Annotated in this window: 113 protein-coding genes, 1 pseudogene, 2 riboswitches and 1 other annotated feature (2 of these 117 running past the window's edge); of the genes and pseudogenes, 27 read left to right on the plus strand and 87 right to left on the minus strand. The window is 48.1% G+C overall.

Annotated elements, in window-relative coordinates; all coding sequences use genetic code 11:
* The 6 genes from BBI11_RS15320 to BBI11_RS15345 all read right to left on the minus strand — a co-directional run.
* Positions 1–879, minus strand: partial view of a PepSY-associated TM helix domain-containing protein gene (locus tag BBI11_RS15320; RefSeq protein ID WP_068465438.1) — the 5' portion only. Its footprint begins 480 nt before the window's first position; only the first 879 of its 1,359 coding nucleotides appear in the window; the start codon lies at positions 877–879; the stop codon falls past the left edge of the window.
* A gap of 529 nt (positions 880–1,408) precedes the next feature.
* Complete coding sequence (locus BBI11_RS15325; RefSeq protein ID WP_068465439.1) at positions 1,409–2,473, minus strand: DmpA family aminopeptidase; 1,065 nt, start codon at positions 2,471–2,473, stop codon at positions 1,409–1,411.
* A 227-nt stretch (positions 2,474–2,700) separates the two neighbouring features.
* The gene (locus BBI11_RS15330) at positions 2,701–4,551 is read right to left on the minus strand and encodes an AAA family ATPase (RefSeq protein WP_068465440.1); all 1,851 of its coding nucleotides are present in this window, start codon (positions 4,549–4,551) and stop codon (positions 2,701–2,703) included.
* A 361-nt stretch (positions 4,552–4,912) separates the two neighbouring features.
* Entirely contained in the window at positions 4,913–7,228 is a 2,316-nt protein-coding gene (locus BBI11_RS15335) for an MMPL family transporter (RefSeq protein ID WP_068465441.1), read from the minus strand.
* 26 nt (positions 7,229–7,254) lie between these two features.
* Positions 7,255–7,866, minus strand: coding sequence for a TetR/AcrR family transcriptional regulator (locus tag BBI11_RS15340; protein ID WP_068465442.1), 612 nt, complete (start codon positions 7,864–7,866; stop codon positions 7,255–7,257).
* Between the two features lie 321 nt (positions 7,867–8,187).
* Positions 8,188–9,174, minus strand: coding sequence for a YhdH/YhfP family quinone oxidoreductase (locus BBI11_RS15345; protein WP_068465444.1), 987 nt, complete (start codon positions 9,172–9,174; stop codon positions 8,188–8,190).
* A 106-nt stretch (positions 9,175–9,280) separates the two neighbouring features.
* Here BBI11_RS15345 and BBI11_RS15350 point away from each other — a divergent pair, with 106 nt between their 5' ends.
* Together BBI11_RS15350 and tyrS are read left to right on the plus strand one after the other, a co-directional pair.
* Positions 9,281–9,700, plus strand: coding sequence for a MarR family winged helix-turn-helix transcriptional regulator (locus BBI11_RS15350; RefSeq protein ID WP_068459196.1), 420 nt, complete (start codon positions 9,281–9,283; stop codon positions 9,698–9,700).
* A gap of 85 nt (positions 9,701–9,785) precedes the next feature.
* Positions 9,786–10,027: a binding site (T-box leader), on the plus strand.
* A 79-nt stretch (positions 10,028–10,106) separates the two neighbouring features.
* Positions 10,107–11,321, plus strand: a complete 1,215-nt coding sequence (tyrS, locus tag BBI11_RS15360; RefSeq protein ID WP_068459198.1) for a tyrosine--tRNA ligase — start codon at positions 10,107–10,109, stop codon at positions 11,319–11,321.
* Positions 11,322–11,666: 345 nt separating this feature from the next.
* Here the strand turns inward: tyrS and aldA are convergent, their stop codons facing one another.
* The 7 genes from aldA to BBI11_RS15395 form a co-directional block, all read right to left on the minus strand.
* Positions 11,667–13,109, minus strand: coding sequence for an aldehyde dehydrogenase (gene aldA, locus BBI11_RS15365; protein WP_083389130.1), 1,443 nt, complete (start codon positions 13,107–13,109; stop codon positions 11,667–11,669).
* Positions 13,110–13,202: 93 nt separating this feature from the next.
* A complete protein-coding gene (locus tag BBI11_RS15370) occupies positions 13,203–13,892 on the minus strand; it encodes a Type 1 glutamine amidotransferase-like domain-containing protein (RefSeq protein WP_068459203.1) in 690 nt (229 codons plus the stop codon).
* A gap of 147 nt (positions 13,893–14,039) precedes the next feature.
* Positions 14,040–14,282 carry a hypothetical protein gene (locus tag BBI11_RS15375; protein WP_068459206.1) on the minus strand — a complete coding sequence of 81 codons (243 nt, stop codon included), beginning with the start codon at positions 14,280–14,282 and terminating at the stop codon, positions 14,040–14,042.
* Positions 14,283–14,466: 184 nt separating this feature from the next.
* A complete protein-coding gene (locus tag BBI11_RS15380) occupies positions 14,467–14,820 on the minus strand; it encodes a hypothetical protein (RefSeq protein WP_068459207.1) in 354 nt (117 codons plus the stop codon).
* Between the two features lie 24 nt (positions 14,821–14,844).
* Entirely contained in the window at positions 14,845–15,114 is a 270-nt protein-coding gene (gene rpsN / locus BBI11_RS15385) for a 30S ribosomal protein S14 (RefSeq protein WP_068459210.1), read from the minus strand.
* Positions 15,115–15,153: 39 nt separating this feature from the next.
* Positions 15,154–15,303 (minus strand): 50S ribosomal protein L33, encoded by a 150-nt coding sequence (gene rpmG, locus BBI11_RS15390; protein WP_058382433.1) that lies wholly within the window; start codon positions 15,301–15,303, stop codon positions 15,154–15,156.
* Positions 15,304–15,319: 16 nt separating this feature from the next.
* The gene (locus tag BBI11_RS15395; RefSeq protein WP_068459212.1) at positions 15,320–16,438 is read right to left on the minus strand and encodes a GTP-binding protein; all 1,119 of its coding nucleotides are present in this window, start codon (positions 16,436–16,438) and stop codon (positions 15,320–15,322) included.
* Between the two features lie 279 nt (positions 16,439–16,717).
* On the opposite strand from BBI11_RS15395, the gene BBI11_RS16650 reads away from it, so the two are divergent.
* Both BBI11_RS16650 and BBI11_RS16655 read left to right on the plus strand, forming a co-directional pair.
* A complete protein-coding gene (locus tag BBI11_RS16650) occupies positions 16,718–17,323 on the plus strand; it encodes an FAD/NAD(P)-binding protein (RefSeq protein ID WP_237150291.1) in 606 nt (201 codons plus the stop codon).
* Positions 17,314–17,892 carry an NAD(P)-binding domain-containing protein gene (locus tag BBI11_RS16655; RefSeq protein WP_237150292.1) on the plus strand — a complete coding sequence of 193 codons (579 nt, stop codon included), beginning with the start codon at positions 17,314–17,316 and terminating at the stop codon, positions 17,890–17,892. Before BBI11_RS16650 ends, BBI11_RS16655 begins: the two co-directional genes overlap by 10 nt.
* A 42-nt stretch (positions 17,893–17,934) precedes the next feature.
* Here BBI11_RS16655 and BBI11_RS15405 read toward each other — a convergent pair whose 3' ends face one another.
* The 9 genes from BBI11_RS15405 to BBI11_RS15445 form a co-directional block, all read right to left on the minus strand.
* Entirely contained in the window at positions 17,935–19,191 is a 1,257-nt protein-coding gene (locus BBI11_RS15405; protein WP_068459216.1) for a Y-family DNA polymerase, read from the minus strand.
* A gap of 188 nt (positions 19,192–19,379) precedes the next feature.
* Positions 19,380–19,724, minus strand: coding sequence for a hypothetical protein (locus tag BBI11_RS16540; RefSeq protein ID WP_167358176.1), 345 nt, complete (start codon positions 19,722–19,724; stop codon positions 19,380–19,382).
* A gap of 507 nt (positions 19,725–20,231) precedes the next feature.
* Complete coding sequence (locus tag BBI11_RS15415) at positions 20,232–20,519, minus strand: glycosyltransferase (protein ID WP_156889091.1); 288 nt, start codon at positions 20,517–20,519, stop codon at positions 20,232–20,234.
* A gap of 5 nt (positions 20,520–20,524) precedes the next feature.
* Positions 20,525–21,250: a glycosyltransferase gene (locus BBI11_RS15420; RefSeq protein WP_068465452.1), complete on the minus strand. Its 726-nt coding sequence runs from the start codon at positions 21,248–21,250 to the stop codon at positions 20,525–20,527.
* A 155-nt stretch (positions 21,251–21,405) separates the two neighbouring features.
* A complete protein-coding gene (locus BBI11_RS15425; protein WP_068465456.1) occupies positions 21,406–21,693 on the minus strand; it encodes a hypothetical protein in 288 nt (95 codons plus the stop codon).
* A gap of 12 nt (positions 21,694–21,705) precedes the next feature.
* Positions 21,706–22,386: a FusB/FusC family EF-G-binding protein gene (locus BBI11_RS15430; protein WP_068459221.1), complete on the minus strand. Its 681-nt coding sequence runs from the start codon at positions 22,384–22,386 to the stop codon at positions 21,706–21,708.
* Between the two features lie 94 nt (positions 22,387–22,480).
* Positions 22,481–23,020, minus strand: a complete 540-nt coding sequence (locus BBI11_RS15435) for a chromate transporter (protein ID WP_068459223.1) — start codon at positions 23,018–23,020, stop codon at positions 22,481–22,483.
* Positions 23,017–23,547 (minus strand): chromate transporter, encoded by a 531-nt coding sequence (locus BBI11_RS15440; protein WP_068465460.1) that lies wholly within the window; start codon positions 23,545–23,547, stop codon positions 23,017–23,019. The genes BBI11_RS15435 and BBI11_RS15440 overlap by 4 nt, the downstream gene beginning before the upstream one ends.
* Before the next feature lie 32 nt (positions 23,548–23,579).
* Entirely contained in the window at positions 23,580–25,184 is a 1,605-nt protein-coding gene (locus BBI11_RS15445; protein ID WP_068459224.1) for a gamma-glutamyltransferase family protein, read from the minus strand.
* A gap of 150 nt (positions 25,185–25,334) precedes the next feature.
* Here BBI11_RS15445 and BBI11_RS15450 point away from each other — a divergent pair, with 150 nt between their 5' ends.
* Positions 25,335–26,264, plus strand: coding sequence for a LysR family transcriptional regulator (locus tag BBI11_RS15450; protein ID WP_068459226.1), 930 nt, complete (start codon positions 25,335–25,337; stop codon positions 26,262–26,264).
* 182 nt (positions 26,265–26,446) lie between these two features.
* Here BBI11_RS15450 and BBI11_RS15455 read toward each other — a convergent pair whose 3' ends face one another.
* Complete coding sequence (locus BBI11_RS15455; RefSeq protein ID WP_068459228.1) at positions 26,447–27,940, minus strand: amidase; 1,494 nt, start codon at positions 27,938–27,940, stop codon at positions 26,447–26,449.
* A 277-nt stretch (positions 27,941–28,217) separates the two neighbouring features.
* Between BBI11_RS15455 and BBI11_RS15460 the strand changes: the two genes are divergently transcribed.
* The 3 genes from BBI11_RS15460 (at position 28,218) to BBI11_RS15470 (ending at position 31,734) form a co-directional block, all read left to right on the plus strand.
* Entirely contained in the window at positions 28,218–29,279 is a 1,062-nt protein-coding gene (locus BBI11_RS15460) for a Fe(3+) ABC transporter substrate-binding protein (RefSeq protein ID WP_068459230.1), read from the plus strand.
* A 75-nt stretch (positions 29,280–29,354) separates the two neighbouring features.
* A complete protein-coding gene (locus tag BBI11_RS15465; RefSeq protein ID WP_068459232.1) occupies positions 29,355–30,986 on the plus strand; it encodes an ABC transporter permease in 1,632 nt (543 codons plus the stop codon).
* A 1-nt stretch (position 30,987) separates the two neighbouring features.
* Positions 30,988–31,734, plus strand: a complete 747-nt coding sequence (locus BBI11_RS15470; RefSeq protein WP_068459233.1) for an ABC transporter ATP-binding protein — start codon at positions 30,988–30,990, stop codon at positions 31,732–31,734.
* Between the two features lie 55 nt (positions 31,735–31,789).
* On the opposite strand, the gene pabB is transcribed toward BBI11_RS15470, so the two are convergent.
* The 17 genes from pabB to BBI11_RS15550 all read right to left on the minus strand — a co-directional run bounded on the left by pabB (position 31,790) and on the right by BBI11_RS15550 (position 47,561).
* Positions 31,790–33,532, minus strand: a complete 1,743-nt coding sequence (gene pabB, locus BBI11_RS15475) for an aminodeoxychorismate synthase component I (RefSeq protein WP_068459236.1) — start codon at positions 33,530–33,532, stop codon at positions 31,790–31,792.
* Complete coding sequence (locus BBI11_RS15480) at positions 33,510–34,133, minus strand: anthranilate synthase component II (RefSeq protein WP_068459238.1); 624 nt, start codon at positions 34,131–34,133, stop codon at positions 33,510–33,512. The genes pabB and BBI11_RS15480 overlap by 23 nt, the downstream gene beginning before the upstream one ends.
* A gap of 199 nt (positions 34,134–34,332) precedes the next feature.
* Positions 34,333–34,731, minus strand: coding sequence for a DUF1259 domain-containing protein (locus tag BBI11_RS15485; RefSeq protein WP_068465462.1), 399 nt, complete (start codon positions 34,729–34,731; stop codon positions 34,333–34,335).
* A gap of 237 nt (positions 34,732–34,968) precedes the next feature.
* On the minus strand, positions 34,969–35,142 hold the full coding sequence (locus BBI11_RS16415; protein ID WP_156889092.1) for a hypothetical protein: 174 nt from the start codon (positions 35,140–35,142) through the stop codon (positions 34,969–34,971).
* A 73-nt stretch (positions 35,143–35,215) separates the two neighbouring features.
* Positions 35,216–35,701, minus strand: a complete 486-nt coding sequence (locus BBI11_RS15490) for a flavodoxin domain-containing protein (RefSeq protein WP_068459240.1) — start codon at positions 35,699–35,701, stop codon at positions 35,216–35,218.
* Positions 35,682–36,728: a ribonucleotide-diphosphate reductase subunit beta gene (locus tag BBI11_RS15495; RefSeq protein WP_068459241.1), complete on the minus strand. Its 1,047-nt coding sequence runs from the start codon at positions 36,726–36,728 to the stop codon at positions 35,682–35,684. Before BBI11_RS15495 ends, BBI11_RS15490 begins: the two co-directional genes overlap by 20 nt.
* Positions 36,729–36,735: 7 nt before the next feature.
* Positions 36,736–38,913, minus strand: a complete 2,178-nt coding sequence (locus BBI11_RS15500) for a ribonucleoside-diphosphate reductase subunit alpha (protein WP_068459243.1) — start codon at positions 38,911–38,913, stop codon at positions 36,736–36,738.
* 1 nt (position 38,914) lies between these two features.
* Entirely contained in the window at positions 38,915–39,403 is a 489-nt protein-coding gene (locus tag BBI11_RS15505) for an acyl-CoA thioesterase (RefSeq protein WP_068459245.1), read from the minus strand.
* A 137-nt stretch (positions 39,404–39,540) separates the two neighbouring features.
* Positions 39,541–39,719: riboswitch (cobalamin riboswitch) on the minus strand.
* Positions 39,720–40,913: 1,194 nt separating this feature from the next.
* Positions 40,914–41,102: a DUF3934 family protein gene (locus BBI11_RS15510; protein ID WP_068459249.1), complete on the minus strand. Its 189-nt coding sequence runs from the start codon at positions 41,100–41,102 to the stop codon at positions 40,914–40,916.
* Positions 41,103–41,174: 72 nt separating this feature from the next.
* Positions 41,175–41,651, minus strand: a complete 477-nt coding sequence (locus tag BBI11_RS15515) for a glutathione peroxidase (protein ID WP_068459252.1) — start codon at positions 41,649–41,651, stop codon at positions 41,175–41,177.
* Between the two features lie 28 nt (positions 41,652–41,679).
* Positions 41,680–42,117, minus strand: coding sequence for a transcriptional regulator, SarA/Rot family (locus BBI11_RS15520; RefSeq protein WP_068459254.1), 438 nt, complete (start codon positions 42,115–42,117; stop codon positions 41,680–41,682).
* A 20-nt stretch (positions 42,118–42,137) separates the two neighbouring features.
* A complete protein-coding gene (locus tag BBI11_RS15525) occupies positions 42,138–42,557 on the minus strand; it encodes an organic hydroperoxide resistance protein (protein WP_068459257.1) in 420 nt (139 codons plus the stop codon).
* A 151-nt stretch (positions 42,558–42,708) separates the two neighbouring features.
* Positions 42,709–43,263 (minus strand): methyltransferase family protein, encoded by a 555-nt coding sequence (locus BBI11_RS15530; protein WP_068459258.1) that lies wholly within the window; start codon positions 43,261–43,263, stop codon positions 42,709–42,711.
* A 215-nt stretch (positions 43,264–43,478) separates the two neighbouring features.
* Positions 43,479–45,131: a b(o/a)3-type cytochrome-c oxidase subunit 1 gene (locus BBI11_RS15535; protein ID WP_068459260.1), complete on the minus strand. Its 1,653-nt coding sequence runs from the start codon at positions 45,129–45,131 to the stop codon at positions 43,479–43,481.
* Between the two features lies 1 nt (position 45,132).
* On the minus strand, positions 45,133–45,600 hold the full coding sequence (locus BBI11_RS15540) for a cytochrome c oxidase subunit II (protein WP_058382394.1): 468 nt from the start codon (positions 45,598–45,600) through the stop codon (positions 45,133–45,135).
* 17 nt (positions 45,601–45,617) lie between these two features.
* Positions 45,618–45,779, minus strand: coding sequence for a cytochrome C oxidase subunit II (locus tag BBI11_RS15545; RefSeq protein WP_237150293.1), 162 nt, complete (start codon positions 45,777–45,779; stop codon positions 45,618–45,620).
* Positions 45,780–46,865: 1,086 nt separating this feature from the next.
* The gene (locus tag BBI11_RS15550) at positions 46,866–47,561 is read right to left on the minus strand and encodes a Crp/Fnr family transcriptional regulator (protein ID WP_068459262.1); all 696 of its coding nucleotides are present in this window, start codon (positions 47,559–47,561) and stop codon (positions 46,866–46,868) included.
* A 171-nt stretch (positions 47,562–47,732) separates the two neighbouring features.
* On the opposite strand from BBI11_RS15550, the gene BBI11_RS15555 reads away from it, so the two are divergent.
* A complete protein-coding gene (locus BBI11_RS15555) occupies positions 47,733–48,197 on the plus strand; it encodes a universal stress protein (RefSeq protein WP_068459265.1) in 465 nt (154 codons plus the stop codon).
* 63 nt (positions 48,198–48,260) lie between these two features.
* On the opposite strand, the gene BBI11_RS15560 is transcribed toward BBI11_RS15555, so the two are convergent.
* Positions 48,261–49,310, minus strand: a complete 1,050-nt coding sequence (locus tag BBI11_RS15560) for a M14 family zinc carboxypeptidase (protein ID WP_418312508.1) — start codon at positions 49,308–49,310, stop codon at positions 48,261–48,263.
* A gap of 403 nt (positions 49,311–49,713) precedes the next feature.
* On the opposite strand from BBI11_RS15560, the gene BBI11_RS15565 reads away from it, so the two are divergent.
* The 3 genes from BBI11_RS15565 to BBI11_RS15575 all read left to right on the plus strand — a co-directional run bounded on the left by BBI11_RS15565 (position 49,714) and on the right by BBI11_RS15575 (position 51,887).
* A complete protein-coding gene (locus BBI11_RS15565; RefSeq protein ID WP_068459267.1) occupies positions 49,714–51,033 on the plus strand; it encodes a murein hydrolase activator EnvC family protein in 1,320 nt (439 codons plus the stop codon).
* Between the two features lie 194 nt (positions 51,034–51,227).
* On the plus strand, positions 51,228–51,437 hold the full coding sequence (locus tag BBI11_RS15570) for a hypothetical protein (protein WP_156889093.1): 210 nt from the start codon (positions 51,228–51,230) through the stop codon (positions 51,435–51,437).
* 156 nt (positions 51,438–51,593) lie between these two features.
* Entirely contained in the window at positions 51,594–51,887 is a 294-nt protein-coding gene (locus BBI11_RS15575; RefSeq protein ID WP_068459271.1) for a hypothetical protein, read from the plus strand.
* 265 nt (positions 51,888–52,152) lie between these two features.
* Here BBI11_RS15575 and panB read toward each other — a convergent pair whose 3' ends face one another.
* From panB to BBI11_RS15620, 9 genes are all read right to left on the minus strand, one after another.
* Positions 52,153–52,986, minus strand: coding sequence for a 3-methyl-2-oxobutanoate hydroxymethyltransferase (gene panB / locus BBI11_RS15580; protein WP_068459273.1), 834 nt, complete (start codon positions 52,984–52,986; stop codon positions 52,153–52,155).
* Between the two features lie 206 nt (positions 52,987–53,192).
* Positions 53,193–53,663, minus strand: coding sequence for a GNAT family N-acetyltransferase (locus tag BBI11_RS15585; RefSeq protein WP_237150294.1), 471 nt, complete (start codon positions 53,661–53,663; stop codon positions 53,193–53,195).
* Positions 53,660–54,685 carry a methyltransferase domain-containing protein gene (locus BBI11_RS16780; RefSeq protein WP_418312509.1) on the minus strand — a complete coding sequence of 342 codons (1,026 nt, stop codon included), beginning with the start codon at positions 54,683–54,685 and terminating at the stop codon, positions 53,660–53,662. Before BBI11_RS16780 ends, BBI11_RS15585 begins: the two co-directional genes overlap by 4 nt.
* Before the next feature lie 15 nt (positions 54,686–54,700).
* The gene (locus BBI11_RS15595; protein WP_068459275.1) at positions 54,701–55,264 is read right to left on the minus strand and encodes a GNAT family N-acetyltransferase; all 564 of its coding nucleotides are present in this window, start codon (positions 55,262–55,264) and stop codon (positions 54,701–54,703) included.
* A complete protein-coding gene (locus BBI11_RS15600) occupies positions 55,245–55,778 on the minus strand; it encodes a GNAT family N-acetyltransferase (protein ID WP_068459277.1) in 534 nt (177 codons plus the stop codon). Before BBI11_RS15600 ends, BBI11_RS15595 begins: the two co-directional genes overlap by 20 nt.
* Before the next feature lie 54 nt (positions 55,779–55,832).
* On the minus strand, positions 55,833–56,285 hold the full coding sequence (locus tag BBI11_RS15605) for a hypothetical protein (protein WP_068459280.1): 453 nt from the start codon (positions 56,283–56,285) through the stop codon (positions 55,833–55,835).
* Positions 56,286–56,314: 29 nt separating this feature from the next.
* Positions 56,315–56,770, minus strand: a complete 456-nt coding sequence (locus tag BBI11_RS15610) for a DUF4181 domain-containing protein (protein WP_237150355.1) — start codon at positions 56,768–56,770, stop codon at positions 56,315–56,317.
* Positions 56,771–56,811: 41 nt separating this feature from the next.
* The gene (locus tag BBI11_RS15615) at positions 56,812–57,285 is read right to left on the minus strand and encodes a DUF4181 domain-containing protein (protein WP_068459283.1); all 474 of its coding nucleotides are present in this window, start codon (positions 57,283–57,285) and stop codon (positions 56,812–56,814) included.
* Between the two features lie 34 nt (positions 57,286–57,319).
* Positions 57,320–57,769 (minus strand): DUF4181 domain-containing protein, encoded by a 450-nt coding sequence (locus BBI11_RS15620; protein ID WP_068459285.1) that lies wholly within the window; start codon positions 57,767–57,769, stop codon positions 57,320–57,322.
* A 264-nt stretch (positions 57,770–58,033) separates the two neighbouring features.
* On the opposite strand from BBI11_RS15620, the gene BBI11_RS15625 reads away from it, so the two are divergent.
* The 4 genes from BBI11_RS15625 to BBI11_RS15640 all read left to right on the plus strand — a co-directional run bounded on the left by BBI11_RS15625 (position 58,034) and on the right by BBI11_RS15640 (position 63,200).
* Positions 58,034–59,263 (plus strand): dicarboxylate/amino acid:cation symporter, encoded by a 1,230-nt coding sequence (locus BBI11_RS15625; RefSeq protein ID WP_068459288.1) that lies wholly within the window; start codon positions 58,034–58,036, stop codon positions 59,261–59,263.
* A gap of 83 nt (positions 59,264–59,346) precedes the next feature.
* Complete coding sequence (locus BBI11_RS15630) at positions 59,347–59,679, plus strand: heme oxygenase (protein WP_068459290.1); 333 nt, start codon at positions 59,347–59,349, stop codon at positions 59,677–59,679.
* Positions 59,680–60,195: 516 nt separating this feature from the next.
* On the plus strand, positions 60,196–61,833 hold the full coding sequence (locus tag BBI11_RS15635) for a diguanylate cyclase domain-containing protein (protein ID WP_068459291.1): 1,638 nt from the start codon (positions 60,196–60,198) through the stop codon (positions 61,831–61,833).
* A 176-nt stretch (positions 61,834–62,009) separates the two neighbouring features.
* The gene (locus BBI11_RS15640; protein ID WP_068465479.1) at positions 62,010–63,200 is read left to right on the plus strand and encodes an MFS transporter; all 1,191 of its coding nucleotides are present in this window, start codon (positions 62,010–62,012) and stop codon (positions 63,198–63,200) included.
* 57 nt (positions 63,201–63,257) lie between these two features.
* Here BBI11_RS15640 and BBI11_RS15645 read toward each other — a convergent pair.
* Positions 63,258–63,743 (minus strand): annotated as a pseudogene (locus tag BBI11_RS15645) (cupin domain-containing protein); the annotation flags it as partial.
* Between the two features lies 1 nt (position 63,744).
* Positions 63,745–64,794, minus strand: a complete 1,050-nt coding sequence (locus tag BBI11_RS15650; RefSeq protein WP_068459295.1) for an NAD(P)/FAD-dependent oxidoreductase — start codon at positions 64,792–64,794, stop codon at positions 63,745–63,747.
* Positions 64,795–64,950: 156 nt separating this feature from the next.
* Between BBI11_RS15650 and BBI11_RS15655 the strand changes: the two genes are divergently transcribed.
* From BBI11_RS15655 to BBI11_RS15670, 4 genes are all read left to right on the plus strand, one after another.
* Positions 64,951–65,742 carry an ABC transporter ATP-binding protein gene (locus BBI11_RS15655; protein ID WP_068459297.1) on the plus strand — a complete coding sequence of 264 codons (792 nt, stop codon included), beginning with the start codon at positions 64,951–64,953 and terminating at the stop codon, positions 65,740–65,742.
* Between the two features lie 7 nt (positions 65,743–65,749).
* Positions 65,750–66,679, plus strand: a complete 930-nt coding sequence (locus tag BBI11_RS15660) for an iron-hydroxamate ABC transporter substrate-binding protein (protein ID WP_068459299.1) — start codon at positions 65,750–65,752, stop codon at positions 66,677–66,679.
* 61 nt (positions 66,680–66,740) lie between these two features.
* A complete protein-coding gene (locus BBI11_RS15665; RefSeq protein ID WP_082799202.1) occupies positions 66,741–67,739 on the plus strand; it encodes a FecCD family ABC transporter permease in 999 nt (332 codons plus the stop codon).
* Complete coding sequence (locus BBI11_RS15670) at positions 67,736–68,743, plus strand: FecCD family ABC transporter permease (protein WP_068459302.1); 1,008 nt, start codon at positions 67,736–67,738, stop codon at positions 68,741–68,743. The genes BBI11_RS15665 and BBI11_RS15670 overlap by 4 nt, the downstream gene beginning before the upstream one ends.
* 46 nt (positions 68,744–68,789) lie before the next feature.
* Here BBI11_RS15670 and nhaC read toward each other — a convergent pair whose 3' ends face one another.
* Positions 68,790–70,259, minus strand: coding sequence for a Na+/H+ antiporter NhaC (gene nhaC, locus BBI11_RS15675; protein ID WP_068459303.1), 1,470 nt, complete (start codon positions 70,257–70,259; stop codon positions 68,790–68,792).
* Between the two features lie 204 nt (positions 70,260–70,463).
* Here nhaC and BBI11_RS15680 point away from each other — a divergent pair, with 204 nt between their 5' ends.
* The 3 genes from BBI11_RS15680 to BBI11_RS15690 all read left to right on the plus strand — a co-directional run bounded on the left by BBI11_RS15680 (position 70,464) and on the right by BBI11_RS15690 (position 72,947).
* Complete coding sequence (locus tag BBI11_RS15680) at positions 70,464–71,000, plus strand: dihydrofolate reductase family protein (protein WP_068459305.1); 537 nt, start codon at positions 70,464–70,466, stop codon at positions 70,998–71,000.
* A gap of 107 nt (positions 71,001–71,107) precedes the next feature.
* On the plus strand, positions 71,108–72,454 hold the full coding sequence (gene mgtE, locus BBI11_RS15685; RefSeq protein WP_068459307.1) for a magnesium transporter: 1,347 nt from the start codon (positions 71,108–71,110) through the stop codon (positions 72,452–72,454).
* A 79-nt stretch (positions 72,455–72,533) separates the two neighbouring features.
* Complete coding sequence (locus BBI11_RS15690; RefSeq protein WP_068459308.1) at positions 72,534–72,947, plus strand: DUF4395 domain-containing protein; 414 nt, start codon at positions 72,534–72,536, stop codon at positions 72,945–72,947.
* A 280-nt stretch (positions 72,948–73,227) separates the two neighbouring features.
* Here BBI11_RS15690 and BBI11_RS15695 read toward each other — a convergent pair whose 3' ends face one another.
* The 5 genes from BBI11_RS15695 to BBI11_RS15715 form a co-directional block, all read right to left on the minus strand.
* A complete protein-coding gene (locus tag BBI11_RS15695) occupies positions 73,228–74,505 on the minus strand; it encodes a glutamate-5-semialdehyde dehydrogenase (RefSeq protein ID WP_068459311.1) in 1,278 nt (425 codons plus the stop codon).
* A 29-nt stretch (positions 74,506–74,534) separates the two neighbouring features.
* Positions 74,535–75,284, minus strand: coding sequence for a glutamate 5-kinase (proB, locus tag BBI11_RS15700; protein ID WP_269466081.1), 750 nt, complete (start codon positions 75,282–75,284; stop codon positions 74,535–74,537).
* 817 nt (positions 75,285–76,101) lie between these two features.
* The gene (locus tag BBI11_RS15705) at positions 76,102–76,737 is read right to left on the minus strand and encodes a DUF4352 domain-containing protein (protein WP_068459315.1); all 636 of its coding nucleotides are present in this window, start codon (positions 76,735–76,737) and stop codon (positions 76,102–76,104) included.
* 18 nt (positions 76,738–76,755) lie between these two features.
* Positions 76,756–78,201 (minus strand): alkaline phosphatase, encoded by a 1,446-nt coding sequence (locus tag BBI11_RS15710; protein WP_068459317.1) that lies wholly within the window; start codon positions 78,199–78,201, stop codon positions 76,756–76,758.
* 173 nt (positions 78,202–78,374) lie between these two features.
* On the minus strand, positions 78,375–81,470 hold the full coding sequence (locus tag BBI11_RS15715) for an efflux RND transporter permease subunit (protein ID WP_068459319.1): 3,096 nt from the start codon (positions 81,468–81,470) through the stop codon (positions 78,375–78,377).
* 98 nt (positions 81,471–81,568) lie between these two features.
* Between BBI11_RS15715 and BBI11_RS15720 the strand changes: the two genes are divergently transcribed.
* A complete protein-coding gene (locus BBI11_RS15720; protein WP_068459321.1) occupies positions 81,569–82,420 on the plus strand; it encodes a TetR/AcrR family transcriptional regulator in 852 nt (283 codons plus the stop codon).
* A 26-nt stretch (positions 82,421–82,446) separates the two neighbouring features.
* Here BBI11_RS15720 and BBI11_RS15725 read toward each other — a convergent pair whose 3' ends face one another.
* Together BBI11_RS15725 and BBI11_RS15730 are read right to left on the minus strand one after the other, a co-directional pair.
* Positions 82,447–83,520: a branched-chain amino acid aminotransferase gene (locus tag BBI11_RS15725; RefSeq protein ID WP_068459323.1), complete on the minus strand. Its 1,074-nt coding sequence runs from the start codon at positions 83,518–83,520 to the stop codon at positions 82,447–82,449.
* Between the two features lie 115 nt (positions 83,521–83,635).
* Positions 83,636–84,250, minus strand: a complete 615-nt coding sequence (locus tag BBI11_RS15730; RefSeq protein WP_068459326.1) for an NUDIX hydrolase — start codon at positions 84,248–84,250, stop codon at positions 83,636–83,638.
* Positions 84,251–84,403: 153 nt separating this feature from the next.
* On the opposite strand from BBI11_RS15730, the gene BBI11_RS15735 reads away from it, so the two are divergent.
* Positions 84,404–85,162, plus strand: coding sequence for a purine nucleoside phosphorylase YfiH/LACC1 family protein (locus BBI11_RS15735; protein WP_208597162.1), 759 nt, complete (start codon positions 84,404–84,406; stop codon positions 85,160–85,162).
* A 428-nt stretch (positions 85,163–85,590) separates the two neighbouring features.
* Here BBI11_RS15735 and BBI11_RS15740 read toward each other — a convergent pair whose 3' ends face one another.
* The gene (locus tag BBI11_RS15740) at positions 85,591–88,704 is read right to left on the minus strand and encodes a DEAD/DEAH box helicase (RefSeq protein ID WP_068459330.1); all 3,114 of its coding nucleotides are present in this window, start codon (positions 88,702–88,704) and stop codon (positions 85,591–85,593) included.
* Positions 88,705–88,864: 160 nt separating this feature from the next.
* On the opposite strand from BBI11_RS15740, the gene BBI11_RS15745 reads away from it, so the two are divergent.
* Positions 88,865–89,314 carry an SRPBCC family protein gene (locus BBI11_RS15745; protein WP_068459332.1) on the plus strand — a complete coding sequence of 150 codons (450 nt, stop codon included), beginning with the start codon at positions 88,865–88,867 and terminating at the stop codon, positions 89,312–89,314.
* A 437-nt stretch (positions 89,315–89,751) separates the two neighbouring features.
* A complete protein-coding gene (locus BBI11_RS15750) occupies positions 89,752–90,288 on the plus strand; it encodes an ECF transporter S component (RefSeq protein ID WP_068459335.1) in 537 nt (178 codons plus the stop codon).
* 40 nt (positions 90,289–90,328) lie between these two features.
* Here the strand turns inward: BBI11_RS15750 and BBI11_RS15755 are convergent, their stop codons facing one another.
* From BBI11_RS15755 to BBI11_RS15880, 26 genes are all read right to left on the minus strand, one after another.
* Positions 90,329–90,745 (minus strand): GNAT family N-acetyltransferase, encoded by a 417-nt coding sequence (locus tag BBI11_RS15755; protein WP_068459337.1) that lies wholly within the window; start codon positions 90,743–90,745, stop codon positions 90,329–90,331.
* Between the two features lie 60 nt (positions 90,746–90,805).
* The gene (mqo, locus tag BBI11_RS15760; RefSeq protein ID WP_068459338.1) at positions 90,806–92,335 is read right to left on the minus strand and encodes a malate dehydrogenase (quinone); all 1,530 of its coding nucleotides are present in this window, start codon (positions 92,333–92,335) and stop codon (positions 90,806–90,808) included.
* A 326-nt stretch (positions 92,336–92,661) separates the two neighbouring features.
* On the minus strand, positions 92,662–93,225 hold the full coding sequence (locus BBI11_RS15765; protein ID WP_068465482.1) for a DNA-3-methyladenine glycosylase I: 564 nt from the start codon (positions 93,223–93,225) through the stop codon (positions 92,662–92,664).
* Between the two features lie 63 nt (positions 93,226–93,288).
* Entirely contained in the window at positions 93,289–93,483 is a 195-nt protein-coding gene (locus BBI11_RS15770; RefSeq protein ID WP_068459340.1) for a hypothetical protein, read from the minus strand.
* Positions 93,484–93,521: 38 nt separating this feature from the next.
* On the minus strand, positions 93,522–93,713 hold the full coding sequence (locus BBI11_RS15775; RefSeq protein ID WP_068459342.1) for a hypothetical protein: 192 nt from the start codon (positions 93,711–93,713) through the stop codon (positions 93,522–93,524).
* Between the two features lie 158 nt (positions 93,714–93,871).
* Positions 93,872–94,096, minus strand: a complete 225-nt coding sequence (locus BBI11_RS15780; protein WP_237150295.1) for a hypothetical protein — start codon at positions 94,094–94,096, stop codon at positions 93,872–93,874.
* A 149-nt stretch (positions 94,097–94,245) separates the two neighbouring features.
* On the minus strand, positions 94,246–95,547 hold the full coding sequence (locus BBI11_RS15785) for an MATE family efflux transporter (RefSeq protein WP_068459344.1): 1,302 nt from the start codon (positions 95,545–95,547) through the stop codon (positions 94,246–94,248).
* A 13-nt stretch (positions 95,548–95,560) separates the two neighbouring features.
* Entirely contained in the window at positions 95,561–96,325 is a 765-nt protein-coding gene (locus BBI11_RS15790) for an ABC transporter ATP-binding protein (protein WP_068459346.1), read from the minus strand.
* Positions 96,322–97,122 (minus strand): ABC transporter ATP-binding protein, encoded by an 801-nt coding sequence (locus BBI11_RS15795; RefSeq protein ID WP_068459348.1) that lies wholly within the window; start codon positions 97,120–97,122, stop codon positions 96,322–96,324. The genes BBI11_RS15790 and BBI11_RS15795 overlap by 4 nt, the downstream gene beginning before the upstream one ends.
* A complete protein-coding gene (gene nikC / locus BBI11_RS15800; protein WP_068459350.1) occupies positions 97,119–97,955 on the minus strand; it encodes a nickel transporter permease in 837 nt (278 codons plus the stop codon). The genes BBI11_RS15795 and nikC overlap by 4 nt, the downstream gene beginning before the upstream one ends.
* On the minus strand, positions 97,952–98,899 hold the full coding sequence (gene nikB / locus BBI11_RS15805; RefSeq protein ID WP_068459353.1) for a nickel ABC transporter permease: 948 nt from the start codon (positions 98,897–98,899) through the stop codon (positions 97,952–97,954). Before nikB ends, nikC begins: the two co-directional genes overlap by 4 nt.
* Positions 98,900–100,429 carry a nickel ABC transporter substrate-binding protein gene (gene nikA / locus BBI11_RS15810; protein ID WP_068459354.1) on the minus strand — a complete coding sequence of 510 codons (1,530 nt, stop codon included), beginning with the start codon at positions 100,427–100,429 and terminating at the stop codon, positions 98,900–98,902. It lies immediately after the preceding gene.
* A gap of 521 nt (positions 100,430–100,950) precedes the next feature.
* Positions 100,951–101,121, minus strand: coding sequence for a Fe3+ hydroxamate ABC transporter substrate-binding protein (locus BBI11_RS15815; RefSeq protein ID WP_068459357.1), 171 nt, complete (start codon positions 101,119–101,121; stop codon positions 100,951–100,953).
* A 22-nt stretch (positions 101,122–101,143) separates the two neighbouring features.
* The gene (locus tag BBI11_RS15820) at positions 101,144–101,689 is read right to left on the minus strand and encodes a hypothetical protein (RefSeq protein ID WP_068459358.1); all 546 of its coding nucleotides are present in this window, start codon (positions 101,687–101,689) and stop codon (positions 101,144–101,146) included.
* Positions 101,690–101,850: 161 nt separating this feature from the next.
* A complete protein-coding gene (locus tag BBI11_RS15825) occupies positions 101,851–102,930 on the minus strand; it encodes a M42 family metallopeptidase (protein WP_068459360.1) in 1,080 nt (359 codons plus the stop codon).
* A 20-nt stretch (positions 102,931–102,950) separates the two neighbouring features.
* A complete protein-coding gene (locus BBI11_RS15830; protein WP_068459362.1) occupies positions 102,951–104,579 on the minus strand; it encodes an ABC transporter substrate-binding protein in 1,629 nt (542 codons plus the stop codon).
* A 188-nt stretch (positions 104,580–104,767) separates the two neighbouring features.
* Complete coding sequence (locus BBI11_RS15835) at positions 104,768–105,253, minus strand: LURP-one-related/scramblase family protein (protein ID WP_068459364.1); 486 nt, start codon at positions 105,251–105,253, stop codon at positions 104,768–104,770.
* An 83-nt stretch (positions 105,254–105,336) separates the two neighbouring features.
* Complete coding sequence (locus BBI11_RS15840; RefSeq protein WP_068459365.1) at positions 105,337–105,903, minus strand: DUF4256 domain-containing protein; 567 nt, start codon at positions 105,901–105,903, stop codon at positions 105,337–105,339.
* Between the two features lie 288 nt (positions 105,904–106,191).
* The gene (locus BBI11_RS15845) at positions 106,192–106,839 is read right to left on the minus strand and encodes a hypothetical protein (RefSeq protein WP_208597163.1); all 648 of its coding nucleotides are present in this window, start codon (positions 106,837–106,839) and stop codon (positions 106,192–106,194) included.
* Between the two features lie 227 nt (positions 106,840–107,066).
* Positions 107,067–109,316: a catalase/peroxidase HPI gene (gene katG / locus BBI11_RS15850; RefSeq protein ID WP_068459369.1), complete on the minus strand. Its 2,250-nt coding sequence runs from the start codon at positions 109,314–109,316 to the stop codon at positions 107,067–107,069.
* Between the two features lie 173 nt (positions 109,317–109,489).
* Positions 109,490–110,593: a GGDEF domain-containing protein gene (locus BBI11_RS15855; RefSeq protein ID WP_237150296.1), complete on the minus strand. Its 1,104-nt coding sequence runs from the start codon at positions 110,591–110,593 to the stop codon at positions 109,490–109,492.
* 392 nt (positions 110,594–110,985) lie between these two features.
* A complete protein-coding gene (locus BBI11_RS15860; protein ID WP_068459371.1) occupies positions 110,986–111,768 on the minus strand; it encodes an alpha/beta hydrolase in 783 nt (260 codons plus the stop codon).
* Positions 111,769–111,911: 143 nt separating this feature from the next.
* Positions 111,912–112,865, minus strand: a complete 954-nt coding sequence (gene mmuM, locus BBI11_RS15865; RefSeq protein WP_068459373.1) for a homocysteine S-methyltransferase — start codon at positions 112,863–112,865, stop codon at positions 111,912–111,914.
* Positions 112,866–112,907: 42 nt separating this feature from the next.
* Complete coding sequence (locus BBI11_RS15870) at positions 112,908–113,645, minus strand: amino acid ABC transporter ATP-binding protein (protein WP_068459375.1); 738 nt, start codon at positions 113,643–113,645, stop codon at positions 112,908–112,910.
* A complete protein-coding gene (locus tag BBI11_RS15875) occupies positions 113,645–114,364 on the minus strand; it encodes an amino acid ABC transporter permease (protein WP_068459376.1) in 720 nt (239 codons plus the stop codon). The genes BBI11_RS15870 and BBI11_RS15875 overlap by 1 nt, the downstream gene beginning before the upstream one ends.
* A 21-nt stretch (positions 114,365–114,385) precedes the next feature.
* Positions 114,386–115,198: a transporter substrate-binding domain-containing protein gene (locus tag BBI11_RS15880; protein ID WP_068459379.1), complete on the minus strand. Its 813-nt coding sequence runs from the start codon at positions 115,196–115,198 to the stop codon at positions 114,386–114,388.
* Between the two features lie 125 nt (positions 115,199–115,323).
* Positions 115,324–115,343, minus strand: a riboswitch (SAM riboswitch) (it continues 86 nt past the right edge of the window).

The following is a 115,343-nucleotide window of genomic DNA, read 5'->3' on the forward strand; positions in this document are numbered from 1 at the left end:
GATATTTTCCATAGAAGCAATCATGTCTACCTCATCAATCGAAATGCTTTGATAACCAGTCCCTGAGACCGGCATGATGTCATTTTGCGAAGCCCAGGGCACATCTTCTGCTGCATCCACCGCTCTCACCGTTGACTCAGGTTTTTCTCCGAAGGAATGAGCATACTCGGGATATCCTGAATTGGTTGAATTCGCCAAACGGTCGATCTGCCCGCCCATGACACCAGACCAAGGCAAGCCACTGACAATCAGCAGCAAAATCAAAATCGAAAACCAAAATGCCGGCACTGCATGCAAGTCACGCCAAAACAAGCGGCCGCGTGCACGCATTCGCGGCAGTAGCGTTCCCCAAATACTGCTCCGTGTGCGAGGCCACCAAAGATACAGCCCCGTAGCGAGCAGGATAATCGTCCAGCAAGCCGCCAATTCCACCAAGCGGTTGGCGAATGTTCCGCCTATAATTAATTCGCTGTGCAGCTTCTTAAAAAGTTCCGTGAACTTGTCGCTGACGACTAACTCGCCTTGGAACTTGCCAGTATACGGATCGACATAGACCGATTTGGCAAGCTCCCCGTCCATCACCGACAGCTCAACCGTGCGATCTTTTTCTTCATAGCTTTTCACTGCGGTGATCGCTGCTTCTGGATAACGGCTTTGGACAATCCCAACGATTGCCGAAGGAGCGAGCCGCTCTTCCATTACTTCTTCCACTTGAAATTGGCTTTGGTAAAGCACGCCTTCGATTTGTGGTTTGAATAAATACACCGCTCCGCTAAACGCCAAGACAATCAAAAATGGCGCAGCAAATAAACCCGCATAAAAATGCCAGCGCCAGATGGTTTGGTACCAATCCCTGGAAGGCTTTTTCTTCTCTTTCATTTCGCCTATTCCTCTTTTCTCCAGACACCGAATGCTGCAACCAGGTGCCTTACCCCAGATCGCCTCATTCTTTACTGTCTCGTTCATCCACTAAAACTTACCGGACAAATGTGAAATAAGGATGAAATCAAGAAATGAACTGCCAAGAAAAGAAATACATCGCGGATTGTGTGGATAAGGACCACTTGCTTGCACTACTTCACTTTCAGAGATTTGCAAGCTTGCAGATACGTTCTTTGGCCAACTTAAACAAGCAAATTTCCTGGGGCAACGCTTAACTTTTAAAACAAATGGTGTTGTCCAGATCGAATACAACTTATATGGTTAACCCCTCATTTTCATTTGAGCTTTCTTAGATCAAAAAAAGAAGAGTGCTGTTATCAACTCTTCTTTCTTTGCTTCTATGTGGTTTCCGATCATCCGGCAATATGTAAACCGACGCTCTCTTAATTACTCTGATAAATGAAAGAAAGTTTACTGTTTTGAATTCAAGTTGTTCAAATTAACTTTAAAGAAAAAATGATTTTAGTCACTTAAGTGAAATACCAAACTTCTCAATTAGATCTTTAAAAGCTGGTCTTTCATTCCCATCTCGGCCACTCACTGCTTCTGCCGTCGCTAGTGAATTCAGCACGGCTTCCTCCGTCGCTTCTCCCACGGCTCTAAAAGCCAAATCCATATCTTCTTCATGAATTTGAGGAACTGCCATACATTTTTCGGGTTTATCATGTGGAATCTTCGTAGCTGTTGAAAATCCAATGACGATTTCACCACTTCCATTGGTGATGATTGAGCCGGTTCTAGATAGTCCCGCTACGGACCTTTTGATGATCCGGTTCAATTGTCTCTCAGACACCGGAAGATCCGTTGCCACAATAATCATGACAGAGCCTTTGTCCTCTTCTTTATAGGATTCTTGGATAGCCGTCTTCAATTCTTGACCGACTGCTTTGCCCTTGATTAACAAATCACTCAAAATCCCGAAATTCGATAACACCAAAACCCCTATGGTGTAGGTTCCGTGATTCATTTCAATCAGTCTAGAAGCAGAGCCAATCCCTCCTTTTAGTGAATAACAAAGCATTCCAGTCCCAGCGCCCACTGTGCCCTCTTGAAATTCAGATGCAGTATTTTCAAGCGCTTGGAGAACATGTTCCGGCTTTACAAACTTTGCTCTTATATCATTTAAAAACATGTCATTGCATTCACCAACGACGGTATTCACAGTTCCAGTCGTGCGTCCAATTTCCGGATTTTCTTTTAGCATGTAGTCAATTGCAGTATCTGCAGTTACTCCAACACTCAGTGTGTTCGTTAAAAGAATAGGTGATTCTAAAGTACCTAACTCCTTCATTTGAATAGTACCTGTCGTTTTTCCAAAACCATTAATCACATGACTAGAAGCAATCAGTTTCTCTTTAAAGATATTTCCCTGATGCGGCAATATTGCTGTGACACCAGTTTGCATCTCATTATGGCTTAAGGTCACATGCCCGACGGATACTCCTTCAACATCGGTAATCGCATTGCGTGTACCCGTTTCTAATTGACCGATTTTCACCCCGTAATCGCGAATTCTTTTTTGGTTAAACATTTAATCGCCCTTTCGCATGTACTTATTTCTCTGCCTTTGATTATACAGTTAGCTTTCCTTATGTTTGGAGTATTATCGATAAAGAACGACTATCCTTTTTTTAGAATAAACTTTCATAGACAATAAAAAAAGAAACTCATGTTAGAGTTTCTTCGCTTCCTATAAGGGGTCATATGTAAACATACCACACAATCAAAAACAGTTTATTTCTTTCGATACCATCCTTATTAATTATTAGCTGCAATAAACTCATACAACTCTATACTTAACTTTTGTGCTTCTTCAGATAGATCTTCAAAGCTTTTCATTTCTGAAATAGCTCTTTTACAAAACCCGATTTTGTCAGAAACAGCTCCTGATGTTGAGGAGTAGCTCCCTTGGCGATTCTTGTCTCTGATAACTTTTTCTATAAATCTACCTAGTAGTTCGTCTCTGTAAGTTTTGCTACTAAAATTCTTAGTGAACTTCAATTCGCTCACTTTAACCTTTTCATAGCTAGCAATTACTTTCTTCAATGTCGTAGCTGTAAGAATATTTTCAATTTCTCTACACTCCAAGCAATAATAGCGCTCACCAAGTGCTTGAGCTAATTTTGACTGGCGAGTTTCTTTTTTCTTACTGTCTTTATCAGTAATTAAGAATAGAGTTCCACAAACTCTACTTTCATTAATAGATTTAAAAATTTCTTCATCTTCATTTTCATTTTCATCTAAAAAAGACCAATGGGTAATGTTATTTCCACTATATTCTACAAATGAGTAATGAATATCTTCTTTATAAACTGGGAATTTGTCTAAAGTCTCTTGATATAGATTGAGAAAATGTCTTATATAATACCTGTCTGTAATACCTTCTACCCAAATTGTGCAATTTGATAAAAACACTGCCGAATTTTTGACTCCTAGCATTTTTAGTACGTTATCGTCTTCATTACTAACATTCTCAATAATAAAAGTTGCGTTTTTTTCTCGAGAATCAACATCTTCTAATTCTTTGTTAAATGAGTAAATCGACATTTTATCCATATCTAATGTCATGTCTAGAAAGTGGTTGGAGTGGGTAGTTAAAAAATACTGATAACCATCAAAGTTTTTATGTGTTATTATCTCCAAGAATTTTCTTTGCATCCCTGGATGCAAGTATAACTCTGGTTCTTCTATGAAGAATAAAAGATTCTCTCCTTTATATTTAAATAAAGGAAAGGTTAGAATAATTAATGATTGAATTCCATCCCCTAAGTTATAAATAGGATATTCTTTCTCAGTGCCGATTTTAACAAAAAGAACATCTGACTTTACGTTGGGTATAAGTGCAACCTCCTGTCCTTCAAAAAAACTATCTCCTATAAATTTTTGGAAATCCATTATTTTTTCTCGATCTTTTAAATTCCCCAGTAATAGGTTCTTTACTTCTTCATATAACTCCAGTCCAGTAAAAATTTCTAAACTTTCATCCCCAGGAAAATAATCTTTCTGAGTACGGGTTAAATAATAATTTTGATTATCCTCAAAACCTCTTAAACCTCTGAGGGTTGGTATGTATACACGTTTAAAATCAATTCTCTTTTCACTAAAAATTCCAACCAACTCTACTTCAAATTCAGTAGCAATCTTTTTCAGTTCTACTTGTATTGCATTGTGGTCAACGAAATTAACTAGACCGGATGAAGTAATAGATTGGGTACCACTAAGATTCTTAGCGTAGTCAATCAATTCATAAACGCTAGATAAAAAATCATCGGAATCTTTAATAAATTTATAAGACGTTAAGTGCTCAATGTTGTCTTTTTTTAAAATTCCATATCCCAAAATGTGTTTGGAGTCTAAAACAGATATTAATTTATTTTTGAAATTCTTAACTGCTTCGTTGAGTTTCGGTAGATTGAAACTTGCTGGAAAAAATAAAAGATCTTTCTCTGTAAATAAAGATCTCAGCATTCTACTTTTCCCTGAATTATTAGTTCCAACTAAAATATTAATTTTGGAAAGATCATCTATTTTCATTTCAGCAGTTCCATGTATTTTGTAGTTAACGTATCTGTCTTTACTTAAAACTATTTCCTTAATGTGATATCCCATTTTGTACCTCCGCCTTTCGATTGTCTTATTTACAATTTACATATACTAGATTAGCTACTTAACAATGTATCTTACAACTCGTTCTCATACTAACATTAATTCCCATGTAAATATAATACAATACTCTTAAAGAAGCGTTCGTAAAAGTACACTTTCGCGAACACTCCGAAACGGACTGAACATTAACAAAAATAGCGTTCGTAAATGCACAAAATATCTTTACGAACGTTCACTAATCCTCAAACACTTTTACGAACGTTTTTCGATTTCCCTCTGCTTCTCTTTCACCGACGAGCCATCCTCAAAAATTATTTAACCAAAGAAAAACTGCCAGGAAACTTCCCGGCAGTTTTAGCTATCTTTAGATGGAATTTTCTCCAGTATTCATACGTGTTACTTTATCTTTTTCATTCAATTCATGAAGCAATTTTTCGCCTTCGATGTCTAAATCCGGGAGAAGCTTGTCGAGCCATTTCGGCAGCCACCAGATCTTATCGCCGAACATCGACATGACGGCCGGAACGAAGATCATGCGGATGAGAAAGGCATCGACGAGGATGCCAAACGCCAGGGCAAAGCCAATTTGTTTGATCATGATGTCATCGGTAAAGATGAAACCAGAGAATACGGAAACCATGATTAATGCGGCAGCGACGACTACTTTACTGGCCGTCTTGTAGCCACTTATAATAGCTCCATCTCCTTTTTCACCATGGATATAGGCTTCACGCATCGACGAGACGAGGAAGACTTGATAATCCATGGCGAGGCCGTATAGGATGCCGGTGACCATGATTGGGATAAAGCTCAACAACGGTCCGCCGGTGTCGATTCCGAAAAGCGATCCGAGCCAGCCCCACTGGAACACGGCTGTCGTGGCGCCAAATGTTGCCATGATGCTCAATAGAAAACCGACTGTTGCTTTGATCGGGATGAGGATCGAACGGAACACGACCAATAGAATGAGCAATGACAGTACGACGATAATCGCGATGTAGATCGGGAATACTTCAGCGAGTTTTTCCGAGATGTCGATATTGATCGCTGTTAAGCCAGTCACGCCAATTTCTGTGTTGGTATTTTCAGTGGCAGCAGTATCTGTCCGCAAACTTTCCACCAATTGCTTCGTCGCTTCATCTGTCGGGCCATTTTCCGGGATGATGCTGATGATGGCGATCGTGCCATCTTCATTGAAGCCGCCTGGAGATACTTCCGCTACGCCGTCCAACTGTGAAATATTAGCGAGCAGCTGGAAATATTCCTGCGGATCTACTGCAGCCGCGTCTTGGTCTTTCGCCACGACGAGCAGCGGGCCGTTGAAGCCTTCGCCGAAGCTGTCGGAAATAACGTCATAACTTTGTCTGACAGCGGTGTCTTTATTGGCGCTTTCACCAGAAGGCATGCCGAGGTTCATCTGCGCGACCGGCACTGCGAGGGTGCCAAGAATCACGATGACCAGAAGAATGGCGACCCATTTCATTTTCAATAAGCTTGTGATCCAAGCTCCGGAAAAGCCTTGTTTGGAACCCTTGCTTGTTTGTGCTTTATTTCTTGCTTTAGTCGAGACAATCCGCTCGCCAATCAAGCCGAGCAATGCCGGCAGCAGTGTCAGCGCAACAAGCACATCAATCGAGACGGTCAGTGCCGCAACGAGTGCCATACTGCTGAGGAACGAAATGCCGATGACCAGCAAGCCGCTGAGTGCGATGATGACGGTTAAGCCTGCAAAAAAGACCGCGCTGCCCGCTGTTCCGACAGCACGAGCTGCCGCTTCTTTAGCAGGTAATCCTTGTTCCGTGATCAGTTTGCGCTGTCTGTTGACGATAAACAGGGCATAGTCGATGCCGACTGCGAGACCGATCATCAAAGCTAGAACCGGTGTCAGGCTGTTGATTTCGAACATGCTCGACAACGCGAATGTTCCGCCGACACCTACGCCGACGCCGATCAATGCCACGACCAGCGGCAAGCCTGCAGCGATGAGTGAACCGAGCGTGACGATCAGGATGACCGCTGCAATCGCGAGCCCAATAATTTCATGCGTACCGCCGATCGGGATATCGACGCCTTGCAGCGCACCCGTCGGAATGACTGTGATGGAAGAATTTTCTTGAGCGATATTTGCGGCATCCGCAAGTTCTTCGCGTTCCGCTTCACTCAAGTCTTCCGCTGTTTTGGTCAGTTGGAACTGGAATAATGCGACCGTTCCGTCCTCTGAAATTTGGATGCCCGGAACCGGCATTTCTTGAACGATGAACGGCCGGTGGTTGACTTCAGACGCCGGAAGCTGGCTCATCATCTCTTGCATTGACTGCATCTGTGCCATTGCTTCCTCGTCCTGCAGCATGTCCATTGGATTGACTACATGACCTAGTTCATAAATTTCATTTACAGCCATAGCTAAAGCTTGGGCATTAGCCGGATCGTCAACGGCTTCCCCTTCCGGCACTTCGAACAAATAACTGCCTTGCCCGCCGGATGCTGCCGGGTACTCTTCCGCCAATTCGTCCAGCACGTCTTGTGCGGCGGTTCCGTCAATTCTTGTTTCACTGCTTGTATTCACGCCATTCGTTACGATAGCGGTAATGATGACGCCTAGAATGAGCAGCCAGCTGGCAATGAAAACCCAGGGCTTGCTATAGGCTGTTTTTCCGATGCTGTAAAAAAATCTCGACACATGTGCAACTCCGTTCTCTATTTTTGTTAGTTAAAGCCTTTGCGCAAATGAGCAAAAACGATATCGATGTACTGATTAAATTCACTATCTGTTTCGCTCTTTTCGTCGTCTTCGGGTAATTTAACAGCGATACTTTCGTCGAGAACCGGCAAAATCGCCCCGAACACCGCGCCGATCAGAATATGGTAATACTCTTCCGGATAATCGCTGCCGAACTCTTCACTGATGCCCCGTTTCGCAAAATCCTGGACTTCCATCAATGCGCCCGTCACATATAACTTGAGCGTCGGCTGGTTTCGCGACAGCGAAATGATCCGATTAAGCCTTCGTAGTTTATTGATCGTAAAACTGCCTCGGATATACAATTCGATCGTATCCAAAGGTGTATAATTTTCCGTGCAAAAGGAGAATTGCTCGTCGCGCTCTAAATAATCATTCATCGTTAGGGAATTGGCGATTGCTTCTTCCTTGCATGAAAAATAATTGGCGAAAGTTCTTCGCGAATAGCCTGCATTCGTGACGATATCTTCCACAACAAAACCATCCACGCCGCGTTCCACTGCCAAGGTAAAGGCAGCTTCTGCCAAAGCTTGTCGTGTCGCTATTTTTTTCTTATCTCGTAAACCGCTATCAGTCATTTCATCACCTCATTTGTAATTCTTCCATGTTATATCATAAAACTTGCACAAAGAGCAAGTTTTCCCATTGCGCAAGTTTATTCTTCCTAAACGATTGTGAAATAAGCTACTAATATGCACGAATTAGGCAAGTCGTTTCTCGCCCCGAAATCAAAAATGAATAAAGGTTTCTAGAAGCGCGGCAAAGATTCTTTTTAAATTGCTCGATGTCCGTAGACATAAAAAAAGAACGTTCGAAAGCGAAGCTAACCACTTTCCGAACGTTCTTTTCTATCGCATGAAAACCACTAAATAGTTTCATCCATTACACTTAACTTCTACTTAACACTTAACGATGGTTCTTCCTAAATGCTGCCCGTTCTTGATGGCTTCAATCGTTTCCGGTACTTCTTCAAGCGACACTTCATCGGTCAAGGTCGTTTGGGTGATATTCCAGTCCGTCGCCATCTTGTCCCAAATAGCTCCACGTTTTTCGATCGGCACATTGACCGAATCGATGCCGAGGAGATTAACGCCTCTCAAGATGAATGGCAAGACGGTCGCTGATATTTGGAGGCCGGCCGCGTTGCCGCACATGCTCATGCTGCCGTCGTAAGAAATTTGCGGAATGAGGGTTGATGCCACGTCTCCACCGACAGTGTCCAGGACATAGTCGAATTTCGGCTTATTCAATGGCTTTTTCAGTTCGCCCAGGTCATCCGGGAAAATGGTTTGTGTCGCTCCGAGCGATTTTGCTACTTCCACTTGATGTTCTTTGCGCACCAATGCGGTGATATTCGTGTAGCCAATTTTCGACAGGATCTGCAACGCGACACTGCCGACACCGCCCGTAGCCCCTGTCACCAATAATTGCGGATTGTTGTCAGGATTCATGCCGTTTTGCTCAAGTGCCTGGATGGATAATGCCGCTGTAAATCCAGCCGTTCCAAAAACCATGGCCTCTTTTAAGCTCAATCCGTTCGGCAATGGGACGATCCAGTCAGCTGGCACGCGCGCATACTCCGAAAATCCACCGGTATGGCTCATGCCCATTTCAAATCCTGTGACGATCACTTCCTGGCCTTCGTGAAAGCGTTCATCCCCTGTATGTACGACCGTTCCGCTGAAATCGATGCCTGGGATCATCGGATAGTTGCGGATAACGCCTGCATTTTTCTGCACCGCAAGCATGTCTTTGTAGTTGATCGACGAATAGGCGACTTTAACTAACACGTCCCCTTCGGATAGCTGCTCTTCACCCACTTGTTCTGCTCCGAATACGATTTCTTCTTCCTGTTCTTTTACAACAATCGCTTTAAATGCATCCATTGTGATTCCTCCTCATGTTTTTTCAACAAAATAGTTCGTTCACAAAATTGTTTTCACACAAAACCTAACATGATATGATGGACATTGTCAATTTGGAGGAGATTTTATGGAATTAACTGAATGTGTCAATTACTTATTAAGTGTTAGTCAAAATAAAGTATTCAAGCATTTCAGCGGCTTATTGGAACAATTCGGATTGACTCCGGCCCAATACGGCGTGTTGAACTGCTTATGGAGAGAAGGGCAATTATCGCCTAAGCAAATTGCGGAATCCATGCATCTTGAAGCCACTACTGTGTCCGGCGTCCTGGACAAGATGCAAAAAGCCGGCTTTGTCGAACGTTCAATTGACCCGGGCAACCGGCGCAATGTGTGGGTCGTGGCCACGCCGAAAGCCATCAGCATCCGAGAACAAGTCGAGTCTGCGACAGCACAGATGAATCAAGCTGCCCTTCAAAACGTGTCTCCGAGCGACCGGGCTGCCTTGCTCAGAGGGTTAACTGCCATCGTTGAGACAGAATTATAAGTCAAATTTGACTTCTTTTTCATACGGGTTATAATGGAAAACAATATCTGCATAACGAATGTTCGCCCAATCTTGGCGTATAAGAACAAAAGCGATGATAAGAACGAGTACTTGTGACTGAAGCATACAGAAAGCGGCCGGTTGATGAGAGGCGCATGCGGTGTCCAGGGAAATACCTCTTTGAGCTGTGTACCGAACCTTTAGTAGGCTACACCGGAGTTGCATCCGTAATCCATGCAGGAGTATCGCTTCGGCCGTACTTTCCAAGGGAAGCTGTGCGAGCAGTTTCCAAACTAAGGTGGTAACACGCATATCCGCGTCCTTTAGGGTTTTTCCCTAGAGGGCGCTTTTTTGTATTCTGATCGTTTTTGCGATATGGCCCATTCCAAGACAAGGAGATGTTAGCATGCGACTCACACCCGCTGAACAATTGAAAATCATCGAAAAAGGAGCCGCCGAAATCATCGACGAGGGCGAATTGCTCCAAAAACTTGAACGTTCATACAACGAACAGCGCCCGCTGACGATCAAGCTAGGGCTAGACCCATCGGCACCAGATATCCACCTTGGCCATGCCGTTGTTTTGCGCAAAATCAAGCAATTGCAAGACCTCGGCCACCAGGCGGTCATTCTGATCGGCGACTTTACAGGGCGCATCGGCGACCCTTCCGGCAAAGCCAAAGGACGGACTGCGCTCAGTGATGAAGCGGTACGGGAGAATGCGGAAACTTACTACGAACAAATTTTCAAAGTGCTCGACAAAACGAAAACAACGGTGCGCTTTAATAGCGAATGGCTGTCGAAGCTGAATTTCGAGGAAGTCTTGAAGCTTGCCGCAAGCACCTCGGTCGCGCGCATGCTCGAGCGAGACGATTTCCAGAGCCGCTACCAAAATCAGTCGCCAATCGGCCTGCACGAATTTTTCTATCCGCTCATGCAAGCCTACGATTCCGTTGAAATAGGGGCCGATATTGAAATCGGCGGCACCGATCAAACCTTCAATATTTTGATGGGCCGCACGCTTCAAAAGCATATGGGGCTGGAAAAACAAGTCGCCATCTTCATGCCGATTATCGAAGGGCTCGACGGCGTGGAAAAAATGAGCAAGAGCCTTGGCAATTACATCGGCGTCAGCGAGGCGCCTGAAGTCATGTTCAAAAAAGTCATGGAAATTCCGGATCCTCTAGTCTTCAAGTACTTCGAACTGACGACAGATGAGCATCCCTTAGCGATTGAATCCTTGCTCGACCGGCTCGAAGACGGTGAAAATCCGCGAAATATCAAACTCGAACTCGCTGAAATCATCACGGGGCTTTACCACGGAGAAGAAGCGATGAAAAAAGCGAAACTTTACTTCGAGACAGCTTTCCAAAAACGCGAAATCCCAGAAAACATTCCGTCGCTCCTTGTGGAAACCGGCAACGAACGCATCGAAGACATCATCCCGCAATTAGTGGAACAGGAATTCGTCCGCAGTAAAAGCGAATTTCTGCGTCTGATCGACCAAAACGGGATATCGTTTAACGGTGATAAACTGACACGCGAAGAACTCGGTACCGCCATCCAGAACGGCGATGTTCTACAGATTGGCAAAAAACGCTTTTTGCGTTTTGAAAAATAAGGACAGAAAATGAGAGTGACCGAAAGGAAAGACTGATGTCCATTGCGACGGACGCTTTCCGCGGGCCACAGGATGTGGGTCATGCAGCTGGCGCGACAGGACGTCGCGTTGCCAGCTGCCAGGGCACCATGTAATTTCGTTGCTCCCACATCTGCAATGCAGATGCGTCGCAAATAAATGAACTCAGTTCCACTTCGTTCATTTATTCGCCGTCTCCATTTCCATCAGCTGTTGTGAAACTAAAAAATATAAGAAAGCCAGACTTAATTAAAACAGCCGGAGAAAAAGAATCTTTTTCTCCGGCTGCTTCATTTTATATACATATGTGACAAACCCTTGTTTGCTTTATTTTTTATACTGCATGTAAACGACTTGTGTTGCTAGGAAATCTTCCATGCCGTGTTTGCCATCTGCCCCGCCAAGGCCGGATTGGCGCATGCCGGCGTGATAGCCTTGCACTGCTTCGAAGTTTTCGCGGTTGACGTAAGTCTCGCCAAACTTCATTTCATTGACGACGCGCATTGCTTCGTTCAGGTCGTCTGTATAAACGGAAGAAGACAATCCGAATACCGTATCGTTGGCCATGTCAATCGCTTCTTCAATAGTGCTGAAGGTAGTCATTGGCAGCACCGGACCAAAAATCTCTTCACGCATAATATCAGAGTCGTGCGAGACGTTTGTCAAAATGGTCGGCTTGTAGAAGAAGCCGGCATTCTGATCTGCGCGCTCCCCGCCTGTTGCAACGGTCGCTCCGTTCGCTACAGCATCTTTGACCATGCCTTCGACTGTCTCTAAGCGGTCCTGGCTAATCAACGGTCCCATCGTAACATCTTTGCTTTCTCTCGGATCGCCAAGTTTTGTCGCTTCGAATGCTTGAACCAGTTTTTGAGTGAATTCTTTCGCAACGCTTTCGTGGACATACAAGCGCTCGGCATTCGTGCACGCTTGCCCGCCGTTTGCGAGTCTTGATGTGGTGATGGCTTTTGCGGCCAGCTCCAAGTCGGCGTGTTGCGTGACGATAGCTGGGGCTTTACCACCAAGTTCGAGATTGACCTTGGTGATGTTTTGCGCTGCCGCTTCCATTACTTTCGTGCCAGCCGGCAAGCTGCCCGTCATGGTAATCATTTGGACCTTTTTGTGCGAGGCCAGCACGTTACCAATTTCAGAACCGGTGCCGGTCACGACATTGTAGACGCCTGCTGGAATTTCTTCCATTGCATCGACGAGTTTCGTGAATTCCATAGCAGTGTTCGGAGTTTGTTGGCTCGGCTTGATGACAATCGTGCAGCCTGTGACGAGCGCAGTCGCGACTTTCCTTGCCAAGATAAAGATCGGGAAATTCCAAGGAATGATGCCTGCTACGACGCCAATTGGCTTTTTGTATACTAAGATGTTTTCATTCGGACGGTCGCTTGGGACGATCTCCCCTTCGATGCGTCGTGCCCACTCTGACATATAATGGAAATAATCAATCGCGAGGTCGACTTCGCCACTCGCGAGTTCATAGTCTTTTCCTTGCTCTTCTTGCAATAAATCGATAAATTTGTCGCGATTTTCAGCAATTTTATCGCCCAGCTTACGGACGATTTTCCCGCGTTCGATGTTTGGCGTCAGTTCCCAAGCCTGCTGGGCCTGATGTGCTGCTTCTACTGCTTTGTTGACATCTTCTTCCGTGCCTTTTGGAATCTTGGAAATCACTTGTTCCGTTGCCGGATTGATAATGTCGATCCATTCGTCTCCAGTAGATGTTATATATTCGCCGTTCACGTACATTTGGTGAGTTCGCAAAAGATCTCCTCCTAATTTTTCTAATTAGTAGGTTTTTCCCTTTATGGTTACCGGTAAACTTGGCCTTCTGCACTAAGCTGCTTAGACACGGCGTCAGGTCTTTCCTAAAAATCGCGTTTCCACTGCTTCTTCATATCCTTTCCTTACACGGTAAGCCTTGGCATATGGGCGTGAACTGACAGCGTCGTGTAAGCCATCGCCAATAAAATGAAGCGCTACGCCGTCATCTGCGGCGAGCCCAGGCTTGATCTGCTCTTGCTGGAGCAGCCGCTGGAACACCGGGCGTCGGTCTACTTCCCCGTCGTAATGAGGGCAATTGCTGCCGGACAGAAGCCCTAGACAAGCCAATGGGTGAAGCTCTTCGCCATAAGAATCAGTCACGCCTTGTTCGAACCAGCAAATTGATCCCGCACTAATGCCTGCCAGGATGATTCCTTGATTCCAGGCTTTTTCGATAATCCGGTCCAAGCCCCACTCCCGCCACAGCGCAAGCAGATTTTTCGTATTGCCCCCGCCGACATACAGAATATCTTGTGATAACACAAACTCTTCGAGCGCCTGTGCGGGCGGCTTGAACAACGATAGATGCGTCGGCTCACAGTTTTGCTGCTTGAAGAAATCGTAGAAGCGTGCGATATAGCTGTCCGCGTCCCCACTCGCCGTCGGGATAAAGCAGATTTTCGGTGTTTTTTCCGGTGATTGTTCTAGTATGTATAAGTCGAGCAGGGGATTGTCTGGCTCCATCGAGAAGCCGCCGCCGCCGAGTGCGATAATTTGTTTCATTAGGTTTCCTCCTGGCATTTGTAGGTGTCTAGTTTTCTTCATTCAAGCGCTGTAGTTCTCCTGCCACTTCCTTCGGTTTTACTCGGATAGTTTGCAAATCTTCCAGCCTGACCCATACGCCCTTCTTCAATGAGTACGACCGACCCTCTACTCCCCATACAATTCTTTCTCTTTTTGTTTGCTTAACCGAATGTAGTATGGAAACAACACGATCAGCAACAGCCCAATCGTCCCGCTCATATACCCGAGACCCATTAAAAACCCGCCATTCTCAAACGACACATATTGTCGTTCACCACAAGTCGCACAGGTTTTGCCGTCCTTTGCCATGCCTAGTTTCCAGACGTCTTTCGCTTTCCATTTGGTTCCACAATTTGTGCAATGCGCCATACGTTTCACCCTTCCTTCATTTGCTTTCTTTTATTAAATCATAAAGCCTTCACTTGTCTTGTGCTTCTCAATGCCTTTGATTATGTTACGCTCGTTTCCGGTAATGGTTTCACAATCACCTCAGAAATCCCCACTAAAAAGCCACCAGAAATTTCCTGGCGGCTTTTGTGCATAGTAATGAAATTTATTCACTGATAAACAAAAACACTTGCTTGTCTTCCTGTCCTGCTTCTCTGGCAAAACGGTCGGTATAATCCAACCATTTCGCGCGTTCTTGGCGGGCTTCGATTTTGTCGCCGAGTTCCGCTTCGATGTGTTGCATCATAACGGAGACTTCTTTAAACGAACGATTAAAACGGTAGGCCGCCTGTTCAAACGGCGAGTGGAGGACTAGCAACTGGCGAAACTCTTCGACCGTCGCCGCTTGTTCAGCCAGCTCATCTTCCAGCTCGGTGATAAAGCGGTACAATTGTCGCTGCTCTTCTCCTAGTTTCGCTACTTCGCTTTTTAATAAATAGGCAATCATTCCGTCGTTCATTGCCTCCACCCCTCTTTCACGATATTACCAGCTTGATTTTTTGACGCCGGGAATCTGCCCTTTATGTGCAAGGTCGCGGAATGCGATGCGGGACATGCCGAATTTGCGCATGAAGCCACGCGGGCGTCCAGTTACTTCACAGCGGTTTTTCAAGCGGGTCGGCGACGAGTCTTTTGGCAGTTTCGCCAATGCTTCGCGATCGCCTTGCGCTTTCAGTTCTTTGCGGAGTTCCGCATAGCGCGCCACCATTTCACGTTGTTTTTTATCGCGTGCGACTTTTGATTTCTTGGCCATCGATAGGCTCCTCTCTATTATGCAATAATTTTCGGTAGATTACTTTGTTTCGCGGTGCAAAGTCACTTTTTTCAAGCGCGGGCAATACTTCTTCAATTCGATGCGCTCCGGGTTATTGCGCTTGTTTTTCGTCGTCGAATAATTGCGGTCGCCTGTTTCGGTGCAGGCCAGTGTAATGTTCACTCTCATATTAAGTTCCTCCTCATTAATGAATAGTTGATGTAGCCGGCAGTGGATCGTTAAATCGGCTCCAATCCTCAGTCAGCTCTGATTCTGTCAGCAAGCAGTCATTTAAAGACCGCACCATTTCCTGTTGGTTCATCCTAATGCCGATTAATACAAGCTCAGTCATTTTCACGCCATAAGTTTCGTCCCACGCGCCTGCCGTCTCCAAACTTGCAGCAGGACCTGCCTGCGACAACAAAGTAGCCGTCTCGTCACGTGTGGCGATGCGCAAAAAACCTTTGGCACGGACGATTTCCACCGGCCAGTCCATGATCCAGTCAAACAAGCGCTCCGGATGGAACGGGGTTTTGCTTCGGTAAACGAACGAAGCGATGCCGTATTCTTCCGTTTCTGGTACATGTTCTTCGTTCAGCTCTTTGATCCAGCCCGCACCTTGGCTCGCCTGGTCAAAATCAAAACGTCCCGTGTTGAACACTTCATGAAGCGGCACCTGTGAACGCTCCGTGCGCAAGATGTTCGCTGACGGATTCAAAGCGCGCAGCACGCCATGGAGTTCTTCTGCTTTTTCTGTTGTCAGCTGGTCCGTTTTGTTTAATAAAATGACGTCTGCAAATTCGATCTGGTCAATCAGCAAATCAGCAATTTCCCGTTCATCAGATTCTGTCGCGCCTTCTTTTCGGTCGAGCAAAGTTTCACCGGAAGCGAAATCACGCCAGAAGCCATGCCCGTCCACGACCGTCACCATCGTGTCGAGGCGGCACATAGCAGACAGGTCCACCCCAATCATTTCGTCCATATAGCTGAAGGTCTGTGCGACCGGGAGCGGTTCACTGATGCCGGACGATTCGATGACGATATAATCAATCTCGCCTTGCTTCACCAATTTTTCGACTTCAACGATCAAGTCTTCACGCAAGGTGCAGCAAATGCAGCCATTTTGCATTTCGACCAGTTTTTCGTCTGTGCGAGAAAAGCCGCCGTTTTGGACGAGCGCACTGTCGATATTTACTTCGCTCATGTCGTTGACGATGACTGCGACTTTCATTCCATCTCGATTCGATAGAATATGATTCAATAACGTCGTCTTGCCTGCGCCCAAATATCCGCTCAAGACAGTAATGGGGATGCGCTTATCCATCTTATCTAACTCCCTTATGATCTCAATCAACAAATCGTAACGATTACGTTTTATATATTAAAGCGCTTCTTTCATTTGTGCAAGTATTTTTTCAGCAGAATCTTCATTCTGCTTTTTCTAGCTGAGGCCACTTCTACCGAAATCACTTGTCATTTCCTCTTCCAGCATGTATATTGTCTACAACAAATCGTAATAGTTACTATTTAAAAATCAACTGAAGACAATTTTTATGACAAGACTCAGCTTATTATATGTTGAGCGGTTGGGAGAGACATGCTTATGCACAAATGGATTATTATCGGCGGCGGCATTCAAGGAACGACGCTGGCCACTTTTTTACGGAAGCAAAAAGGCGTGACGCCTGAAGAAATGGCAATCATCGATCCTCACAAGGAACCGCTATCTGAATGGAAACGCTGCACCGAAGCCATCTCCATGCCATTCTTGCGTTCGCCTTTTGTCCATCATCTCGATGTGGATCCCTTTTCGTTGAATCGTCACGCCAAGGCCAGCCCCTTTAGCGAAGACGCCTCATTTCTCGGCAGATTCAAACGTCCCTCTTTGTTGTTGTTTCATGAACATTGCGAGCATTTAGTACGCGAACAGGAAATCCGCCGCAGCTGGATCCAAGGACGCGTAGAGTCAGTCAAGCGCTTGGAGAATGGCTGGCAAATCCATTTGGAGAACGGGTCACTTGTTAGGGGAGCCAATGTCGTCCTGGCAATCGGCGCAGGTGAGCAGTTGCACTGGCCGGCGTGGGCCCAGCAATTACAGACAGAGTCACCCGGTTCGATCTTTCATGTATTCGACAAGGAACTGCCAAAGTTCGACGCTTCACAAGCCCCTTTACAATTATCGGCGGCGGCATCACAGCGGTGCACTTGACTTTGAAGCTTCACAAGCAGTTTCCTGGGCAAGTGACCTTGTTAAAGCGCCACCCATTTCGCGTGCATGATTTTGATAGCGACCCAGGATGGCTTGGCCCCAAATACCAACAAGCTTTCCGCAAGACACGTTCTTATACGCAACGCCGAGAAATGATTGGACACGCGCGCCGAAAAGGGTCGATACCTCGAGACTTGAATGCAAGAATGCGCAAGCAACTCCGGCAATTTCCGGAACTGGTCGCAGACGGCCATGTTTCTAGAGTCCAACGGCAACAGAATGTCACTTCACTAATCGATGAAAATGGGACACTGCTTCGCCAAACAGGCACTGTCATTCTAGCAACAGGTTTTCAAGCACAGTTGCCAGGACACGACTGGTTGTCGCCTGTTATCGAAGAGCAACGCTTAAAATGCGCCGAATGCGGCTATCCTGTCGTCACACAAACTTTGCAATGGGGCCCTGGGCTGTACGTGATGGGGCCGCTTGCAGAACTGGAAGTCGGGCCGATCGCACGCAATATTTCCGGCGCGCGCGAAGCCGCTTCACGCATTCTCCAAGTACATTAAAAACCCTGCCATTACGACAGGGTTTTCTCCGTTCCAAGAGTATTATTTCTTATGCCCACCGATCAGTTTTGTCCGGTCAATCGCTGTCCCTGCCTCTGTTCCAGATACTCCCCGGTAAATCGCGGTCGGACCGTGTTTGCGCTTGATTGCATCCATCGCCGCGCCCAGGCGACGCCTTTGCCATTTATCCGCTTCGAACAAGCTCAGCTGCATCGAGGTTTCGTCTTCCAGATTGGTGAGGGACAACGAAATTTGCCGAACCGGCTGGCCGGTGTAAAATTCTCGGAACAGCTCTTTGCATACGGCGTAGATTTTCAAGGTGTCGTTGGTTGCTTCTTCGATGGAGCGTGAGCGTGAGAACCCGCCGCCGTATGACGTTTTGCTGTAGCTCATACCAAGATGGATCGTGCGGCCGGCCATGCGCGCTTCTCTGGTGCGCATCGCGACGTCTTCGCACATCTCGAGCACAATCGTTAGAATGTCTTCTCGCGTTTCATAATCGCGGTAAAGAATCTGGCCTTTCCCGAAGCTTTTCTGCCCTTCGATGAGCAAAGAGCCGAGTTCTGAATAGTCGATACCGCGGGCGTGCTGGTGCAATTGATGGCCCATGATGCCAAAACGGTCTTCCAGCCGTTTAACATCGGCTCGCGCCAGGTCACCTACAGTGAAGATGCCCATATTGTTCAAATTACGTTCCATTTTGCTGCCGATGCCCCACATTTTGCTGAGCGGGGAAACCGGCCATAGTTTTCTCGGCACGTCTTTCATCGTCCAATGCGCGAGCCCTTTCTTCTTGCCTTCCAAATCAAGCGCAAGTTTTGCCAGCAGCATATTCGGCCCGATACCGACCGCTGAAGGCAGGCCGAACTGGCTCATGATGGAGTCCTGCATGTCGATCGCGGCTTTTTCCGGAGTGCCGTATAAATGAACAATACCCGACAAATCGATAAAGCTCTCATCGACGCTATAGACATGGATGTCTTCTTTTGGGACGTACTGGGCGAACAACTCTGTAATCGCCATTGAGATCTCCAAGTAAAACTGCATTCTCGGCTCAATGAGCAGGATATCGGGATGGTCTGGAATTTCGAACAGCCTCGTACCCGTTCTGACACCAAAGCGTTTTTTCATTTCTGGAGAGGCTGCGAGCACGACACTGCCTTTTCGTTCCTGATTGCTGACGATGGCAATGCAGGCTTCCATGGGATCGAGGCCATGTTCGACCGCTGAACAGCTTGCGTAAAAGCTGCGCATATCGATGCAAGCGATGTAGCGGGGCTTTCCTGATTGTTTTGCCATGTCGCCACTCCATAAAGAACATTTGTTCTTATTTTATGTGAAAAGCGGAAAAGCGGCAAGAGCATCACAGAAAAATTTAAGAAAGACTTGGCCGCAAGTGTACGACACTTATTGCCAGCCACTCAAAAAACCCAACTCCTTGTCAGGAATTGGGCTTTCGTATTTATCGATAGGTGTGTATCGAGAGTTTAGGAGTGTGCGATTCCTTTCTCCAATAACGCAATAAGTTTTTCCGACTTTTCGACAATCGATTCGCTGATGTCCGCCTCAGACTCTTCACCATATCCAGTTGCAAGGCTCGTCGTCAGCTGATAAATACATTCAGCTATATACGATGCATCCAAGTCCGGAGCAAGCTCCCCTGAAGCGATGCCGTCGAGGAGCAGCTCTTCGTACAGGCTTACCATATTGGGCCGATCTTCTCCCAACATAGCTTGCATCAGCTCGGTATTTGCATAAAAACTCTTGGCGATTTTTTCGTATAGAGGGTGATGCGCCGCAAACAAAGCTCCTGCCTTTATAAATTCCCGCAAGCTATCAAAAAAGGAGCTGACTCCCTATTGAACAAAGGAGCCATATACAGCTGCTTTTGTTTCTTAATCGTCGACAGTAGGTAAAGTATACATCTTCTTTGTCCTCAAAATAATCGTAAAAGCTGCTTCTCGGAACGCCGGCGCCTTTATAATGGCGCTATTTTAACTTCTTCAAATGTTGCTTTCGCAAATTCCTGCATAGCGGCGGCTATTAAACGATCTTGTTTTTGCTCTGTCAATTTGAAAACGTTGATTTTGGCATTTCTTCACTCCTGCTTATGGTCGTCTAGTATATCTTGGATATAATCCGCCCGCTTGTTGCAACCCATTTTCCAATTGAATTTCTTTCTGTATCTGCTCTGCCCGTTGATCCGCTCTTTGTTTTCAGTTGTTCCAAGGCGAGAACTAAATCGGACACCTTTAGATTTTTCTCCGCAGCGGCTTTACCGAATAGCCCTTTTTGTACAGACGACTAGCCAGAATGGCTGGTCGGCGTAAATGGCAGGATCAGCTGCGGCACCCGCTGAGCAAGGCTTCCGCCGTTGTCCCCACGCCGCCATGGTGGACAATGCCGGCCGCTCGCTTGAATAGCAATCGATGGGGTGCCTGATCGACAGCGAGTATCTGGTCATCTGGATCGAACACCATCCCGCTTGTCCCGATTAATACAATGGCCCGGTTCTCTGTCTCTTTGATCGCCTGAATCAACTTTTGTTGAAAATCGTGCGGATCTGTTAAAGGCATGGAACTAAACGAAATGACGATAGGCTTTTTCCCTGCGCTTAAATTCTTCAATTTCTTCAGATAGCGTTGCGCGTCCTAAATCCATGAAAAAAACCGGATAAAAAAACACGCTGATTCCAGCTGTCCACTTCCTTAAACAGAAATGGGCTGAGAGGGTAAAGAATCGGAATGGAGGAACCATCCACTTCATACGTATACCGGCCTGCTTTTCTTTTTGGCAATTTCAATGTTTTTTCCCGAAAGTCATTGATTTGCTTTATGAAAGGCCGTTCGCTTAACATCACTACTTTATAAGACCATTTGTTCAATAACGGACCGAAGTTTTTATTCGGGGAGATCGTGAAGTTTGGAAATTCCGTTATCGGATACATGATGGGAACAGGCGGCAAGCAGAGTGAGGAAATGTTTTGCTGAACAGCTATATCGACGGCACCCAGGGCTTTCGGATGATAGATGATTAACGCTGCCCCTTGCGAAGCTGCGTGGAAATCATCCATGCTTTTCCTATATGCCGGGGTAATCACTCGTTTGGAGAATTTGAACATTTCAATGAGTTTAAAATTCCCTCCGTTAAAGACCTTGCTTCCTTCCTCACTCTCCATAATGGCCATTAAATCAGCTGATGCGGGGTGAAAAGCAATTCCGTTGCCTTCTATGAATTGTTTAAAGCTGGCGCCAGTGCAAATCGTTACTTCATGGTTTCTTTTTATCAGTTTTTTGCCCAGCGCAACAAACGGTTGCACATCTCCTCTGCTGCCTAAAGTCAACATTGTGATCTTCATTTCCCCACCACCTTCCCTTTTCGAACTCCACCGACGACAGTGTCGTCGGAATAACTCGATTATCTGTGGCTCTTGCTTTTTTGTCAAGATTTGCTTTGCGGCTCTGTTTTTGCGCAGCAAAACAGGCTTTCCTGCTAAAGGAAAGCCTGTCCATTTCAATGATTCTCTTTTAATCCGTCAATATACTGTTTCGCTTCAAGAAGAGAATAGCCAAATGCGACACGTGCCGCTTTTACGGCACGAATTTCCTCGCCCTCTGCGATTAAACGACGCAGTTCCTCATTGATTGCCGGCTCTTCCAACGTCACTTCCGCTTCCAATTGCTCCATGCGTTTTGACATATGCTTTATGCGCACCTCCAATGCCTGAATCTGTTGATTAAGCACCACATATACGACCCAAACAGCGACAAAGGCTAAGCCGACGAGCCACATTGATTCCATGTTTCCCGTCATTTAGCGTTCCAGCCGATCCAGAAATTTCTCGAGCCGGTCAACGCTTGTCAAGCGTGCATTGCAAGCCGCTTCATCCGCACAGATATACTGGCCGTGCTTGACGTAGCTATCGAGACTCGCCCCTTTGGTCTTGGCCATAAACAAACCGACCGAGCTGTGTTTGTGGCAAATCATGCAGACTCCTTGCTTGCGGCTCGCGCCGAATTGGCCACTCACTGCCTGGAGACGGCCGTTTCGTTCAGCCACCAAAAAGCGGTTGGTGTTCTCCTGCCAGGACAAATACGACAACGAGTGGAAATCGATGGCTTGGAGTTTTGGCCCTTTCAACCTTTTTGCTTTCGGAAACAGGCGTTTCAAGTTATCGAGATTAATGGTTGGAAAAGGAATCAAATAAGGGCGCAGACCAGACAGAAACTCTTCTGCAGCGTGAGTATCTTTTACGGACGTTAATGGACGCAATACGTTTTTCTGCTCTTCTGTCAGCGCCGGGAACATGGCGAATACTTTTTCATGGCTCAAATGGCGCAACACACTCAGCACTTCCGCATCGTTAGCTGTGGCATGCGCCGTCACCAGCGCCAAAGCCTGCTCTTTGATGAAATTATATTGATGGTTTCGGATAAACGCCTCGGGTTGGCCTGAAACATTTGTCCGGTCCGTCGATTCTTTGATGATGGTCATCGTTAGCCTCCTCAGAAGGTATGACTTTTCTGTGATTCTACCATATTTTGCCCGTAATCGCAGAACAGGCACCCTGAAGTTAGGATGCCTGCCTTTAAGCTATGAAAATCCCTGTGATTGCCCCGTAAAGCAGCGCCAAAGTAATGACCAATGCCGGATGAAGCTTCCATTTTTCGAGCATCAAATAGCTTGCCACCATCAGGATTGCCGTTTGGATGCCGCCGAGCGACGCTTCTGAAGTGACAATGAAGTCGAGCGTCATGACGCCGATTAAGACAGCGATGACGGGCTTGACGACTTTTGAAATGTTCTTCACTTCACGTGAATCTTTGTATTTAAAGAGAATCGCCATCAGCGCAATCATCAAGATCAACGAAGGGGCAACTGCACCGAACAAGCCAACTGCTGCGCCGAGCACGCCGCCTTCAGCATAGCCGATATAGCCCGCCATTTTCGTCGCAATGGGACCTGGAAGCGAGTTGCCAAGTGCCAGCACTTCGCTGAACTCCTGGGTATCCATCCAACCGTAGCGGCCGACCACTTCCTTTTCGACTAATGGAATCGAAGCTGGCCCCCCGCCGTAGCCGAGAATCCCAGGAATGAAAAATGCCAGGAAAATTTGCCAGTAGATCATGTTTTCTTCACCGTCCTTTTAATGAAAGGCACGAGGACCATTAGAATCAGACCGGCGATAAGAAAGGCCGGGTGAATGCCAAGCACTTCAAGTAAAACGACGGAGACAAGAATCAATAGGATGGCCCTACTCCAGCCGAGCGCCTTTTCAGATTGGCGGACGAAATTCCAGGTCAAGACACCGAGCATGACGGCAACGACCGGAACGACCGCGCTCGACATATTGGCGACCCATGGCACGTCTTTGTAGTTTTGCAGGATGCCGAGCAGGAGAATCATTAAAACAACAGTCGGGACGATAGAGGCAACAAGCGCGATCAAGCACCCGCGAAGCCCCGCTACTCGGTAGCCGATATAGCCGGCGAGTTTTGTCGCAATCGGCCCGGGCATCGTGTTCGATAAGGCGATCGTGTCACCATATTCCTCGTCCGTCAACCAGCCGTAGCGATCCACGACATCACGCTGCATGATCGGAATGACTGCCGGGCCGCCGCCAAAGCCGAGCATGCCGGCGCGGAAAAAGGCCATGGCGAGATCGGTCGATTTGACGCCTTGTTCTGTTACCAAACAGCAATCGCTCCGTCCGTACGGGATTCCGTGCCGCCTGCAAGCACGCCGGTTTCTGGATTGCGCCAAATAATCTGACCGCGACCAAAGCTGCCCGGGTCCGCCATCACTTCCACTTGATGCCCTCTGCGTTGCAATTCCTGCGCTAAATAGTTCGGGAACTCCGCTTCGACGGTCACTTTTTTGCCGCCCATCCATTGCCAGCGCGGCATATCGAGCGCCGCTTGCGGATTCAGTAGGTAATCGAGCGTATTCACGACCACTTGAAAATGGCCTTGCGGCTGCATATAGCCTCCCATAACGCCAAACGGCCCGACCGCTTCGCCCGCTTTTGTCAAAAACCCTGGAATGATTGTATGGAAAGTTCGCTTGCCTGGCTTCAAGGCATTTGGGTGGCTATCATCAAGCGAGAAATCCGCTCCGCGGTTCTGCAACCCGATGCCCGTTCCTGGAATGACGATGCCGGAGCCAAAGCCCATGTAATTGCTTTGGATATAGGAAATCATATTGCCTTCCTCGTCGGCCGCTGCTAAGTAAACCGTGCCGCCTTTTGGCAGTTCGTACGCGACGGGGTCGACCGCTTCTGTGCCGATTTCTTTTGCGCGGCTCGCTGCATAGTCATCCGATAATAAATGTTCAGCCGTCACTGGCATATCCGTTTGTTCGGTGATGAAGGCCTGGCCATCCGTATAAGCCAGTTTCATCGATTCGATTTGCTGGTGCAGCGTGTTGCCATGTTGCCAGACGGGAGTGTCTAGTTGCTTGAAAATATTGAGCGCCATTTGCGCGACCATGCCTTGGCCGTTTGGCGGGATTTCCCACACCTCATGCCCTTTATAGCTCGTCGAAATGGGCTTAACCCATTCAGCCTTGTACGCGGCTAAATCTTGTTTTTTCAAGAAACCGCCGTGTTCAGTCATGAAGCTGTCGATTTTCTCTGCCAGCTCGCCTTCGTAAAAAGCTTTGGCATCGGTTTCGCCAATTTTTCGCAGCGTGTCGGCGTGGCCTGGAGACTTCCACATTTCACCAATTTCCGGCACACGGCCATCTGGCGCAAAAGTTTCAAACCATGCTTCGAATTCTTTAGCAGTGAAATTCTTGTTGAAGATGTCGTAAGCTTTTTTCCAATACTTGCCGAGAATCGGTGTCAACGGATAGCCTTCTTCCGCATAGCGAATGGCCGGTTCCAAAGTTTCCGCTAAGCTGAGCTTGCCGAAACGTTTCGACAACTCTGCCCAAGCAGCGGGAACACCTGGAACCGTAATTGGGACTAAGCCATGCGTCGGCATCTTGTCATGGCCTTTTGCTTTAACGGCTTCGATCGTCAGTTCCTGAGGCGAAGGACCGGATGCATTCAATCCGTGCAGTTCGCCTTTTACCCAGACGAGCGCGAACGCATCGCCGCCGATGCCATTTGAGGTCGGTTCTACAACGGTTAAGGTCGCTGCTGTCGCGATTGCGGCATCGATGGCGTTGCCGCCTTTTTTCAAAATTTCAAGACCTGTTTGCGCGGCAAGCGGCTGTGAGGTTGCCACCATGCCTTTCTTACCGAAGACCGTATGGCGTTTCCCCGGGAAAGGGTGATTTGAATAATCCAATGTGATTCCTCCTATTATGTATTGCTCAAGCGATTAAACTCTCGAGCAAGGTGAACTTTTTATATTATTCAAATTTTACGGGAGCCACTCAAATAAGTAAAATTAAATATATTTAATAGTATAATGAGGAAAACTCAACGAGGTGAACATATGGACCACAAATTGGAGATTTTTGTTACTACTGCTGAACAAAAAAGCTTTACCCGTGCAGCCGAATTGCTTCACATGACTCCTTCGGCTATTTCTTTGAGCATCAAGGCGCTGGAAAACAAACTGGGCGTCCGACTGTTCGAGCGCAGTAATAAGTACGTTCAATTGACGGAAGCTGGCCAGGTAATGTATGCCCAGTCTAAAGAGATTCTCTTGAAATACGATCAATTAAAGCTGGCACTGACGGAACTCGACCCATCGACAGCGATGCCCTTGTCCATTGGAGCAGCCTATACATTCGGCGAATACTTTTTGCCTGGCATCATTTACGCGTTTAGCAAGCGCCATCCGAACATTACACCGAGTATCACCATCCACAATTCCAAGACCATTATCGAGCAAATCCATAAGCAAGAACTCGACATCGGCTTTATCGTTGAAGGGGAAGCGAGCGGCAACGATGTTAAAACAGATTTGTTTGCAGAAGAAGAGATGGTCATCATTGCACGCGCCAATCACCCGATTATTCACCATTCTCAAGTCGACCGCCGTTTGCTCGAAGCCGAAACTTGGATCATCCGAGAACCCGGTTCCGGCACGCGCGACGTCACCGACAAGCTATTCGCCCAGCTCGGCATTGCCCCGAAGAAAGTCATGAGCTTCGGCAGTTCTCAAACGATCAAGGAATCAGTCGCACTTGGCCTTGGCATCTCGTATCTCTCGGAATCCACCGTCAAAATCGAAACGAAAACCGGATCGATTGGTGCCATCACACTGGCCGACTTCCCGAATAAAAGCCGCTTCCATTACATTACCCATCGCGCAAGCTTCCATACACCGGCGGCTCAGCTTTTCTTGGATTTTCTCAATTCCTATGTCCTTGATGAAAAAGTTTCAGTGCATACGAAAAAACGCCTAGCGGAACTTTGAAGAATCATTTCGACTCTCTTTCATCTGCGCTCGTCTTGTTCCTCTCAATCCGGATGAACCAGACGCCACATCAAATCCAAGCTCCAAGCGAATAAGTAGTTTTTTTACATCCGTAAAAGCCCAAGGAAAGGAGTTCCTTTTCTTGGGCTTTTATCGTTTTCTTCTATAGTAGACCATCCTATTTACTGAAAGAACGGGTTGCCTTGCTGGCCGATCCATAAATCGCTTTGCTCGATTTGCCTCGCCAGCTGAAGCAAGCGATGCTCTTCGCCTTTTTGCGCCATCACTTGCACGCCAAGCGGCAAATTCGCCTGTGTTACATGAAGCGGCAAAGACATTGCCGGCTGTCCGGTCAAGTTCGCCAACTGCGTAAACGGCGTATAGCTGAGGCTCGGTAAAAACATCGCGTAAATCAGTTCTTGCTGATCCGTCGCATCACGTGCCATATCGAGCGCTTGCAATAGCCGAGTGCGGGATTCCGGGGAATGGCTCAATTCGCCGATTTCCGGTGCCGCATGGGCCGTTGCAGGTGTAATGTAAAAATCGAAATGCTCGTGAAGTGCGGCCATTTTCGCGGCGGCCGCATCCCACGCAGCGAGGCTCGCGGAATAATCCGCTGCAGACACTCTGCGACCAGCCGATGCCAGTAGCCAAGATTCGATTTCCATATCGTCTTCTGTCAAACGCCGACCCAGTGATTGCTCCAGGTTTTTCTTAAGCAGCGCCATTTCCCCGCTGTTCATCAAATAATACTCGCGCATCAATTGGACGCCGTCGATGTCGGGAGTTTTTTCTTCGATTCGGTGCCCTTGTCCTTCTAACCAGCGCACTGTTTTCAACACCGCTGTTTTCGCCTCTTCCGACACCAAGGTGCCGACAGGCGATTCCAAAGAGAACGCAATGTTTAAGGGCTTATCAAAATCCCGGTCCAGCTGTTCGGTGTATTTCCCTGGAAATAACGGCGTTTGAAATGCCGCTTCCGGCTGAACGATCTGTAAGGCATCGAGTAGCCCAGCACTGTCCCGTACCGTCCGGCTCAGCGCAAAATCAATTGAGGCCCCTTGCCATTGGCGCCCAGCTCCTGGCCCGACAGGCGTTCTGCCGCGTGTTGGCTTGAGTCCAAACAGGCCGGTGAACGATGCGGGAATCCGGATCGAGCCGCCCCCGTCACTGGCACCGGCGACGGGCACGATGCCGGATGCGACAGCTGCCGCTGCTCCGCCGCTTGAGCCGCCTGGTGAATGGTCGGTATTCCACGGATTGTGCGTAGGTCCGAACAATTCCGGTTCTGAAATGTTCTTCAAGCCAAATTCCGGCGTGTTTGTGTGACCGACTGGAATGAGCCCAGCCGCTTTCAAACGCGTAACGAAATGAGAATCGCGCTCCGGGCGGAAGTCGGCAAGTACTTTCGAGCCGGCACTTAGGCGCTCTCCTGCTAAGGCTTGTGAAATGTTTTTCAGCGCAATTGGTACGCCGCCAAAAACTCCATTTGCTCCATGTTCTGCCTCTCGAAGCGCCGACTCGTGCCGCTCCGCGGTAAAGGCGTGCAGCTTCGGTTCGACTTCATCTAAACGCCGGAAACTCAGCTCCACCAACTCTCTTGGGCTGGCCTCTCCTTTTCTCACTAATTCCGCAAGCGCTGTCGCATCGAGCGATACATATGTTTTCATGTCCATTCCCTTTGCCCCCGTTTCGATTCTGTCAGTTCAATTGTTCATCATGCTCAAGTGTAGCATTTCCCGCTCGCCGCAAATAGCGAATGCTTCGCGCGCCCTTACAGAGCTTTCGGACCAAGTGCTTTCATTCCTTATCTAAAATATAACGAAAATGGACACATTTACAGCAAGATTTCCATCAAAACCGTTGACTTCTCTACATAGCTAGCTATACTATTGAATGAGAATCATTTTCATTTATATAAGATTCATAGACCATTTTAAAGGAGAGACATCCATGAAGAAATTACTTTCATTCCTATTGGTGCTCGGCACACTTCTCGTCCTTGCGGCTTGCGGCAGCTCGAACACTGAAGAATCAGAAACATCCGGTGACGAAGCATCGGGCAACGAAGTAAACCTATATACGGCACGTCACTATGATGTAGACGATGAACTTTATAAGAAATTCGAAGAAGAAACCGGCATTAAGGTCAACTTGATCAAAGGCGAAGCCGACGAACTGCTTGAGCGCATCAAACGCGAAGGCGATGCGACGCAAGCCGATTTGTTTTTGACAGCTGATGCAGGGCGTTTGCACCGCGCGAAAGAAGACGGCATTTTGCAGTCTGTTTCTAGCGACGTGCTAGATGAGCAAGTCCCAGCTAATTTCCAGGATGAAGATCAAATGTGGTATGGCCTGACAAAACGTGCACGTGTCATCATGTACGATAAAGAAAAAGTCGATCCATCTGAATTGTCCACCTATGAAGCTTTGGCAGAAGACGAGTGGGCTGGACGTGTCTTGATCCGCAGCTCTGAAAACATCTACAACCAATCTTTGTTCGCTTCTCTCATTGAATTGAATGGTGAAGAAGAAGCAAAAGAATGGGCAGCCGGCATGGTCGATAACTTTGCACGCGATCCAGAAGGCGGCGACCGTGACCAAGCGAAAGCCATCGCAGCAGGTGTTGGCGATGTAGCCATCATGAACACCTACTACTACGGCCAGATGTTGAATTCTGAAGACCCTGAAGAAGTAAAAGTCGCTGAAAGCCTTGGCGTATTCTTCCCGAACCAAGACACAACAGGCACGCATGTTAACGTTAGCGGCGCTGGTGTGGTAAAATCATCTAAGAATCAAGAAAATGCGATCCAATTGCTGGAGTTTCTCTCCGCACCGGAAGCACAAGAAACATTCGCTTCGGCTAACTACGAATACCCAGTAAACGAATCAGTAGAACCAACTGAGTTGCTGCAATCTTGGGGTGATTTCAAAGAGCAAGACATCTCGATGTCGGCACTTGGCGAAAACAACGCCAAAGCGATTCTATTGTTTAACGAAGTCGGCTGGAAATAAACTTACACTGTCCCCCTTGCCGCTTGATATTTGTGGCAAGGGATTTCTTGCGAGTTGGAAAGAGGTGCCTGGATTTTGCAACGCAGATTGGCCAATTTCAATATTTGGACTGTAGGCGCAGTCATCATCATCCTGATGCTGTTCCTACCGAACTTGACCATTGTCACCGGGCTTTTTACGCCGTCAAATGACAATTGGGAACATATGAAAGAGTTCGTATTGCAGCAGTTTGTCATCAATTCGCTGATCCTGACGCTCGCGACAGCGACGGCTACGATCTTGATCGGGCTGAGCCTTGCTTGGCTGATTGCACAATACGATTTTCCGTTCCGGCGCTTTTTGAAATGGGCGTTGATCCTCCCTCTTTCCATCCCGCCATTTATCGGTGCTTATACGTACCACGGCATTCTGAACTTCACCGGGCCTATCCAGACCACTTTGCGTGAGGGCTTCGGAATGAATCTCGACCCGGCGTATTTCGATATCATGAATTTGCCTGGGGCAATCTTCATCTATACGATGTTTTTGTATCCCTATGTGTACACCATCACGCAAGTGTATCTATCCGAACAATCAGCCTCTTTGATCGAAAGTACGCGGCTACTCGGCAAAGGCCCTTGGCGCACGTTTTTCCAAGTGGTGCTGCCGATTTCACGAATTTCCATTATTGCCGGTGCAAGCTTGGTCGTCTTGGAAGTGTTGAATGATTACGGTGTCGTGAAATATTACGGCATCCAAACTTTCACCACCGCCATCTTCCAAAGCTGGTTCGGCCTTGGGGATTTGGATACGTCAATCAAACTGGCCGCCTCACTCATGGGCTTTGTCATTATCATTCTGCTCATTGAGAAACTGCTTCGCGGCAGGCGCCAGTACAGTTATTTCTCGACAAAAGTGCGTCCGCTCCAACTGATCTCACTTAGCGGTTGGAAAGGCTTCGCAGCAGCAGGCTACGGCATACTGATCTTGAGTCTTGGCTTTTTCATCCCAGTCATTCAGCTGGTTGACTGGACTATTTTAACTTTCGGGACGATCCCGATGGAAGAATTCATGCGTTATGTGCAGAACTCAGTATTAGTTGCGGGACTCAGCGCAACTTTAATCGTCATCTTTGCGCTCATCGTCGGGAATTTCGCCCGCATGGTGCAAGGTAAGTACACGAAACTCTTGCCGAAACTGACCGTGCTCGGCTATTCGATTCCCGGTGCGGTCATTGCGGTTGCAGTCGTCACGGCTTTTGTGGCACTCGATGGTTACCTCGCTCCGCTGTATTTGGCGATCGGCCTTGAGACGACGCTGGTCCTCAGTGTCAGCATTGTTTTGCTGCTGTCAGCTTATATCATCCGGTTCTTTGCTATCGGTTATAATTCGATCGAGACCGGCTACGACAAGATCGGCACGAATTTCCGGGATGCTTCCCGCTTGCTCGGCGCCGGCCCGACAAAGACTTTTTTCAAAGTTGACGTGCCGATGATGAAAGGCGCGATTATTAGCGGATTTATCCTCGTGTTCATCGATGTGCTCAAGGAGATTCCCTTGACATTGATCTTGAGACCGTTTAATTTTGATACATTGTCTACAAAAGCTTTCCAATACGCAAGTGATGAAAAAATTATGGAAGCGTCCCAAGCTTCCCTTCTGATAGTCGGCATTAGCGCCTTGGCCATTGTGATTTTCTATAAGATACTCGAGAAGGAGATGGATTGATATGTTTGTCGCCATTGAAGATGTGAGTTTTTCCTATCCGAATACACAGGCCCCTGCACTGGACCGGTTCACGCTAGAGATCAAAAAAGGTGAGGTTATTTCGATCCTTGGACGCAGCGGCAGCGGAAAAAGCACGATTTTGCGCTTGCTGGCAGGACTCGAACGCCCGAAAAATGGACGTTTGGTCATCCAGGACGAAACTTTATTCGACGATAAGACGTTTTTGCAGCCTGAAAAACGGGGCATCGGCATGGTTTTCCAAGACTATGCTTTGTTCCCTCATATGACAGTTGGAGCAAATATCATGTTCGGCTTGTCCAGCATGAAAAAAGCCGACAAGAAAAAACGCATGCGCGAAATGCTCGAACTCGTCGAATTAGAGGAATACGAAAAACGGTATCCTCACCAATTGAGCGGCGGCCAGCAACAGCGTGTGGCAATTGCCCGCGCGATTGCACCGAACCCTCATTTGATCCTGCTAGACGAACCGTTCAGTAATTTGGACGCCGAGCTGCAAGGAAAAATCCGCAAAGATCTTCGGGAAATTTTAAAAAAGGCGAACATCACATCCATCTTCGTGACACACGATGAAAAAGACGCACATATCCTCGCCGACCGCATAGTAAAATTAAAAGACGGCAAAATGGATTTTGTCGGGCGTCCGTGCGATATGCTCGATACGTTCCGCCAAGAAGCCATTGCCGAATCCGAAGAAGTATTGAAATCCAAACCTGTCGTTCAGGTGTAACACAGAAAAGCCGGCTCTTCCATAATGGAAGGGCCGGCTTTTTCAATTGCTGTTTTTATACAAGGTAATCATCAAGCTCCACTTTGATCCACCCGCGGACACTGTTGATGAACCAGATGGCGTCGAACGTGTCGAGCTCGTCTTTTTTCAGCACTTTCGATTCAATACGCCCCTCTTCAATGAGCTGCTCACGGTAAGTTCCGGCGAGCAGGCCGCTAGAGACAGGCGGCGTGTAAAAACGGCCGTCTTTTTCTGCGACCACGTTGCCGATGGTGAACTCGGTCAATTCTTCACGGTCGTTCCATAACAGTACGGAAAAAGCGTTAGGCGCTTGCTGCTGGTGCTGCTCGTATATGCCGCGGTTGGTCGTTTTATGATAAAGAAACGCATTTCGGTTGTCGATAGGCGAGTTGGCGAGTGCACAGCGAACCGGCTGCTCAATCGGCGCTGCTGGCTGTGCAGACAATTCGAGTTGGCCGCTTCGTTCGAGCGTCAAACGGATTTTGTAAAGTCCGACTGAATGCTGCGCCGCAATCCCTTCCAATTGTTTCGCCACAGTCTCTTCATCTAATGCAAAGCGGAAGTAGGCCGCGCTTTTTTTCAGCCGCTCAAGATGACGCGCGACCAGCGGATAGTTTCCAGCTTCTAGCTTGAGCGATTCGAGCAAGGCGAATTCCGGGCGCTGATCGGTCAGCACGCGGGCTTTCGTCAATAGCTCTCCGTACTCACCTTCAGATGTCGAATCCCAGGTGATGCCGCCGCCCACCCCGTAGCGTGCAGCCGATTGGTCCTGGTCGATGACGACGGTACGGATCGGTACATTAAAGACGGCGTTTTTTTCAGGAGTAATATAACCAATAGCACCACAATAAACTTCGCGCGGCGTCTGTTCAAGCCCCGCGATATAGCGCATCGTGCTGACTTTTGGCGCGCCGGTAATCGACCCGCACGGGAATAATGCCTCGAACCAATCGAATACGGTCAGCCCCTCCGGCAACTCCCCCTCTACGGTCGATGTCAGTTGATGAACAGTCGGGTATTTCTCCGCTTCAAACAGCCTCGGCACTTGTACAGTTCCTGGCTTGGCGAGGCGACTCATGTCATTTCGTAGCAAGTCGACAATCATCAAGTTCTCAGCGCGTTCTTTTTCTGATTCAAGCAACACATCCAAAATCGACTCGTCTTCCCAACTCGTTCTGCCGCGCGGTGCTGTGCCTTTCATCGGCTTCGTACGGATACGCGAACCGTCGATGCGAAAGAACAATTCCGGAGAAGCCGACAAAATCTGGTGACGCCCGATATCCAAGTAAGCGCTATAATCCGCTTGCTGGTTGCGCGCAAGCTGCTCGTAGAATGCTTTCGTATCGCCTTTGAACCCGGCGGTGAGACGTTCTGTATAATTCACTTGGTACGTGTCGCCTTCTTCAATGGCCTGGCGGATTTTCTGGATGCCCTCCTTGTACTCAGGGATCGAGCCTTCGAGCGTCCAGTCTGATACTTCGTAGGCGGCTTCACTTGAAGCTTTAGGTACTTGTGTGTCCTTGTAGATGCCAAACCAGACAAGCGGCATTTCGGCTCCTTCGTGCACAGCCATCTCTGGATGAAAAGCAGGGGCTGCTTCGTAGGAAACGTAACCCGCTGCGTAATAGCCTTGCGACGTGTAATGGTCAACTTGTTCAAAAACGGCCGCCACGTCCCCGAGCGAATGCGCTTCGAGTACCGTGTGAGGCTCGGAGAAAGCGAGCGTTTCCGGCATTCCGTCGTCTTTCGTAAAATCAAACTGCAGATAAGGGGCCATCAGGCGTGCCTCCTTTCTTTTCACGATTCCATAATTGGGCGTTTTGGTAAGCGGTCGCGAGCATTTGAAACCCATCCTTTGTCAAAATCGATTCGGGATGAAATTGGATCCCTTCAACCGGCCATTCTTTGTGGTGTACACCCATGATGCTGCCATCTTCTGCTGTGGCCGTCACTTTTAACGTATCTGGCAGCGTAGCGCTGTCTGCAACGAGCGAATGATAGCGCACGACCGGAGTTGGTGACACGAGCCCTGCAAAAACTCCCTGTCCGTTATGTGCCACTTCCGATACTTTGCCGTGAACAGGCTGCGTGCCTTTTTGGACCTTACCGCCGTAAAACTCGACGATGCTCTGGTGGCCCAGGCACACACCAAGGATCGGCACTTTGCCGCTGAGCTGTTCGAGTACTTGCGTTCCGACACCCGGCTGCAAAGGCTTGCCTGGGCCCGGTGACAGCACAATCAGTTCCGGCGATAAAGCTTCGATGTCTTGGAGCACAGCGCGGTCATTCTGAATGACTTCCACGCGCGCGCCGAGTCGTTCGAAATAATGGACCAGATTATATGTAAATGAATCATAATGATCGATGATGACAATCACGGGAAAAACTCCTCTTCAAATGAAATGTTGCGTATGTTCATTATAAAGGGAGCTGGAGGATTAAGCATCGATTATCTAACAGGACAAAATCAGGCGATTCGGACACGTCCTGAGATTTATTTGTCTTTCCTACACGGACTGCTATTTCATAGTTTCAACAAACACAACCCGGATTGCCAGGCATCCGGGTTTTGTCTAGTTAATCGATCTGGTGTAAGGCAGCGGCAAGCCGTGCGGCAAAATTCTCTGGTGGTTCTTCTGTTGTCAATCGCAGGCAGACAATATTGGGATTCGAGTCGATGCGTTGTCCGAACTCTGTCGGCAAGGCGATCGGATGATTTTGCAAGGCTTCTGTAAATAGCGCCACTTCTTCAGGAAGCAGGTAAATGTCTGCTTCGTTCACGGCAGAGCCATCGGATTTCAGGTTTCGAAACGAAATATCGTGTTCGAGTGTGCAATCAAAACGTTTGTCATGCAATTGGATGGTTACGGTCCGGCTTTTCTTGATTAGGCATTCCATATCCGTCGTGTCCGTTTCCGCCTCCAGCAAGTTCCCGACCTGCTGTGCAAGGTCCATGATGGTATGTTTGATTTTCATGTTGTTCCCCTCTCTTAAAGCAAATTTCACAAAAAAGAAAACGCCGAAAAAAACCCAAGAAAGGGCTTTTTTCGGCGTTGGTTCCAGCGCTATAGTCTGTTCCATTTCACCAAATTCAGATGGTTTATTTAAATACAGCTAATATCGTTGCGTTGCCCGACCGGAAATACTATGGCTTTCCGTTCGTAATCGTATCAGATAGATGAAGTCTTTGGGCCACTCACAGCTTATCCAGACTTAATAACCGTCCTTTTCATCATCTTCGTCTTCAGAATCGCCTTGTTCTTCACCAGGCATGACATCTGTTTCCTGCTCCATTTCCGGTTCGTCTTCCTCACCGCCGCACGCAGCAAGCATTCCCGCAGATAGCATTGCCGCCGCTCCGACTTTCAGCCATTTCTGTTGGGCCATGGACCTTCCTCCTTCGTTTCAATTCCTTACTAGCTCTATACCCATTTGCCGGAAGGAGAAACTAAAAGAGCAATTAGGGTTTAGCCGCCACCAGATTTTCCACATGCTGGCTGTATTTCCGCCACACACTATTCATAAACGCGTCGCAGCGCAGACGATCTTCCGCGGAAGGCATCTGCTCCACTTTAAGTGTGGCAGCCAGTTGGGTTTTTGCATGAAGCATATCACGAAACAAATCTACCGCTCCGCAATACGTCGCAAAGCAGCGGTCTCCTGTTCCGAAAACACCTGTAACGAGATCTCCTGATTGCTGCTCGATTGCTTCGAACAAGCGATGCAGCTGTCTCGGAATTTCCCCGTTCATCCAAGTATACGTGCCGACTACAACTATATCATAACGTAATAGTTCTTTAAGATCGAATTCTTTCACAGGAAAAACCTCGGGCTGTAAGCCTTGGCTCACCGATGCGTCCACGATCATTTCAGTGAGGCGTTCCGTGTGCCCTGTCGCGGATGCATAAACAATTGCAATCTTTGGCTTAGAGTTCGTCAAAGCCATTCGACTCCGAAACTTTCGTATAGGCGCGCGATTTCTGTTCAAAGAAATCGGATTTCGTGCTATTCATCATGTCGTCACCGAAAACGCGGATCCACGGCATCGGATTGTCGCGTGTTTCATAAAGATTGCCGAGGCCGATTTGGCGCAGCCGTTTATTAGCTAAATACTCGACGTATTCGTTGAACTCATCCAAATCCAGGCCATCGATCTCCCCGAGGATATGCTGGGCCCATTCCTTTTCAAGTTCGACGGCATGCGCCACTTCCTCTCGAATCCAATTGTTCATGTCATCTGTCGCAAGTTCCGGGTTTTCCGCGATCAAGATGCGGATAAACTGGGACACGAAATAGGCGTGCTGCATTTCGTCGCGCTGGATATAGCTGATCATCGTGCTGGTCTTCAGCATTTTTTGTTGGCGCGCGAGATGGTAGAAAAACGCAAAACCGGCATAGAAATAAATGCCTTCCAAATTAATCGAATTGACCGCAAGCTTCAATAAGTTTTCCAAATCAGGCTCGGTGCGGAACGCTTCGTACGCAGACAAGATGCGTGCGTTGCGCTTTCTAACGAGCGGGTCGTTCTTTGCTTCATCAAAACGGCGATTTTGTTCATCGAGCGGCACGAGCGAGCTGAGAACGTAGGAATACGACTCGGTGTGGACCGCTTCCTGCTGAGCGATGACCGCAAAAATCGACTTGAAGCTGGAATCGCTGACGTAATCCATGACTTGAGTCATCGTCGGCGTCTGCAGGCTGTCGAGTGACGCCAGCTGCGTATTGATGCGCAAGAAGACGTCTTTCTCAGTATCTGTTAGCGAATCCCAGTTTTTGATGTCATCCTGCATATTGATTTCCTGCGCTTTCCAGAAGTTTGCGAGTAGCGCTTGATACAAGTCATACATATGCGGATGGGCAATATCATTCCAATTGAGCAAACCGGAGCTCGCCCCGCCAACAATGGCGGTCGAACGGTTTGGTGCTTCCGGGTCCATCAATGGCTGTTTCGTTAAAGTTTCCATACTTCTCATCCTTTCCTTAGCTTTCACATGCCTCGCATGCTTCGATTTCTTCTTGCGACGTGCTGCGCACATAATAGCTCGTCTTTAAGCCACATTTCCACGCTTCGAGATGCAATTCCAGCAATTCTTTGGCACGTATCGTGTGCGGCACATACAAATTAAAGCTGATCGACTGGTCGATATGGCGCTGTCTCGCCGCGTTTTGGCGGATGCTCCACTTTTGGTCCAATACGTGGCGCGCGCGGCGGTAATAATCATATGTCCGGTGGTTGAGATCCGGTGCCGTCACGTTAAAACGGAAATTCTTTTTCTCTTCGGCGTATTCGACGGCATACAAGGGATCGATGCCGTCTGTCGAACCGCCGATTTTGGCAGTCGATGAGTTCGGTGCAACGGCCATCATCCAGCCATTGCGGACGCCGGATGTTGCGACTTTACGGCGTAGTGCATCCCAACGCTCTCCGGTATAATTGCGGCGTTCGAAATACTCGCCCGTATGCCATTCAGAACCTGTGAATTCACTGAAGGCACCTTTTTCTTCCGCCAACCCTGCGGATGCGCGGATAGCGTGCCAGGCGATTTCTTCGTATAAAGTATCGGCATAGTCAACCGCTTCTTCCGTTTCCCAATGGATGCCACGAAGCGCCAGCAAGTGGTGCCAACCGAATGTACCTAATCCAACAGCGCGATATTTGCCGTTTGTCACTTCTGCCTGGCCGACAGAAATGGTATTCAAATCGATGACGTTATCGAGCATGCGCAATTGAATCGGGATGAGACGCGACAAGACGTCTGCTTGTACCGCTCTTGGCAAGTTGATCGATGATAAATTGCAGACGACGAAATCGCCCGGTTTTTTCACAGTGACGAGATTCCCTTCCTCGTCTTTGTATTCTTTGATGATTTCAGTCGGCGACATGTTTTGTGCGATTTCACTGCATAGATTGCTGCAATAGATGGATGTTTTGCCGATGCCGCGCAAGTGCTTGTTCGGGTTGCCACGGTTCACTTCGTCGCGGTAGAACATATACGGCGTACCGGTCTCTAGCTGCGACACCATAATGCGCGCCATGATATCCATCGCACGGAACGATTTTCTGGCCAATAAAGGATGGTTGACCGCCTCTTCGTATTTTTCCGTGAAGTATTTGCGGTCGGTTTCGTCATAGAAATCTTCTAGGCCGAGCAAATTGCCCTGCTCGTCTTTCCAACCCATCACTTGCTTGACTTCATGCGGGCAGAACGTATGCCATTCGCCGATGCTGCGGCCGTTTTCATCCGTTTCCTGCAATTTTTGCATAAACAAATCCGGAATCGACACGCCGGTGAAAATATCGTGTGCTTTGCGGCGCTCATCGCCATTGTTCGTTTTCAAATCCAAGAAGCCATTCATAATGTCTTTATGGAAGACGTCCAAATAGACCGCCACTGCACCTTGGCGCTGGCCTAGCTGGTCGACGCTGACGGCTGTGTCGTTAAGTAGACGGATCCACGGGATAACGCCGGATGAATTGCCTTTGAATTTACGAATGTCGGAACCAAGTGCACGCACTTTTCCGTAATAAACACCGAGGCCACCGCCGTCTTTGCTGAGGCGTGCGACGTCCCAGTTATTCTGGTAGATGCCATCAAGCGAATCCGCTACGGTATCAATAAAGCATGAAGACATTTGACCGAAGCTCTTGCCCGCATTCGATAAGGTCGGCGTCGCCACTGTCATATACAAATTGCTCATCGCCCAATACGCTTCCTTGACGAGTTCGAGACGGCGTACTTTCGGTTCTTTTTGCATCAAAGTCATCGCGATGATGAGAAAGCGTTCCTGCGGCAATTCCCAAACGCGTCCGTCATAATCTTTTGCCAAATAACGGTCTGCTAGTAAAAACAATCCGATGTAATTGAACAATTCATCACGCTCTGGCGCAATTTCTCGTCCCAATAGGCGGATTTCGTCATCGGAATAAGTTTCGAGCAAGTCTTTCGAATAAATACCGAGTCGGCTCAGTCCTTCGATCAATCCATAAAAATCGTCGTATTTGTTCGCTGCGCTATAGCCGCGTGTTTGTGCCGCTTGTTCGTATAATTTCTCCAAATACAATCCTGCTGCTTCGAAAGTCCAATGCGGTTCGTCCATCGATACCCGGTCTAATGCATCTTGAATTTTTTTATCTCGTTCTACTGCTCCTAAAGTCATTTCAACACAGCTCCTTTGCGTATTCGTTTGCGATCATTCGGCGTTCTTTTCGTTCTTGTGCGTTCTCAAACAATCGTTTTTCATTGTCCGTTTCCGGCACTACGCTTGCGACCGGCGTCGGCCGGCCTTCTGCATCCACAGCGACCATTGTTAAAATCGATGTGGTTGTTAAACTGCGTGTGCCGCTTTCGATATGCTGGCATTCTGCTTTGACGTACACTTCCATGGAAGTCCGGCCAGTTGAAATGACGACACCTTCCAAAATTAAAATATCGCCGACTTTCGCCGAGGATAGAAAATTGACGTTGTCGATCGATGCGGTCACAACCGCGCGCTGGCTATGTTTCATCGCCGCAATCGCTGCGATTTCATCGATATACGCGAGGACTGTGCCTCCGAAAATCGTGCCCATATGGTTGGTATCCGGCGGCAAGACGAGCCGAGACTGGATAGTCCTGGATACGCCAGCCGGAAGTTGTTCTTTGTTCATGTTGTTTTCCTCCTTTTCCAATACACAAAAGCCCCCATTCTCCAGAGAGAATGGGGGCATAAACGCAAGTTAATTAGGTGGACATACTGGGGCCACACGAAATAAACCTTTGTCATCCTTCCCAATTCCCGGAGAAGTGCAAAACGACAACAAAGGCAGGTCTCCTGGCTCGCGCGTCACTCTCGCCATGCCCTTCCCGTCCATTAGACAGTGGGATTTCATGGTTCGTCTGCGCTTACAGTTGCGGGAACAGCTCCGGGATTTCACCGGATTCCCTATTCAGCCCGTAGTGGGCACCTTTGTTGCGGCATCACTATATATGGTGTTGTTTTTTTACATCATCACCAAATCTTGTAGTTTCACTATAGACCAGTTCGAATTTTGCCGCAAGGATTTTCTCGGAGTTCCTGAAGAAAGCGAAAAAGGGTCTAGTCGCTGTTGTGTTTTTCGTAGAAACCTTTCACTTTGTGGTTATTTTTTGATACGAGGTTTTTCAAATTTTCTGTTTCGGTGAAGACAGCGAGAACTTGCTTGTGAAATCGTTCCTGTGTTCTAGTTATGCATCATCTTTGTAGTCGCCAACCTGCTTTGGGTTGGCCTTTGGCAGTAAGCCAGGGAAAGCGCCTGTCTTACTGCGTCGGCTCACTCTTGTCGCTGGCTGGCTAAAACATTTCATAGATTCGTGTATGTTTAATTAACTCTGCTTCTTTAGTTAGTTGCCGGCTTGTGGGGGAATCGCTTCCTGGATTAGGGATGTAAGTGGATAGTGAGAGATTTATTAGTAAATCGTTTCGGCGTTCTTTTTGTGCTCCATTTTATTAATCGCCTCCGGGCTTTGGGTTGGCCTTTCGCAATAAGCCAATGAATTGGCGAGAAGGAGTTGAGCCGATTCATTTGCGACGCATCTGCGTAGCAGATGTGGGAGCAAAGTGTTTGACCTGATGTTTGAATAAAACATTTATCTAAGGCTTCGGCTCACCCTTTTGCGCCCTGTCGGCTTGGAGATTTCGTTGATTAGTGCGCGCTTAATTAGGTCTGCTTCTTTAGTTAGTTGCCGGCTTGTGGGGGAATCGCTTCCTGAGGCAAGCTTCGGTGAAGATAGTGAGAGATTGCTTGCGGAATTGTTCCGATGTTGTGATTGTGCTTCAACTTAATAGTCGCCGGCCTGCTTTGGGTTGGCCTTTGGCAGCAAGCCAGGGAGAGCGCCTGTCTTGCTGCGTCGGCTCACCCTTGTCGCTAGCCGGCTAAGATAGTTCATAAATTCTTGTATGTTTAATTAAATCTGCTCCTTAAGATAGTTGCCGGCTAACGGGGGAATCGCTTCCTGAGGCACGCATCGGCAAGATAGCTGGATTTTCTTATGGGATCGTTCTGAAGCTTGGTTTGTGCTTTAAATGAATTTTCAATTCCTTGCTTTAGAGTAGCTGCAAAGAAATCCTCACCGCTTAGCTCCATCATTTCTATTTCCCAGGAAATAAAAAAGGCCGCGCATTTGCCTGCGCGGCTTTTGTTATCCGTCGATCCATTCGGATTCAGCTTGTGGCTGTTTTCCTTTTTGGTTCGTGGCTTCTTTATTGTCTTTGCTGGTATACGGCTTGAAGCTCTTGGCTTTGTTCTTGCCTTTTTCCCAACGGTTCCAGCCTTTTTTGCCGGTTCCTTTGCCGATGCCGCTTTTTGATTTTGCTTTTGCTTTGCCCATTTCTTTCACTCCCGTTCACTCATCGTGACGTTCAGCTTACCACATCCCGCCGCTTTCGTGAACAGTTCGTGTTTAGGCTCCGAGCACTTTCTGGATGTCTTTGTGCATGGAATCGGGTGTATCTTTCGGTGCGAACCTCGCCACGACTTTGCCGTTTGGATCGACTAGGAATTTTGTGAAATTCCATTTGATGCCGCTCGACAAGAAGCCTTTTGTGTTCGATGTTAAATGATCAAACAATGGGTGCGCATCTTTTCCGTTCACTTTGATAATGTCGTGCATCGGGAATGTCACGCCGTATGTCATGCGACATGACGATTCGGCATCTGCCGCTTCGCCGACTTCCTGGCCGAACTGGTCGGATGGAAAGCCAAGCACGACCAATCCTTCGTCTTTATAGCGCTGGTAGATTTTTTCGAGGCCGTCGAACTGCCCGCGCAAACCGCATTTGGTTGCCGTGTTGACGATGACCATCGGCTGGCCTTTATAGCGCTCGAGCTTATACTCTTCTCCGCTGGCATCGGTCACCTGAATATCATAGATTCCCATCATTCATCACTCCTATTTTCACGAATTTTCACAGATCCATCTCGCTGAAAAATGCATTCAAGGCTTTTAAGTTGTTCATCAGTTCGATGGCATTCACGTCCAAGTAATTGCAGCTGGTGATCTTGTCGTGAATGGCTGCCTCGATCGGCTGTTCATCCTCTCGTGATTGTTCGGTCAAGGAGATCCGGAAAGCACGGCGGTCTTCAGCCGATTGCTCTTTCACGATGCGGCCATTTTGAATCATCCGGTTGATAATGGGGTTTAGCGTGCCGGTGCCGAGGCCGAGTTGCCCGCCGATTTCTTTCATCGTCAAGCCGTCTTGTTCCCATAATACGAGCAACACCAAATACTGCGTAAAGGTCAGGCTGAACGGTTCTAAGGTTTTGGCATAAAGTTTCGAGAAATTGCTTGAAGCTTTATACACTTCAAAGCATAATTGCTGTTCCAATTTGGTCGGTTTGTCCATCTCATCACCTGTTTTTCTGCTTATCGAACGACAATCTCCACGTCCACGGAATCTTTGATCGCTTTGGAATATGGGCAGTAGGCATGAGCTTTATCGACATACTCCTGTTTCTTGCCTTCTTCTAATCCATCAATGTCGACTTCTAGGCGCACCGCAAGTTTCACGCCGCCATCCGTTTTATCACCCAGCAAGGAAACCGTTGCCGTGACTTCGCTATTCGTTACTTTCACTTTATCACGTTCCAGCACGAAGTCCAACGCACTGTTAAAGCAAGAGCTATAGCCTGCCGCAAATAATTGCTCAGGATTCGTCGCTGTGTTCGGCTGTCCACCAAGTGCCACTGGTTTTGCCACATCAAGGTTGAAAATATTGTCTGGTGAATAAACGGTGCCTTCGCGCCCGCCGCTATTGATCATGGTCGTTTCAAAAATTGGTTTCATGAGTATATCCCTCCAAGAATTATATCTTACACGATCTATATTAATTTAAATCGTACCCGATGTAAATTAATACGCTTGGCTTTTTCCCCAAAATAAAAATCCCAGATACAAAATCCGGGATTTCCACTTCTTTATTCGCGCTAGCTGAGCTTCAATAGATATAAGGAATCAAGCGTGCGCGGTGCTTCATCCATTCCTTGTACTCGGGGCCAAACTTTTCGACGAGCAATGCTTCTTCATGCTGCATGCGTTTATTGAGAGCAAAAGCGAGCAATAAGCCGCCCGCAACCGCCGCAATAGGGCTCGTAAAGAATAGCGCCATGCCGATGCCGATTAAAAACAATCCGGTATACAGCGGATGTCGCAGCTTGCGGTATGGGCCGCTGCTAACGATGCTATCACCTTCTCGTACCGTCACGTGGCGCGTAAACTGCGATTTTAAATGGAGGATCCCCCAGAATCGTAAAAAGACGCCAATGATAAGGAGCACGAGCCCAATTGGCCTGAGCACCGATGCAATTTCAGTTTCTGCCAGCTCCTGAAGCCCAAAACCAACCACAATTGTGGCGATTAGCGACAATAGAATCCCAAAGAACGTCCTTTTTTCGACCGGGTCGCCTTGCCCGGTCTCACGGTTTTTAAAAACGATGAATTCGACCAGCCAAATAACGCTCACGGCGGTGAAAATCCAGTCCATCCACCCCATCACATCCACCTCTTCCTTCTCCTTAAAATACTATAGAAGATGCCGCTCAAATACAATTTCCAACTTGTGGCGCATAGAAAAAAGCTGCCCCGGCGCATGGCCGGAACAGCACTTCTTTAGTCTTCGTCCGTCACCGACAACTCAACGAGCATCGCCGTGAAAACGATAAAAATGGCCATTAATGCGATTACCATCGTGAACATTGTCCTCAACTCCTACCATGTGATAAATCCTTTCGAGCCAGGTGGTGCATGTTGAATCATGTGGGTCAGTGGAATCGCGTATGCAATGATGATCAACGCGGCGGCAATACCAATCCATATCCACCAGTTCTCAAGCCATTTCGGCGTGTTGGACATATCGCTTTCCGCCAGCGGAAATTCCACCATCTGGTCAGGCGTTTCCGCTTTTGGCGAAACGAACATCGTCATGATGACGATATACATCAAAATCATGGCAGACAGGAACAGAATCGTACCGCCGATCGCCATCGTCACATGGTTAGAGATGATGCCGTCAAACCATTCCATCGCCGACGGATGATCGTTATAGCCACTGTAAGCTGTACGGCGCGGAGCCCCCATCAAGCCTAATACGTGCTGAGCGGTAGACATGAGCAGCATGCCAATCGACCACGTGATGATTTGGACAAAGCCAAGGCGTTGCATGCGCTTCGTGAAACGGCGCCCCGTTAAGTACGGGATGAGCCAGAAGGTTAAGCCCATAAACGTCATCGCGACAGGCGTTCCCACGGTAATATGGAAATGCCCGACAATCCATAAGGTATTATGGACGACTTCATTCAATTGGAAACTGGCATTGATAATCCCGCCAGCGCCGCCAGGAATGAAGAACGCCATGGCGATGAAAATCGAGGTGAAACGGACATCCCGCCATGGCAATTTCTTGAACCAGCCGAACAAACCGGTGCCGCCTTTTTGGCGCCCTGAAATTTCAAAAGTCGCAAACATCGAGAATGCGGTCATGAGCGACGGCACGATGACCATGAACGTCAAGACAACCTGCAAGAACTTCCAGAAGTTCGAGATGCCCGGTTCTGTCAATTGGTGATGAAACCCAACCGGAATCGAGAATAAGATGAACAAGACGAACGCAAGACGCGCCAAGGAATCACTAAACACTTTCACGCCAAGCAGTTTCGGCACGATCGTATACCAGGCAATGTACGCCGGAAGCAGCCAGAAATACACAAGCGGGTGGCCGAAATACCAGAACAGCGAACGGCTCAATTCCACATTGATCGTATCCGTCCAACCGAATGCCCATGGGATGTATTGAAACAATACGGTCGCCACCACTCCGAGACAGGCGATGATCCACAAAATGATGGTCGTAACCGTCATAAAGGCAAACAAGGGGCTCAGTTGCCCTTTATGGTTGCGGCGCCACACCATATAGTGGCCGACCAAAGCAAAACTCGAAATCCATGTGCCAACGATGACGAGTGCCAAGCCAACATAATAAAAACCGTTCGCTTTCAGCGGGGCATAAAAGGTATAAAGAACTGAAGCTTCCCCAGCGATGATCAGCACTGTAGCCATAATTGTCCCGAGAAGCGTTACCCACAAGCCAATCCATGAGAACAGGCGGACTTTCGGGCCGAAGCTGCCGAGGCTTTTGCTCATACCGGTAATAAAGAAGGCGAAGATGAAAAAGGTCGTATAAATAAGTGCAAGCAAGACACCGTGCGCGGTAAGAATTTGGTAATAATCAAGCCAAGCAGGAAGCTGGAGAGCATCATTGCGGATAAAGACTTGCAAGACGCCCATGAGCGTGCCGATTAAAAATGCGGTATAAGCAACACCTAAATGCCATAAAGCGATTTTACGTTCTGGTTGGGCAATCATGTCAGTACACCTCAATTTCCGTAGACATCATATGGTGGCCAGTGCCACAGTATTCGTTGCATAGAATCAAATACTTGCCAGGTTCTTCAAATGTGTAAGATTTGGTCGTGATCCGCCCGGGAACGACCATCATATTGACTTTCGTGTTATCGATCGTAAAGCTGTGCACGACATCTGTGCTGGTGACTTTAAAAATGATTTCTTTGCCGGCCGGCACTCGCAAGTCCGGTGCGTTGTAGCCGAAAGCCAGTGCGACGATTGCTACTTGGTAAGTATCTTCGTCCAATTGCGTCACGCCTGGGTTATCGAATGGAGCGGTTTCGTTCACTTTCTCTGGGTCGATGGTGTCCATTCCCCCGGACGGCGTGTGATTTTGCGAAAATGCACTGACGCCGACGACGCTCAAAAAGACGATGAGTGAGACGATGCCGAAACTGAGCCAAATTTTCTCGTATTTATGGAAATGCATGATGAATCTCTCCTTTTCTATCTCGCTACGTACATCAAATAGACGGCAACCCACATGGCAACAATAACGACGCCGACGAAGAATACGCTGATGAGTGTCCCCTTCAAGTTGACCTCATGATCCGATTGCTTCTTATCCACTTTCTCCACCTCTTTGCTTTTTGCTGTTTCCTTTAGCATAGGACCTAAGTTTCGGTTTAGCTGTGACATAAATCACATCTAGCTAGTTTTATTTTAAGCTGTTCATATTTTTGCCAAAAAAAGAAAGCCTGCGAGTCGGCAGGCTTTTGGAAGTTGCTATTTGTTGGAATGAATGGCGGAGATAGCTGGGGTTTGTGTGTGGTGTTGTTTCCCTGTTCTATTGAAGTTTCATGTTGGTAGTCGCCGCCGGGCTTTGGGTTGGCCTCTCACTGTAAGCCAAGAAGAACACTTGTCTTACTGTGTCGGCTCACCCCTTTACGCTCGGCGGCTGAGAGATTTCATTGAGACTGATGTGTTTAATCAGATCTGCTTCAATATGCAATTGCCGGCTAGCGTGGGAATCGCTTCCTGGATTAGACGTGTTTGAGGATAACGAGGGTTTGCGAGTGGCATTGTTTCCTTGTTCTGTTGAAGCTTCATATTAGGAGTCGCCGCCGGGCTTTGGGTTGGCCTCTCACTGTAAGCCAAGAAGAACACTTGTCTTACTGTATCGGCTCACCTCTTTACGCTCGGCGGCTGAGAGATTTCATTGAGACTGATGTGTTTAATCAGATCTGCGTCTTTATTCAGTTGCCGGCTAGCGGGGGAATCGCTTCCCGGGTAAAGTATCTGGTACACATGGGCTTACTTCTAAGAATTAACTACCACGTTTCCTGCGATTAAAACGACTTAAACTATAAAATATGACGCATTTTCACATCTAATAATGAGTGGATTGAAGAAATTATCTTTCAATCTAAATATAAAGACGGAGTGGAAGGGGATGACGCCTGAGGGACCGCGCGGGCTGGCGAGACAAATGAGCTGCGATCTTTGCAGCTCATTGGCTCAACACCCGTCCCATATACGGGCAGCTGAAAGCGCGACGTCCTGTCGCATCAGCTGCATGACTCGCATCCTGTGAGCCCCAAGCAGCCCCCTGCAACGAAGTCGAAAAGCGGAAGCTTTTTCTTTCATTGCTCTTATCGATTCAGCTAAACAACCCCCTTGCACCACACTCTGAAGGAGTAGAAACTGAAATTACCAGAGCACACAAAAAGCCTGCCGTTACGGCAGACTTTGCAATTAGTCGATTTTGCAGAGGTAGATCGGGCATTCTTCACAATCGATGTCGAATTTCAGTTTGGGAATGTTGTACAGGATAATTTTACCGTTCTTCATGCCGACGGTTCCTTGTTTGCGCAGGTCACTAAGCATCCGGTTGACCATTTCGCGGCTCATGCCACAGAAGTTTGCCAACTCCTGGTTCGTCAGCGAGATGTCGATCAACAAGCCTCCGTCTGCTTCTAGACCGTAGCTGTTGCCGAGGCGAATTAAGGTCGAATACAAAGCTCCTTTTTTGCCATGAAGCATCAAATCCCGGAAGCGCGTCTGGGTTTTCTGCTGATCAATGCCCATCCACTTCATAAATGCCATCGCAAGCGCAGGGTCTTTTTCAAGCGACCACTCTAGTTCTTCGACAGGAATTTTCAAACAGTAGGTATGAGTCAGCGCACGGGCGTCCAGCAAATATGTTGCCCCTTCTGCGAACACAGTAATCTCGCCGACCATTTGCCCAGTGCCGCAAATTTTCAACGCCAGTTCCCGGCCGTCCGGAGTGACTTTTCCGATCTGTACTTTTCCGGAACGGAGAATATAGAGACCTTTGACCGCCTCCCCTTCTCGGAAAAGATAATCGCCTTTTTGATATTCTTTAACTACATGGTTGACCGTCAACAACTTCTCGAGCTCTGGCGTTAAATGATCAGTCCCTGATTCCAAAGGGTTCTCCCTCCTATTCTGTACGACTATTTTTTCAAGCGTACCATATCCCCCGCAGCAGTTGGATGTGTTTTCACAATTCAGCCAATGCTTATAGGAATTTTTCTAAAAAAAGAAGGAAGTTCATCGCATCGTAGCGAAAGATAGCAGTAACAGAAGGAGGAATGAACAATGACTTTGAAATATTCTCGAATTATGGTAGCAGTGGATGGTTCTAAAGAAGCCGAATGGGCTTTTAAGAAAGCGACAGCGGCAGCTTCTAGAAACAATGCTGAGCTATACCTCGTGCATGTTATCGATAATCGCTCATTCGGCTCCATTGAAGCTTACGACCGTACAATTGCAGACCGCACACTGAAAAGCGGGGAAGAATTGCTGGCCCACTACAAAGAACAAGCGGCATCACAGGGTGCCACGAATGTCCACACGATGATTGAGTACGGATCACCGAAAACCATCATTCCGAAAAAACTAGCGAATGAACTCGAAGTGGATGTCATCGTTTGTGGCGCCACTGGCCTGAATGCTGCGGAACGCCTGATCATGGGAAGTGTTTCCGAGCGCATCGTCCGCACCGCTAAATGCGACGTGCTTGTGGTCCGCAGAAATCAAGAAGACATCGACGCAGACCAATAACAGGATCTGTTAGTTAATATGAAAAGCCTTTCCCGGTTGAAGCGGGAAAGGCTTTTCTTCGTCTTATTCGGTTTCGCGGGTTTGTTGGAATGCCAACGTATCCCAGAACGAGGTATCTTGTGTATCAATCGAACCATCCGCAATGGCACGTACGGTCGATTCCAATGTCGTAATGGTTTGCTTGATCAAATAACCGTTGCTCTTTTGCCCAAGGACATAAGGCTCGTATTCGTGGTCGGACATGCCACGCATTTCGAACAATAATGTCGAAATGCCGTATTCGACTGCAATGCCGTTGCGGCTAATCGTTTCAGCGTCGCCGCCACGGTATTTGCCGAGATGGCCCCACCCAGTTGAATCGACCGCATCAAACACGACAGCCCCGAGTTTTTTCGATCCTTCGACGACTTCAGGGTCAGCGTTTGGCGTGGTCGGATAAAGAATCGAGCCGGAAACCAATTCGCCGTCGCGTTCACTGCTGGCGCCTTGATGATGCAAGTCGATCATGTAATCGATGTCGTATTTACTCATAACATTTTCATGCAAAGCTTTTGTTTCAGGTTGTATTTTGTCGATATGGTCGCGGTTCAAGTCTACCCCGACTGCGTTGTAACGGGTCAAATTGCGGTCACCTGAAGCTACGTAATCGTCCAATGAGAAATCGACATCTCCCATGGCACCGTCTGCATTAAGCATTGGCACGACTAAGATATTGACGTTATCTGTGACGCCTTTCATTTTGCCGGTGCCGAGATGCTTGATGAATTCAAGCGCCCCTTCTGTTGTCAGCTGTTCGTTGCCGTGCTGCTGCGTCAAGAAAAGGATAGTTGGGTTTTCCGGATTGCTCATGTATTTTGCTACGTACAAATCGCGCCCTTTGACGCTCTGCCCGATGACTTCAAGTTCCATTTGCGGCTGCTTGGCATCCTGCTTTTTCAAAAAGTCTGCCATTTCCGAATAGGTGGTCAAAATGGATGTGTTGATTGTTTCATTGCCGCCATATCCAGGCCCGTTGCCGACTGCTTCGACGACTGTAGAGTTCAGCGGAACTGCGCTTAACGCAAGAGCCCCTGCCAACGATAATGTAATTGCCCCTTTTTTCAATGATTTCATCGATTTACCACTCCTTTTTGTATACTGCCATCCCACCCTTTCCTTTTTTCCAGCGTCTTTTCCTGCAATATTTTTGAAAACGCTTCCTTCGTAATACGAAATAAGAGCCTAAAACTGCCCTCAGTACTATCTAAATATTTGAATACGCGAATTATTCTGCAAAAACATTACTTTCTACTTATGAAAAATTACATTTCCTCCTCTTATGTGTCGCGTATGACAGCTTATACCTAGATTTGATAAGAAACTGTAATAATAAATAGGTTTATGCGGTGGTACAATGGGTCTGCCGGAATTTTTGACGGCTTTTTTTCATGGCTTTAGCCATGATTCATTACTTCAGAAAAGAATTCTTATATAGAGAAAAAGAAAAATTAAGGGAACACGAAAGGAGCACAACACATTGAACACATGGTCCAAATGGTTCGTCGCAGCATTATCCGCTGTTTTGGCGCTATCAATTTTCTTGCCAACAGCCAGTGCTGATAAATTGTCCGACCTCGAAAAAGAAAAACAACAGGTCGAGCAAGAAAAGAACAACTTGAATTCCGAAATCCAGTCAAAAAACAATGCCATTGTCGAAAATCAAACAGAGCTTGAAAAAATTATGAACAAAATACAAGAATTGAACAGCGAAATCGAAGAAACACAAGGTAAAATTGACGCCGTGCAAGCACAAATCGATCAAACGAAAGTCGAAATCGATGAATTGAAAGAATCGATCGAAGAACTCGAACGCAAAATCGCAGAACGCGAAGAACTGTTAAAAGAACGGGCACGTGCTATCCAAATGAGCGGTGGCTCTGTTGATTACATCGATGTATTGCTTGGGGCGAACAGCTTTGTCGATTTTATCGACCGCGCTTCAGCCGTTAACACATTGATCGAGGCAGACCGTGACATCATGCGTGAACAAGCAGCTGACAAAAAGTTGCTGGCTGAACAAAAAGCAGAAGTTGAAGAAAAACTCGCGAAGCAAGAAAGCCAAAAAGCAGAACTTGTGGACTTGAAAGATTCATTGGACGCACAAAAGAAAAAGCAAGACGATTTGCAGGATGATTTGAAAGCAGAACAGAAACGCCTAGCAAAAGAAAAATCAAAACTTGAAGAAGAGCATGCAGAAGCGATGAACATTAGTTCTTCACTTGAAAAGAAAATCGGCAAAGAACAAGCTCGTCTAGCGGAAATCGCGCGTAAAGCCGAAGAAAAACGCAAAGCGGAAGAAGCCGCAGCACGTAAAGCGGCAGCTAAAAAAGCAGCACAATCTAACGCTTCTGCAGCAACGGTTACACAAGCAGCAGCACCTACATCAAGCTCTGGATTTATTCGTCCGGCAGCTGGCCGTCATACTTCAGGATTTGGTGGCCGTGATATCGGCGACGGAGCTGAAACGCATCTTGGCTTCGATATCGCCAACGTCCCTGGAACACCAATCCACGCAGCAGCAAGCGGCTATGTCTCTTATGCTGGTTCGATGGGCGGCTACGGTAACGTCATTATCGTGACCCACGTCATCAACGGGCAAAACTATGCAACAGCTTATGCACATTTGAACTCCATCAATGTCTCTGTCGGCCAAGCGGTCTCTCAAGGACAGAACATCGGCGGCATGGGCAACACGGGGCGTTCTACTGGCCCTCACTTACACTTTGAAATCCACATCGGCAGCTGGAACGGCGCTCGCTCGAACGCAGTCAACCCAGCAGCATATATTGGCGGATAATTAAAATCCGTTATAAATAGAAGGTAGTATCCGAAAACTTCGGGTACTGCCTTTTTTGTTTATATTGGATTTAGCTAAAAAGTTAAATTTTCCCTTTTGTATGTTAGACTGGAGGAAATAAACAGATTTCTTTCGATACAGTAGGATCTATTTATCATTAGAGGAGGCGATTCGTTCTGTGGAGAAAAGTCAATATGGGTATGGGGATTGTTGCCATACTTCTTTTAGTGTTGCTATTAAGCGGCAATGAATTCAAGCCTTTCCCGAATTTCATCTTCGCTTTTTTGGCATTGATGTTTTTAGTGCAAAGCATCGAAAGCTTTCAGGAAAACAAAAGATGGGAAGGCTCGCTCTTGGGTTTTGTTTCCTTGATTTCTCTTTTGATCGTCGCCACTAGTTTTTGAGTCATCAAATACAATTTCCTAGCACATAATTTTTCGAACGAAATCCCGGATCAGCAAATTTTGTATCCTTGTCTTACTAATGGTTTCACTGTTTGTTTTGGGGATTTGATTTATTAAATAAAAGAGTTAACCAATTTCTGAAAAAGAGGTGCAGTAATGGATTCTGATTCAGTGAAAAAAGAGAAAAAGATCAACAGCCCCTACTTCCCTTTAAGTATCGGCGCTATTGGGATGTTGCTGCTAACTTTTGGCATCTTTGAATTGTTTCTCGACGATATTGATATGAATCTGACACCCGCCCAGTTTCTTCTGCCATCTTCGGGCCTAATCATCTTAGTGCACTATATTTATTACTTAGAAAGAAAAGCGGGCATCAGCAATAAGTTGATCTGGATCCGGGCGTTGGCGATTATTCTAGTTCTGGCGGTGGGAGCGTACATAGCTTATTAAGCGGAGGTATTCTCGGAAGTTAGAAGTTCTTCTATGAAACAGAAATTACTATCCATTGTTTCTGTTGCTTCTCACATTCTATTCATTGAGAGTTCCACTTTCAGGCACGCAATCAACTGACTGCAAAATAGAATTAGAAGGCTGTACATGGTTTTTGCCGTCGCGACCTTAAACGGCTTTGGGTTTTTATCTGTCGGACACACATCGAAAGTACTCATAAAAAAAGATTGCCTCCTGCTGTGAAAATATCAGGAGGCAATCTTTTTTATTTCGAGCCATACAGCTGCTCGAGCTCTTCTTCTTTCATCGTGAAGCGGTGCTGCTCTTTCGGGAACGCGCCGCTTTTCACTTCTTCGACGTATTGGCTGAGCCCTTGTTGCATGGTCTCGCCTGCTTCTGCGTAAGACTGGACGAATTTCGGCAAATGGTGCGAGCCGTATTTGACGGTGTCGTGGTAAACGAGCACTTGCCCGTCGGTTTCGCTGCCGGCGCCGATGCCGATGACCGGGATCTTCAGTTCTTGTGTCACTTGTTCGGCCAATTGATGCGGGATGCATTCAAGTACGAGCATGCAGGCGCCTGCCGCTTCGCACGCTTTGGCGTCTTCGATCAATTTCTTGGCGGCGCTTGCAGTTTTGCCTTGCACTTTATAGCCACCGAGGACAGCGGCGGATTGGGGCAATAAGCCGAGATGGGCGACGATTGGAATACCCGCCCCGACGAGCTTACGCGTTACTTCGAGCACTTCCCCTGCACCTTCAAGTTTCAAAGCTTGTGCGTTTGTTTCTTGGAAAATTCGCATGGCATTTTCAAGCGTACGGTCCCAGCTTCCATGGAACGAGCCGAACGGCATATCAACGACGAGAAAGGTATCCGTCGCTCCTCTTCGCGCTGCTTTTCCGTGATGGACCATGTCTTCGACAGTCACTTTGACGGTCGAATCGTAGCCGAGTACGACCATGCCGAGCGAGTCGCCGACTAGCAGCACGTCCACGCCTGCTGCTTGGGCAATCTTAGCGGACGGGTAATCGTAAGCCGTCAGCATCGCGATTTTATCCCCTTGTTTTTTCATTTTGATTAATGAAGCTGTATTTTCCATTGTTTTCTCCTTCCGGGAAGGAAACCTTTGAAAAAAGCCCGCCGCAAAAAATCGCGGACGGACAGAATTGGATTGTGTCGGTTTCTCCGTCCCTGTCATGTTCAGATCAAGGCAGATCTATTGAGTTGTAAAGCTTTCTTACAGGTGCAGTTCCTTGCAGATACCGCCCTATTTTTACTATAGCAGATGCAAAGACTAGCTGAAAGTCAGTCATCTTTTGTCATCACCTGGAATGCGGCTTGGGCGGTTTGGAACTCCCCGACTTTCACGAATCCAAATTTTTCGTACAAACGGATCGCGCGTGCATTGAACTGGGCGACGGTCAGGCGCAGGGGATATCCGGGATGGCGCTCGTTGATTTCATTGAGCAGAAAATCTAGAAACGCAGCTCCCCGGCCCGCTCCGGTTTTGTCCGGCTTCATGCCGAGCCCGATATCGACAGGGCCCACCGAATAAGCGTTCGCTTCATGGCCAGCTGGCACTTGCGCTCCCTTGCCCGTGCAATAAAAGCCGAATAATTCATCACTTTCCGTCACCATAAGGTAGCTGCCATTCATTAGTTCATTCAAACTTTCCGCTGTCGCTTGTCCGTTATAGAAATCGTATGGATGCGGATAGCGCCAGGAGAGAATCTCACGCGCACCCGTTTCTGTCATCGCGTGTTTTTTAAAGTTCACCGTGCGTCGCCGCTTTGGCCAGGACGGCGGTTTTCAGGTTTTTTCAGCCAGTGGCGCAAGCCTTTGCCGGCATAAGGTTCATCGTCAAAGCGCGGGATGACGTGAAGATGGCTATGGCCGATTGATTGATTCGACGCTTCGCCAACATTCCAGCCAAGCGTATAGCCGCCCGGGGCTAATTGATCGAGTAAAGGTTTGGCCATCACTAACAGTTCTTGTGTTTCCTGCCATTCTGTTTGCGTCAGCTCAAACGGTGACATGCGATGCTGTTTTGGGACAATGACACCCGACCCTTCAAGCACATTTTGCGCTTTTTCATGCTGCAAAAACCAGCAAGCTTCAGTTTCGAACACGATGCGTTGATCCGCGTCATAAACCGGGTGACAAAAAGGGCATTCCGGCCGCACTTGGATCACGGCGCCACAATGGGAATGGGCATTGAACTCGCAAATTGCAATATTGGATAAGGCCGCTTTAAGCTCATCAAACACGAGATACGCTTCGTCCCCATCCCAGACGTTTTCGTATTCATTCTGGCAAGCTAGGCGGTCATCTGCCGTGCGAAAAGCGATATCACCAATCCATAGCGAGCCGCCCGGTGCCAGCCTTTTCAGCAATTGCTTGAGAAAGCTCCATTTTTCAGCGTCTTCCAAATGATGAAGCGCGTAGGTACTGACGATGCAGTCAAAATAAAGCCCGTCAAAAGCAGGCGGCAAGCCATTCGCCATATCCCATTCCACCAGCTGCGCTTCTGGCATTTTCTTCTCGGCACGCTCGATCATTTCAGAAGAAAAATCGATGCCATAAATGCGATGTCCTTTTTCATATAAAGCAGACGCCAATGCACCGGTCCCAAAACCGATGTCTAAAACCGTAGCTTGTTGTTTATGGTCAACGCCTTCAAATATCTCTGTTAACACATCACCGTAGCCAGCAAACGGATACGTCCCTTGACGTTCGCTTTCACGAACTGTCTCGTCGTATTCCGCTGCCCATTCGTTGAATCCTTGTTTTCCTAACATCTTGCCGCTTCCCTTCTAGTCCTCATTTCTTTCTTGCTGCGGTCTCCATTCCGGGGCCAATAGCGAAAAAACCAGTGCATCGTGCGACTCGCCTCGTTGATGCAAATAGCCACGCAGCCGCCCTTCTTCCTTAAAGCCTAGTTTAGTCAATAACCGGTTCGAGCCCATATTGGCCGGGTAAGTCGTCGCACCCACCCGGTAAAGTCCCAGCTCGTTGAAAGCATAGTCCAGGACAGCTGAGAGCGCTTCTTCCATCAGCCCTTTGCGCCAATAATCTGGATGCAGCTCGTACCCGACTTCGGTTTTTTTCGAGCGCAGCTGAAGTTGATTAAATCCGATGGTTCCGATCAATTCCTCTTCCCCGCGCAACCGGATGCCCCAGCGCATGCCGCGCCTAAATTCAAACACGACGCGAAAAGCGCGGATCATTTCGAGCGCTTCTTCTTTTTCCAATAATCGGTCCATGCCGTAATAATACGTGACGTCTTCACGCTGCAACAACGCGAAAAAGCGGTCAGTGTCTTGTTCTGTAATTTCCGTCAGCAATAACCGCTCTGTCTCAAGTATAGGAAATTGCATGCCATCGCTCCTTTTGTACCCGGTAAATGAGTACGGTTTGTCCATTTCGTAAAATCGGTTCGCCGCATGCCATGCCGAGTGATTCGGCTACTCTTCTGGAAGCTTGGTTTGCCGGTTGAATAAGGGAAATAAGCGCCTGTTGCCCGTGCTTCGCAAATCCTCGTCCACATAGCAGCCTGGCCGCTTCACTAGCATAGCCAAAGCCCCAAAATTCCGGGGCGAGCCAGTAGCCGACTTCGAGTTCGTTTTGGCCACCTACGACTTGCGGCACCAATCCGGCATGACCAATTCGCTTGCCGTCTTCTTTCCGAATCAACAACAATAAGCCGTATTCAGGATGATCCTGGTACATGCGGTAGACCCAATAGAGAAACTCCAATGCCTGCTGGCGGCTTTTCACTTGGCCGTTCCCGATATGCCTCATGACTTCCTGCTGTCTCACTAAAGAATAGAGAAATTCAAAATCCTCATCCCGGTAACGGCGCAACAGCAAGCGCTCGCTCTCCAATTCCATCTCCACTTGCCCCTCTCCGCCGTTTCACGTGAAACATTTTTCTGACAACTTTCATTAGCGAAGCCGATTGCTGTCCAGTTTTTCAATCGTTTGATAGTCCTTAGACTTCCAAAGTTCGAGATCGTTGCGCTCAGCAAATTGCGATAAATCCCCAAACAATCCGTCGCCGAATAAAGCGAAGCGCAAATTGACGCCTTTTTTCACACGGACTACTGCCACTTTCGAAGCCCAATTGCTGCGCTTGAACTCAATTCGGTGAATCTCCTCTATATATACTGTTTTATAGTAAAGCGGCGCGCTCCATAATTCGACTCGGTAAACGATATTGCTGCCCCGGACCTTGACGAGCACTTTGATAAATAGCCCAAGAACAATGAGGGCCGAGACGAATAGTTGGATATACAATGCGAAGCCATTCGGAAACGAGTTCAAGAGCAGCGGCGGTAAATTGACCGCCATTAACATGATGATAAGCAGCCAGCGCTGTACTTTTCCTTGGTGGACCATAGCGCTCTCCCCCTTCTTCCAAGCTTCCTTCAATCCAATCCATCAAAAAGAACATCAATGAAGTTGGGTAAAAAAATATATCCACTTATGAAAACGATGATGAGCGCAATCGGGAATTGCATTAACGTGAATTTATAATCGTTCGGGTTATCGGAATGCTTTTTTTCCATATAAGCGGTATAGGTGTCCTGGAGCAATCCCATAACCACCAGTGCCATGAACGGAACAAACGGCCCGTCCTCATAAAACAAAAAAAAGACAATGAGAAAAATTGCTGCACCGCCCCAGCGGAAATAGGCATCTCCTTTTTGATGTTGGCTGTTCACGTAATTCGATGACGGGGCAAAAAACTTTTTACGCCGGACACCCAAAATTTTTCTCAGGACCCAATTCACCAAAAATACGATCAACCCGACAATCACGATAAAACCAAGAATTCCCCACATCTCACCTGTTTGCATCCCAGAATAATCTGGGCCATACATTCGGTTCACGCCATCCATGTCTATCCCTCACTTTGCTCAAATCAATTTGAAAATATCGATGATAATTCGTCCATAAATAGATTGAATATGTCAGGCGTAAATGTCACAGCGCAAGTAAGGAAAATAACGATCGAAACGGGATATTCCAGTAAAGTAAATTTATAATCATTTGGATTTTCAGCGTGTTTTTTCTCCAGAAAGGCTTTGAACAACTCTTGAGGCGCGCTTAGTAAAAATGTAAAAAGGACAAAATAAATAGAGCCTTGTTCAAAACCAAAAACGAGTAGAAACACGATGTATAGCGCTACACTTCCATATCGGAAATAACGTTCCACTTTTTCATGGAACTCATTGACGAAATATCCGTCAGACGAAAACCATTTCTTTCGCTCCACGCCTAGAATTTTTCGCAATATCCAGTTGATACAGAAAATAGCAAGCCATGAGACAACAAAAAATGCCGGCAAGCCCAGCATCCATTCAAACGGCGACGTGAAATAAGCCGTTTCCTCCATGCCACATCCCCCTATCCATCGGCTAATCCAAAGCTCAACTCAGTTGTTTGATAAACACGTCTATCATTTCCGGAAAAAAAGCCCCTGCACAACTGATCAGGATGACCATCGAAGCGGGATAATGCAATAGCGTATATTTGTAAGCATTGGGGTTATTGGCATGCTTTTTTTCCATATAAGCATTAAATAGCTCTTGAATCCCACCGATTAAGATCGTCAATACCATGAAGTACAATGCCCCTTTTTGAAAACCAAAAACGGCGAGCGTGGTGAGATAGAGGGCAAGGTTTCCCCACCTAAAGTAATTGTTTACTTTTTCGTGGAAGCTGTTGACGAAATTTGAAGAAGGCGAAAACCATTTTTTTCGTTCAACTCCTAAAATCCTTCTTAATAGCCAGCCAAATCCTGCGATGGCCAAAACCGCCGCGCCAATAAAACCGGCTATCTCCCACACCCAATTATAATCTGTTTCGTAATAGCTCACTGTTCTCCCCTCCCCATTCCTGATCGTTTATGCTCAGATTTCTTCTATATAACTATCCTATCACGAGGTTTTGGGAAATTATAGAATATTTTAAACTTTTCTGACTACCATCATTTTATTAGGTGTTTTTTTCGCCTTTCTCGCTTTATAATTTTCCCGAGTTCGCTTCTTTGACAAAACAATAGGCATAGGCTATCGTAATTAAGTCAAATCCGACTAAGTTTATATGTTTTTTAAAAATAAAAGAAAATAAAGGAGGCGCTTATGAAAGCTCTTTGGAAATCTTACGCAAATGTATCGCTTATCTTGAAAATTACCATTGCACTCATCCTCGGCGTGATCGTCGGCTTGATCTTTGGGCCAGATGCGGCCGTTTTGGCCCCACTCGGAGATCTGCTATTGCGGCTTCTAACTTTCCTCATCGTGCCGCTGATTTTCTTCACTTTGATCGTTGGGATCAACCAATCGAAAATCGGGGATCTTGGCCGAATGGGCGGGAAAGTCTTCTTGTTCTATGTATTGAGTTCGGCATTCGCCATTGTGGTCGGCTTAACAGTCGCAAGCATTTTCCAGCCGGGTTCGGGCATGCAGCTCGACGGTTCGGAAACTTTTGATGTACCGGACAATCCTGGATTTACAAGTGTTCTATTAAACATTGTGCCATCGAATATCATTTCGGCATTTAGTGACATGAACTTGCTCGGGATCATCTTTACAGCGTTTGCGTTTGGTATCGCCATCTCTTACATGAGAAGTTCTGAAGAATTCGGCGAACTTGGCAAGCATTTAATGAAAACGATCACCGCGTTGAACGAAGCGACCTTGATCATCTTGAAAGTCATCTTGCAATACGTACCGATCGGGATTTTTGCCATCATGGCAAAAACAGTAGGTGCACAAGGGCTAGATACGCTCGGATCACTGCTCGGCATGGTCGCTGTCTTGTACATCGCCATTGCCGTACAAATTGCGCTTTATATCGTTGCGATGCTGGTGTTCAAAGTTAGCCCACTGGCTTTCTTCAAGCAAGCACGCACGCCGATGCTGACGGCTTTTGTCACACAAAGCAGCTCCGGCACCTTGCCGTTGACACTTGATGCAGCGCGCGGCCTCGGCATTTCGAAAAGCTTGTACGGCTTCAGTTTGCCGCTCGGCGCGACGATCAATATGGACGGAGCGGCTATCCGCATCGCGGTCTCCGCGATTTTTGCCGCCAATATCATCGGCGACCCGCTCAGCTTATCGGAAATGCTGCTAGTCGTTTTGATCGGGACACTTGCTACCATCGGAACTGCGGGCATTCCAGGCGCTGGCATCGTCATGATCGCCACTGTCTTTGTCCAGCTCGGGTTGCCGATGGAAGCCGTTGCCCTCTTGACTGCCATCGATGCACTTGTTGGCATGGGCGCCACCATGCTCAATGTGACAGGCGATTTGGCGGGATCAAAATTGATCGACCAAAGCGAGAAAAAACGTGGAGCCACCAAAGCTTAACACGACTCGCTGCGGACAAAGTACAAGGCTCTGTGATACAGTGGGAGTATCTCGTATCCCACTGAAAAAGGAGACATACAGTTATGTATATCGTGACCAATCGCATCAAAATGAAACCGGGATTTGCTGAAAAAATGGCACCCAACTTCACCCGCCCAGGCGCATTGCAGGAAATGGAAGGCTTTCATAAAGTCGAAGTGACCGTTACTCAGGACCTGGAAGAATACGATGAACTGAACGTCAATATGTACTGGGAAACCTTAGAGAATTATGAAGCCTGGAAATCCAGCGATGTCTTCAAGCAAGCCCATAAACGTCCGGAACCGGCTGAAGGCGAAGAGAAAAAAGAATCGCCGATGCTTGGCAGCCAGCTCGTCATCACGAAAGTCGCTTCGGTTATTGAAGCTACTAAATAAGTTAAACAAAGCTAATCCACCAAAACAGCCGGCAATGCCGGCTGTTTTTCAGGTTATCGAGAAAGATGAAAAGTCGTATTTTCCGAAGCTTATCGCACGACTCCGTGGGCTCGCGCCCAAGCCTCCTCAGTCGCTTTGCGCCTTGCGGGGTCTCGGTCGTCTCGCTTTACCACTGGAGTCGAGCGAACGCTTCTCCAAATACTTAGAGAGATCAATAATTGTTGGATATAGAAAAAGGTGTACTATCTCCTAATTGATAGTGAACCATAGACTTCTTCAGCACTCTGCAAAAACAGCCGGCAAATGCTGGCTGTTTTTATTTTGTCATTTTCCGCTAATAGTGTTTAATGGCGCATATTTTTCTGTTTCTATTGGCTACTAAGAGTCAGATTTCTCCCGACGGCTACTAAGTATTTATAGGACAATTATATTTCTTTTTCCTTTTTTCACCTTTCAAAAAGGACTTTTGATATACTATTTATTATTAGAAAATTACCTATTTTGAAAGGGAACCATATGAAATCATTATCGCTTAGGAATTACTGGGGTCTGATATTTGCCATTTTCATTTTGTTGTTCGCCGCCGTCCTCAGCATTCTCGTCTCGGAAATCAGTACAAACCGATTGGAAGAAGAACGTGGAAATTCATTATCAAGTATCGCCTTTCAAATGAAAGACCGTTTAGATCAGTATATGTGGGGCCGTTATAGTGAAATCAAGACTTTTGGGGAAATCGAGGAGCTTGAACTCGCAGCCACCGAGGAACAAAAGCGTGCGAAGCTTGATATGCTGCAAGAACAAGTACCGGCATTTTCGTGGATCGGCATGACTGATGCATCGGGCTTCGTTACTGCCTCTACTGATGAGTTATTAGAAGGCATGGACCTTTCCGACCGGCCTATTTATACGCAGGCCCGCAAAACCGATTTTGTCGGCGATGTCCACGAAGCGCTGCTTTTAGCAGAGCTTTTGCCAAATCCAAGTGGGCGTGAGCTCGAGTTTGTCGATATTAGTGTGCCCATCATCCATTCTGACGGCTCATTCGCTGGAGTAGTCGCTGCTCATTTGAGTTGGGAATGGGCAGAGGAAGTCATGCAGTATGTATTGCGCCCGCTGAATCGCCAAGAAAATGAGTTAGAGGTCTTCGTCTTGAGTCCGGGTACCCAGCGCGTCATCCTCGGCCCGGAAGAATTTCTTGGCAAGCCGCTTCCGATTGAGTCCGCCTCTTTGTCGAGTGGAAAAACGGGTTGGGTACTGGAGGAATGGCCGAACGGTGAATCCTATCTTACGGGGTTTGCCGGCGGCCGGACCAATTGGGATTATCCTGAGCTGCGATGGACGGTTCTGGTACGCCAGCCGGAAGAAGCCGCTTTTGCCGCTGCCCGCGATTTAAGCCACATCATCATGTGGAGCGGCCTGGCAAGCGCTATTCTTTTTGCCTTGGCTGGCTGGTTTGTTGCCGGTAGAATTTCTCGACCACTGAAGGAAATCTCCCGAAAAGCGAAAGCCTTCCGCAAAGGCGAGCAATTGGAGTTGCCGAAAAACACGGGCGTGCGCGAAATCGAGGATCTGTCCTATTCACTGGAAAGCTTGGTCAAGACACTCGGCACTGCCGAATCCGATTTAGTGCGCATGCAAGATTTGGCACAGCGTGATCCACTGACTGGTTTGCCAAACCGTATCGCACTTGAAGAAGCCGCTGATCGAATGATGAAACGAGCGCGTACGGATAAAGAACCACTAGCCTTTTTCTATTTGGATCTGGACGGCTTCAAAAAAGCCAACGATACCTTAGGGCATTTAGCGGGCGATCACGTGCTCCAGAAAGTAGCTGAACGATTGATGGCTGAATTGCCTGAAGGGGCATTTATCGCACGCATTGGCGGAGATGAATTTGTCTTATTGTTCCCTTGTGATGGGCTTGGCGAATTGCCGACTAAGCAATTGGCACAGCGTTTGATCGACCGGCTGAGCAAGCCGATCACCGTGGATGCTGGCCAAGTGCAACTCGGCTGCAGCATCGGCATTGCCATTTACCCGGACAATGCCGAAAATCTTTATACCTTATTGTCTTACGCTGATGCAGCGCTTTATGTGTCGAAGGAAAACGGCAGAAGCCAAACTACGTTTTACAGGGACATTGTTTCGGAATAAGCCTCTAGTTACTTAACCAATACCCATATGAATTCAGAAGCGCTGCCTCTTAAGGCAGCGCTTTTCAAGTACCGTATATTGGACGGCACGCCAGGGGTCTGCTACGGTTAATAATGGTTAAAGCCAAAGATCTATTATTTACAGCGCTGTTATCGTGCTTCGAAGGAGTCTTTCATTTGAGTAACAACAAACCTAAATTATGGACGCGGGATTTTATTGGCGTTTCCGTCGTCCATTTTCTACTACTGCTCGTTTTTTATTTATTGATCGTTACGATCGCTTTATACGCTGTCGAAGAGTACGGTGCTTCGACTAGTGAAGCCGGCCTCGTCACCGGTATTTTCATCTTAGGGGCGCTGACCGGACGCTTGGTCATCGGACGCACACTCGATATAATCGGGCGCAAACGCGCGTTGGTGCTCGGGTCTGCTTTATTTGTCGGCATGACTGCGCTATACTTCTTGCCGCTTGGGTTGCCTTTCTTGATGCTGAATCGCTTTTTGCACGGCGTCACGCTCGGAATCGCGAGCACCGCCGCCGGAACGATTGCCGCGCAAGTCATTCCCCATACGCGTAAAGGCGAAGGCATTGGCTATTTCAGCATGAGTGCGACGCTCGGGGCTGCTTTTGGGCCATTTATCGGCTTGTTGATGAGCCAATGGACTGGCTATAATGCTATTTTCGCGGCTTGTGTCGCGATCGCTGTCTCTGCACTGGCATTGAGCCTTTTCATCAAAGTGCCAGTGCTGGAAAAACCGCCGGCGGGAGAAACAAAATCTGGGTTTCAGCTGTCCAATTATTTGGAAGCGAATGCGGTGCCAATTGCCATCGTCATGTTTTTGATCGCGCTGAGTTATTCGAGCGTCTTGTCCTTCATCAATTTTTACGCCAATGATAAGGGCCTAGTTGAAGCAGCGAGCTTCTTCTTCCTGGTTTATGCAGTGGTGATCTTGCTGACACGCCCATTCACGGGCCGCATCATGGATTTATACGGCGCCAATTACATCATGTATCCCGCGCTTGTATCACTTGCAGGCGGCTTATTGCTGCTGAGTATTGCTGATTCGAGCATGGGTCTGTTGTTTGCGGGTGCTTTGATTGGGCTTGGGTTCGGTAATATGCAATCGACGACGCAAGCGGTCGCGATTAAATTAACCCCTCCCCACCGGATGGGACTTGCAACTTCGACTTTCTTTGTCGCAATGGACGGCGGGCTCGGCATGGGGCCGTATATTCTCGGCTTCATCATTCCCTTCACCGGCTATAGCGCACTTTATGGCATACTAGGCATCGCTGTATTAGCGTTGATCGTGCCGTATTACTTCCTTCACGGAAAAAAAGAACGCAAGACAGCATCTGCCTATTGAATGGATGCAATATAAAAGAACGGCCGACAAATCATGTCGGCCGTTCTTTATGTTCGCTTATTCTTCCTCTTCTGCTGCGTCCGCTTCCGCTTTTGTTTCATGCACGGTGCTGTGCGGATGTTCTGGCGGCGCGTAGATGGAATAGATTTTCAAGGGCTTATCGCCTGTATTGGTGACATTATGCCATTTTCCTGCGGGGATCAGGATGGCGTAATCGTCTTCCGCTTTTTCTTCGAAGCTTAAATTGTCTTCACTGTCACCCATTTGCACAAGGCCTTGTCCATCTTCAACACGAAGGAATTGGTCTCCGTGTTCGTGGACCTCAAGTCCGATGTCATCACCAGGGGCGATGCTCATCAAGGTAACCTGCAAGTTTTTCCCGGTCCAAAGCGCGGTCCGGAACGTCTCGTTTTGTTTTGTGGCCTCTTCGATATTGACGACCAATGATTCGGCGCCATAGTCTTTCAATTCCATATGTGTTTCCTCCTCCGATTTGTTGTTCTGCTCTTCTCTACCCTGGGAAAAGCGTACATAAACAAATCGCTCAGCGCATCGCTTGTTGTTTCAGCGCCTGGTTGCGGGAGTTGAACACATCGTTATGAGAAGACACCATGGCAATATTGGCCGCATCTGGCTCGATGAACTTCTTCGCTTTATTGACGGCATTGGCGGCATCGGTGAAGGTGCCGGCGATCAAATTAAGCTTGCCGTCGTGCTGAAGAATATCACCCGCTGCAAACACTCCCGCTACGGAAGTTTCGCTTGCCGGGGTGCCCAGCAAATAGAAATCGTCTTTTGTTTCCAAGTCGAGCGGGCTGTTTTCAAGTAAACTTGCATCACGTTCATAGCCGTGGTTGATGACGAGCTGGTCGACCGGCAGCATGCACCGTTCACCTGTCACTTGGTTCATCACTTCCACCAGTTCGACGCGGTCGCCAACATCGGATGCCACAAGCCGCGTAATAGCGGAATCTAACAGGCATTCAGCGCGGCCTTCAAGCAATTGGCGCACTTGCGCTTCATGCCCAGCCATTTCGGATTTACGGTGGACGACATAGACTTTTTCAGCGATCGGCTCGAGCTCATTGGCCCAGTCGACTGCCGAATTGCCGCCACCTGAAATAAGCACCGTACTGCCGCGAAAACGCTCGAGTGTTTTCACGGTGTAATTGAGGTTGGCCACTTCGAAACGTTCGGCTCCTTCGATTTGCAGCTTCTGCGGTTTCAAGATGCCGCCACCGACTGCAACGATGACCGATTTCGAATAATGGATTTCACCCGATGCCCCTGACAGCACGAACAAGCCGTCTTCGTTCTTATTCATGCTTTCCACTTTCTCATCCAAGCACACCGTCGGATCGAACGTGAGCCCTTGTTCGACCAATTGTGTGATCAGCTGTTCGCAGCGAATCGGCGTCTGTCCCCCGACGTCCCAAATCATTTTTTCCGGATAGACATGAAGTTTGCCGCCAAGGCGCGGCTGAAACTCGATAATTTTTGTTTTCATGCCCCGAAGTCCGCTGTAAAAAGCTGAATACAAGCCGGCGGGACCTCCCCCGATGATGGTAACGTCAAAGATATCGTGATTGGCCATTTTTTACATCCCCGTTCTATAATAAATTCCGATTGACAACGATTCTCAATAACTTTATAGTATACATTGTAATGAAAGTGAGAATCATTATCAACAAATATCCTATTTTTATTTATTTGCTTCACGATTACGGTTTAATGATAAGGAGGGCTGTCGATGGGACGCCTTTATACAGAAAACCTGGAAGTCAGCTATGGCGAAAGGAAAATCGTCAAAGGTTTGTCCCTGTCGATTCCAGATAAACAGATTACGGCGATCATTGGGCCAAACGGATGTGGAAAATCCACTTTCCTAAAAGCGATGACTCGTGTCATTCCGCACGAAGCAGGTTCGGTCATTCTCGATGGCCAGTTAATTGCAGAAGAAAAGACCAAGCAATTGGCGAAAAAATTGGCCATCTTGCCACAATCGCCGGAAAACGCAGCTGGCTTGACCGTCGGAGAAATCGTTTCCTATGGCCGCTTCCCCTATCAAAAAGGGTTCGGGAAGTTGAGTGCTCGGGATTATGAAATGATTGATTGGGCGCTGAATGTCACCGGTACGCAATTTTTCAAATACCATCCCGTCGATGCCTTATCGGGCGGCCAGCGCCAACGCGTCTGGATCGCCATGGCCTTGGCGCAGGAAACCGAAATGATTTTCCTCGATGAGCCGACGACTTATCTAGATATGGCGCATCAACTCGAGATTTTGGAGCTTCTCCGCGAACTCAACGCCGATGAAGAACGCACCATCGTTATGGTGCTCCACGACTTAAACCATGCCGCCCGCTTTGCCGACCATATCGTCGCGATGAAAGACGGCCAAATCATCAAAGCCGGATCCCCTGAAGAAGTCATCGTTCCGGATGTCCTTCGCGAAGTGTTCCGCATCGATGCGGAAATCGGGCTTGATCCACGAACACAAAAACCGATATGCCTGACATACAATTTAATCAAAGGAGCTTAACCCGATCATGAAAAAACTAATTTTCTTATCCATCACTTTACTCTTAATGCTAGCGCTTGCTGCTTGCGGATCTTCAGAAGAAACACCAGAGGAAACGGGTGGCTCGGAAGGCGAAGCAAGCGGATCCGATACCATCCAATACGAATCAGAAACCGGAACCGTCGAAGTTCCGGCTGACCCACAACGCGTAGTAGCCTTGGCTTATGGCGGAAACGTCATGTCACTCGACGTTCCCCTTGCAGGAATCGACGCTTGGGCGATCGATAACCCGAACTACGAGCCGTATTTGGACGGTGTTGAAGTTGTATCCGAAGAAAACTTGGAAAAAATCATCGAATTGGACCCGGATTTGATCATCGGCTATTCCACACTTCAAAACATTGACAAATTGGAGCAAATCGCACCAACCGTCACTTATACTTACGGAAAAGTCGACTATTTGACGCAGCATTTGGAAATCGGCAAGCTGTTGAATAAAGAAGACGAAGCTCAAGCATATATTGACGACTTCAAAGAACGCGCTCAAGCTGCCGGCGAAGAAGTCAAAGCGGAAATCGGTGAAGATGCCACCGTTTCTGTAATTGAGAACTTTGATAAACAATTGTATGTTTTCGGAGATAACTGGGGCCGCGGCACGGAGATTTTATATCAGGAGATGGGCTTGAAGATGCCGGAGAAAGTCGAAGAAATGGCTTTAACTGACGGATTCTACGCATTGTCACAAGAAGTTCTCCCTGACTATATGGGCGATTACGTCATCTTCAGCAAAGATTCCGAACAGGACAATTCTTTCCAGGAAACAGACCTCTACCAAAACACGCCAGCTGTTAAGAACGATCAAGTATTCGAAGCGGATGCGAAGAAATTATATTTCAACGATCCGATTTCACTCGATTACCAACTTGAGTTCTTCCAGGAAAAATTCCTTGGCCAATAATTACAAAAGGGATTCTGCACAGCGGAATCCCTTTATTCTTTCTATAAAAAGGTGATGAAGCATGCGCTATAACGCCCGTTTTTCTTACATATTCGGAATCAGCCTGCTGGCACTCGTGCTGGCTTTTATTGTGTCAATGGTTTTTGGGGCGGCGGATGTCAGCCTGAAAAACTTATGGCTTGCGCTGTTTTCAAACAGCACCGGACAGCAAATTTCGATCATCCAGGAAATTCGCCTGCCGCGTGAGGTGGCCGCGATTTTTGTCGGCGCGGCACTCGCCGTGTCAGGCGCGATCATGCAAGGCATGACCCGCAACCCGCTGGCTGACCCGGGATTGCTTGGGTTGACTGCAGGCGCCAATGCCGCACTGGCTGCCACGCTCGCGTTTATTCCCGGTGCTAATTACTTCGGCATTATGATCGCTTGCTTTATCGGGGCGGCAATTGGGGCCGGGCTGGTGTTCGGTATCGGGGCATCTCGGCGCGGCGGCTTTTCACCCTTTCGCATCGTCTTGGCAGGAGCTGCCGTTTCGGCCTTTTTGACCGCCATTGCCGAAGCAATTGGCCTGTTGTTTAAAATTTCTAAAGATGTTTCCATGTGGACGGCTGGTGGCTTGATCGGCACGTCTTGGGGACAATTGCAAATCATTGTTCCCTTTATCACCATCGCTTTATTTGCGGCGCTGCTCTTATCTCGCCAGCTGGCCGTCTTGAGTTTGAGCGAAGAAGCTGCCATTGGGCTCGGCCAAAAAACCGGCCAGATCAAGGCGATGCTGTTTGTGATCGTCACCTTGCTTGCCGGCGCTGCAGTAGCTCTAGCTGGTAACTTAGCATTCATCGGATTAATGATTCCGCATATCGTTCGCGTCATTGTCGGCAGCGACTACCGCTTCATTATCCCGATGTCCGCTGTGACAGGAGCTATTTTTATGCTGCTCGCCGATTTGTTCGGACGCACGGTTAACGCCCCATTTGAAACGCCGGTCGCAGCGGTCGTTGCCATGCTCGGCTTGCCGTTCTTCTTGCTCATCGTTCGTAAAGGTGGAGGTGCGTTCACATGATCCAACAGCATTTAATCCGCAAGCAACGTATTACGATGATCTCTCTTTTCCTCATCATCGCAGCTACCGCTGTCTTGAGCCTGGGATTGGGCTATTCCACTCTCGGTTTTGAACGGATTATTCCGGTCTTGATGGGACAAGGCGATTTTAAAGAAGAATTCGTGTTGTTTTCGATTCGCATGCCCCGCCTGCTTATTACGTTCCTGGCAGGTATGGCACTTGCCTTATCAGGAGCTGTACTGCAAAGCATTACACGCAATGATTTGGCAGATCCCGGCATCATCGGCATCAATTCCGGTGCCGGTGTCGCCATCGCCATTTTCTTCTTGTTTGTCCCGGTCAATCCGGGTTCATTTGCTTTTTTGATGCCCTTTGTTGCATTTCTTGGCGCGTTTATCACCGCCATCCTGATTTATTTGTTTTCACGCAACCCTCACACGGGACTTCAGCCAGTTCGCCTCGTGCTAGTGGGAATCGGCTTTTCCATGGCCTTGTCTGGCGTCATGATTGTCTTAATCTCTTCTGCCGACCGGGAGAAAGTAGACTTTATCGCCCAATGGCTGGCGGGTTCCATTTGGGGCACGGACTGGCCGTTTATCGCGGCGCTTTTGCCTTGGCTCGTGGTCCTGATTCCTTTCGTTTTGTACAAGGCCAACCGCTTAAATATTCTGGGGCTTGGCGAATCGGCAGCTATCGGGCTCGGCATCAATATCGGCAAAGAACGCGCCGTGCTTTTGCTCGCAGCCGTCGCATTGGCAGCTGCGGCCGTGTCCGTTACCGGTAGTATCGCTTTTATCGGCTTGATGGCTCCTCATCTTGCGAAAGCACTCGTCGGGCCGCGTCATCAATTGTTTCTGCCTGTCGCCATTCTGCTAGGCGGCTGGCTATTGCTTGCAGCTGATACCATCGGGCGCAATTTGCTCGAACCATCCGGCATTCCCGCTGGCGTCATGGCCGCATTAATTGGCGCACCGTATTTTGTGTATTTATTAATGAAAAAATAAAAAAAGCTCATGCCCCCTAGTTTCGGGGCATGAGCTTTTTGCTATTTCACACCGGTTCTTGCTGCGTTTCTAATTCCATCCTTGCTTCGCGATCTTTCAGCTTTTGCATTTCCTCATCGGTCATGAATTCGACTTTCCAGCCGAGGAATGCCATAAGGATAGCGATAAGCGGCACCGAATAATTTAAAACCGCATACGGTGCATAAGCGAATGGGTGGACCGCGAGCGTCGCCAGGATGAAGACGCCACAAGTATTCCACGGAACGAAGGGCGATGTGATCGTCCCGCCGTCTTCTAAGGCACGCGACAAGTTTTTCGAATGCAAGCCTTGGTCCTGATAAGCCCGTGCGTACATCCGGCCAGGCAATAGAATCGAAATGTATTGCTCCGATGCTGTAACATTCGTCAAAAATGCAGACGCCACTGTCGCAGCGATCAGGCTGCCCGCCGTTTTTGCCAGCATCAAGATTTTGGTGACGATCGATTTCAGCATGCCCGTATGCTCCAGCACCCCGCCGAAGGTCATGGCGAAAATCGTTAAGGAAATGACGAACATCATCGAATCGATGCCGCCTCTATTGAATAAGGAATCGACGACTTCATTGCCAGAAGTGATGACATAACCGTCATGCAATGCATTGACCGCTTCTGCGACCGATCCGCCCTGTATTAGAATATGGCATAGCCAGCCGAGCACAATGCCGATACCGAGAGCAGGAAGTGCCGGTACTTTCTTCATGACAAGCACGATGACCGCAAGCGGAACCAGCAACAGCCACGGCGAAATGACGAAATTGTCCTCAAGCGATGCCAGGATCGTATTGATGTTTTCGCTATCGATCGAGTTGCCCGCAAACTGGCGCCCCAGGAAAAAGTACACGCCAAGAGCAATGATCATGCCTGGGATCGTCGTGTAGATCATATGGCGGATATGGACGAATAAATTGGTATTCGTGACTCCCGCTGCCAAGTTCGTGGTATCTGATAGCGGCGACATCTTGTCCCCAAAATAAGAACCCGAAATAACCGCTCCAGCGACCATTGCTGCCGGAATGCCCATGCTCGCGCCGATGCCCATGCCAGCGATGCCGACAGTGCCCATCGTCGACCAGGAACTGCCGATGGCTCCCGCAACCAATGCGCAGATTAAACAGATAGTAACGAGGAATAAAGAAGGCGTAATGATTTTCAAGCCATAATAAATCATCGTCGCCACAATGCCTCCGCCGATCCAGGAAGCGATGATCATGCCGACCATAATAATGATGACCAGAGCCGGGAGTGCCAGGCGGATGCCTTTATACGCCCCTTCTTCGATCATATGCCAGCGGTACCCCAACCGCCATGCAATGATAACGGCGATGGTCGTTCCAAGAAGCAGAGGAATGTGCGGGCTGCCTTCAAAAATGATGATGGTGACAGCCATCGCCGCCACCATAAAGATCAGCGGCAGTAAAGCCAGCCAAAAAGGCACTTCGATTTCCTGCTGTTTTGGACGTTTCTTTTCTTCTACCATGTTCTCGAACCCCTTTGTAAAAATGGAATGAGTGCTTGTATTTATTTTGCCACTATACTGATTTCATTGCCATATAAACTTTCAGATTAAATCGATTTTTCGGAATACGGAATAGTTCAAAGCAGGATTCTCACCGGCCCGCCCCGAAATGTAACCGTATTGCCAAAGCTTCCGGCATCCTGTAATGGAAAGGGGAAGATGAACATGGGAAAACTGATGGTTTCAATGTATGTGACACTTGATGGCGTTATGGAAGAGCCTTCATGGTCCGCAGCTTACTGGGACGATGAGCTCGCACAGTTCCAGCTAGATCAGCTTTATACCAACGACGCCCTACTGCTCGGGCGCGTCACTTATGAAGGGTTTGCTGCCACTTGGCCGACCGCTGAAGACGAGCACGGCTTTGCGGATCGGATGAACGAAATCCCCAAATATGTAGTATCGCATACCTTGAAGCGGACCGAGTGGAACGCGCGCTTGATCAACCACGATTTCGTTGAAGAAATCAAAAGGCTGAAGAAAACCGGTCAGCGCTTGCTCGTCTATGGCAGTGCAGAACTCATCGATACCTTGATCGAACATGATTTGGTCGACGAATTGCATTTGATGACCTTCCCATTGCTATTGGGCGAAGGAAAAAAACTGTTTCGTGATGGCGTATCGCCAAAAGCATTCAAGTTGCTGCACAGTTTTTCGACCGACCAAGGCGTGTTGATCGCCAATTATGCACCTGAGCGATAATGATTATATTTACTAAACAAACGAGTATGACTGTCTCCATTTTGGGGAAAGAAGAACTGAAGCCGCCTCGTACCTAAGGCCACCCCGGAAGGAGCTGCCGTCTTGCGATGACAGAAAATGAAATCACCTTAGCTTTAATCCAATCGTTAAAAGAGGGCCGAACGCAAGACTTCCAGCACATACTCGATGAGCTGCAGCCTTACGACATCGCCGTTCAATACCGCCACTTGCCAGAAAAACACCGCGAACGCTTCTTGCTTCATCTGACCGTCCGCCAATTGACTGCGCTCATGCAAGAGCTTCATCGAAACGATCAAGTCCGTTTGCTTGAGCGGATGCCAATCAGCCAATCGACCCAAGTGCTCGATTTGATGGATAATGACGATCTTGTTTCCTTATTGTCTGACCTGGAACCAACGATGATCGAAGAACTCCTATCGCGCATGGACAGCGAGGAATCTTCCTACATTCAAAAAACTATGAGTTATCCCCCAGAAACCGCTGGGCGCATCATGAATAACCGCTATGTCTGGATTCCGCGCCATTACACCATTCGTGAAGCGATTGATAAAATTCGCGATTTCGCGGAAATTGCCGAGTACTTGAACTATCTGTACGTCGTCGATGGCGACAAGAAATTGCTTGGGGTCGTTTCCTATAAAGATTTGATCCTCGGCGAACTCGATGAACAAATCGACGACGTCATGTACACGCGTGTTGTTAAGGTCGATGCCTTAACCGACCAGGAAGAAGCGGCCGACATTATTGGCCGCTACGACTTTATCACTTTGCCAGTTGTAGATACGGAAAACCGGCTGCTCGGCATCATTACCGTCGATGATGTCATTGATGTTGTGCTGCAAGAAGCGAATGAAGACATCGAAAAGCTTTCCGCATCCGGTAAATCCATCGATTTTGAGACGCCGCCGTTTGTCGCGGCCTATCGGCGTTTGCCTTGGCTGATTTTACTGTTGTTCATCGGACTCATCTCCGGTGGCATCATCAGCCGCTTTGAAAGCACCTTACAGACGGTTGTCGCTTTGACGTTCTTCATGCCAATGATTGCCGGCATGACCGGGAACACCGGCACTCAGTCGCTTGCCGTCGTCGTACGCGGCCTAGTCGGTCAAAAGCCAGACAAAAAAGCCACGATCAAACTCATTTTGCGGGAGTTATTGGTCGGCATCATCATCGGTGTCACCTGCGCCCTGTTGATTATGCTCATTGCGTATATCTGGCAAGGCAGTATAGTACTAGGGCTTGTCGTCGGCAGTTCGTTGCTATTGACCTTAATCATCGGGACACTAGCGGGCACCATCATTCCGCTGACCCTATACCGCTTGAAAATAGATCCGGCAGTTGCATCTGGACCGTTGATCACCACCATCAACGATATTTTCTCCCTACTCATCTATTTCGGACTCGCCTCGCTGTTCATCTCTCGTTTGATGTGAACAGCTTTTTTTGAGCTATTTTCTTTATCCCTAGTAAACAACTATGTATAATAAAGAAAAAAGCTTGGAGGTACGATACATGACCATCCCAAAACCACTTGTCCAACTCAATCAAGTCTTTCTCGTCGCCACAGTCCTAGCTGGCCTCATTTTCCATATATCTTTCTTACTCATGCCCTTCGCCATCGGGGCCGTCACTTTGGTCACAAAGAAAAATCCGCTCATTTCATACAGCCGCCGCTTTTTGCGAAATCCCCCGAATAGCTATCCGCAAGAAGACCGCGACCAGCAATTATTCAACCAATGGATCGCAACTGTCTGCCTCGGGCTCGCGCTCGTTTTTTTCGCAGCTGAGCTTCCAATTATCGCTACTGTATTCGGAGCGATGGTCATTGTCGCGGCTGGTGTCGCGCTCATGGGCTATTGCATCGGCTGCACCGTGCGCTACCAGCTCATGATGTGGAAACACCGCCGGGCGAAAACGAATTATTGAACGCTTTTTTCAAAGTGTTGAAGAAGTCTATGGTTCGCTCTCAACTATCAAAAAAAGTGTCTTTTGCTAATTTCAACAGTCAATGACCTCTCTAAGTATTTGGAGAAGTGTTCGCTCGACTCCTGTGGTAAAGCGAGACGACCGAGACCCCGCAAGGCGCGCAGCGGCTGAGGAGGCTTGGGCGCGAGCCCACGGAAAGCGAGCGATAAGCTTCGGAAAATACGGCTTCTTAACTTTCTCGACAACCTGAAAAAAGCGGAGACCGCAGTCTCCGCTTTTTTTATTTTATTTGGCCGTTGCCTTTAATGATGTATTTCGTTGACGTCAGTGCGGGCAAGCCCATCGGTCCGCGTGCATGAAGCTTTTGCGTACTGATGCCGATTTCGGCGCCGAAGCCGAATTCAAAGCCGTCGGTAAAACGCGTCGACGCGTTATGGTAGACCGCTGCCGCATCCACTTCTGTGAAGAATTGCTGGACGCTTTCCGCATGTTCCGAAATGATCGCCTCAGAATGCTTCGTTCCGTACTGATTGATATGCTGGACCACTTCATCTACGCTAGCTACCGTTTTCAGCGCGAGTTCATAAGCCAAATACTCAGTGCCCCAATCAGCTTCTTGTGCCGGAATGATGTCGCTGCCTGCTTGCTGCGCAGCTTCATCACCGTGGATTTTCACGTCTTTTGCCTGCAAGGCTTCAATCAATTCCGGCAGATGCTGCTCGGCCCATTTCTCGTGAACGAGAATGGTTTCGCACGAGTTGCAGACGGATGGACGCTGAGTTTTCGCATTCAATGCGATATTGATCGCCATGTCCTTGTCTGCCGTTTCATCGATATAGACGTGGCAATTGCCTGCGCCTGTCTCAAGTACCGGCACGGTCGAATTCTGGACGACCGTCTTGATCAAGTTGGCGCCGCCGCGCGGAATTAACACATCCAAATAATCGTTCAGCTTGAACATGGCAGATGCTGCTTCACGGCTCGTATCTTCGAGCAATTGCACCGAATCCACTGGCAATTCGCTTTGTTCAAGCGCGCGGTGAATGACCGCTACAATCGCCGTGTTCGAGTGAATCGCTGTTGAACTGCCGCGCAGGACGACCGCGTTGCCGGTTTTCAAGCACAGGCTCGACGCATCTACTGTGACGTTCGGGCGGGCTTCATAAATCATGCCCACCACGCCAAGCGGTACGCGTACTTTGCTCATATCGAGACCATTCGGCTGTTGCCAATGCTCAAGCACTTCGCCGACCGGGTCGGTCAGTTTGGTCAATTGGATCAGCGCATCCGCCATATCTGCTAAGCGCTCTTCATCGAGCTTGAGGCGGTCAACGAGCGATTCACTCATGCCATTCGCACGTCCCGCTTCAATGTCTTTCAAGTTTTCTTTCAAGATAAACGCTTTTTCAGCCATTAATTGCTGGGAGATGAGTTCTAATGCTTTATCTTTCAGGGTGGTGTCGGCTTTAGCGAGTTCCCCCGCTGCCGCTTTCGCTAGTTTCGCTTTTTGTACCAGTTCTGTCTCCAAATGTGCTTCCTTTTGAAGAACTTCTGTCATCCAATCTTCTCCTTTCGAATTTCCGTTCCTTACGCTAATTCTTTAACGGGTTTTGCGATATACGTCCCGTCGCCGTTGCCATTCATGATCTCAACCAATTTTTCGTCGCCTTCTCCTGTGCCGATAAATACGTCGACGCCGAAGTTGTGCGCTGTTTTGGCGGCTTCCACTTTCGTTTTCATACCGCCCGTCCCTACATCTGACCCAGCGCCCGATGCCGCTTCCATTAACTCATCCGGAATATCTTTCAGGTGGGTATATCGTTCAGCGGCTGGGTTGGTTTTTGGATTATCTGCATAGATGCCGTTGATGTCCGTCAGAATGATCAATTGGTCTGCACGGACCAGCCCGCTGACAAGGGCCGATAGCATATCGTTGTCGCCGAAGGTCAATTCCTCCACTGCCACTGAATCGTTTTCGTTGATGACCGGCATCATGCCGCGTTCTAATAATTTTGAAATGGTATCGTCTGCTTTTTGATACAAGTCTTTTGTTAGTAGCAATTGTGCAGAGACGATGTCGAAATTCTTGAATTCCGTTGCGTACGCCTGCGCGAGCAAGCTTTGCCCTACGGCTGCTGCTGATTGCTTGTCTACTACTGTATCTGGACGGGATAAATACCCCATGCTTGTGCAGCCAGCTGCAACTGCGCCAGATGAGATCAAGATGACATCATGACCTGCTTCTTTCAAGCGAGCCAATGCCCCCACGTGTTCACGCAACTTGGTGATGGACAATTTACCGTGGCTGTCCGTCAATGAGCTGCTTCCTATTTTCACTACTATTCTTTTCTTTTCCATTGTTGCAGTCACCACCCGATTTTGATTATTTAATGAGCTCTCCCATTACGATCAAAAGCGGAAGAACCCTGTCTCCGTAAAAATACTTTACAATGGCTGACTTAAGCTGTCTGATAATAAGAATTATTATGCAATCAATTGCATTTTAAGTCAACTATTAAATCCAAAAATACTTATAAAACGGTTATCGAAATAATAAAACTTGCATATTAATGAATTTTTATTCAAATTACTTGTTTTATCCTTAACCATTTTCAGCTCCGGAGATAGCGGCTGCGCATTCTTCGCTAGTTTAAACTTCAACCAGCAGCTGATCGCCTGCAGCACGCTAATCACAAGTGGCAAGTGTAACATAACTAGAGGGTATTTCAAGTTCAGGGAGGGGATTTCGCCTTATGAAAGGGCTTTCATTCAAGAGATAAAATAGGCACAAAGGCACATTTAGGATTCGGCAAAGGCCCGTTCTATAAGGGATACAGACAAAATACGTACAAGTGTTGCTATTTCCTTCTAAAGTACCATACCCAAATCTAGCACAGCTTTTAATCACTAACAGCGCGCTATAGCTTGATGGCCCCTTCTATCCCTCTATTTAAACGCCGTATACGTCTAATGAGCAGCGAGATTTCAGCATGCGAATGTAGCCAAATAAAGGGCAGGCCCCCTCTTGATGAAACGCAGTAAAAAAAGGCAAGTCTTCCCCTGCGTCAGTGTAAACAACTGATTTGCGGAGATCCAACACGAAAACCCCGACTGTTGAGTTAACAATCGGGGGAGCATCAGATAATGCATTTCATTAATTGAGCTGGATTGTGATGGTCTGTGCGGGGGCAAGCAGCTCTCCGTCTGAAGCGAACAGCTTACTGGTAGTCAATTGCAGCTTTTGCGCGCCACCTGCTACGATAAAGCCTACATTCCCTAATTTCTCTTCTCCAGGTTTCAGCCCTTCATTCAACGACTCCAAATAGACATCGTCTTGCCAAGTTTTCACTTCGCCGCTCGCTGTCTCAATTAAAGCCACAGGCGCGAAGTTCACCTCTTCAGATGATGTGTTATGGATTTCGACAAAGAACTTCACCAGCTCGAATTCCTGCTCATGCGTATAGGCATGATAAAAATCAATCAAACTATAATCTGGTGTGTACTGCAGCAGCTTCGTTTCATGGATGGTCAGCTCAATATCGCCAATGCGCACTGTCTGCGGCTTCATATTGGCCGCCAAAAGTTCCAAACCGCCTTTGGCATCTCGTACTTTTTGGCCTGGCTCCTGCAAGCGGCGGTCATCGCTCACTTGTGGGCTCTCGACATATTGTTCCGTGTAGTCAGGCGCTTCCGCTAAGGAGGCAGCGGTCGCGGTCCCTTGCGTTGTCTCGCTTTGGCAGCCGCATAATAATGCTATTGGGACAAGCAACCATGCTAATCTCGCTTTCATCCAGTCCACTCCTTGCTATTATTTATCGTCGATTGTCACGTCTGCGCCCATCAAGTCGAAAATGATGCCCGCGTGGTCGGTGTTGTTCAAGTTTCCTGCAAATTTCTGGCTAGCTGGCCCATACGCATAAACCGGCACATCTTCTCCAGTGTGGCCGCCTGTCGTCCAGCCCGTATGCGATCGTTTATCGAAAATGCGCTCGATGGCATTGTCGATGTCCAAGTATTCGCCTTCGTCGGCCGCTTTTTTCACCGAAGCGATTTCTTCACCAGTTAACTCCAAGTCGATATAGCGTTCCAATGTTTCCTCTACGCCGGCCCCTTCTGTGATTTCAGCAGCCATAAAATCCGGTGTGCGCTGTGCAGCAAGGATTGGCTCGGCGAACCAATTATAGATGCCGTCTGCCCCAATCGAGAAGCCACCCGTCGAATGGTCAGCCGTAGCTACGACCAATGTGTTTTCATCTTGCTTGGCGAATTCGATTGCCGCCTGGAATGCGCGGTCATAATCTTCCATCTCGCTCATCGCTGCGACGATGTCGTTATCATGCCCTGCCCAGTCGACCTGGCTGCCTTCGACCATTAGGAAAAATCCGTCTTCGTCTTGCTCCAAGCGATCGATGGCTGAACGTGTCATATCTTCTAGAGACGGCACAGTAGCTTCGCGGTCAATCATTTTCGGCAAACCGCCTTCTGCGAACAAGCCGAGCACTTGTCCGTTGTCATTTGCGAACAATTCTTCTTTGGACGTGACATAGCCATAGCCGGATTCCTGGAATTCATCCGTTAAATCGCGGTCTGTGCGATCAAATAGCTTCGTACCTCCGCCAAGCAAGACATCGATTTTGTGTTCGCCATCGATGCGCTCGTCAAAATAATCATCGGCAATGGCGTTCATATTGCGGCGGCTGATATCGTGTGCTCCGAATGACGCCGGTGTTGCGTGTGTGATTTCAGAGCTTGCCACGAGTCCTGTCGCTTTGCCTTGCTCCTTTGCCGCTTCTAGAACCGTTTTCACTTCCGATTCGTCGTTGTCGACTGCAATCGCATTGTTGTACGTTTTGATGCCCGCCGCCATAGCGGTCGCGGCGGATGCCGAGTCGGTAATGTTTTGGTGTGCGTCTTCCGGATAAGTCATTTGCTGTCCGACCAAATAGGAGTCGAACGACATTTCATCCGCAAAGCGCGCAGATGGATCGTCCTGTAAATAGCGATAAGCGGATGTATAAGATGTCCCGACACCATCGCCGATTAGGAAAATGACGTTTTTCGGTGCGTCTTTATCTTTGTTTTTCTCTTTTTCTTTTCCTTTATCTTTCCCATTTCCAGGGTTCTTGTGTTCTTTATGTACATCGGCTTTGCCGTTTCCATGCGCTTCAGCTGGCATGGTTGGGGTAAAGCTCGTCACGGCGACTGCTGCCACCACAGCGGCTGGAAAGAGTTTTTTTATCGTTTTTCGGGTCATCTGGCATTCCTCCTCATGTTTGTTGGCCATCGCCAGTGTAACGAAGGATTATTAAGGAATTGTTGAGGGCGTGTATGGAATTTGTTAACGCATTTTTATTTCCCGGGAAATAATTTTCGGGATATTTCCAAATTAAAAACCGGCCTCCATTAAGGAAGCCGGCTTTGTGACGATCAGTCTTCGCGATCGACGAGTGATTTATTTTTCTGGAATTTACGCAATACTTCATAGACGACCGGCACGACAATCAATGTCAGCAAGGTCGAGGACAATAAGCCGCCAATAACGGTAATCGCCAAGTCTTGAGAGACGAGTCCACCGCCACCGCTTGAAAGAGCCATTGGAATCATGGCGCCAATTGTCGCGATTGCTGTCATCAGGATCGGGCGCAGACGCGTCGCTCCCGCTTCAAGCAAGGCATTGCGCACTGTCATGCCTTCGCGTTCCATATGGATGACACGGTCGACCAAGACAATCGCGTTTGTCACGACGATCCCGATCAACATGAGCATCCCCATCATGACCGAAACGGAAATCGTTTGGCCGGTGATGAACAAGCCGGCAAAGGCGCCGATAACCGCAAACGGCAACGAGAACAGAATGGCGAATGGCGCAAGACCGCCGCCAAACGTTACGACCAAGATAAAGTAAACGATGGCGATTGCCGCAGCCATCGCAAGGCCGAGCTGGGTGAAGGTTTCATTGATATCCGCCGTGACGCCGCCAGTTTCGACTGTGACGCCTGCCGGAAGATCTAGTTCATCCACGTTTTCCTGGACCGCTGCACTTGGCGCAGAGACGTCATTGCCCGTTACGGTGCCGGACACGGTCGCAAAATACGCGCCTTCCGAGCGGCTCAAGGTATTTAAGGTAGTGCCTTCTTCCACTTCGACCAATTCGCCGACGGTCATCATCGTGCCTGTAGCTGTTGGAACTGGCGTCTCCAAGAGTTCTTCAAACGTCGCTGCATCTTGCTGCGCTTCACGCTGAACAATCACTTCGAGTTCTTCGCCGTCGGTGTTAACCGTCGTCAGCACTTCATTTTGCCCACCGCCGGACAGAGCCATCGCAACTTGCCCCGCTGTTAGGCCATACTGCAGAATTTCCTGCTGTTCGATGCGTAAGGTATGTTCCACATAAGGGTCTTCCGCATCGGACGTGATTTCTTCCAAGCCGTCGACATCGCTCATCGCGCCTTCGACTTGTGCAACGGTATCCAATAAGTCATCCAAGTCTTCGCTGTACAGCGTGTACGCGACTTCACTTGATGCCATCATGCCGCCGCCCATCATGTCCTGCTCGCCCCACTCGCCAGATTGGTCGAGTCCTGCCAGGTAGTCCGTGACTTCTGTGCGGGCTTCTTCGAACTCATCAACTGAAATTGAATCGTCAAAGATCAGATACAAGAGTGCACCGTCTCCGCCGCCCATCATCATTTGGGACATATCGGCATTGGCCGAATCATTGATGGATAATTGAAGAACTTCGATGTCTTCACGTTCAAGCAAATCCTGCTCGACCGCTTCGATATTCTCCGTAGACTCTTCTTGCAACTCCCCTGCTGAAGGAGAATACGTGATGTACATCATTTTCTCTGTTTGCGAGCCGAGGAACGAGAAGCCGATCAATGGCGTGAGTGCCAAAGAACCCGCAAGCAGCACGACCGCAATAATGGACGTGATCCACTTATGGTTCAACGCTTTTTCAAGGAATGAACGGAACCACAGTGCCATCTTCCCGACTTCTTTATGCTTCGACTCTGTCTTTTCGCCATATAATTTCTTTTTGAAGAAACTATGCGACATCGCTGGCACGATGCTAACTGCCACTGCCAAAGAAGCAAGCAGGGCAAACGACATCGTCAAGGCGAACGGCAAGAACAATTCGCCGACCATTCCGCCGACAAAGACCAATGGTGCAAAGACAGCAATTGTGACAAGCGTTGAGGACAAGATCGGCTTGAACATCTCAATCGTTGCCGATTGGATCAATTTACGGCCAGATAATTTCTCTTCTTTCAAATGCATGCGCCGGTAAATATTTTCGACGACGACGATCGAGTCATCAATGACCCGGCCAATCGACACGGTAATAGCACCGAGCGTCATGATGTTTAATGTGATATCCAGCCAGTTCAGCAGCAACAAGGCAACAAAAATGGACACTGGAATCGAAACGATTGCGATCAGCGTCGAACGGAAATCACGCAAGAACACCAAAATGATGAGCACCGCGATCAAGCCACCGAACAAGGCTTTTTCCACCATCGCGAAAACGGATTCCTCAATCGGCTCCCCTTGGTCGAGCGTAATGTCGACGATCAAACCGTCCACTTCACTTTCCAAGTCCGCCATCAAGTCTTTCACTTCATTAACGACCGTGACCGTATTGGCTTCCTGGCCTTTGACGATTTGGATGGCAATGGCATCTTCGCCATTGGTCCGTGAAATCGACTGCACTTTCCCGACCAGTTCCACATCGGCAAGTTCCGACAAGGCGACAAACGGTTCAGGACTGTCTTCTGAAGGCGTCACCGGAATCAGCAACTCTTCAAACTCTTCAATAGAAGTAACCGATCCATCGATATAGACCGCTTCTTCTCCTTCTTCGAATTCACGAAGGCCGAGCGATAAAGCAATATTGCTCGCTTCGATCATTTGTTTGATGTCTGCTTCTGTCACTTCACGGGCAGCCATCGCTTCCTCATCATAAGTCAGATGAATTTCTTCGACGTGCTGACCTGTGACAGTCGCAGAGGCCAGTCCATCGATTTTTTCGATTTCCGGTAAAATCGTCGTTTGCACACGATCCGTCAATTCGACAATCGATTCGGTCTCACTGCTGATGGACAGTGCGACGACTGGGAACATATTGATGCCGATCGACATAATCGACGGCGTCTCCACTTCCTCCGGCAAGCTCACACCGCTCACTGCGGATTCGAGTTCCCGTTTTTTCTCATCCATATCGACACCGTAATCGTATTCGACTTGGATTTGGGAAACATTCGAGGAGGAACTCGAATAAACCGCTTTAACGTCCTCCAGGCTTTCGACTGCCTGTTCGACAGGGATCGAGACCTCTTCCATCACCTGTTCAGGTGCAGCACCTGGGTACACACCCGAAACGATTAAATAGGGAATGGATATATCAGGAATTGACTCCATCTTCATTTGAGTTGTTGAATATATGCCGGCAAAGGTTACAATTAAAGTTAACAGCCACACGGCAAATTTGTTTTTCAGCACAAAACGTACGAATCCTTGCACACAAATTCTTCCTTTCTTTGACGAATTTCATTTACTATTTCATAGTAGTGACCAATTGGTCATTCGTCAAACAAGTTAGGTGAAAAGAGGAATCAAATATGTCAAAAAAGCAACAGATCCTGGACTCCGCACTTCAACTTTTTGCTGAAAAAGGCATTGAAGCTACGTCAATCCAGCACATTACCCAAGAAGCAGGCATTTCGAAAGGTGCCTTCTATTTATCTTTTCCTTCAAAAGAATCGTTGATCAAAGAAATCATTGATTCGTTTATGAAAGGGATTGTCGCTGAAATTGACCGCATAGTCAACGGCACGCAATTACCCAATGAAAAATTACGTCTCTACTTTATCGCCCAATTGGCATTGCTCGAAAAACATGCAGATTTCGCGAAAATCTATGCACAAGAACCGATGCATGCGTTGAACGAAGAAATTATGGAAAAGCTCATTCACTACGACGCATGGATCGACCGTTCCTTGCTATCGCTACTCGATGAGTTGTATGGTGAGCCGCTTCAAGACCGTCGCTATGACCTGCTCATTTCGATCAAAGGCTTCGTACGCATTTATTCGCAGCTGGTATTGTTTCATCCATACCCGCACGATATCGAAAAAATTGCAGAACTCCTCGTGGAAAAGACAAACGTACTGGCCACTTATTCTCAAACAGCCTATTTAACGGAAGACATGGTCGAGTTGTCGATGCCCGGCCCAGAAGAAGTAACTACGGAGAAAAAACTTCTATCGGTGATCACTGAGTTGCTAGAAGATGAGCAGCATCCGCCACTTATTGCCGAATCTCTTTCATTACTCGCTGAGGAACTCCAGAAGGAAACGCCAAGACGTGCCATCCTCCACGGCCTGCAAGCGAATATCTACGACTACGCCCCTGCCAAATGGTTATCTTACTTATTAAAGAAATACGAGCAGAAAAAAAGCCCAGACAATTGATGTCCGGGCTTTTTACATGCGCTGATTTAGTTAATTTCGACCGTCCAACCTAGTGTATCTTCGACTTTGCCAGTCTGAATTCCGGTAATAGTGTCGTAGAGTTTTTGCGACAATTCACCGATTTCGTGATTGTTGATGATCATTTTCTGGCCTTGCCAGTTGAGTTCGCCAACTGGGGAAATGACCGCGGCCGTGCCCGTTCCGAACACTTCCTCTACTTTACCAGCTTGATAAGCTTCGTAAAGCTCATCGATGGCCATACGTTTTTCCGTGACCGGAATGCCCCATGAACCCAATAATTCGATGATCGACATGCGCGTGATGCCTTTTAGGATGCTGCCGTTGAGCTCTGGCGTGAACACTTCGCCATCGATTTTGAAGAAGATGTTCATGCTGCCGACTTCTTCGATAAAGCGCTTTTCGACGCCATCGAGCCACAAGACATCTGCGTTGCCTTCTTTCTTGGCATTCGCTTGCGCCTGGTAACCAGAAGAGTAGTTGCCGGCGGTCTTCGCCATTCCCGTACCGCCTTTAACCGCACGCGTGAATTTGTCTTCCACATGAATAACCACTGGCTGCAAGCCGCCTGGGAAATAAGAGCCGACCGGTGAAAGGATGACCATGTATTTATAAGTAGACGATGGCCCTACTGCCAAATTGGCATCTGTTGAGATGATGTACGGGCGGATATAAAGTGAAGTGCCTGGAGTTTTCGGCACCCACTCTTTTTCGAGCTCGATCAACTGCTTCATATGCTCTAATGCCAATTCTTCGTCGATGGGCGGAATGCTAAGGCGCTCGCTCGACAAATTAAGGCGTTCAAAGTTTTTTTCCGGACGGAACAGCAATACACGCCCGTCTTCTGTGCGGTATGCTTTCATGCCTTCAAACACCGTTTGCCCGTAATGAAAAATCATAGCTGCCGGATCTAAGGAGATCGGACCATATGGCACGATTTTCGGTTCATGCCACCCTTTTTCTGTTTCATATTCCATGATGTACATATGATCAGTGAAAGTTTGGCCGAATGGAATCTGATCTTGCGCCGGCTTGTCTTTCTTCGCAGTATTCTCGATTACTTCCAATTGATAAGTCGTCATGGTCATATCCCCTTTTGCAGTATGTTTTTATTTTCACGATTTCGAATAATTATACACACATTTTTCAGTACTGAACAGGCTGTACGCCAAATTCCTCAAATATCGGCCAATCGGCTCAGCGGATCAATTCCATAAAATGCATCAAAATTTTCGCCGTTAATCCCCAAATGACACGGTCTTCATATAAATAGAAAAACTCATCCACTTGGCGCGCACGCCAGCTATAGTTTTCGCCTCCGGCAATTAAATCGTATGGAAAACTTTCTTCCGGCTGGATATCAAAATCGATGCGGTAAACACGCGGCTCGTTTTCCAGGAAAAATTTCAGCGGCACTGTAAAGACCGTATCGACTTCTGCCGCGTTTGGCACAAAATCCGTTTCGGGGTCGATAAACCCTGCAAACGAATAAACAATCATGCCGAACGGGGAAACGATGTAATCGAGCGGAAACACGTTGCTTATCGCTTCTTTGCGGATGCCAAGCTCTTCCATCGTCTCACGTAACGCCGTTTCTTCCTCATCTTCATCCCCGTGGTCAATTCGCCCACCAGGGAAACAGATCTCCCCCGGCTGCCGCCTCATTTCAAACGAACGCACTTCAAACAAAATATGGACGCCATCTTCTTTTTCAATCAACGGAAGAAGAATCGCATATTTCGAGAAATCCCGGTTGCCGAGTACTTCCGGCACCCGCCCTTGGACTTTTTTCAAAATCTTTTCCGGTTCCATGCCATCACCTCGACTTTCTTTCTTCCTATCTTACCAAATAATCAGAGTTCCCGGCCTTTCAACCACTCCAGAATGTAGAAAAACCCAGATTCGCTTGTCCGCTATTGGCGAACGAACCGAGCCTTCGCTACAATGGGAGCGGAGGGGATAGACGTGAACCGAAAAACTTATATCGACAACGATTTTTATACAGCGGGCATCAGCGTTAAAGACCCGCAGGCAAAAGGCGAAAATAATATGGCGCTCCATGCCGGAATCGACCGCGAGCAGTCACTCGAAAACCGCAAAGTCTTGCTTGCCGCGCTCGGCTATACGATGGATGAACTCGTATGCGCCCATCAAACCCACAGCAATCATTTTCAAAAAGTGTCGCAACAAGACGCAGGCAAAGGTGCTCGAACTTTTGCTGATGCTATTGCTGATACCGATGCGCTTTATACGCGCGATACCGGACTTGTGCTGTCGAGTTTTGCCGCCGATTGCGTGCCGGTGACCTTCTATCACGTAGCAGAAGAGTTGATCGGTGCAGTACATTCCGGGTGGCAAGGAACCGTCAAAGAACTCGTACCAAACTTGTTTGCGCATTTGATCACCAATGAAAACTGTGCGCCAGAAGGCTTCCGCGTCCAGATTGGCATGGCGCTGAGCCAGGAAAAATTTGAAGTGGATAAAGATGTCTACTTGAAGTTCAAAGCACTTGGCTATGCCGACCCATTCATCAGCTTTAACGAAGCCACCGGTAAATACCATATCGACAACCAGCTCACCGTCAAAACGCAATTGCTGCGCGCTGGCGTTCCCGCTGAACATATTGCCATCGACCGGAGCTGTACGTTCAAAAGTCCAAATGGCTTTTCCTACCGCGAAGACAAACAATGCGGCCGCCACATGGCTTACATCGTTAAGAAATAACAAAAGCTCTTCCGCGTAGGAAGAGCTTTTGCAGGTTTTCGAGAAAGTTAAGAAGCCGTATTTTCCGAAGCTTGTCGCACGACTCCGTGGGCTCGCGCCCAAGCCTCCTCAGCCGCTTTGCGTCTTGCGGGGTCTCGGTCGTCTCGCTGATCCACAGGAAAGATAAGGTCGACCTACGGGAGGCCTTATCTTTGCGAAAGTAATGCGTAGCATTATTGAGCAGAAGGGTTTACGAGCGAACGCTTCTCCAAATACATAGAGAGGTCATTGACTGTTGAAAATAGCCGCAACCTCGCTGGTGGTTGAGCTTTCGCAATGAGCCAGAAAGGCACTGTCTCATTACTTCGCTTCACCCGTAAGCGCGAGGCTGCTTTGTGATTTCGTCGGATTCAACAGGAGCGCGGCCTTAGATGATGCTCGATATTTATTCAAATCATCAAAATCTCCCGAATGTCCTCTTCGCTCATCGACTGCACAGCTTCTGAACCGGATTGAATCATCTCATCCACCAAATCTTGCTTGCGCAGCTGCAAATCATACATTTTTTCCTCAATCGTTCCTTTCGCCACCAACTTCAACACTTGCACTTCCCGTTTCTGCCCCATGCGGTGTGCACGGTCCGCTGCCTGCTGTTCGACGGCTGGATTCCACCACAGATCGTACAAGATGACCGTATCGGCCCCAGTTAAATTGAGCCCGGTGCCGCCTGCTTTTAAGGAAATCAAAAACAAGTCCTCTTCGCCTTCGTTGAAGCGGTCGCATAATGCCACGCGCTCTTTCGGCGGCGTCGAGCCGTCTAGATAAAAATACGATCTCCCTGAACGAAGCAGCGACTGCCCGATAAGATTGAGCATGCCCGTGAACTGGGAAAACACCAGCACGCGGCGGCCAGTCAATCGCGCTTCTTCCAAGATCTCTAGCAATTGCTCGAACTTCGCCGAGCCACCGCGGTAGTCTTCCACAAACAAGGACGGATGACAGCACAATTGGCGCAGGCGTGTCAGTCCAGCCAAAATACGGATGCGGTTTTTGCGCATGCTGTTGTCGCGCAAATGCTTCAAGGCTTCGTGGCGAAGTTCCGCGAGATACGCTGTGTACAATTTTTTCTGTTCTTCATGAAGCTCGGAATGTTCGATGCGCTCGATTTTTTGCGGCACTTCCCCGAGCACTTCCGCTTTCGTCCGTCGCAGCAAGAACGGCTGCACGCGCTTCGCGATATCGGCGTTGCGCAGCTCCGCAAATTGGCTGCGATCCGGAAGCAAAGCCGGAAACACGACGTTAAAGATCGACCATAACTCATCGAGCGAGTTTTCAATCGGCGTTCCGGTAAGCGCAAAGCGATGGCGAGCTTGCAACTCTTTCACGGCTTTAGCGGTTTGCGTCGCCGGGTTTTTGAAAGCTTGCGCTTCATCGAAGAAAATCGTATGAAACGACCAGTCTTTATACGCCCCTCGGTCCATTCGAAGCGCTGGATAGGACGTGATATACACATCGCCCGGCTCTTTCAAGGCTTGTGTCCGCTTTGCTTTTGGTCCATCCACGATGACTGTCTGGATATCCGGAGCAAAGCGTTCGAATTCGGCTTGCCAATTGTACATGAGCGAAGAAGGCGCAACGATTAGCGCATGCTCATCGCTGCTGCGGATCTCCCCTAGTACCGATTGCACGAAAGCGATGCTTTGAACCGTTTTCCCAAGCCCCATCTCATCCGCCAAAATGCCGCCGAAGCCGTATTTCGACAGCAAGCGAAACCAACTAAATCCGCGCTTCTGATAATCCCGCAAGACCCCTTCAAAAGCTTGCGGCAATTGCTCCGCCTGTGTCCATGGATGATGCAGCTCTTTTAGCAAGCGCGCAAATTCTGCGCCCGCCTCCGATAAGTCATGCTGTTCAAGGCTCCCAGCAAGACGCATGCCTTCGAGCAATGGAATGCGCTGAACGCGTTCAAAATTGTCTTCGTCAATGTTCATGATTGCCAGATACTCTTCAAACGCAGCCATTCCGGGCGTCTCCAGCGACATTAACGTACCGTTAGGGATACGGAAATAACGTTTTTTCTCCCGAATGGCGCGGATGATTCCCCGTAATTCTTCTTCCGGAATGCCGCCAAGGTCGAAGCGGAACTCCAGCCAATCGGTCCGGTCCTTCGGCAAATTGACACGGATTTTCGGTCCCGGCAAGGTTTTTTGGATGCGCATTTTCACGGAAGTCGTCGCATAGACCTCGAGCCATTCTTCAAGCAATGGCACCGTATCATAAAGGAAGTCATATTCTGCCTCTTCATCCTGCAGGTAAAACCCGCCGTCCGTTTTCGTCAGCCCGCCAGACTCCATCAATTCCATGATGGCCCGTTCTTTTTCGAGCTGTCGGAACACGCCTGGATACTGCCGGTATGTTCCTTCTGGTTCTTCGCACGGGTTGATGATGAGCTGCCCGTAATGAAATTCAAGGCCAGCGAGCAATCGGCTGCGAACACGGTCGAGATATAGCTTCGCGCGCAGTGGCGTTTCCCCGATTTTCTCGATTGCCTGTTCTGTGACAATGACTGGCCCGAGCTTTTCGAGTCCAGGCAAGACGGTTTTCATCATATGGGTGACTTGGCTTTCCTCAATCAAAAGCTCCTCGCCTGCCCCTTCCATCAATTCCTGTAGGCCTGATAGACGCTTCATATCGGCACCAGCCGGCTGGATGACTGCTTCTTCCGTCAAAGCCACGCCATATTTCGTAAAAATTTGCAGACGCTCTAAACCTCGGACGATTAAGCGGTAGCCAGTATCGCCACGATCCAGGCGAAACGACACCGGCAGTGTATCGGTTACATGAAACGGCAGTATTTCCCCGAGCGGGTTTTCGAATTTGGCATGTGCCATGACGCGAAGTATCGGCAATAAGCGGTCCCAATCACTTGCAGACACAAGCAATTTCCCTTCTTCATCCGGTTGCGGATCGCTTTTATCGAGCAGCTGAAGAAGCTCCAGCACTGGCTGTTCTAGCGCATGGCGGCTCGGATCGTAAGGAATCGCAGCAGTTTCTTCGTACTGGCCACTCGATAGGGCTGACACGAAACGCAGGGGATTTCGGACATTTTTCAAAATAGCCGTGCCACTTCTGAACGTCACGGCTAATTGCTCGTTGCCACCGCTGCTGATGGTTGCTTCGACATGATAAGGTACGCGCCGGTCAAAGCGGTGCAGCCGGGCAGAAGGCGCGTCTTCTTCTTCAAACAAGCCGAACATTTGCTCAGCTAGCGGGCGTGATTGCTGGCCGAGTTCTTCTGCGGCAATCATCGCTGCCGCAATATGATGGCAGTATGTATGGATAAACCCAACAGGAGGACAGCTGCATTCTGCGTTAATCGTGCCGGCTGTTGAGCGGGCCAACTTAACGTGGAACGAGCTACGTCCTTTGACGATGGCTGTTATGGACTGATTGCTTGCTTCTGTGATGCTGACTTTTCCTGCCATGTGAAAGGTCTGGCCTTTTTTATAGGCAGCCTGGCCGCACAATTTGCGGATGTGTTTATCGCTGATCCAAAATTCCATAGCTGCCCCTTTCTTCTGCGTGATGATGTCTTGCTTTTATTATCCGGCATGCCGCGTTTGTCTTCAAGCGGATGAGCTTTACACATAAAGTGCTTTCGGTTTATAATAGACTTAATTTTCTGATAAAATTTTATAGCTTGATTCCAAGGGGGAGATCGTAATGGCTCGTGCCCGTCAAAGCATATTCATCCAAGCGCCGATTGACGATGTGTTCCAGTTCGCCAAGAAACCTGGAAACTGGACAAGTTTTTACAATCACTTATCCAAACCGGACAAGATCGAAGGCGCTGGTGATACCGGCACGGAAGTAGAGACCGTATTTTCCATTATCGGCTTACGCTTCCCTGTCGCCATCCATGTAGTCCGTTGTGAACGCAGCGGCGAGGAAGGATTTTGGGAAGGCATCATCAGCGGCAGCTTTGTTGCTCACCAGAAGAGTTATTACCGTTCCTTGGAGGGCGGAACCGAAGCGGTTTTCGAATTGGAAATCGATTTGCCCGATAGCGCATTTGACCGTTTTACCGAGCGCCTCGTCTACGACCGGCTGGAGAGAAATACACTCCGCCATACGCTTGAAAACTTGAAAGCGGCTTGTGAATTAGACCGCTAAGCAATCGTTGTATCCATGTATCGTGAAACCGGCTAGTGCCGCCTATACGTCCTCATCGCTTATGCAGCAATGAAAAACCCGTGCGCCAGAATTCCGGTGCACGGGTTTTTTAGGCATTAAAAAACACCCCGCATAAATGCGGGATGTATCGATAGCTGCGGCGTATCAGACCACGCTCCACAACGTGTTCCATAAAGGAATGCCTGTCCGTCTTATGCAGCTTAGCTCATCGCGTAGTTAACCATAGCCTATGCGCCGCCAACTGTCAACTGTCAAAATTACAGCAAGGCCCCTGCCTTGTTAAAACTGACCCCTAAAAATTAATCAGAATTGATACTTTTAACTAGGCCAATTCCTTGCTACAGTAGTTCAAAATGACATGGCACCACAAATAGGCCCCGTACCTAGTGGATGTCGAAGAAAGAAGGAATCGTTTCATGCAAAAGACTACAACTTATTCCAGTTCCAAAACCTATGATTTAATCATTACTTCGATGCTCATCGCTCTGGTATTTGTGGCGACGATGCTGCTCAATATCCGCCTGCCGATCGCAGCAAATGGCGGGCTAGTCCACCTAGGTACGACAATGCTGTTCACAGCTGCACTATTATTCGGGCCGAAAAAAGGCGCTATTGCCGGCGCTGTCGGGATGGGTCTTTTCGATTTAGTATCGGGCTGGACTTTGTGGGCGCCGATCACTATCGTTGCACGCGGCTTGCAAGGCTATTTGGTCGGGAAAATTGCTTGGTCCGGCGGGCGCGGTGGCGAAAGCCTCGGCTTCAACATCCTGGCGGCGACGCTTTCCATTCCAATCATGGTCGCCATCTATTACATTGGCGAAGCGATCATCTTCAGCAGCTGGATCATCCCCGCTGCTTCTATCCCAGGGAACCTGGTTCAAAACGCAGTCGGTCTGGCACTCGCCATTCCAGTCGTAGCTGCATTGAAAAAAACACCATACTTCCGCAACTAAACAAATGCCCCGTCCTGAAATTCCAGGACGGGGCATTTTCCTATTCAGAAAATGTTTTTCTAAAACCGTAAAAAGAGCGAAATGCGTGTTTTTCGTAAAACGAGCTAGAGGAAGCCGACGCCAATAGTTCTAGTCGCGTATGTGGATGCCGGCTATGGGCAAAATCCAATAGCTTCTTTCCTATCCCTAAGCCTCGGAACGGCGCTTCCACTAATAATTCACAAATATACATGCTAACAAAACCGTCTGTCAAACCTCTGATGTACCCAATGGCTTGTTGGTCTCCATTCTCAGCTACGTAAGCAATGGCGGAACATTCCCAAGCTTTTTCAGTGTGCTCGCTTTGTTCAACCAAATTGGTCCAGCCCTCCTGCGCGTTGAGCTGTTGTATCGACTCAAAATCCTTTTTTTCGTAATCGCGAATTGTTATTTGAAGTTCATCACCTGGTTTTAGCATGCCCATTCCCCCATTTTTAAAAAACCGCCGAGAGCAATGCTCTCGGCGGTTTTCTTTTGCTTAAATTTGTGGTGTCAAATCTTCCGGAGAATGATCTGCCGGCTTCACTTCATTTAAATCCAGCGCTTCCGCGGTGTATTTATGAACGTGTTTTAATAATTCTTCGTTATCCATCAAGGATTTCCCGTAGGACGGAATCATTTCCTTGATCTGCGATTCCCAGTTTTCCAGTTCCTGAGGGAAGCAGTTAGCAAGTAGCTTGAGCATGACATGTACAGCCGTTGAGGCTCCAGGTGATGCCCCGAGCAACGCGGAGATGGAGCCGTCCACTGAAGTGACTAGCTCTGTACCGAATTGCAGCGTGCCTTTGCCGCCCGCATCGGTGTCTTTGATGACCTGGACGCGCTGTCCTGCGACGACCAAATCCCAATCCTCACTCTTCGCATTCGGGACGAATTCACGCAATTCTTCCATGCGTTGTTCTTTCGACTGAATGACTTGCTGGATCAAGTATTGTGTAAGCGATAAGTTTTTCGCTCCGCCTGATAGCATCGTCAACACGTTATTCGGTTTGACAGAGGCCACCAAGTCCATATAAGAACCCGTTTTCAAGAATTTCGGCGTGAAGCCTGCGAATGGGCCAAACAATAAGGATTTCTTATCGTCGATAAAGCGTGTGTCCAAGTGAGGCACAGACATCGGCGGTGCACCGACTTTTGCCTTGCCGTAGACTTTTGCATTGTGCTGTTCGATCACTTCCGGATTGTTGCAGACCATGAACAAGCCGCTCACTGGGAATCCGCCAATATGCTTCGATTCCGGGATGCCGGATTTTTGAAGCAAGTGAATGCTCGCTCCGCCACCGCCGATAAAGACGAACTTCGCCGTGTGCACATCGAGTTTCCCGGTTTCCAGGTTTTTGATCTTCAATAACCAACGGCCATCTTTCATTTGTTTCAAATCTTGGACCATATGGTGATAGTGGACATTAACGTCTTCTTTAACAAGGCGGTCGAAGAGCATGCGTGTCAACGCACCGAAATTGACGTCTGTTCCTGTGTCGATTTTCGTTGCGGCAATCGGCTCGTTGTCTTGGCGATTCGCCATAATCAACGGCATCCATTCTTTCAAGACTTCCGGGTCATCGGAAAATTCCATGCCTGTAAAGAGTGGATTTTCAGCCATAGCGTCAAAACGTTTTTTCAGGAAACGGATATTGTCTTCGCCTTGCACCATGCTGATGTGAGGAAGCGGACGGATGAATTCTTCCGGGTTTTTCAATAATCCCGTTTTCACAAGATGGGACCAGAACTGAGCCGATACCTGGAATTGTTCGTTAACGTCGATGGCTTTGCTGATGTCCATCGTGCCGTCTGGCTTTTCTTTCGTGTAGTTCAACTCACAAAGGGCTGCGTGGCCAGTCCCGGCGTTGTTCCATTCGTTTGAACTTTCTTCGCCAGGGCTCGACAATTTCTCGAACACATTGATTTTCATGTCTGGAGATAATTCTTTCAAAAGAATCCCCAAAGTCGCACTCATAATACCAGCACCGATCAAGATTACATCTGTATCAGTTTCTCTATTGCTCATGTATACCTTCCTTTTCTACGCGAGTATTAGCGGCTTTTCGAGTCCGCCGCTTCCGTATTAAATCCATCATCTATTGTATGCCTGTTTGACACAAAATCTCTACTACTAACAGACAATTATAAACCATTTTGCGTAAGGATTAAAGAAAATTAGCCTTTTGCGCAAAGTCATGACACGAAAAAGCGGATTTCTGTAGTAAAGAAGTAGAATCGTCCTTCGAGCGAGTAGAATCAGCTCAGCATACCGGATTCGCCCTACTCAATAAGCCTTCATTCTTAGCACGAAACCAACAAATGACCACACACCATCCGACTTGTACTAAGCGTTTATTTTCGATTTTTAGTATGAAACGGACAGCTAATGATATGATCATCAATCATCCCTATCGCCTGAAGAAACGAATAGGTCGTGACCGGGCCGACAAATTTAAAGCCGCGCTTTTTTAACTCCTTGCTGAGCTTTACGGACAACTCCGATTGGGCGGGAATCTGACCGTCTGATGGCCATTCATTGATTACCGCTTTATCGTTTGTAAAACTCCATAGGTAGTCGGCGAAACTGGTGAATTCGGTTTGGATCTCTTTTACCGCCTGGGCATTCGAGCGGACAGATGCTAGTTTGGCGCCGTGTTTGATGACGCCGTGCTGCTCTTTGATCTCGGCTAGGGCTTCGTCCGTCAAAGCGGCGCAGTACTCGATATCGAAATTATGAAATGCGCTTTGATAGCTATCGCGTTTGGACAGCACGATCTGCCAGGATAAACCTGCCTGTGCGCCTTCTAAGCTCAGCATTTCGAATAAATAGCGTTCATCACGGCTCGGCCGGCACCATTCCTCGTCATGATAGGCTTGCATCCGTTCGTCGCCTTTTGGCCATTCGCATCGTGCCATTAGATCATCTCCTGTCATTTTCTGTTGGATTAAAAAAGAAGCAGGCATTCGCTCCCTGCTCCTTTACCGTTCTTCGTCCTCAGATATGTTTCGTTCTTTTCCACTGACGCTTTTCATAGGTGCTTCTTGGCTTGGCGCCTCATCCACTTTATTGGACTTGCTCTTTTTCAGCATTACGAGAATACTGCCGACCAACAGCCCCGTAATTAGCAGAAAAAGTCCAAAAATAATGAGTGTCACGATAATTCCACCAGACATTTTCTTTCCCCCTTCCGCTATCGCTCGTCATCTTCTATTCATTGTTCATTCTCCAGTTTTTTCACGCGCAATTCCAGTGCCTCAACGTGTTTTTTCAAATCCGATTCGTCGACTTGTTGCTGTTTTCGATTGACTGATGCTTTGACTGCCGCGACAACCAATACAACAAGCAGGATGAAAAAGCCCAGCAAAAAAATTGTTGCGATGATATCTCCTAAATTATACATCATGATATTTTCCCACCATCCATTTCCGCTTTCGCTTATTGATTAGTTTTCTCCAATTCATGGCCAAAACCCTTTTTCACAAAAGGCAAAGAACGGCTAAAACGAAAAAAGGCCGAGAACCTGCTGAAGGTTTTCGACTTTCAAATTGTGAAACTAGCTGCTTAGCGCATCATTTCATTGACAAAATACAGTTGATAAACAGCCGGCAACAGCAAGGCGATGGCCAAACAAATCACGGCTGCTATCTTCGCCTGTGTGGTTAAGCGCGCATCTTGTGATTTCAATTGCTCGAAAAACGTTAACGTAAAGTAAAAGCTAGCCACTAACAAGAACGCTGATACCACTCCTGTCCAGCTGCCTAGTCCGAACATTTCCATATTCGACATGACGATCCCCCATTTCATCTCTGATAACGTGGCGGTTACTTCTCTTGCAACATTGTAATCAGAATAAAAATAATCAATTAATTTCCATTTTTTCCACCTTACCACTTTTAATTGATTATAGGAATATGAGAATGGGAATTTACTGAGACTCAACTAGAAAAATAGCTATTTAACCTAGGAATAAAAAGGGAGAGAAACACGGAACGGCCTGCGCTAAATGCAATAAATGCGAGCCATAAGCCATGATTGCCGAACAAGGGAACAGCGAGAAAATAGACGGCCAAAAACAACAGCAACGCCATCATCATCGATTTTCGAACTGGCGCTGTCTCCGTGGCCCCTGTGAAAATCCCATAGTAAATGATGCCGATGCTCGTCGAAATCGGAAATAGCAATAGCCATATGCTGTAATCAGAGGCAATGGTGATGACTTCCGGAATCCCTGTAAACAAACGAATGACCGGGCCGCTGAACAGCCCATACATAGCCGTCAAAAACAACGCCGTGATCAGCGCCCACTGGCTGGCCAAAGTGAGCGTGCGTTTATACAAGCCCTCGTCTTTCGATCCGACCGCTTTGCCGGATAAAATGCTCGAAGCATTCGAGAAGCCGTCGAAAAAATACGCCATCAAATAATGAATTTGGATCAGCACGGCATTGGCAGCCAATGTCTCCGTACCAAACGCCGCACTTTTGTATGTAAAAATATTGAATACGGCGAGCAGGCACACCGTCCGGATAAACAAATCCTGATTCACAGCAATCATCTTTTTCAAAGCTGCGCCTTCGAAAATCTGCCCGAGCGGCAATAGCTTCAACGTGAATTGCGTCCGTTTCATGAGGAAGTAAATGCCCAACACCATGGCGCTCACTTCGGCGATCAAGGTGGCTGATGCAACCCCTGTGACTCCCCAAGCGAACCCAGTCACGAACAACAAGTCGAGCGCAATATTCAACAAGTTCATGGCAATTTGGATCGTCACCGCCAGGCGGATGCGCGACATGCCCATCAGCCAGCCGAGAACGACGTAATTGATGAACGTCACCGGCACGCCCCAGACGCGGATATGGAAATAATCCCGCGCCAAGGCCTCTACGTCCTGTGCCGGATTGAGCAAGGCCATCGCAGCTGTCGCGATTGGATTTTGGAGAATCAGGAAGACGAGCCCGATTAACAGCGCGATGAAAAACGGTCGGATAAACGACAGCGTTTCCTGCAGTTCATCGCGCGCGCCAAGTGCCTGAGCCGCAAAACCTGAAGTACTGACACGCAAAAAGCCGAACAGCCAGTACATCGTATTAAAGACCACGGTGCCGATCGCGACGCCCCCGAGATACGCAGGGTCCGATAATTGCCCGACGACCGCTGTATCCACAGCACCTAGCAAGGGCGTCGTTACGGTGGAAAAAGTTAACGGCAAGGCCAAAGCCAAGTATTTTTTGTGATTCATGATCCACCTCTGTTTAGTCGAATAACGAAACCAATTGTTGTGTATAAGGATGGCGTTCCGCTGAAAACAAATCGCCTTTGTCGAAGCGGTCGACGATCTCCCCCTCTTTCATGACCAGTATTTTCTGGCTTAATGCCTGAATGGCCAATAGATCGTGGGAGATGAGCAAATACGATAAATCCAATGCTTCCCGGAGATGATCCAGCAGCTTTAAGATCGACATTTGTGTCAGAACATCCAAACTCGAAGTCGGTTCATCTAACACCACAAGCGCCGGCTCTAGGCTGATCGCGCGTGCAATCGAGATACGTTGCTTCTGGCCACCGCTCAACTCATGAGGATAGCGAGACAATAGGTCCGGGGACAGTTCCACTGCTTCCATCAATTGGCGCGCCAGCTCTTCTTCACTGCCATGCTGGAAATGCGTCAACGACACTTGCGCCCCAAACTGGCGAAAAGGCTCCATTAATGAATGCCGGATTTTTAACTTCGGATTCAAAGAAGAAGCCGGATCTTGCATGACGGTTTGCAAGTGGCGGCGGTACGGGCGAATTTCCCGCTCGGACTTATTCTGTAAAGGCACACCGTCAAAAACGATTTCTCCCTCATCCAGCTGGTCCAGCTGTAAAATGCAACGAGCGAGCGTGCTTTTCCCGCATCCACTCTCACCGACAATCCCGACACATTCCTGACGTTCAATCGAGAAATGGATATCTTTTAGCACCGCAACTCCCGGCTGATAAGACTTTTGGACATTGTTCAACTGCAGTAAGCTCATGCCATGTCCTCTCCTTTCAGCAACTGGGCGGCTTCGGACAAGCTTGGCGAAGCCGCCATCAGCGAGCGGGTATAGGAATGCTGCGGCTGCGACAGAACGCTATTCTTCTCGCCTTTTTCAACGACTGTCCCTTCTTTCATGACAACGATTTGATCGGCGTATTTTCGCACATGCCGAAGATCGTGAGTGATGAACAGCATCGCACAACCCGTTTCCTGCTGCAGTTCTGCAAGTAAACCGAGTACTTTGAAAGCTGAAATGCTATCAAGTGCGGCCGTCGGTTCGTCTGCAATGACGAGCTCCGGCTTGGTTAACAGAGCTAAAGCTATCGAGCTGCGCTGAAGCTGACCGCCGCTCAATTGAAACGGGTAGCGCGTATACAATTCTGGTCGCAAACCGACTGACTCGAGCGCTCGTTCTGCCATTTCGCGCCTGCGCTTTTTCGGCAACCGGAAATGAGTTTTCAAGAATTCATCAAAATGGCGACCAATGGTGTGAAACGGCGTGAAGGAACCTTGGTAGTCTTGAAAGATGTAAGAAATGGCCGTCCCTCGCAAACGACGCATTTGTTTTCCGTCCAGCTGCAGCAAATCCACACCGTTGTAAATTGCTTTGCCGCTGGCGTTTAGATTGGGTGCAAGCAAGCGGCCGATTGCTGAAGCGGTGACGCTTTTGCCGCTGCCGCTCTGCCCGATGATCGCAAGCCATTCGCCTTTTTGGATATCAAAGGAAATATTTTTTGCGAGTGAGGCTTCTCCGGCCTGGACTGTTAAGTTTTGTACGGAAAGCAAAGTCATTCTGCCACTTCCTTTTTCACGTCAAATTTATCGCGTAAATAATCGCCAAGCAAATTGGAGAACAAGACGACCGTTACGATGGCGAGTCCCGGGTAGATCATTAAGGCAGGCACTGTCTGAAAATATGGGCGGGCTTCATTGAGCATCGCGCCCCATTCTGGTGCCGGCGGCTGTGCGCCAAGCCCAATATACGAAAGGGAAGAAATCAATAAAATGATTTTTCCCAGGTCCAGGCTCGCGAGCACGAGAATATGGCCAATCAGATGGGGAAATAAATGCTTGCGCATGATGCGCCCTTCACTCAGGCCATTGATTCTGGCCATGGTGATGTAATCCTTTTGCCGTTCCGTGACCACGGTGCTGCGGGCGAGGCGTGCGTAATTTACCCATCTAACCAACACGATCGCCAATAGCAGATTTTCGAGTCCGGCACCGAGCAAACCGCTCAGCACGATCGCGACAACCGTATCCGGGAACGCCAAAAACGCATCCGCCACTCTCATCAGGAGGCGATCAACGATACCACCTTTAAATCCGGCAATAACGCCGATCGACACGCCAATAGCTGATGCTAGTAGCAACGCCACAAAGCCATAGCCCACTGTCAATTGAAATCCAAGCAAAATGCGTGTCAGCATATCGCGGCCCAAATGATCGGTGCCAAACGGATGCTGCCAGCTCATTGGAAGCAATCGCCCATTCAAATCGACAAATTCCGGATCATGCTTCAATACGAGAAACGCATACGCCGCAATCACAGTGATTAGCAACAGGATGGCCGCTAAGGAAATTTGGGTAAGGCGTGCTTTGTAACTGGCAAATTGACTCTTCATCTTGCTCTCCCCTTTCCTTTTAAGCGCAGCTCCGGATTCAAGTAGCGATAGCACAAATCGACAAGGCTATTAAGGGCAAACACCAACATGGCCATGACGAAAATATAGCCCTGGATCATCGGGTAATCCCTGCTGCGAATGGCATCAACGACCATTTTGCCGATTCCGGGATAAGCGAAAATCACTTCAATGACCACCACGCCACCGATCAAACTGCCGAGGCTGACGCCGAAAACGGTGATGACTGGAGGCAAACTCGCGCGTAGCACATGGCTGAAGAAAATTCGCGGTTCTGGAATTCCCCGGGCACGAGCAGCTCGGATATTCTCCTGGTTCAAGGCATCGATCAAACTCGAGCGCAATAGCCGGACATAGACACTCGACATCGCAAGGCCCAACGTAATAGAGGGAAGGACGGCAGAATGCAAGCCGTCCCTCCCCATAGTCGGCAGCCACCCCAGGCGAACGCCGAACAGATCGATCAAAATAAGGCCCAGCCAAAAACTTGGAATGGCCGCTCCGATTAGTGAGACGCCGCGGCTTACCTGGTCGATCCAGCTGCCTCTGTGCAGGGCGGAAAGGGAACCGAGCGGTAAAGCAACGAGTACCATGACGAACAGCCCGCCGAGCGTCAATTCTAAAGTTGCCGGAACACCGCCTCGCAGCATGTCCATGACCGGCTGGTTGGAAATATAGGAATTTCCGAAATCCAAACGAACAAAATCGGCCAACCACTCGCCGTATTGCACAAGCAAGGGCTCGTTAAATCCCATGTCCTCGCGTAGTTGCTCCACTTGATCGGCCGAAACCGATAAATCATCGACGCGCAGGATCGATAGCACCGGATCTCCCGGAGCCATGCGGGCGAACAGGAAACTGACGAACGTAATCAGTAAGAGAAACACCGCAACTTCGACTAAACGGCGCGTGATGATCCGGATCACTTACTGCACATCCAATTCGTTCGTCAGCATATAATACTCGCTTCTCGTCGTCGTCCAATTTTTCACCTTGTCGGAGTTGTAGGCGACGAGCGTATTTGGATGCAACACAAACGAGTTGTACATCTGTTCATCGACGTAGCTAGCAATGTCTTTGGCAATATCCGAACGCTGCTCCTGTCCGACCACCTGGTTCAATTCATCAATCATCGCCGTCAGCTGTTCATCATCTGCCCCACTGAAATTCAAGGCACCTTCCGGATGATAGGTCGCGTTCAAATAATAACCCGCATCCCCGCGAGGCGCCGTTAAATTGCTGTAAGTCGCCAAATCCCAGTCACGGTTAGTAGCCATATGCTCTTCCGGTATTTCGATTTGCTCAATTACCACTTCAACACCAAGCTCACCGGCTGCTGATTGAAACACTTGGGCAATCAAAGGCAAATCAGCACGTGCGCTATACGTCAACAACGTCCATATCAACGGCTCACCGTCTTTTTGCATAACACCATCTTGCTCTGTATAGCCTGCCTGTTCCAATAGCTTGCGCGCTTCATCGATTCCATATTCTTTTTCAGGGTAATCCGGCGAAAAGGAGAAGGAAGATGGGAATGGCCCGTTTGCCACTTCCGCATGGCCGCTTAAAATTGTCTCAGCGATCATATTACGGTCAATCAGTGCATCGATTGCCCGTCGGACATGGACGTCTTTCAAGGATTCGCGTTCGAGATTCATCGTCAGCTGATGGACACGGAAAGTCGAAGTCGACTCGACCGTCACGCCTTCAATCGCTTCCAATTGCTCGACCGATTCCACTTCCGGGCGGAACACGATGTCCGCGCCTTTTGACTCCAGCGCAAGCGAACGGGCATTGGCGTCTTCGTTAAATGAAAATCTCGCTTTTTCCAGTTTTGCAGCGCCGTCCCAATAGTCTTCAAAGCGCACCAAGTCTACAGCCGTGCCAGGCGTAAATAATTCGACGGCAAACGGCCCTGTGCCGACAGGTTTATTGATGAAGTCGGTTCCGTCCACATCGATGATCGCCGTATTGGGATGCACCAGTTCGGACGGGAATTCCGGGAACGGCTTCGTCGTTTTGATGGTCAGTTCCGATGCTTCTGCTGTAATCGATTCGATGCGCAAGGCATTCTTGATAGCAATATTATCGGCCATGGCCCGTTCTAGAGAAGCTTTCACCGCTTCACCGTCCATCGCCTTGCCGTTTTGAAACTTCACGTCTCCGCGCAGCTGGAACGTCCAAGTCTGGCCATCCTCACTCGACCAGCTCTTTGCCAGCCATGGTTCAATCTCCAAAGTCTCGTCGTTCAAATAAACCAAAGTCTCGGCAATTCCTGCCCGCACCGGTACATAACTGGTGTCGACATGAGGGTCCAGTGAATTGGTCGCAAAATTAAACAATAAATTCACTTCTTTGACGTTCCCTTCCTCATTTTTTGCCGCCGAATCGGAACAGGCGGATAGCACTAGCGCCGTAACGGCGACTGTAGCAAGTAAAAGCAATAATTTCTTCATAACATCTTCTCCTTTTTAAATAACCTCGTCGAAACTGATTCGATATACAAATATTTTTTCTGAATGGCTGCTCAACATAAGCCACCAAAAGTAACCGTTACGATTTACAAAGCAAAAAAATTTCGGCCTCCTATAACAGCGGGCTAAAACATTCTATGTAGGGCAAAACTTCCGATCAGAGCGAATAGCCATGCAAACGGCATACAAAGAGTAATAATTACGATTTAAATCATATCCTTTTGTGCTTTATTGCGCAAGTGCGTTTTTAAGCTTTTATTTATTCTCAAATAAAAAAGGCTAGCTAAAACTTCAGCCTGCCCTTGTAGCGAATGCCTATGTATTTATATAGCCTTTCCGTTGTTCCGCGAAAAAGCGAGTGGTTTTTCGGTAACTTTGTTGATCATTACTCAGCTGTACTTGTAGCAGGTGCAGCAGTTAGTATGCCTACAAGCCCTCAGCAGCACATTGAAAGCATTATGCGAACATTGACTTTTAGCGATCTGCTTATATTGGAGGCTTCTTTATGTTTTGTTGTTAGCACATGCATCGCACGTAAACCGAGCTTCCAGTTTTAAATAGGCTTTGATTTCGGTGAATCCTCTTCTCTTCGGGTAGCGCATCTCGAGATGGACCGGTTCGCCGCCTTCGATCTCTTTGCCGCACACTCGGCACTTCGATGATTCATTGAACACAAGTATCCCTCCCTCTCAATCGTTATTGTTTTAACCGTTCTGATAAGCCTTCGTCGTCTGTATAAATAAACTTGCCGATTTTGCCTTTCTGGACGGACGAAAATAGGACGACGCCTTTCACTTCAGCGTGCTGCTCTTTTCCCCCTGCTTTTTGAAACGCCACCCCTGCTGTGAACGTATAGCGGTTCGCTGTCGTTTCACTCAATTCGATGTCCACTTTTTCTAAGCGCAGCTCATAGCCATAAATATCAGCCAGCCCCGGGAAATAGGTACCGAAAACTTTCATGAATTGATCCAATTCCTGATCCGTGAAATATTCTCCGTATTTTTCATTCACTTGTTGTTCAAAGGCCTCATTCACTTCAACTCCGTCCACGATTTGTTTGTTGGCCGGATTCCACATCGCCTTTAAGAATTCCTCATCAGGCCCGTTGAATTGCTGCTCCAATACCCGCTCGATCGCCGCCATTTTCGGGTCATCCGCTTTTGCTGCCAGGCACCCGCTTAAGATAACTAAAGCCAAGAGCACAGCGAGCGCAAATTTCAGTTTCCTTTCCCCTTCCTTCATACCGTCCGCCTCCTTTACCCTTAGTACGAAAAAGCCGGACACAAGTTTCAATTTTCTGTCATATAAGGGAATTCACTTGAAACCCTAAATTTTTTTCTAAAAAAATGCCTTTCAACGTGCTTACCCGAAGGTTCGCAAATTGAAAGGCGTTCATAACTTTTTTAAGTATCCAGGAAGGTCTTCCCGTTTAATTCAGTGGCCGATAAAATGAAGTGTTTCACTAATTCGACAGTGTGCGCCAAATCCTCAAGGTCCACGATTTCAATCGGTGTATGCGTATAGCGTGAAGGAATCGAGACGACACCGGACGAAACGCCTTTATGCGTCATATGAATTGCTCCAGCGTCCGTTCCAATACCCATAAAAATTTCATGCTGATACGGAATCGCTTGCTCGGTAGCCACTTTTTCCAATAGGCCCGTCACCAATGGATGTGAGATCAAGGATTTGTCCGTTAGCTTGATGCACGGCCCTGCACCGAGTTTACGGGTGCCCGTCATTAACACATCATTCGTGTCGCTTGTCGGCGTCGTATCGATCGCTAAGGCAAAATCTGGCTGCAGGTTCGCACTCAACACAGATGCACCTCGGAGTCCGACTTCTTCCTGGACGGTAAATACGAAATGAACATCGCCATGCACCAAATTTTCTTTTTGATGGAATTGGTCGATTAACTCCATCAACACCGCACAACCTGCCCGGTCATCTAAGGCTTTTCCAACAACGCGGTTTTGCTTGGCATCGCCAATGAGCTTTAATTCGCTGCCATAACTGATTGGCTGGCCGACCCTGACGCCCATTTGCGCGACTTCTTCAGGCGAAGCTGCCCCGATATCGATATAAAGCTCGCGGTGTGAGGCAATCCTCTTCGGATCATCCCATTTCACGTAATGGACAGCAAGTGTCCCGATGACGCCATGAATATAGCCGCGATCGCCTTTAATCGTCACCGGCTGGGCCAGCAAGGTGCGGTTGTCGAATCCTCCGAGCTGCTCAAAGCGCAGCGTGCCGTTCGCTTCAACCTTTTTGACGATAAAGCCGATTTCATCTGAATGCGCGGCGAGCAGGATCGACGGCAAGGAAGGATCGGTCGCTGGAATCGTCGCGATGATGTTGCCGAGCGGGTCCACCTCGCAAGACGCCACCTTGTCTTCTATTTTGCCTTTAATATAGCGCTGTACATCTTGTTCAAAGCCACTTGGCCCCACTAATCCACATAATTCCTTCAATACTTCATACACTGCGGCTCAACTCCAATTACTTAATTTGATAGATAGACATCCGTCATTAAATCGTTGCTCATCGGATGTGGATTGTAGTCTTCCACAAAATCGCTTTGCGCTAATGGCGGTGTCGTATACGCAAGCATTGTCCATGGTGCGTCTTCCTGGAACAATTGCTGGGCTTGCTGGTACAGTTCTGTACGCTTGTCCTGGTCAATCGTTTCACGCGCTTCTGTGATCAAAGACGTGAATTCATCGCTCTTGTAAAACGCAATGTTTTGCGCAGGCACTTCGGCGTTCGTTTTACTGAGATTCGGATAAAGGAAATTGTCCGGGTCCGCCATGACACCAGTCCAGCCGTACATGGCCATGCTGTGCTTGCCATTCTTCGTATCTTCTAAATAAGTTGCCCATTCAGACGACACGATTTCCGCGGTAATGCCGATTTCAGCCAAATCCGACTGAATCGCTTCCGCAATTTTCATTGGCTCCGGCAAATAAGGACGCGGATTGCTCATCGTATGCAGCTCCGTCGTAAACCCGTCTTCCAATCCCGCTTCCGCCAATAGCTTTTTCGCTTCCTCTACGTTGTAGTCGTATTTCTCAAGCGAGTCGTCATGGCTCCAAAGAGACGGTGGCAGCGGGCTTGTCGCGGGATCTGCCAATCCGTTATAAAATGCATCAACGATTTCTTCTTTATCAATCGCCATATTGATGGCCTTGCGCACTAATGGATCGTCGAACGGTTCTTTTTCCATATTGAATGCCATATACCCGATATTGAAGCTCGGGCGTTTTAGCAGCTCGATGCCTTCAGTGTCTTCCACAATCGTCGTATCGCTTGCGTTCATTCCATCCACAATATCGATTTCCCCTGTCTGCAAGGCATTCAAGCGTGCAGAGTTCTCCGGGACGACCTGATAGATGACTTGATCGAGGTAGGGTTTGCCGTCCATCCAATACTCTTCGTTTTTGGAAAGCGTGATGGTGTTATTGCGGTTCCATTCTTCGAACTTGAATGGCCCCGTCCCGACCGGATTCTCGCCGATGTCAGTCCCGTATTGTTCAATCGCTGCAGGGCTTGCGATCCCAAACATGGAAATCGCCAAATAGCTGAGGAACGGCGCAGTTTTTCGCTTCAAGACGATTTCTAGTTCATGCTCACTTGTAGCTGTCACCGATTCAATCAAGTGGTTGTCGTCTCCTTTAAATCCACCGTACAGAAATGGATAATAAGGAAAATCCCCTTCATGGTATGGGTTTTCCGGATCCATCCAGCGTTCGAAATTAAAGACCACAGCTTCTGCGTTAAAATCGGTGCCATCGTGGAACTTGACACCTTCACGCAGCTGGAACGTCCAGGTCAGACCATCTTCGCTTGAGCTATAATCCGTCGCCAGTTTCGGCTGAAGTTCCAAATTGTGGTCGTACTCCAATAATGTTTCATAAATATTGTGCGTGACCCGAATCGATTCACCGTCCGTTACATTGATTGGATCCAAACTGACCGAATCGGCGCCGCGTCCATATACTAAAGTCCCTCCGCTTTTTTCATCTTCCGATACAGCACCGGAACTACTTTTTGTCTCGTCACCTGAACATCCGGCCAGCAATGCGATGCCGAACGCGATAAAAAAATAGAACAAGTTACGCACTTTCTTCTCCATTGATTTCCGCCTCCATTCCACTCTCTTTCTCTAATACAATAAAGCGTTAGAGGAGCAAGATAATTCCAAGTATAAAGTTAGTGGAATAAATTTTCAAATCTAATTTTTCAGATATTTTAACAAATATTAAAAAAACACCCACTATTTACGCAGGTGTCGAACTCTTGAGTACATGATTAAGTTTTTTATTATTCTCTCGAAGAAGATTGATCCGCCTTCACACAATCAATCGCCACGACCAGCGAAATGATCAGATGTTCCATTGTTTCATCTAAAATATCCACTTGGTAGGTGTCTCCCCAACTGAGCCATTGCTTGCTGACCGAACCGATGACCGTTCCGTGCCGAAGAATATCAAAACTCATCTCCCACCAATTCCCTTGTACATCGATGCCTTCTGCTTCAATGGCGTAGCGAGGCTTAAAAAAAGTAAATTCTTTTTTAATCATGACCGATTCCCGACCATCCACTTCCACAAAAAATGTTGGCAGAAAACTGAACGTCTTTTTCGTGATCATTCCGATTTCCTGATTTTCAGTATCTAAGATTGAAAAGGTTTTGGGAATTTTGAAAAAGCTGCCTTCTATAAAATATTGATCCCTTTCCTGTTCGTCTTTAACCGTGAATTTTTCGCTCAAGCTAAATATTTTTTGCTTAATGAATAATTGTTTCATCCTGACTCCCTTTCTGTTTTACCTTCTTAACCAGTAAAAATGTCGAAATCACATGTAGTTCCACGTGAAACATCGTTCACTGCTTATACTTTTACTATTCCCCTGAATCCTCTTGCAGCATAATAAGAATCGGCTCCATTGTGATAAACAAAAACTTGTCCGTATCGGCAGTCGCCGAAAATCGCTCCTCCGCGTTCTCGAATTTCCTCGGGTGTCTCTAACCAACTCGAGGTCTTTAAGTCAAACTCTTCCAAAGTCTGGAGAGTGCGGTATTGATCTTCTGTCAATAATTCGATGCCGAGTTCAACGGCCATATCGACTGCCGAACTTTCTGGTTTGTTCTTTTTACGCGATTCCAGCGCTGCTCGGTCGTAGCATAGGCTTCTGCGTCCTGTAGGGCTTTCTTTTGAACAATCACAAAACAAGAACATCCCGGTTTCCACTTCATAGCCAACCACATCGGGCTCCCCGCCGGTTTCTTCCATGCGATGCAAAACCGCTAACTTCTCTGGGTTTTCGTTCAGCTTCAAGAGAATATTGTCCCAGCCCATTTTCTCGTGGCGCTGTTCATTTTGTTCAAAGCGTTGTTTCAAAATCCCGAGCAATTCTTCGCTTTGTTGCTCCGTAAAGCCTTGTCCGTGCGCACCCATCTAAACTCCTCCTTCATAAACTTATATTCTTGAAACTCCGTTCTGCCTAGCGTTCGCCCTCTCTTTACTTTTGACACTTTGCACGCTTTCTCCTGCTTATCGACTCTCGCCCATTTTAATGAATTCAAAAAGCGTTTTTTGATGAGTTCTCGGTATAAAATCAGCTTTCACAGGGACTGTCGCAAGTTTCAGGCTGCTCTCTATAAAAAAGTGGGCTTAGCCTCAGCTAAACCCACTTGATGATTTCATTAACTTTTACATACTATAACGACAGCCCGTAAGACGGCTTTATTTACTTCTAATAACAACGATTTCTACGACCGGGCCATCTTCTGTTTCAGCAGAATACGTAATTTTATAGTTTTCGACGTAATGGATATTCAAATAATACTGAGTTTCCGATTCGTCGTATCCTACTTCGCCTTTTGCTCCCAGAATTTCATCAATTTCTCCAAATGTCATGCCAATGCGGGTATCGAAAACAGAGATATCCGGATTCCCGATATAAAATCCTTTCGCCACATTCTGGTCATCCAAGAAATAACCGTCCTCTTTGTTAAATACGACAAGTCGGCTTCCAAGAAAGAAATCATCGTAAGTCGGTTGTCCATAATGCTCAATTAAATCCGCTAGAGGCGTTCCGAGTCGTAGCGGCATCGTAATGCCCATTTGATCTGCAGGCACCGCTTGCTCATCTTCGCCAGTGGCAGCAGTCTCGGCTTCTGCTTCTTCTTCCTCCTCCTGAACTTCTTCCGTTTCTTCCATTTCTGCGTCGTCTTCCGATTCTTCTGTTTCACCGGAGCCATCCGAAGCAGTTGTTGCTATATCGGCTTTTTCACTAGTTGCCGGATTTTCAGCAATGGGATCTCCAGTTCCACATCCTGCCATGAGCAAAGCGGAACTGAGCACCCCTATGCTCAAACTCTTTTGGTACACACTTTTTCTTTTCGGCAATGCAATCCTCTCCCTACTGTTTTTCAAATAAAAACCCGTGGCATCGTCGGATAAGCTGCGCGAAAAATTTATTCTAAGGTGATTGCTCTTATTTCCAGTTTACCATTAAACCCAACAAGAAATTACATTTTTCTGAAATCTTTTTCGGGAAGCGAAATTCCTGCATAAAAAAACTGGCCAGCACGAAGCTGACCAGTTTATCCATTGATTTAGTTCTGCAAATCGAAACGATCGGCATTCATGACTTTGTTCCATGCTTTGATGAAGTCGCGGACGAATCTTTCTTTGTTGTCGTCTTGAGCATATACTTCAGCAATTGCACGCAAGATGGAGTTCGAGCCAAATACTAGGTCGATACGCGTTGCAGTGCCGGCTGATTCGCCTGTTGCAAGGTTTTTGCCTTCGTATTTGTTGAACTCTACCGGTGACCATTCGATGTCCATATCCAATAGCTTCGTGAAGAAGTCGTTGGTCAAGACGCCAACGTTATCAGTCAAGACGCCTGCTGTAGAACCTTCGTGGTTTGCGCCAAGTGCGCGCATGCCGCCGACAAGAGCAGTCATTTCCGGAGCTGTCAGGCCAAGCAATTGTGCTTTATCCAACAACATTTCTTCCGGGCTCGTTGCGTATTCTTTCTTGTGGAAGTTTCTGAAACCGTCAGATAGTGGCTCAAGAACTTTGAAGCTTTCAGCATCCGTCTGCTCTTCAAGAGCGTCTCCGCGGCCTTGTGCGAATGGAACTTCGATATCGAAGCCAGCTGCTTTCACTGCTTGTTCGATCGCTGCGTTACCGCCAAGGACGATCAAGTCAGCGATGCTCACTTTATCGCCTGTTTCTGCTTTCAATTCCTCATAGAAGCTGAGCACTTTTTCCAATTCTTGCGGCTCGTTAGCATCCCAGCTGCGCTGAGGTGCAAAGCGGATACGCGCTCCGTTGGCACCGCCGCGTTTGTCTGAACCGCGGTATGTGCTGGCAGAAGCCCACGCTGTTTTGACAAGCTGCTGCGGGTTAATACCGCTCTCGAGGATTTTCGCTTTCAGTTCATCGAGTTCTTTGTCTTTCAACGTTGCTGGCGCTGCTGGTGTTGGATCTTGCCAAATTAACTCTTCTTCTGGAACTTCTGGTCCCCAGTAGCGGACTTTCGGGCCCATATCGCGGTGAAGAAGTTTGAACCAGGCACGCGCAAACGCATCTTGGAACTCGTCCATGTTTTCATAATAACGGCGAGAGATTTTTTCGTATTCTGGATCTACGCGAAGCGCCATATCAGCAGTTGTCATCATTGTTTTCACTTTGATCGAAGAATCTTCTGCATCTGGTGCCATCTGGCCTTCGGATAGATCTACTGCTGTCCATTGGTAAGCGCCGGCAGGAGATTTTGTCAATTCCCACTCATAGCCTAGCAATTGCTCGTAATAGCCGTTATCCCATTGAGTCGGATTAGCCGTCCATGCCCCTTCGATACCACTTGAAATCGTGTCGCGGCCTTTTCCAGAGCCGTGTGTGCTCTTCCAGCCAATGCCCATGTTTTCCATGACTGCCGCTTCCGGATCGTCACCTACGTTGGAAGGATCTCCAGCGCCGTGTGCTTTACCGAATGTGTGGCCGCCTGCGATCAAGGCAACCGTTTCTTCGTCGTTCATCCCCATACGGGAGAAGGTTTCACGGATATCTCTTGCACTTGCAAGTGGATCCGGTTTGCCGTTTGGTCCTTCTGGATTTACATAGATCAAGCCCATTTCAACGGCTGCCAACGGGTTTTCCAATTCGCGGTCGCCTGAATAACGGTTATCCGTCAACCACTCTTTTTCATTACCCCAGTAGACGTCTTCTTCAGGCGCCCAAATATCTTCACGGCCTGCGCCGAATCCGAAGGTTTTGAAGCCCATGGATTCAAGTGCCACGTTGCCTGTTAGGACAAGCAAGTCAGCCCATGAAATTTTGTTTCCGTATTTTTTCTTGATCGGCCAAAGCAAACGGCGCGCTTTGTCCAAGTTGACGTTATCCGGCCAGCTGTTAAGCGGCGCGAAACGTTGGTTGCCTGTAGAACCGCCTCCGCGGCCGTCCATTGTGCGGTAAGTACCCGCAGCGTGCCAAGACATACGGATGAACAATCCGCCGTAATGGCCGTAATCCGCTGGCCACCAATCCTGGCTGTCGGTCATCAAGTCACGAAGATCTTGTTTTAATGCATCGTAATCCAATTTCTCGAATTCCGTTTGGTAGTCAAATTCGTCCCCTAGAGGGTTTGTTTTCGTATCATGCTGGTGCAAAATGTTGATATTCAACATATTCGGCCACCAGTCTTTATTTTGTGTTTTGCCTGGTTTATTCGAAGTCGTGATGGCGCTATCCTGATGTCCACCTGTTTGGCTCGTCGGTTGGCCGCTTCCTGCTCCCGTGAATGGGCATTGTGCATCTGATGCTGCAGTGTGGCGCTTTTGGTCGTTGTTATCCATCTGTTAAAAACCTCCTAATGAATGTATTGCTAGTTAATGCTCACGTGGTTTAAAGCAATCAACTACGTATAATCATTCTTACATTAGAATTATACTAAACTAGAACCGAACTGAACAGCAATATGGTAAAAAACACGATACTTTTTTTGCAGCCCTCTGCAACTCGCGCTTTTTCAATAACTGGCACAGACTTTGTTTCGGCCTGTTCGCTTCGCTCTATACAAATACTCATCTGCTTTTTCAACAATATGAGCGGTATCAGCCACAGTTTCTGGGTAGGTGGCAACGCCGATTGAGATGGTAATGGAGATGGAATGGCTTGGAGATACTCTGAATTTATGGTTTTCGACTGCCTTCCTGATGTTTTCTGCAATAACAATTGCTTTTTCATGCGGACAGTCTGGAAGAATAACGGAGAATTCCTCTCCGCCATTTCTTGAAACGATATCTACTGAGCGGCTGGCGCTTTTCAACACTTTGCCGAGCTCAATTAGAATTTTGTCTCCCACCGGATGCCCATAAGTATCGTTGACCGTTTTGAAATGGTCGATATCAACGATCAGCAACGATAATTTTTCATCTTTCTCAACGGCACTCCGAATCAGTTCATTCCAAATTGCATCAAATTGACGGACGTTGTTCAAGCCTGTCAGGAAGTCAGTAGTCGACTCTTGTTCGTATTTCATTAACAGGTATTGGGTTTTCCGAATGTATTCCACGAAAAAAATTGCGGTGATGCCGCCAACAATTGAGACCAGCCAATAAGACGGCAGTAAGTCCCTCAATATTACGGGATCCTGTATAAGCACGGTGATGATGATGCTGAAGACAATATTGGAGAAAATAATCATCACAAATCCCATTTGATAGGGAGTTGCACGCTGCTGACGGCTGCTAAAAAATTTCCGGATCGCCAGAAAGCCGATGATTAAAATAACCATTAAAATCGTTGCAGCCAGTGCAGAGGTATTGACCCCGAGCAAAAAGCGTCCCAGGATAATGAGCACCGCACTGAGCATCGCTTGTGGCGGCCCTAGGAAAATCAGCAAGAGCATGACCGGGATAAAGCGTAAATCGACAATCGTTTCGGTACCTACTTGAATGGAAAAATACATTAGCAACAGTCCTAAGAGGCCACCGGCAAACCCATCAATCGCGATCGCCTTTTTAGCAGGCATAGTCTCCAGGCCGATTCTGTTCCTCAATTGCAAATAAATGAAAATCAATGCAATGAGCACAGACAAATTGATAAACAAATCTTCAAATAACAATAGCAATGCGTATTCTCCCCTCAGCGGCAAATGGCTCTTTTCTATTTTACGATCACAGGCTTCGCGTCCTATCATTGTTTCTGACTATAAAACTGAAGCGTGTGGTTTGCAGGTCTTTCTCAACCCTTACACTTATTTTACTTCAAAATCGATTTTTTAGTTTCTTTTGTATGTAAATTTGTTAGATATTTCATTTTCTCTACTCTCATTTTCAAGTCCACACTCATATTCGCAAAGTTCTACCTTTGTTAGGTGGATATTTCTACTTTTGTTAGGTAGATATTTCTACCTTTGTTAGGTAGAAGTTTGCGAGGATGAAAACTCATCAGGAAACCGTGGTCTCCACTGAAAACCGAAAAAGGCATCTTCTCTGTTTTCGTAAACAGGAAGATGCCTTTTTATGCATATAATGAATTCTTTGCAGCATCAGCTGGGGCGACGGTCACCCGTTCGATCCATTCTAAGGACTTGGCAACGATGACATCCAACTCGTAGTCCATTGACGCAATATGGTAGGAGTTATGCAGTTCATGCTTGCCCGCCTGTTCTGAACTGATCTTGCCGAGAAGGTAATCGGTGTTAGAAGGCGGCACGACATGGTCTTCAAGTGACTTGAAACACAAGACCGGGCAGCGAACTTCGCCAAGTTTTGCGCGGACAGCATCCAGATAGCCGAGCAATTGCTGATACGCTTTGACCGGCGCCTGCTCATAAGTGATTTCCACCGCGTCCACTTTTTTGATATCGGGCGCATCTTCTGTGACGTAAGTGTGGGCCGGCTGATGGCGGAAAGTTTCAAACTGGGGAATATCGATCGCCGGATTGATCAACGCGATCCCTTCAATTTCAGGATGGCGACTGGCCAGATCCAAACTTAAAGTGCCCCCCATTGATTGCCCGACGACAAAGACCTTTGCGCACGATTTTCTGAGTTCGGTATAGGCCCGCTCGACAGTCCCGAACCAGTCGTCATAAGAAAACTGTTCCAGATCCTTGTAATGAGTACCATGGCCCGGCAACCGTGGACAGGAAACCGTATAGCCTTGTTTTCCGAGCGCTTCGCCTAACTCTCTGACGCTTTGCGGCGTGCCAAGAAAACCATGGCACAATAAGATGCCGATGCTATGGCCTTTCAGAAAGAAAGCTTCCGCCCCTTCTATGACAGGATATTGTTCGTTCATGCAAGCCCTCCTCCAGTAATTTCAAAATAAAGCCAATTAGTTTCAGCCTTCAGTGCAACGAGTCAAAAAGCTTATTCATATTAGACTATATTTAAAACCTACTTGTCAACTAGGTTTTAAAAACCAGACGAGCAGGCGATGCTTTAAACTTCCGAAGCCTTCCCTTGGCGCGCCCACGACGCGATCGCTGCAATATCAGCGGGCGTCGTGCTGCAACAGCCGCCGATAATGTCAGCACCCGCTTGATACCAGGCTTTCGAATTGGCTGAAAACGCACTGGCCGATGGTTCTTCGCTCCAGGTTTTGCTTACCGGGTCGTAAGTGGCGCCGGAATTTGGATAGACGATGACCGGTTTCGAAGACGTGCTTTTCACTTCCTGGATCAAGGATTCGATAAACTGCGGCGCTGTGCAATTAATGCCGATCGCCGCCACTTGCGGTTGTTCCTCGAGCCATTTCGCACAATCCGCAATCAGCTTCCCGTCGCTGATATGGAACTCATCTTTCGCGCTGAATGTGAACCAGGCTGACACTTGCGGAAATTCTTCCAGCACGCTCACGATCGCTTTCGCTTCCACTAGGCAAGGCAAAGTTTCACAGGCCAAAATATCCGCCCCTGCTTCCACCAGCACCCGGATGCGCTCTCTATGAAATGTGGCCAATTGCTCTTCGCCGATTGCATAGCCGCCGCGGTATTCGGAACCGTCCGATAAAAACGCGCCATACGGGCCGACAGATGCCGCCACTAAAGGCTTCGGCCTGTCCGTTCGATTCGCCGCATCGTCCCAAAACTCATCGCGCGCTTGCGTCGCCAATTGGACGGACTTCGCGATCAACGCGATCGCTTGTGATTCTGTCAGCCCTCTTTCCCGGTAGCCTTCAATGGTCGCCTGGTAACTGGCTGTAATGGCACAGTCCGCCCCCGCCTGGAAATAATCCGCATGCACTTGCTTGATTAACTCCGGTTTTTCCATCAATATTTTCGCTGACCATAAGGAATCATTCAAATTGCATCCATAGTTTTCAAGCTCTGTCGCCATGGCCCCGTCCACGATCAGGACCGGGAACTCGTTCAATACCTGTTCAATCGGGTTCATCCCAAACCATCCTTCCGCTCTCAGTCGTTTCACTTTATTCCCTCAGCCTTGGACGGCTTTTCCTAAAAATTGTCTCGTTCTTTCGACGGCGGGCTCGGTGAAGATTTGCTCAGCCGTTCCTTGCTCGATGATGACGCCGTCTTCCATAAAGATGACGCGGTCCGAAATTTCCCGCGCAAAACTCAATTCATGGGTCACGATGAACATCGTTTTTCCGGTGTCCGCGACGCGGCGGATGGTGGCCAATACTTCATCGACCAGTTCGGGGTCCAAGGAAGACGTTGGTTCGTCGAATAACAGCACTTCAGGATCCAAAGCGAGCGCCCGGGCGATGCCGACGCGCTGTTGCTGGCCGCCGGATAATTGGGCGGGGTAATGGCTCAGTTTATTCGACAAGCCGACTTGTTCCAGCATCTCGATGCTTTTCTTGTCAGCCGTGTTTTTTTTCATCCGCTTAACGCTCGTCAAACCGACGGAGACATTTTGTAGCACGGTCAGATTCTTGAACAGGTTGTATTGCTGGAACACCATCCCTGTTGCTGTTCTGAGCGCGAAGACTTCTTTTTTCTTAGCGGCCGCCGCATCCACCCGCTTTCCACCGATTTCCACGATGCCGCTCGTCGGATCTTCCAGAAAATTGATGCAGCGCAACAGCGTCGACTTCCCAGAACCGCTTGGCCCGAGGACCGCCACCACTTCGCCTTTTTCGACGGTTAAATCGATGCCTTTCAACACATGCTGGCGGTCGTAATATTTATGCAAGTTCTCTAATTTAATCATCAAGCAATCCCTCTTTCATATCTGCGTGCACGCTTCTCGATCTTCACCAATAAGCGCTCGACGGCAATGCACAAGATCCAATAGACGATCGAGACGGCGATATACACTTCAAAGAACGCCAAACCCCGGGAGCCGAGGATTTTTGCCTGCCCCATGATATCGATGACGCCGATGATGAACACGAGCGAAGTGTCTTTGATGGTGCTGATGAACATATTGCCAAGGTTCGGGATCGCTACCGTCAGAGCTTGCGGAAAGACGATCTTCAGCATCATCTGAACAGGCGTCATGCCAATCGCTTTGGCGGCTTCGAACTGCCCGCGGTCGACCGATTCGATTGCCGAACGGATCGTCTCGGATAGATACGCGCCCAAATTGATGGAAAAGGCCATCAGCGCATAGAATTCCGGGGCAATGCTATTGACATCCGCCGACTGAAGCCAGCCGTATTCGCTCTGAAGAAAATAAATGATTTTCGGAATCCCGTAAAACACCAGGTAAATCTGAACCAATAAAGGCGTCCCTCGGATAAAGGAGATATAGATCGACGTGATGACGCTCAGCACAGGCACTTTGTAGATTTTGATCAATGCCGCAGCCACGCCGATGAGTAAACTCAATAGCAGCGAGCCGACTGCGATGCCGATCGTAACCGGCAGCCTGGAGAGGATGGCGGGAAAGCTCTCGATTAAGAAATTCACATCCAGTAAGTTTTCCATTGTCTCTGTCCTTCCGCTAGCTTATTCAGGGATGTAGTCGCCGCCGGTCCATTTCTCGGACAGTTCGGACAAGGTGCCGTCTTCTTTCAGCTGTTTCAAGATCGGGTCAATCAAGGCCTTCAATTCCTGGCCTTTTTCTTCGTCTTTCAAGACGATTCCCATGTCGTCATTGACTAAGGATTGGCCGACAATCTCCACGCCGAGTTCATTTTTTTCCAGTACCGCGTTCATCATGATCGGGTCGTTGACGTATGCGTCGACACGGCCGTTCTGCACATCCTGCAGAATTTCCGACGGGTTACCGCTTTCGCTGTATTTCAATTCAATCGGCTCGGCGGCGGTTTCGTTATATTCCTCCAGCAATAAGGTGTAAGAATCGCCCGCCAACGCCCCGACCGCTTTGCCTTCCAAATCTTCAATCGTTTGGATGTCTTCGCGGCCTTCTTTTACTGCAATGACCGTTTCCGCTGCGAAATACGATTCATCGGTGAACAAATACTTTTCTTGGCGTTCCGGCGTTTTCGCCACTTGGTCGGCGATGGCCTGGATTTTATTCGACTCGAGTGCGAGGAACATGCTGTCCCACGGCACAGCGACATATTCGAACGTGTAGCCGTCCAATTGTTCATCGACGGCTTTCATCATGTCCACGTCGTAGCCCGTCAATTGGTTGGCGTCATCCGCGAAAGCGAAAGGCGGATAGTCATTTTGTGTCCCAACGCGTATCACTTGGTCTCCGTCAGCGTTTGCTGTCTCTCCCGACGAACAGCCGGCTAGTGCCCCGGCAAGCCCCACTAAGCAGGCGGTTGCGATTACGTAAGCATTTCTTTTCATGGTTCAAGCTCCTTTTTGAATGCGATTTTTTATGGTTTCAGTAGACTTCCTGGCCTTTTTCAAGCGCCCTTCCCGTTTTTGGATGCAAAAAAGCCTCTTTCAATAGGAAAGAGGCTTTGACCAATTTCTTATCTCTCAGAATGAA

Source organism: Planococcus maritimus (genome assembly GCF_001687625.2).
In the GTDB taxonomy this organism is placed as follows: Bacteria; Bacillota; Bacilli; order Bacillales_A; family Planococcaceae; genus Planococcus; species Planococcus maritimus.

Coding starts and splice junctions, on each gene's coding strand:
- BBI11_RS15525 (WP_068459257.1), bottom strand. CDS start 42,557: ATGAAACCAATTTTTGAAACGACCATGATCAATAGCGGCGGGCGCGAA.
- BBI11_RS15660 (WP_068459299.1), top strand. CDS start 65,750: ATGAAAAAACTAATTTTCTTATCCATCACTTTACTCTTAATGCTAGCG.
- BBI11_RS15860 (WP_068459371.1), bottom strand. CDS start 111,768: ATGAACGAACAATATCCTGTCATAGAAGGGGCGGAAGCTTTCTTTCTG.
- BBI11_RS15515 (WP_068459252.1), bottom strand. CDS start 41,651: ATGGGAATCTATGATATTCAGGTGACCGATGCCAGCGGAGAAGAGTAT.
- BBI11_RS15325 (WP_068465439.1), bottom strand. CDS start 2,473: ATGTTTAACCAAAAAAGAATTCGCGATTACGGGGTGAAAATCGGTCAA.
- BBI11_RS15870 (WP_068459375.1), bottom strand. CDS start 113,645: ATGATTAAATTAGAGAACTTGCATAAATATTACGACCGCCAGCATGTG.
- BBI11_RS15540 (WP_058382394.1), bottom strand. CDS start 45,600: ATGCATTTCCATAAATACGAGAAAATTTGGCTCAGTTTCGGCATCGTC.
- BBI11_RS15425 (WP_068465456.1), bottom strand. CDS start 21,693: ATGGAATCAATGTGGCTCGTCGGCTTAGCCTTTGTCGCTGTTTGGGTC.
- BBI11_RS15440 (WP_068465460.1), bottom strand. CDS start 23,547: ATGGCCTTTTTCCGCGCCGGCATGCTCGGCTTTGGCGGCGGCCCGGCA.
- BBI11_RS15635 (WP_068459291.1), top strand. CDS start 60,196: ATGAAATCATTATCGCTTAGGAATTACTGGGGTCTGATATTTGCCATT.
- nikC (WP_068459350.1), bottom strand. CDS start 97,955: ATGAAGAGTCAATTTGCCAGTTACAAAGCACGCCTTACCCAAATTTCC.
- BBI11_RS15780 (WP_237150295.1), bottom strand. CDS start 94,096: ATGTCGAATATGGAAATGTTCGGACTAGGCAGCTGGACAGGAGTGGTA.
- BBI11_RS15470 (WP_068459233.1), top strand. CDS start 30,988: ATGTTTGTCGCCATTGAAGATGTGAGTTTTTCCTATCCGAATACACAG.
- BBI11_RS15695 (WP_068459311.1), bottom strand. CDS start 74,505: ATGACAGAAGTTCTTCAAAAGGAAGCACATTTGGAGACAGAACTGGTA.
- BBI11_RS15395 (WP_068459212.1), bottom strand. CDS start 16,438: ATGGATAAGCGCATCCCCATTACTGTCTTGAGCGGATATTTGGGCGCA.
- BBI11_RS15485 (WP_068465462.1), bottom strand. CDS start 34,731: ATGAAAATCAAACATACCATCATGGACCTTGCACAGCAGGTCGGGAAC.
- BBI11_RS15575 (WP_068459271.1), top strand. CDS start 51,594: ATGGATTCTGATTCAGTGAAAAAAGAGAAAAAGATCAACAGCCCCTAC.
- BBI11_RS15375 (WP_068459206.1), bottom strand. CDS start 14,282: ATGGCGCATTGCACAAATTGTGGAACCAAATGGAAAGCGAAAGACGTC.
- BBI11_RS15510 (WP_068459249.1), bottom strand. CDS start 41,102: ATGGGCAAAGCAAAAGCAAAATCAAAAAGCGGCATCGGCAAAGGAACC.
- BBI11_RS15795 (WP_068459348.1), bottom strand. CDS start 97,122: ATGACTTTGCTTTCCGTACAAAACTTAACAGTCCAGGCCGGAGAAGCC.
- BBI11_RS15460 (WP_068459230.1), top strand. CDS start 28,218: ATGAAGAAATTACTTTCATTCCTATTGGTGCTCGGCACACTTCTCGTC.
- BBI11_RS15350 (WP_068459196.1), top strand. CDS start 9,281: ATGGAATTAACTGAATGTGTCAATTACTTATTAAGTGTTAGTCAAAAT.
- BBI11_RS15625 (WP_068459288.1), top strand. CDS start 58,034: ATGAAAGCTCTTTGGAAATCTTACGCAAATGTATCGCTTATCTTGAAA.
- BBI11_RS15720 (WP_068459321.1), top strand. CDS start 81,569: ATGTCAAAAAAGCAACAGATCCTGGACTCCGCACTTCAACTTTTTGCT.
- mmuM (WP_068459373.1), bottom strand. CDS start 112,865: ATGAACCCGATTGAACAGGTATTGAACGAGTTCCCGGTCCTGATCGTG.
- BBI11_RS15790 (WP_068459346.1), bottom strand. CDS start 96,325: ATGAGCTTACTGCAGTTGAACAATGTCCAAAAGTCTTATCAGCCGGGA.
- BBI11_RS15615 (WP_068459283.1), bottom strand. CDS start 57,285: ATGGAGGAAACGGCTTATTTCACGTCGCCGTTTGAATGGATGCTGGGC.
- mqo (WP_068459338.1), bottom strand. CDS start 92,335: ATGAGCAATAGAGAAACTGATACAGATGTAATCTTGATCGGTGCTGGT.
- BBI11_RS15835 (WP_068459364.1), bottom strand. CDS start 105,253: ATGAAACAATTATTCATTAAGCAAAAAATATTTAGCTTGAGCGAAAAA.
- BBI11_RS15520 (WP_068459254.1), bottom strand. CDS start 42,117: ATGGACAAACCGACCAAATTGGAACAGCAATTATGCTTTGAAGTGTAT.
- BBI11_RS15670 (WP_068459302.1), top strand. CDS start 67,736: ATGATCCAACAGCATTTAATCCGCAAGCAACGTATTACGATGATCTCT.
- BBI11_RS15740 (WP_068459330.1), bottom strand. CDS start 88,704: ATGGAATTTTGGATCAGCGATAAACACATCCGCAAATTGTGCGGCCAG.
- BBI11_RS15405 (WP_068459216.1), bottom strand. CDS start 19,191: ATGGCAAAACAATCAGGAAAGCCCCGCTACATCGCTTGCATCGATATG.
- BBI11_RS15830 (WP_068459362.1), bottom strand. CDS start 104,579: ATGGAGAAGAAAGTGCGTAACTTGTTCTATTTTTTTATCGCGTTCGGC.
- mgtE (WP_068459307.1), top strand. CDS start 71,108: ATGACAGAAAATGAAATCACCTTAGCTTTAATCCAATCGTTAAAAGAG.
- BBI11_RS15655 (WP_068459297.1), top strand. CDS start 64,951: ATGGGACGCCTTTATACAGAAAACCTGGAAGTCAGCTATGGCGAAAGG.
- rpmG (WP_058382433.1), bottom strand. CDS start 15,303: ATGAGAGTGAACATTACACTGGCCTGCACCGAAACAGGCGACCGCAAT.
- BBI11_RS15505 (WP_068459245.1), bottom strand. CDS start 39,403: ATGAACAAAGAACAACTTCCGGCTGGCGTATCCAGGACTATCCAGTCT.
- BBI11_RS15785 (WP_068459344.1), bottom strand. CDS start 95,547: ATGAATCACAAAAAATACTTGGCTTTGGCCTTGCCGTTAACTTTTTCC.
- BBI11_RS15710 (WP_068459317.1), bottom strand. CDS start 78,201: ATGACCCGAAAAACGATAAAAAAACTCTTTCCAGCCGCTGTGGTGGCA.
- BBI11_RS15490 (WP_068459240.1), bottom strand. CDS start 35,701: ATGGCTTTGACGAACTCTAAGCCAAAGATTGCAATTGTTTATGCATCC.
- BBI11_RS15555 (WP_068459265.1), top strand. CDS start 47,733: ATGACTTTGAAATATTCTCGAATTATGGTAGCAGTGGATGGTTCTAAA.
- BBI11_RS15820 (WP_068459358.1), bottom strand. CDS start 101,689: ATGAAGGAAGGGGAAAGGAAACTGAAATTTGCGCTCGCTGTGCTCTTG.
- BBI11_RS15680 (WP_068459305.1), top strand. CDS start 70,464: ATGGGAAAACTGATGGTTTCAATGTATGTGACACTTGATGGCGTTATG.
- rpsN (WP_068459210.1), bottom strand. CDS start 15,114: ATGGCCAAGAAATCAAAAGTCGCACGCGATAAAAAACAACGTGAAATG.
- panB (WP_068459273.1), bottom strand. CDS start 52,986: ATGGAAAATACAGCTTCATTAATCAAAATGAAAAAACAAGGGGATAAA.
- BBI11_RS16780 (WP_418312509.1), bottom strand. CDS start 54,685: ATGTTAGGAAAACAAGGATTCAACGAATGGGCAGCGGAATACGACGAG.
- BBI11_RS15650 (WP_068459295.1), bottom strand. CDS start 64,794: ATGGCCAATCACGATATCTTTGACGTTACCATCATCGGGGGAGGTCCC.
- BBI11_RS15605 (WP_068459280.1), bottom strand. CDS start 56,285: ATGGTCCACCAAGGAAAAGTACAGCGCTGGCTGCTTATCATCATGTTA.
- BBI11_RS15775 (WP_068459342.1), bottom strand. CDS start 93,713: ATGATGTATAATTTAGGAGATATCATCGCAACAATTTTTTTGCTGGGC.
- BBI11_RS15600 (WP_068459277.1), bottom strand. CDS start 55,778: ATGGAATTGGAGAGCGAGCGCTTGCTGTTGCGCCGTTACCGGGATGAG.
- BBI11_RS15755 (WP_068459337.1), bottom strand. CDS start 90,745: ATGCTAAAACCAGGTGATGAACTTCAAATAACAATTCGCGATTACGAA.
- BBI11_RS15330 (WP_068465440.1), bottom strand. CDS start 4,551: ATGGGATATCACATTAAGGAAATAGTTTTAAGTAAAGACAGATACGTT.
- BBI11_RS15705 (WP_068459315.1), bottom strand. CDS start 76,737: ATGAAAGCGAGATTAGCATGGTTGCTTGTCCCAATAGCATTATTATGC.
- BBI11_RS15595 (WP_068459275.1), bottom strand. CDS start 55,264: ATGCAATTTCCTATACTTGAGACAGAGCGGTTATTGCTGACGGAAATT.
- pabB (WP_068459236.1), bottom strand. CDS start 33,532: ATGGCCCCTTATCTGCAGTTTGATTTTACGAAAGACGACGGAATGCCG.
- BBI11_RS15530 (WP_068459258.1), bottom strand. CDS start 43,263: ATGGGGTGGATGGACTGGATTTTCACCGCCGTGAGCGTTATTTGGCTG.
- BBI11_RS15430 (WP_068459221.1), bottom strand. CDS start 22,386: ATGACCATCATCAAAGAATCGACGGACCGGACAAATGTTTCAGGCCAA.
- BBI11_RS15875 (WP_068459376.1), bottom strand. CDS start 114,364: ATGGAAAACTTACTGGATGTGAATTTCTTAATCGAGAGCTTTCCCGCC.
- BBI11_RS15535 (WP_068459260.1), bottom strand. CDS start 45,131: ATGATTGCCCAACCAGAACGTAAAATCGCTTTATGGCATTTAGGTGTT.
- BBI11_RS15730 (WP_068459326.1), bottom strand. CDS start 84,250: ATGGAACCGGAAAAGATTTTGAAAAAAGTCCAAGGGCGGGTGCCGGAA.
- BBI11_RS15455 (WP_068459228.1), bottom strand. CDS start 27,940: ATGGACATGAAAACATATGTATCGCTCGATGCGACAGCGCTTGCGGAA.
- BBI11_RS15370 (WP_068459203.1), bottom strand. CDS start 13,892: ATGAAACAAATTATCGCACTCGGCGGCGGCGGCTTCTCGATGGAGCCA.
- BBI11_RS16415 (WP_156889092.1), bottom strand. CDS start 35,142: ATGGCCCAACAGAAATGGCTGAAAGTCGGAGCGGCGGCAATGCTATCT.
- BBI11_RS15450 (WP_068459226.1), top strand. CDS start 25,335: ATGGACCACAAATTGGAGATTTTTGTTACTACTGCTGAACAAAAAAGC.
- BBI11_RS15840 (WP_068459365.1), bottom strand. CDS start 105,903: ATGGGTGCGCACGGACAAGGCTTTACGGAGCAACAAAGCGAAGAATTG.
- BBI11_RS15420 (WP_068465452.1), bottom strand. CDS start 21,250: ATGAAGATCACAATGTTGACTTTAGGCAGCAGAGGAGATGTGCAACCG.
- BBI11_RS15495 (WP_068459241.1), bottom strand. CDS start 36,728: ATGAGAAGTATGGAAACTTTAACGAAACAGCCATTGATGGACCCGGAA.
- BBI11_RS15880 (WP_068459379.1), bottom strand. CDS start 115,198: ATGAAAAGAAATGCTTACGTAATCGCAACCGCCTGCTTAGTGGGGCTT.
- BBI11_RS15435 (WP_068459223.1), bottom strand. CDS start 23,020: ATGATCTACTGGCAAATTTTCCTGGCATTTTTCATTCCTGGGATTCTC.
- BBI11_RS16650 (WP_237150291.1), top strand. CDS start 16,718: ATGCACAAATGGATTATTATCGGCGGCGGCATTCAAGGAACGACGCTG.
- BBI11_RS15345 (WP_068465444.1), bottom strand. CDS start 9,174: ATGGATGCATTTAAAGCGATTGTTGTAAAAGAACAGGAAGAAGAAATC.
- BBI11_RS15690 (WP_068459308.1), top strand. CDS start 72,534: ATGACCATCCCAAAACCACTTGTCCAACTCAATCAAGTCTTTCTCGTC.
- BBI11_RS15665 (WP_082799202.1), top strand. CDS start 66,741: ATGCGCTATAACGCCCGTTTTTCTTACATATTCGGAATCAGCCTGCTG.
- BBI11_RS15570 (WP_156889093.1), top strand. CDS start 51,228: ATGGGTATGGGGATTGTTGCCATACTTCTTTTAGTGTTGCTATTAAGC.
- BBI11_RS15770 (WP_068459340.1), bottom strand. CDS start 93,483: ATGTCTGGTGGAATTATCGTGACACTCATTATTTTTGGACTTTTTCTG.
- BBI11_RS15630 (WP_068459290.1), top strand. CDS start 59,347: ATGTATATCGTGACCAATCGCATCAAAATGAAACCGGGATTTGCTGAA.
- BBI11_RS15545 (WP_237150293.1), bottom strand. CDS start 45,779: ATGCTAAAGGAAACAGCAAAAAGCAAAGAGGTGGAGAAAGTGGATAAG.
- BBI11_RS15725 (WP_068459323.1), bottom strand. CDS start 83,520: ATGACGACTTATCAATTGGAAGTAATCGAGAATACTGCGAAGAAAGAC.
- katG (WP_068459369.1), bottom strand. CDS start 109,316: ATGGATAACAACGACCAAAAGCGCCACACTGCAGCATCAGATGCACAA.
- tyrS (WP_068459198.1), top strand. CDS start 10,107: ATGCGACTCACACCCGCTGAACAATTGAAAATCATCGAAAAAGGAGCC.
- BBI11_RS15500 (WP_068459243.1), bottom strand. CDS start 38,913: ATGACTTTAGGAGCAGTAGAACGAGATAAAAAAATTCAAGATGCATTA.
- BBI11_RS15610 (WP_237150355.1), bottom strand. CDS start 56,770: ATGTATGGCCCAGATTATTCTGGGATGCAAACAGGTGAGATGTGGGGA.
- BBI11_RS15745 (WP_068459332.1), top strand. CDS start 88,865: ATGGCTCGTGCCCGTCAAAGCATATTCATCCAAGCGCCGATTGACGAT.
- BBI11_RS15380 (WP_068459207.1), bottom strand. CDS start 14,820: ATGAACGACGGAATGATTGCCTATTTATTAAAAAGCGAAGTAGCGAAA.
- nhaC (WP_068459303.1), bottom strand. CDS start 70,259: ATGGTAGAAGAAAAGAAACGTCCAAAACAGCAGGAAATCGAAGTGCCT.
- BBI11_RS15765 (WP_068465482.1), bottom strand. CDS start 93,225: ATGGCACGATGCGAATGGCCAAAAGGCGACGAACGGATGCAAGCCTAT.
- BBI11_RS15560 (WP_418312508.1), bottom strand. CDS start 49,310: ATGAAATCATTGAAAAAAGGGGCAATTACATTATCGTTGGCAGGGGCT.
- BBI11_RS15750 (WP_068459335.1), top strand. CDS start 89,752: ATGCAAAAGACTACAACTTATTCCAGTTCCAAAACCTATGATTTAATC.
- nikA (WP_068459354.1), bottom strand. CDS start 100,429: ATGAAGAAATTATTGCTTTTACTTGCTACAGTCGCCGTTACGGCGCTA.
- BBI11_RS15340 (WP_068465442.1), bottom strand. CDS start 7,866: ATGACTGATAGCGGTTTACGAGATAAGAAAAAAATAGCGACACGACAA.